Genomic DNA, 115,343 nt, shown 5'->3' on the forward strand with positions numbered 1-115,343 from the left:
TTTTGGGTAGTGTGTGCAGGAACGATACAGCAGATTTTTCCCTTGCCATAGGTGTGAATCCATACAGCAGGCTGAACGCCGTTCTTTGAAACGGTTTCTGCAAGAATCGTTGTATCAGCATTCGGAATCATTTTCATTACATAATGTTCGTCAAAATCAGGGAATGTGAATTTGCCAATGCCTTCAATAATCGGATGTTCTGCTATCGGTTTTACAGTAAGCGGACATTGTTCGGGATGAGTGATAAAGTTACTTCTTACAACATTTGTGAGGATTGCGTGATTTTCTGTGTAATCAGTAAGTGATGCGTGAAGCATAATCGTTCCCATACCATTCTGAACATCATTCAGAAATTTCTCCGTCCATTTTTCATCACACCAGATTGGAGTAGGAATCTGATCATTTTCAATAGGATCTTTGAAAGACAAAAACAAATCAAACTGCCCGTTGAAATAATCATTTGGCTTCTTTGTGAATGTTACTTCATAATCTGCGTTAAAAAGATAGTCCATCATAGGCTTGATGGAATCATCGTGATGCCAGTAATCGTGTACCAAAACAAATACTTTTTTACTCATAAGTTATACGTCCTTTCATCACCATTTTATGGCTACGTTTCTGTGAATTCTCATTTTTTAGATGTGCGTTAAATTCCGATTTGTCAATCTATTTCATTTTCCGCTTCCGGCTTATAGTTCTTTTCAATATATTCCTCTACAGCCTTGATAAACATCTGATTCATGCTCATGCCCATTTCAGCAGCGATAGTTTTCAGTTTTTCACGCTGTCCCTTTGGAACACGAATCTTGATGTCATCAAGGTTTGTTTTCACATACTTTGCCGTAATCGCTTTTCGTTTTTCGTTATAGTACATAGAAATCAATCCTTTCATATTGTACCCATTACTATAATTATACTATCTTAGAAGCTTTTTGTCAATTCATCTTATAAAAATTGTCCGGATTTTTTCAGAGAACTTTGTACGCATTGCGGCTTGAAAAAACAAGTGCAATGATATATAATAGTATTGTACCCAATATTAAAACATGAAAGGAGTTTTTCAAAAATGATTCAAAAAATAATTCCCATTGCAGCAAGTATTACTTTGATAGGCTCAGCAAGTCTGACAGCCTATGCCGATATGGTTTTGTCAATATCACTTGACACATTTTATACGAACAAGAATTATGCAACGAGAAAGATATGATCATAGTAGAGCTTTCTTCGGTCTGCCGGAGGCAACCCACCGTTGGCGGTGCAGATTGTTCCGGAACCTTCGGACAAGATCTCATCAATAATCTGAGTTGTATTATTAAGGTGTTCTTTTCTCTGCTTGCAGATTTTGTCATACTCTCTTAAATCTGATATCTTTTTATCAAGTTTAGCTATTTCATCAGCCCGACAGGACATTTGTGTCAGAATGTATATTTCTCATTGAATTACGCTCCGCACTGCGATAGTATTTTCTGTAATTTATCGGCGTAACGCCGTACAGCTTTTTGAATCTGCGGCAGAAATAGCCGATGTTCTCAAATCCCGTTTCCTGTGCTATGGTGCAAACGCTGTTTTCGGTATCAACAAGCAGTTTTGACGCACGTTTCAGTCTGTATTCCACAACGTAATTTATCGGCGAAGTGTGCAGGTATGTCCTGAAAATATTGAGAACACTGCTTTTGCTTATAAGAACTGTTCCTGCAATATCATCAAGTGTTATCTGACCGCTGTAATTATCATGAATATACTGCATCATTATCTGAAGCTTAGCCTGCGTCTGTGCGGAATGCCCGGACACGGGGCCGCAGTCTGTTATCTGTATGCTTTCATATAACAGGCGCCATAGTTTCAGCAGCAGTTCTACCGTTTCCATTTCAGAAGCCGTGCCAGAACCCTGCACAGCAAATACCGACCTCATTGTTTCGATAATGCTGTGGTGCGCTGTTTCTTCGGCGGAAAAAATCACACATTCGGTAGTTGATTCAATTATCGGTCTGATGTATCTGCTGTATATCAGACTGCCCTGCGGCGCAAGCAGAACAGGTGAAAAAACAATGTTCGGAATAATGGCGCTGTCTTCTGCTTCAAACCTGTGTATCACCTGAGAATTTATAAAGATCCCATCGCCCGAGCTTAGAACATACCTGTTTCCACCCACCAGAAAATCAGCCTTGCCATGCTGTACATAAACAAATTCGACCTCTGGGTGCCAGTGCCAGTCGATACAGTGAAAATCGAAATCCCAGATGTCCTCATAATAGTAGCTGAACGGATATTCTTCGCTGCCGTGACTTGCAGTTTCACGTAAGGTTTCGTCCGTTGTGATCCTGTCCTTTTTGATTGCATTTCCCATGTTCTCACCCTATTTACGATATTGTGTAATAAAAATGTGATTTTGTGTATTGAAATGTTACGACATTTACTATATAATCTAATTGTATCATTTGTAAAGGAGTTTGTCAATATGGCTGTAAATTACAGAAAAACACTTATATCCTGCTATCTTGGATTCATCACACAGGCAATAGCGGCTAATTTCGCTCCGCTTCTATTTCTCACATTTCATAATGGCTATGGTATTCCGTTTGGAAAAATCGCCCTTATCTCGTCGGTATTTTTTGTTACTCAGCTTATCATAGATGTGCTGTGTGCACGTTTCGCCGACAAGATCGGCTATCGGAAATGCGTTATCGGTTCGCAGGTGTTTTCTGCGCTGGGACTTATCGGGCTTGCTTTTCTGCCAGAACTGCTTCCCGATCCGTTTTCAGGAATAATTATAAGCACGGTCATATATGCAATGGGAAGCGGTCTGACCGAGGTACTTGTAAGCCCGATAGTTGAAGCCTGCCCGTTTGAGCACAAAGAAGCTGCAATGAGCCTGCTGCATTCATTCTACTGCTGGGGTTCGGTCGGAGTCATACTCATTTCAACACTGTTTTTTACTGTTTTCGGCATAGAAAACTGGAAGTGGCTATCTTGTATCTGGGCGATAATTCCGCTGGTGAATGTTTACAATTTTTCAGTATGTCCCATTGCACACCCCGTCGAGGACGGCGAGGGAATGCGTATCCGTGACCTGCTCAGAGTACCGCTGTTCTGGCTTGCGATACTGCTTATGGTTTGTGCGGGAGCCTCGGAGCTTTCAATGGCGCAGTGGGCGTCGGCATTTGCAGAATCCGCTCTCGGACTGACTAAATCAGTCGGAGATATTGCAGGTCCGTGTATGTTTGCGGTGACGATGGGCATAAGCCGTACACTTTACGGGAAGTACGGCGAAAAGATCGATCTTATGAAATTCATGATAGGCTCGGCGCTGCTGTGTCTGATCTGTTACATCACTGCATCCCTGTCGGGAATACCTGTAATCGGACTTCTAGGCTGCATAGTGTGCGGATTCTCGGTAGGTATCATGTGGCCCGGTTCTATAAGCATCTGTTCGGGAAAAATACCCACCGGCGGAACTGCAATGTTTGCACTCCTCGCCATGGCTGGTGACCTTGGCGGAGCACTCGGTCCCGCTATTGTAGGAAATATCACCCAGAGTGCAGGCGATGATATGCAGAAAGGTATGCTCGCAGGCTGCGCATTTCCCTTGATACTTATGATATCGCTCCTGCTGCTGAACAGAGTCAGACGCAGGAATAACTGATCGTATCCGGCAGGTTTATGCAAAGCTACAATAGGAAAAAGGCATCATGTATCCGGACATGATGCCTTTTTGTTTTTTTATACGGTGTCAGCGGTCAATTTACGAATTTCATAGAGCCTGTTCTATACTTCTGAACTGCGACGGAGTAATACTCTCGAACCTTTGGAAAATCTTGCAAAAATAACTGCTGTCACAGAAACCTGTTTCTCCAGCTATCTGATCGATAGTTTTCTGCGTTTCCGCCAGAAGCATTTTAGCCGCCTGTATATTGCGTTTTGTGATATATTCCATCGGTCGGCAGTTCAAGGTCTGCCTGAATAATCTGCACAAATGCTGCGAAGAAACGCCTGCGGCTTTACTTATGGATTCAAGACCGGGCTGTTTCATATAGTTTTCGTCAATATATGCGATCGCCTTTGTCACTGCAGGGGCGATTTGTACACTGCCTTTTACTTTCGCCGCAAGACGGCTCAATTCAATGAAAAAGCTGTACAGATAGCCCGACGCTCTGAAATTTCCGTCAACCTTGTCAGACAGGAGTGCCTCGTGCATACATCTGAAACAGTGGTCAAGATATGTAATTTCTTCCTTTGGAAGGGGAAAGATTTTTGGCTTGTCAAAGCCGAGTGCTTTAAGCATATCAGGGCAGGACTTTCCTGATGGTTTTATCCAATGCGTATCCCAGGATTCGTCCGTTGAATAATACTCATGCGGACAGCCGGCAGGGATAAAGAATGCGGTGTACGGTTTTATTATATTGTAGTGCTACAATAGATATTGGACAAAATTAAGAAAAAAGAAAAGAGAGATAGGCAAAAATCTGATAAAATAAAGTTACCACACAAATACAAATCAGAAAGGAAGCCTATCTCTCATGAATAGTATAACACAAGATATGAAGTTTCGTCAATCCTTAATGAATTACGCAAAGAAATATGGAGTGAGCCGAGCGAGCAGAAAATACAATAAATCACGTTCATATATATATTTCTGGCTGAAACGCTGGGACGGAAGTGTGGAGTCCCTCGCAGTTAAATCACGCCGACCGCATCATCATCCCAACGAGCATACCAAGGAAGAAATAGATCTTATCAAAAGGTATCACAAACGAAACCCAACGCTTGAGCTTCCCGAACTATGGCATCGTCTCAGAAAACAAGGGTATACACGCTGTCTTGAAAGTCTTTACAGGGTTATGAAAAAACTAGGAATGCTTCCGAAAAAGCCGAAGAAAGCGACGTATAAACCAAAGCCATACGAGCAGATGACATACCCCGGAGAGCGTATTCAGGTGGACGTAAAGGTAGTTCCGAGAAAGTGTATAGCTGACCCAGAGATGAAGCTGTACCAATACACGGCGATCGATGAGTATACCAGGATAAGATTTTTATACGGATATGAGGAGCAAAGCACCTATTCTTCAGCAGACTTTGTAAAAAGGCTGGTGAAATGGTACAAACGCAGAGGAATAACGGTGAAATGTATTCAGACCGACAATGGATTTGAATTTACTAACCGCTTTTCGCCAAGCAAAAGAGACAAGAAAACGCTGTTTGAGAATACGCTCTCACAACTTGGCATTGAACACAAACTCATTCGTCCATATACGCCCAGGCACAATGGCAAAGTAGAGCGCAGTCACCGAGAAGATCACAACAAATTCTATTCGTGCCATAGGTTTTATTCCTGCGACGACTTAAACGTGCAGCTAGCTGCACGTTTAAGTCGAACAAACAACCGTCCTATGCGTCCCCTCAAATGGTTTTCGCCTATCGAATTTCTTAATAATAGTGTCCAATATGATTGACAAACCTACAGAATGCGGTGTACGGTTTTATTATATGTTTCTCTCTGTTCATTATAAGTACGCCGCTGCCTTTTGTACAATAAAGAGCCTTTGCATAATTGTCGCCTTTGTCGCATTTAACATGATACTACCATTCGTTCAGCCCTACGCTCACCAAAAAGACGGGAAGACTGCTTTCTTTACTGATTATCGGATAATCGTAGAATTTCAAAATTAATTCACCGCCTGTGCTAAAATCGTTATATCTTAATAATATCATTCATTGACTTGTATGTCAATAAGCGTTATAATTCGGCTATTTCAACTTCCGTGTTGATGTTAACAAGTATTTAACAATCAACTTATGTAAAATGAAATAATTTAGAACGCAATATTTGTTCAGCTATACGAAAATCTTGTGCATATGAGAGAAATATGCAGAATATAGTGACTTTTGGTGTTATATGTTTTAAAATAATGTATGCATAGATAAAAAAGTCTATTGCAAAAAAATGTGGTGAGTCCAATGAAGATGTGAATATTCATTATGCACAATTATCCGTTGCAATAATTGTGTTATATGATGAAATTGAATTTATTTGCAACAAAACTTGAAGAAAATCACACCTATATTATGAAAAATATCGTTAAGAGAATCGCAGCTCAGGATGATTATGTTAGGGTCAACTACCGAATTGACAATATCTCAAATGCTACATCCGTTTCCTATAGAACAACGGTTGGAGGTACATATATTGCAAGTGGAGAAATATCAAGTAAAGGAAACCATACTACGAAACACACTAATGCGACATACATTGATAAAGGTGAACGTATTTTGTGCACCATGTCACTCAATCCAGCTCCGTCAGGTGTAGGTAGTCAGGCTTCAGGATATGTTAGCGGTAAATAAAATTTAAACTAAGGCAATATCACTAACTATCTTTTTATGTGATATTGATCGGCAGCAATAACCCCAAAGAAAGGAATGACATATGAAAAATATCAGAAAAACAAAAGTATTATTGCCCGTGATGTTGGCGGCTGTGGCGCTGTCAGCTTGTGAAAATACTCCCGACAATATCAGAAGTAATAAGCATTCGGCTGAGGTGGACAGCGGCGAGGCTTATGTTTCGCCCGAGAATATTTATGACAGCTTTGACGCTGCTTTTGAAAAAGAGTATGCAAAATTCAAGCTGCCCGAAAAATCGGCGGTGAGCATTTGCAAACCTGACGGTGTTTATGATTTCGAGCTTGCATATATCAATGCCGAAAATGATATGGACTGGCTGTCGTCAAAAGTGGAAGAGCTGCAAAGTGCCTTGGATATCAAGATCGATGGTAAGATCGAAACTGTGGAAGATCAGGCACAGCTCCAGGACGAACATAACAAACTTAAAATAACACGCTTTGCACAGCCTTATTGCTGTTGGGAGGCAAGCGAAAACGGCGTAAATACCGCAGACGCTGACGCCGATAATATGGAGCTTTTTTATCTCGACAGACCAACTTCTGAAAATGCTGACAGCGGACTTTTGTCTGCTGCGGACAAGGCAAAGACTTTGGCGGACACGTTCAGCAATGTGCTTGGAGAGGAGCTTGACAATGTGGTCAGTGACGGGTATATAATCACCACCGACAGCGGCGTTGGCTATGAGATCGAGATACAAAAGGCATATAAAGGTATCGGCATACAAAATGTTTTTTCCTCGAATGCTGACGATACGCTGTTCGTGAAGGGCAATGCGCTTATGACCTATTCAATGCAGACTTATACCGATCTCGACGCAAACTTTGGCCCCGAATATTACATAGGTTGTAACGCTTTCAAGGTGGCAAAGGCTGAGAAAATAGACAAAATGTTGTCTTTCAAGGGTGCTTGCGATCTGCTTGAAGAAAATCTTGCGGACAAGATCGATATACAGTTTGATGACGTCAAGCTTATGTATGAACCTCGTGGCGAGAGTACCGAAGTCGGCGAAAGTGCGGATAATATATGCTGTACGCCAAAGTGGTATTTTATTATCGACGATAAGCAGCCGACAGGTCTGCACGCAATAAATTATGTGACAGTCGATTGCGTTACGGGCGAGATATATGTGCTTATTCCATAGGGGGTGGGGCAATGAAAGCACTTAAATGCGACCTTAACAAGAGTATACTGAATATCGGATATGTCGGTGCGGTGCTGCTCACGACCCTGCTTTGCTTTACCGCAAAGGCGTATACCGACCCGAACACGGCGAAGATATACACGGTGTTTGAGTGCATTGCAAAGCTTGACAAACAGCTTTTTGCTGATGATTATTCCTTCAGTTCCTATCTGATATTCGCAAAAGGTATGTCGGGATATATGGCAATGTTTCTGCCTATAATAGCGGCTTTTCCCTTTATGACGGCATTTTGTGCAGAGCGAAACGGCGGTTCAATGCGGTTCACCATAACCAGGACAGGCGGATTGAGATATTATCTGTCAAAATTCTGCTCAGCATTTTTGTGCGGCGGTTCAGCCGTTCTATTCGGATATATAATTTTCGGCGTTATCGTGCGAATGATTTTTCCTTCATTGAGCCAATATGAACTTTCCGCAGATAACTTGTCATTCGTGCTTGTGAACAACAAAAACGAACTTATAGGCGTGTTAAGATATATGCTTTCAGCGTTTTTGTATGGAGCCATAAGCACAATGCCTGCGCTATTCATAAGCTCATTCTGCAAAAATCCATATCTTATAACCTGCGTGCCATTTATGGTAACATATATGTGGCAGATAACTGTGCAGAAACTTATTGCAAATTCAATGATGAAAGAGGATTTCGACAGGGCAAGTATATTGGAGAATTTTTATCCCAACAGCATAATGAATTTGTCATATTACACAGCTTTTGCTGACACAAAATACATTCTGTTTTTCAATTTCGGGATAATACTTTTCTCTGTGATAGGTTTTATAGTAATAATGAATATGCGGCTGGACAAAGGGGTGTAAGCGATGAAAAATTTTAGTTTAAAACAAGCCTTTTCCTGTGCGGCAACGGAATTTGTAAAGTGGGTCTGTGACGCACGAATGGTGATCGTTGCGGTGCTGCTCATATTCATAAATAATTTTGCAGTTTCTCCGCTGACTAACAATGCAGAGCTTATGGGTGAGCCGCTTAACATACTAGAGCCATTTATAGCGGTAGCAAATTCTGAGATACTGATACTTATAATCCCCATAGTTTTTCTTACCCTCATTGCTGATTATCCGAAAGTTGACACCAATACCGTGTTTTATATCGTTCGTATCGGCAGGGCGAACTGGTTTGTGGGGCAGATCTTGAAGCTTGTTTTTATGATAATATCATATCTTGCGGTAATATTTCTCGGCACAGTTTTGCCAATGCTTTCAAAGGGTTTTTGGTACAATGGCTGGAGCAATGTTGCCACGGGTTTTGTGAAAATGTTCCCCGACAGGCGAGGCGATTTCGGCGTTGAGCTGCTTCCAGAAAATCTCTACAATCAGCTTTCGGTATTTGAGGCGGCGGTAAAAAGCTATCTGCTCGTGGCGGCGTATTTGATGATAATAGGGCTGATACTGCTGGTATTTTCGCTGTTCAAGCGCAAGACTGTGGGCTTTATCATATGCGGCGGAATGATATCACTTGGAATGGCGTTCAGTGCTATAAGGACAAATCTTATGTGGACAATGCCAATGGCAAACTCAATAACTTGGCTGCATTACACGAAATATTTCAAAAAGCCAATAATGCCGATGAGCTTTTCTGTGATTTATCTGCTAGTACTTATTGCGGTTCTGCTGGTTTTCGGAGGGATAGCCATTGGTAAGTTTAATTATGATAATGTGACTGAGGTTGCAAGTTAGGGGGACAAAATGGATATCATCAATGTAAATGACGTATGCCTTACGCTTGGCAAAACGGAGATACTAAAGCACATAAACGTGTCCTTTGAGGAGGGCAAGATACACGGACTTATCGGCAGAAACGGCAGCGGCAAAACGATGCTGATGAAGTGCATATGCGGTTTTATCAAGCCCACGAGCGGTGTGATAACAGTTGACGGCAAGCAGGTCGGCAAGGACGTTGACTTTCCGAAAGAGATGGGAATAATCATCGAAACGCCGGGCTTTATCCCTTACTATTCGGGCTATAAAAATTTAAAGCTCCTCGCAGGGCTGAACAACAAGATCGGCAAAGAGGAGATACGCAGCAGTATGAAGCAAGTAGGGCTTGACCCTGACTTAAAGCGCCACGTTCGTAAATACAGTCTAGGTATGCGGCAGCGTTTGGGACTTGCACAAGCCATTATGGAAAATCCGAAGATACTTATTCTCGACGAGCCGTTTAACGGTCTTGACAAGGACGGAGTAAAAGAAATGCGTGAGTACCTACTTTCATACAAGGAGCAGGGCAAGACTATTCTCATATGCTCACACTCTGCGGAGGACATCTCAGTGCTGTGCGATACTGTGCATGAAATGGATAAGGGAGTCATTGAGGGAGTAAGGTGACATAGACTGAGTAAGTATGGATTCGTACAAACAGATATCAGGAGCTAATATTGATAGGTTAAAATTAGGACTATTCTGAATAGAATAAGCTGCCACAGATTTTTTCTGTAGCAGCTTATTTTTTGTTTATGCTATTCTTTCTTGCGAAGATATCCGTCATCATATTTCTTAGCTATATGCTGTGCAGCTTGCCAAACACCCCATTTGTCTACAGCCTTATCCCAAATTGTCATATATTACAACATGTTTTCTGAAAAAGTTTACATTTATCAACATGGAAGTTGAAATAGCCATATAAATTTATCAAATTCCATTAGCATCTATCACTGATAGGTGCTTTTTTTCATAACCAAAACAAGAAATGTGGGGAACAATTTATGATATAAAATTACGAATATGCTCCCCAATGCTATAGATACCAAAAGAGTCGAGAAATCGGCTCTTTTATACAGTAGAGGGATACTGTTTGATATATTCCCTTATTTCACACATAATATTAAGGACAAATTTGCTTATTCTATTGACATTTCCCTTATTTTATGATATAGTTTAATGGAAAATAATGGAGGTAAGGAAATGAGAAGTTTTAATTACTCTGCTTTTAAAGAACAAAAGTGGGATTCTGGTATTCTCGGACTTATAGCGGCCATATACAAAGAGGCTGGAAAACAGGAACAGTATCTGAAACAGCGTCCGCAAGAGATGGAGAAGCTTATTGAGATAGCAAAAATTCAAAGTACCGAAGCTTCAAATGCGATAGAGGGTATCGTAACAACAAGCACGAGGATCAAACAGTTGGTCGAAGAAAAGACTACTCCTCGAAATCGTGACGAGCAGGAGATCGCAGGGTATAGAGACGTGCTGAACGTTATACACGAAAGCTTTGACGCTATTCCGATAATTCAGAACTATATTCTGCAGCTTCACAAAATGCTTTATAGTCATATGAACAATCCGCTTGCTGGCAGAACAAAAAGCGTGCAGAATTATATCAGTGCGGCTTACCCCGATGGACATACAGAAATACTGTTTACTTCGCTCGCGCCAAATGAAACATCTGAGGCATTTGACAGGATATGTGAAGAGTACAATCGTGTTATCGGTAATTTGGAGGTTGAGCCGCTTATAATTATTCCTATATTTATCCACGATTTTCTCTGTATACACCCTTTTAATGACGGCAACGGAAGAATGAGCCGTCTGCTTACCACTCTTCTGCTGTATCAGAATGGCTTTTACATTGGCAAATATATATCGCTCGAGGCAAAGATCTCTAAGAACAAAGATCTGTATTACAGTGCTATGAGTCAGTCGCAGACGGGCTGGCACGAGGGCAAAGAGGATGCTTTGCCATTTATAAAGTACATTTTAGGCACGATACTTGCATCGTATAAAGATTTTGAAGAGCGTATCTCGCTTGTTCAAGAAAAACTGCCTGCACTTGAGATGGTCAGAATGGCAAGCAAAAGCAAAATAGGACGATTTAACAAGCAGGATATAAGGGAACTCTGTCCTACTCTCAGTGACAGTTCTATCGAAGGTGCACTAAGAAAACTTGTTGCCGCAGGAGAACTAAAAAAAGAGGGCAAGGGAAAGAGCACCTGCTATTTCAGATTAAATTAGATTAGAAGATGTTCTACACATCGCATGACTAGGTTTTGGCGGACTTGGAGCGGCAGGTGAGTTTTTAGGTAATGCCAAGGCGGTTAGTTTGCTTGCCATAGAAAAGATAAAGTCAGGAGATAAAGTCATTTCAACAGACCCTGAAACAATGGAAACTTCTCCGAAAACTGTTCTTGAAACCTACATAAGAGAGGTAACAACGCTTGTTCATCTCACTGTGAACAATGAAGAAATCGTTACAACTGTTGACCACCCGTTCTATGTAAAAAATCAAGGCTTTATCAAAGCAGGAGAACTAATAGTTGGTGATGAACTCCTTGATGTAAACGGAAATGTTCTTTTAGTTGAAAATTTTGATGTTGTAGGTTTGTCAATCATATTGGACACTATTATTAAGAAATTCGATAGGCGAAAACCATTTGAGGGGACGCATAGGACGGTTGTTTGTTCGACTTAAACGTGCAGCTAGCTGCACGTTTAAGTCGTCGCAGGAATAAAACCTATGGCACGAATAGAATTTGTTGTGATCTTCTCGGTGACTGCGCTCTACTTTGCCATTGTGCCTGGGCGTATATGGACGAATGAGTTTGTGTTCAATGCCAAGTTGTGAGAGCGTATTCTCAAACAGCGTTTTCTTGTCTCTTTTGCTTGGCGAAAAGCGGTTAGTAAATTCAAATCCATTGTCGGTCTGAATACATTTCACCGTTATTCCTCTGCGTTTGTACCATTTCACCAGCCTTTTTACAAAGTCTGCTGAAGAATAGGTGCTTTGCTCCTCATATCCGTATAAAAATCTTATCCTGGTATACTCATCGATCGCCGTGTATTGGTACAGCTTCATCTCTGGGTCAGCTATACACTTTCTCGGAACTACCTTTACGTCCACCTGAATACGCTCTCCGGGGTATGTCATCTGCTCGTATGGCTTTGGTTTATACGTCGCTTTCTTCGGCTTTTTCGGAAGCATTCCTAGTTTTTTCATAACCCTGTAAAGACTTTCAAGACAGCGTGTATACCCTTGTTTTCTGAGACGATGCCATAGTTCGGGAAGCTCAAGCGTTGGGTTTCGTTTGTGATACCTTTTGATAAGATCTATTTCTTCCTTGGTATGCTCGTTGGGATGATGATGCGGTCGGCGTGATTTAACTGCGAGGGACTCCACACTTCCGTCCCAGCGTTTCAGCCAGAAATATATATATGAACGTGATTTATTGTATTTTCTGCTCGCTCGGCTCACTCCATATTTCTTTGCGTAATTCATTAAGGATTGACGAAACTTCATATCTTGTGTTATACTATTCATGAGAGATAGGCTTCCTTTCTGATTTGTATTTGTGTGGTAACTTTATTTTATCAGATTTTTGCCTATCTCTCTTTTCTTTTTTCTTAATTTTGTCCAATATCTATTGTAGCACTACAGTTCTTTTAGTTGAAAATTTTGATGTTGAGTTGACAGATAAACCCGTAAAGGTGTATAATTTTCAGGTAGAAGATTTTCATACATGTCACGTTAGCGGATTAGCTATATTGGTACATAATGCAGGTGACGATTATAGAAATGTTCCTGTACCAGAAAGAAAAAAGGCTTCTAATGGACTTGGTTATAAATCTAATCCTAAACATACGCCTGGTCAACCTGGAAATAGACCGAATGCAGGAACTGAGCCACGAAATTCTTTTGAATTGTTTGGAGATTCAACACCTTCAGACAAAAATCCTAGACAGCGGTATACTTATGAAAAATCTACAGGGACACTTCATCGTTTTTCACCTACTGAAAATGATGGCTCATTATGGCATTGGAGTGGTTCGACAAATCAGGGACCAAATTCATTAAAAGGCAGTCAGGTTCCAAATGATATAAAGAATTTATTTCATTTGCCCAAGAAAGGATGGTAAAATAATGGTTATTGGAGATCCATATAAATTCTCGATAATATTTGACAGAGTAGACAAATGGAACATGAGCATAAATGATAATAATGGCTATTTAAATTTGAGCATAGATAGTGAAATATTTCCCAAGAAGCTTATAAATACTATAGTAAATACGTCATTGTTTGATATAAAAAATTCTTTGAATAATATTCCTGTTGATACAAGCATTTACAATATGAATACATCTGAAGCCTTTAAAACTTTATACAATCTTGTTTATCCAGTTGAATTTGAAAATGATAATGACTATCGATACGAATTATCTCCAATGGCATTGACAGATGAAAATGCATTTGTTTTTGCCGTTAAAGGAAAAGGAAAGGTAAAAATTGTAGCCTCTATATTAGAATATGATTATGAAAACAGCAGACATATATTCAATGATAAAGTAATAGAAGTTATACTTGAACAAGATGAGATTGCAGAAATTGTAAATAATATTGATGATATTATAAATGGATATATAGAACCTGAAGAATAGTTTTTTGAAGGATGCTTAGAAAAAGTTAACACACTCATTCATCTTACTGTGAACGGCGAAGAAATAATCACTACAGTTGACCACCCGTTCTATGTAAAAAATCAAGGCTTTATCAAAGCAGGAGAACTAATAGTTGGTGATGAACTTCTTGATGTAAACGGAAATGTTCTTTTAGTTGAAAATTTTGCTGTCGAGTTGACAGACGAACCTACAACGGTGTATAATTTTCAAGTGGAGGATTTTCATACTTACTATGTTGGTAAGAACGGGATTTTGGTTCATAATGCAGATTACTCCACAGTTGTTACACCCGATATGGAAAATAAAATACTTGAAGGTGAACGTGTAGGTTCTTCCAACAGAATTAAGGGTGGACATTCACCCAAAATAAATGATGCTAATCCTAAATATTCAGTAGAAGTACAACAAACATTCCCAGATGGAACTAAAAAAATTAAATTCATAACAGAGTTTCCAGATGGAAATGTATCCAAAATTAAAACAAGCACTATTTTCCCGGATAACTGGTCTGATGCTAAGATTATTGATAGTATAAAACAAGTTGGAGATGGCGTTCCTATTGGTAAAAGAATAGCCGACAATTCGTATTTATATAGAGATATTATCGATGGAGTTCAAATAGAAGTTATAAAACAAGGAAACAACGTAATCGCAGGATATCCAACAGGTGGCGGAACAACTGGCTTGCCAACTGGGTTTACATCCAAATAGGAGGAAACTTATGTTAAATGAATTTGAAGAATACATAAAAGGGAATTTTTCAGATGATTATTGGTATGATGACGCATTATTCTTATGTGAAGATTTTCTAAAACATTTTTCAGATTTAGAATGGACTTTACTAATTTCTAAAATGCAAAATTATGATATTCAAAGTCAAGTACGGCTTGCAGAATGTTTGGCAGATGTTAACAATAAATATAGTGTTAAGATTCTGATAATATTAACTCAAACAGAAAATAGTAATTTATTAATTACTTGTATTGATTCGTTAAGAGATGCAAATTTTTCTTTGTTAACTGTTGAAGAAAAGCATAACGTCTCAATAAATGCCAAAAAAGTACTAATAAGTTGCTCCGAAATGGAGAAGAAAGTTATTCGTAATTTTTTAAACAAAATACAATCCTCACAATAATGTGGAGAAATTTGTAATGAATAAGAATATTATCAATCTAGTAAGTAAGATGGATTTAAATAAGTCCGCTGATGAAAAAGAAATAATGGAGGTAGAGAACCGCATTGGCGTTAAGCTACCTATTCAATATAAAGAATTTATGTTGTATTCAAATGGTGCAGAAGGTGAATTAGGAGAAAATTCATATTTGGTTATATGGCCAATTGAAGAAATTATTTCACTAAATGAAGCATATTCAGTAAATCAATATACTCCTGGAATTTTATATTTTGGTTCTGATGGTGGAGACATTGCATACGCATTTGATATTAGAAATGAAAACATATCAATTATTGAAATTCCTTTTGAGTCAATTCATATTGAAGATGCACAACTGTGCGCATATGATTTCAATGATTTTATAGAAAAGATGTATAATGAATAGTCATTGATTAATTAAAACATAGTTTGCATTTGTGCAATTCAATCAGAAACTTCACTCCAGCAAATTATACAATGGCTTTCAATTTACAGTAAGTGCCTTAGCTGTTTTTAGTGGAAGCACTTATAATTCAATGAAAAAGCATCAAGAAACGCTTACTTGTTTCGTTGCAGGAACAATGATACTAACAGCAAGCGGACTTGTTGCTATTGAAAACATAAAAGCAGGAGATAAAGTCATTTCAACATACCCTGAAACAATGGAAACTTCTCCGAAAACTGTTCTTGAAACCTATATAAGAGAGGTAACAACGCTTGTTCATCTCACTGTGAACGGTGAAGAAATCGTTACAACTGTTGACCATCCGTTCTATGTAAAAAATCAAGGCTTTATCAAAGCAGGAGAACTAATAGTTGGTGATGAACTCCTTGATGTAAACGGAAATGTTCTTTTAGTTGAAAATTTTGATGTTGAGTTGACAGATAAACCCGTAAAGGTGTATAATTTTCAGGTAGAAGATTTCCATACATATCACGTTAGCGGATTAGCTATATTGGTACATAATGCTGGTGGGTATGAAAGATCTCAAAAATATTCAAATAATTGGTCGGATGAAAGTTTATCTAAAACTGTTGATAAAATTGCACCTGATTCAAAACCAGTAAAGACTTCTAGCAGCAAGGAGATATATAATAATCCTAAAACGGGGAAACAAGTAGTATATGATACAGATGGTAATTATTTTAGGATTGAAGACACAACTTTAACGGGAAAAAGAGTATACACTGATATTAATGGAAATCAAATTCCAAACAATAAAATTGTTAATGGAAAACAGATTGGTATTTCGAAATCTGAATATAATCAGTTGACACATTTTAATAATATTGATTAAGGAGATTGTTAAAATGAAACAAATGGCAGAAAGCAATAATTATCTTATACTCAATGAATATGAAAAAGTATTTCTCAAACTAAAAGTAGCATCTCAATTAATTTTAATTGGTGAATTCTATGGCGATCCAGATGTTGCTTTGATTTCAGACGATGAGACATACTGTGCTGTTGGTGGAGAAGGTGTGATTATTTATTATTTAAGAGATCCATTTGAGGAATTTTCCACCGATCACAAATCATCAAATCAATGGAAAATTTGGGGAAGAGACACCGATGAAGAAACAATGTGGGTGAGCAAAATAGATCAAATTGATAGTAAACATATTCGAGTTGAATTAGAAGATTCTGAAACCATACTATTATCTATTTTCTAACTTATGTTTTGAACCTATATATGAGAAGATTCTAAGCTTATTCATTTGGTGATCAACAGCGAAGAAATAATCACTACAGTTGACCACCCGTTCTATGTAAAAAATCAAGGCTTTGTCAAAGCAGGAGAACTAATAGTTGGTGATGAACTCCTTGATGTAAACGGAAATGTTCTTTTAGTTGAAAATTTTGATGTTGAGTTGACAGAGAAACCTGTTACAGTGTATAATTTTCAGGTAGAGGATTTCCATACATATCACGTTAGTGGTTTTAGCGTGTTGGTACATAATGCAAGTGATTTATATGCAAGGGGATCATTTAGACGCAGTGCAAGACAAAAAGCAGAAAGTGAGGCACCAAGAAACTCTAACGGAAAAATGAAATGCCCAACTTGGGGAAAAGAAATACCTGATAAAATAACAATAAATACCAAGAATGGTCCGGTTGATAGAATAGGTTATGACCTTGATCATTATCCAGAGACTTGGGCTGAGAGAAAGGTAAAATTACAATCATTAGAAACAACTCCTACAAGAACAGAAGTTTTAGACTGTTATAATTCAGATTTGAGAGTTCAGTGTCATGAATGCAATATAAAACATATATTTGAAGGAGTGAAAGGAGATTTTGCTGAATGAGTTTAGGTGAAAGTATACTTGACCATTATGAATTGTTTTTAGGAAAATATATAGGTGTAGATAAATATACAAGCGGCGAATACGTTATACAACTTTTGGGATTTGACAGAACGTTTAAAGATTGTTTAACATTCGCATCTTTGGGACTGTCAAATTATTCGAATTTAATTAATAATTCATGTGAAGTAATTATGCCAGTAGATGATGATTATGATAATTGTGCTGTTGTATTTGCGAATGCTTTATTTTATGTTCTTCAACAACAAATGGATTTTGGCAGAGGTACAATAATTGAAGGTCTAGATAACATAATTGCAGATTTTTCAAAAAGGCATAATAAAACAGCGATTTATTTTACGGAATCATATGTTTTACCAGAAGAATTTTCAAAAATTGAAGATCACTTAAAAATGTATATAGCGTTTTTTATTTCAGAAAAAGAACTTGAATTTATTCATAACTATGGTTGCGAAGAATTTGAAAATTTACTAGAAAGTTCAAAAGCTGATATAATAAATCTTAACAGGGAATCTATAGTGTGAAAAAACCGCTGAGAAAACAGTTGTTGAAACTTACATAAGAGAAGATAATAAGCTTATTCATTTAGTTATAAACGGCGAAAAAATCATAACTACAGAAAATCAATGTAAAAAATATAGAATAACGGAGATGTAAAAATGCCAAGCAACCAAGAAAAAGTTTCACAGCTTTTAGATACTATTAGGAGTTGTAGTAAAATACAACTGTATAAACTCTGACTATTATTGAGAGCAAAGACGATTTTTACGACGAGTACTACTACATGAAGCCCGAATGTGAAAAAAGCCGTAGGGAGAAATTCAAGGACGGCTGCAAAAAAAGTCGGCGAGTGGTGCAAGGAGCATTGGAAAGAAATTCTCATCACAGTAACAATTGTAATATGAGCAGTATTAGCTATAGTTGCCGTTGTTGCCACTGGTGGAATGGCTCTTGTGCCATTATTAACCACTGTGCTTACAACGTTTGGAGTTTCTGCAGGTCTTACTACGACAATTGCAACGATAACTAGTCTTTCTGTTGCTACAATAGCGATACTTTCAACTCTTGGTTCAAGTACATTAAATATAATTGACACATGGGGAAATATTGATAATTCAGTTTTTAATACATTTCAAAATGTATTAAATTGGACAAGTACAATATCGAATTGTTTTTATTCCATTGGTTCTATTTATAGTAGTGTAAAAGGAATTTCAAATGCTGATTTAAGAAATTATGGAAAGCAATGGACAACTAATCCTCAATTTCGTTCAGCCATAAGCGGTGAAAGTGAATATAATTTCACACTTAAATCTGATTCGTCAACTTTCTGGTCTGGAATTGGAGATGAGGGTATATGTAACGGAGATCAAATAGCGGCAAATTGTGCGGATAAAATGGGAAGATCTACTTTGGAAACAACTCTTTCATCAAAGGGTATTGAACTTCCAAATTGGGATGTTTCCAATCCTTCTACAATAAGCGCATGGAATAGTGCTTCTTCCTCCTACGCAATGCATTCTTCAGGGAATGTGGAAGCGTTACTCGGAAATACTGTTCGACCAACCAGTGTATGGAATGTCTTTGAACGTACTATTTTAAGAATAAATCCTAATGTAGGAAATATCACAATATATACGCCTACTGCGGTTAATGTGATTACGCATACTACTCAGGTTGGTTCACTAATAAGGAGTTTGTTTATAGGAACTTCTCAAACGGGAATATTATTAAATGATTGGAATAAAAAATGAAAGAAATTAAAATTACAGGTACGAAATGGTATGTCGATATTGAGTACAAAGAGAATATCGCAAGATTTGGTGGGGAAATGTGCGTAGATGGTTTTTATGCAACAGTAAATAGTATATCTTGGATAAAACATCAAGAATATATCGAGAAGAATGAATTGACTGAACTTATCAAAGCGGTGCGAAAGCAAAATAAGAATAGTTCATTCAAAATTGAGTTTGTAAATGATGATGGAAGCGAATATAAATAATATTTGCTGGATTTTTTACCGGGTAAAGGAGTGGTTTATGAGATGCAATAATGAAGTATTTGTAAAATATAGAATAGATAAAAATTCTTTTTTTTGGGGGCTTCGGACATTAATGAAAATATTTTTGATGTTGTGACTATTGACTAAAATGTGGCTGATGCTATTGATTTTGCAATTGCTCTAAATGTGCAACATGGTTCTAATTATGAGAATATTGAATTACATTTTGGATTCTCACGAGAAGAAGGAAATCTTTTTAATGGGGAAAATTCTCCAACTGTTGAAGAGTTTAAAAGGAGAGCAAATGAATTGGGTTCGGAGGTTATGAAAGATTTTGTTCATGAGGCATTACAGTATGTTGAATTTAACGATAATTTAGACATTGTGAATTTTGCTAATGAAAGTACTGATAGAATGATATCTTATAGTGGAGATATTATTTCGACAAGGTATGACGATCAGGATTTTTTATCTGATATTGATCCGAATAATATACAGTATAACTTTGAGAAAAGTAACAGTAATTTTCTCAAAGTTCAACAGGAATATAATAAGGCTGTAATGGATGGCAGAATCGATCCTAAATCGGAGTTCATATCAAATAATGGTGGTATTGATCAAATTCGCAATAATATAAATTACGATGTTAAATCTACTTTGGGTGCTTATATTGATGGTGAACTTGTAGGAGAAAAAAAGAAGAGAGCAGATAAATATAAACAGCATATTGATGCCTTTATAACATTTTTACAAGATTAACTTAATGAGGGATTTGTTTATAATGAAACATAAAACCATATTTTCTACGATGATAATTATTACTTGTATTCTTATAATATTTTTGGCTATTGTAATAGGTTTCGGAATATGGTTCTTAAACAGTGATAATGAAACAGAAGCTGATTTACAGTGGAAACGAAAAACCATTAACGATTGTATTAATCAAACAAGTCAGAATTATGATGAGATACGTGAGTTGGTTTGTGATCCGGGTTCTGATGTTGCACTTTTGGGACACGATTATGATTTGCTCAGCAAATTAACGAATCTTGAAACAATTACTATTGTCGGAATCAGTGACGCTTCAGATGCACAGAACTTTTTTGAAGAGTTAACTAAACTAAAAAAATTAACTTCTGTTAATATTGTAGATTCACCTATTGGTTCAATAAGAAAGCTGGCAGATATCAGAAGTCTATCAAGCTTATGCATTAGATCAAATCCTTATGGGGGTGCTCGTTTTAAAATTGACGATATTGACTTGCTCGGAACAGAGGGAAGCTTCAAGAATTTAAAATCGTTGGAATTATACGATGTTCAAATTGAAACTTTACCGGATTTATCCGAATTAACGAAATTGAAATCACTTTCAATTTCAGGAGCTGATTTTACCAAGCTGGATGATGAAAGTGTTAATTGGGAGAATATTGTATCCCTCAATATAAATTCTACGAATATACACTCAATTGATAAAGAAATTATAAATAAACTTTATAATCTAAAAGCTTTAGATGTTTCTTATTGTAATATTACAGACATAAGCTTTGTGTTAAATTTACCAAAATTAGAAGAGTTCTCATATTTAGGGCATGATACTCATGGAATTGATTTGAAATGCTTAAATGAACATCCAAATTATGATGAAGCTTGGATGAAAGATTAAAAAGTTTAATAGAAGATAATGTTATGAAAGTAATATCAATTGAATATCCAACTCCGTTGAAGAATTGTAACATAAAAAATGATAATATTGATATTTTTGTCAAACTGGAAAACGGAAATAAATATTGCATTACTGTTGCAACAATCGATTGGATAAGCAATCATGTGGGAGAAAGGCATTTACCAAGCGGATCACCTGATTTAATAGTTAAAGAATTACAAAATCAGTTGATTGAAGATGCTGTTAAAGAATACTCAGAAGATGACGCATACTGGCTGCGGGTATTCAGTATGTCTTATGGGGATGAAGTTCCTGATTGATATAAACTTAAAACTTTATGACAATCAATAGCAATCTTAGAAATAATCAATCGTGATAAAATATTTAATTATGCTTTAACTTTTATTCAAATGTTTTGAAGATAATGATGCTCAAGAAGGATCAGAAGTAAATGCTTTTCGACACACTTTTTGGATTTCAATTATAACAAGTAAGTGGGGAGAGAATATAGGCTTACAAGCTGGTAATGCTCATGAAAAAAATCAAAACGTTATTCATGAAATCAAAGATATATACTCGCATAGGTTTAAAACTTTAGGTGATGCTGATCAAGCAGTTGATTTGTTAAACAATGTTATTGGACGGGAAATTGGAAAAACAACATCAATTGATAGTACATCCAAAGATATAGCAAAAAAAGTATTAGATTACTATTATACAAATGGATTAAATATTGTGAAGGAAACCGATGATGGATATTATGTGACTGTAAAAGAACGACTTTCATACGAACGATACAAAGATGATTTAATTATATTGGAAACACTTGATGAAAACGGATTTCCACCAGATAATAAATACTATAATAAAAAAGGTGATTGAATTGGTCAAGAAATATATTAGAGTAATTTTGATTGGAGTATTGTGTATGGGAGTTATACTGAGCATTTTTTCAATAATAAATTATCGTCATTCAAAATCGTTAAAGGATAAAATTATAAAAAAATGTAATGATGATACCGAGATTATTATACATATGTCTGATTTTACTGGCTTTGAATGGGATAAGTGTATTGTATATGGACCGTCAACGCAAACGAAAGATATATGTGATGCATTTGATATAAATTATAATACATATCTCGATTTAAATTATGGGATTATTTTCCTTAATAATAACAATGTTACTTATGAAGAATTTTTCAAAGTCTCAGATCATGATTTTACAAATAAAATTCCAGAATTTATTATTTATCCATATAGACAAAACGAAAGTACGCAAGTAAAATATGCAAGTTTTGAAAAGAATGAAGCGGAATTTAAATGTATAAAGAAAGATTCTGATAATGGCTATTATTATAGGCTTTACCCTATCAATTAAGGCGACATCGAACAAAGATTTTGGGTTACACTTGATTTTAAATAAGAGCATAAAGTGGTAACAAATGATCCAACGGCAACAACGGATGTATGTTGGTGAGCAGAATGGTATGCATTTTTGAAAAACAATTAATGTGAGATGGAATATTTATTATTTGAAATACTGTATCGAGGTTTAAACTATGAGAAGATGCGAACCACTAAACACATAAAAAGCAAACAGATAATTGAACTTAGAAAACACATGCCACTATTGAAAATGGTTTTGCACCTTGTCAATGCTATATACTATAAATTGGGAAATGATTACTGCAAAACAATTAAAAATAAAATTACATCAATAATAAAAAATGATCCTGAATATGCCGTAAAATATTATCACCCTTTATTTATTAATGATAATGCTGATTTGAAATCACTGAAATCAAAAGTGCTTTCCATAGATGAAAGCATATGTGATGTTGATGATGTTATCAGCTCAATAAAATCATCAACGCAGACCCAAGAGGACAAAATTAAATCACTTGAGTCATTGAAAGAAAATATTAGTGAATACATTTCCGATGTTGTGACTATTGACTAAAATGCGGCTGATGCTATCAATAAGAGCAAGAATGATTTTTACGATAAGTATGAATACTTAAAACCAGATATTGAAAAAAGCTGGTTGGAAGAAAAAGTAGATAACGCTTGTGAGTGGTGCAAGGAGCATTGGAAAGAGATTCTCATCACAGTAATAATTGTAATAGGAGCAGTATTAGCTATAGCAATGGTAACAAGTGTTTCAAAGCTAGCTAATTTTGGAACTAGCAATCAATTATTAATTAACATTACAAGAACTTTTGAATTTACATCAGGCTTATCAGGTCTATTTTCATTAAATGGAAGCATCATCAATTGGTTAAAGGAGAAGTGATAATTGAAAATGCATATGGAATTTGTAACAGTAGGCAAAGCAAGTAGCGATAAAATTCATGTAAAATATAATGATAAAATAGCAACATTTCATGGAGAAATAGGAATAGATTATTTTTTGGTGCTTGCTAATAAAATAGAGTGGTATCCAAATAAAAAAGCAACAATTAATGAAAAAATAGAATTGATGACTATAGCAAACAAAACCTTTTTGGGTGAGAAACGGTTGTATTTTATAGCAGATGATGCAATATGGTTTGATTGGAAAGGTATAATGTACCCTAGAAACTGAACACAAAATTGCCAAAACATCGTGACAGTGGTATAATAAAAGAAAGAAACAGGAGGACACGATAATGGCGAAGAGGAACACATACACACCGGAGTACAAGGCAAAAATCGTAATAGAAATACTGGAGGGAGAGCAGACGATCAGCGAGATAGCAAGTCGTGAAGGAATCAACGTCAATCAGCTGAAAAATTGGAAAAAGGAATTTCTTGAGAATGCATCCCGTGCCTTTAATGGTTCAAAATCAGAAAAGGAAGCAAAAAGAGCAGCTGAGAACTCAAAAAAGCGGGAAGAAAAGCTTATGCAGAAAATCGGTCACCTGACAGTTCAGGTGGACTGGCTCAAAAAAAAATCTGAAGAAGTGCTCGGACCTGACTGGAAGGAAAAGTCTGGTTATGAAGAATGATAGGCTGAACATTAAGGAACAGTGTGAACTGCTTGAAATCAACCGCACTTCGATGTACTATCAGCCTGTTGAACCGGCAGAAAAAGCCTTGGAGCGTGAGGAATACATCAAATCACGTATTGACTACTGGCACACAAAATTCTGCTACATTGGTCATCGGAAAATCAAAGAAAAGCTTGTACAGGAAGACGGGATTGCAATCGGCAGAAAGCTTGTCAGACGTTATATGGCGGAAATGAATATCTGTCCGGTTTATCCGAAATCCAATCTTTCAAAGCCCGGAAAGAACAGTTTAAAATTTCCGTATCTGCTGAAAAATCTAAAAATTGACCGACCAAATCAGGTATGGTCAATTGACATCACCTATATCAAAATGGGGCGTAGCCATATGTATCTGACAGCGATTATTGATTGGTACAGCCGTTTTATCGTGGGCTATGAATTGTCTGATACGCTGGATACTGCACCGGTTTTAGCAGCAGTCACAAATGCCATGGAACAATACGGCAATCCTGAAATTATCAATTCTGATCAGGGCAGCCAGTTTACAAGCAATGACTATATTGAATTTCTGAAAGCGAAGAATATCCGCCAGAGTATGGACGGAAAAGCTAGATGGGTGGATAATGTGGTAATTGAACGCTGGTTTCGCAGCTTGAAAACGGAGTTGATTTATATCAATGAATACAGCAATCCCAGAGAGCTGCGCCAGCAGATTGGTAGTTACATCAAGGATTACAACAACGAAAGACCCCATCAGGCGCTTGGCTACAAGTTGCCTGTGCAGGTTTACCAAGCCAAGTCTGTATGCAATGCTGCATAAATTTTGCTTACGTTTTTTGGATGGCTATACAAAGTTTTCGCTGTCACGATAATTTTTTTCATTTGTGTCTTGACAAGGGGGACATTATAAGGTTCTCCATTAATTGTTATAGAAAATAATATTATAAAATCAATAAAAATATCATGTGTTTGTGAAGTACTAGCTGAAGTTGATGAGTTTAACGATATTTCCGATTTTTGTTATCTAAAAAAATATATTGCTGAATTAAAAAAAGCAAAGAAACTTTGTAAAAAACACTCCATTAATAAGTATGATGGTTATGGACATAAAAAATTTTATTATAAGTGTACAAAATGTAGAAGTGTTTGGGCTTTAACAGAACCTGACGGCAATTTTAACGGAAGATTGGAAAAACTATAGGTTTATAGCTTTAGACACGATAAAATATATGATCAATTATATTTCCAATCAAAAGTGTGGAATTGAAAAAAATAAGCAGTAAAATAGCGGAATATATTTTACGTTTTGATAGTGCTGATAAGAGTAAGTACATTTTTTTACGATAAGTATGAATACTTAAAAACCGGATATTGAGGATGGAGAATGGTGAGATCATGTATGAGGCTTTCAGAGATGCGACTGACAGAACTGCAGGGTGGTCATTCTCAGATGAGACTTACATAGCAACATTAGACTGGAAGGAGAAATAATAAATGAAAAAAGTCATCAGCCTTATTTCGAGCTTAGCATTGGTGATATCTCTGAGTAGTTGTGCCATTAAAGAAAAGCCTATCATAAACGGTGTTGAGTATAAATACAACGATCAGTTCTACGCAGATACGGCAGATCAATTATTGACATACATAGACGATGGGGATAAAGACGGCGTAAAATCCTTACTGTGTAACGGTCTGAAAAATTCAGATGGTATTGACGCTGATATACAAGCGCTGATTGATGGATTTGAAGGCGATATAATTCGCACGACAGAGTATGAAAAGGATACTGTGAGCGCCAGTTCTTCAGGAAAAAATTATACCAGTGCTTTTCTTTCCAGATCATTTTATATTATCACGGATAAGCAAAAATACGGGGTATATATAGCAGTTTGCCCCATCGATGAAAAGCATGATGATGGGGAAGATCTGGTCGGCGTTTATAACATATCCATAAATACTTTGGATTATGAGTCCGGTGATATCGAGTGTAATACTGCCAATACTATTGAAATTGCAGACCATAACTGCTGCGTTGCTTCCGGTTATGGCGACAGCAGCAGTTATATAGTGGCTCAGACGGGCAATAAGTACGAAGTTATAGATATTTACAGGATAATCAATCCTCAAAGTATTGTAAAATATAATGATATAACCGCATGGAACAGCAGAGATTTTCTGAGCTTTAAGGAAAAATTCGGCGCTCCGTATGCCGAATCTCTTGACAATGACAAGGAACATGTTTTAGCCGATGTATATATGTATGAAATTTCAGATAGCAATAAATATGCGATCGTGGCTGTTGGCAGAGATGACGGCTCGATCAATGCGCTGTCTGTTAAGGATATAGACAGCCGTTGGAGCGAAGATAATAAATATGAATATATTTTAGAGAATGAATAGATTAAAGGCAAGGAATTAAATAACAAATGAGCAGCGAAATAATCGGAACAAAATTCAAGTGAACGGTATTAACATTGACACCGTTTTCTTCACACCATTTATGCACTGTAAGTCAGCTACTTTTCTGTGCCTGGATCTGGGCTGACCATTCAGTCAGGCGAAATTCGTTCTTTACCGTTGCGATCGTTGTTTTCATTATCATTATCTTTATCTCCACATCTAATTTGGTCTAAGCAGCTCTATAAACTTTTTGAGATTGGGTAATTTACTCTATCGAGTTGCTTGAAGTTTATTATACTTCTTTAGTCATCGGTGGGGTAGATGCGGAGGGTTTGACGGTTACATTCAAATTCACAACGTCAATGATAGATGATATTTTAGAAGATGTCCCCGTTATTGATACAAATAGATATATTTGATGTAAAAATAGAAAATGTTTATTCGTCGTTTGGTGGGAAAGGAAATGTTATGAAATTGGAAAAACAAATTACAAATGGAGAGCTGCTTGAACTTACAAAAAAAGCATTTGAAAATAATGAGGTTGCTGAGTTCCTTTGCGGAGAGAAAGGATATGCTTGTCCTATAAGTCACTTTGTTCCAGCAAATGTACCAACGGATTTTAGTAGAATTATAGATTTTGGAGTATACAAACTTTATGAGGAAACTAAAAATGAAAAAATTGTTGCCAAATTCGAAGAAGCCATATTGTATCTTCTTGATTGCGATCCAGCAAAGAATTGGATAGCGTTTATGGTATGTTGGAATCAAATTAGGAATGAAAAAAGACACGAAGCACCATTTAAATTCATTAATCAAGAGTTAATTGAGAAATTGAAGGAAACGCTATTAAAACACGAAAAGGAGCTTCGTGTTTGTAAGGAATGGCAAGGTTGGAATGAAGAAAATGGGCTTTGGCAGGAAATTACAAGAATTAATAACATTGCAACTAAAGATTATGGGGTGAGTATATTATGAATATAGACGAAATATTTAGTAAAGGTGCATCTTATTTAATATCTGAAAAAGGTTATGAAGACTATATTTCAGGCAAAGATGTTACATTGTGACGTCCTGTTGGAGATGATACTGTTGTTTTGGTTGCACCAAGTGCCGAAATTGATGAAGCTATAATTAAAACCAAATCCGGATGTTAACCCTAATATAGAAGAAATTGGCAACACGAATTCAATAAATGGAATCCCAACCAAACAATTAAATAATCTATATAATTCATTAGGAAGAGATTCTGAGTGCTTACGTTTCATTCATTGTATTTACTATACAAGCGCAGCAAGAGCTTTCATATGGGTTCTCTTTAAAATACCCTTAAATACTTTTATTATTGTGAGGTTTAGACTATGGCATTTGTTAATGAAAAGCTGACTCCAACGCAAAGAGAGGAACTGGCTAAGAAAAAGATTAAGAACCCATATGGGAGCTTTAGGGACACGACAGAAGGTATCATGCCTCTGTACTTAACTATTGACAAAAATTCTGAAACATGGTTAGCACATTGCTATAACCATCATGACACGAATAATGATATAGAGGAATTTATCTTTATGTATAAATCAAATCCGATACCTGTTCAAGCAATAAAGAGTATTAATGAACAACAAGTTTGCTGGAAAATAACACGTATTGATTTCCCGAAAGGATTGCTAAACGATAAAGAACACCTTCAAATTTTGTTAACTGACGCGTTCAAAGCTTACAACATATCCGGATGGCCTGGCGAAGAAAGTGGACAGACCAAGGTAATATATGGCTATGAGCAAGGAGGTGTATTTTAATGTTGACGTTATTGGAAGCATTAGATGAGCTCAATTCAAAATCAGAAAGTGAACTTACTCTTGATTATCTTGAAGAACTTGCTAAAAAAGTATCTATCGAATCTGTGCCTCATTTAACGATTAAAGGCTCTGAGATGACCTAAAATTGGTCTTATCAGAGCCTTTTTTACATTATGCTTTTTAATGAAATGTCATTTTAGGTTGTGCATTTATTCTGGCAGCAGGACGCAGGCACAGAAACCGAGTTCGGCTGATAGCAATATATGGTGAGGTCTTTCCCAATCTCAGGGCTAAAATCTTTCAGCGTGTGCTTTGTGCCGTTGAGTGCTACATCTGCGTAAGATACCAGCCATTTTCGGTCTCCGTTGCGAAATACTTCATAAAAAGACCGATTCAGCATTCTTCCACGGGCACACCCTCAACTACTGCCATCTCCTTGTTGCAGTAGCGGAAAATAAAGTCAACACCGTGACCATCCTCATCGAATACAAGTTCGATAACGCAGTAAGCCAGAGGCATTTCGTCCATAATACTGCACTTCTCGTAGAAACCCAACGGCGGGTCGAATTCCTCCTTAGGCGACGGAACGTCTAGCCCAAGCTCCTTACGCAGCCGTTGTGGATGGGCTGAATGGCAGCTTTGACAAGACCGAGTTTGATCTTGTTTCTGCAGAGAATACAACAATTGAAAACGCCCCAACAGACACAACTGCTTTTGGCATTTCCGGAGGTGCGATCACAAAAGATCAGAAGATCGGAACTATTACAGTAAAGATCACCTCAGACACCTCAGACTCCTCAGACACCACTATGGTGAAAAATTTGGAGGATCTGCGCAGCGTATTTGAAAATGGCGGCAAGGCAAAGCTAAACAACGATCTTAACGGAGCAGACGAGAGGCTGAAGCTTTCGTCAGGAAAAGATCTGGAGTTTGATCTGAACAGAAAGACGCTGAGCGTCGAATCTATTTCACTCTCAAATGATGGCAACGAAACGCTGACGCTGCGCAACGGTACTATCGGTTGTTATGTGCAGATGAATGGAAGAGCTGAACAACATCTGATCGTTGACAATTGTACTCTGAATGGGTTGGGCGACAATAATAATTACTCAGATGTGACCTTGAGAGATTGTGTCATCACGAAAGATTGCTTTACCAGCTATGGCGGCATTTGGAAATTCGAGGGAGTCAATAATATTACCAGAACAATGAAAGTTAAGAAAGATGTCACCATTTCCGGCGACTTTACGTTAGGGACGCTTAAAGTTCCCATGGTTACTACCGGTACGCCGACCTTAAAACTGTCGGGTAATATTCGGATAGGCAAATTCTCCTTTGATAGTGTTTATAGAGAAGAGGCAAAGATCATCTGCGGCGTGGGTACATATAACTTTAAGCCTGATGAATATGAAACAGGAAGATATGGCGGTATTCAACTAGCAGAGGGATGCACCGTCAGCGGACCTGATGAGAACGGCATTTACACCGTTACAGCGGAATAAGGAGGGCAGAAAAATGAAAAAAGTTATTATATCCATACTGTCGCTGGCAATGACAGCCTCTATGGCGGTTCCTGCCTTTGCGGACACCACTGCCGACGTGCAGGGCAAATATATGGCAGGTGCGGAATCTCCTGTAACTATATCCGCCGACATTACTTGGGAAGATATGACCTTCGAGTACACCGAGGGCGAAAAGACTTGGAACCCTGAAACACATCAGGTCGATCAGGCAGACGGCAAATGGACCAGCGACACAAAGGCTATCACATTTACAAATCACTCTAATGTGGGCATTATGGCGAAGTTTAATTTTGCTCCCGAGGGTGATATTGAGGGCAGTTTCACTAAAGACGGCACCTCAACTGATAAACTTGAGCTTGACACTATAAAGAATTTGGAGGAAGGCTCAGCCGCTCCGTCTGACACGATGAACTTCGGTATTACTGGTGGTGCTATCAGTGAAAATTGCAAGCTGGGAACTATCACGGTGTATATCACTCCTAATGACAACAGCAACTATATCTTAACAGAAGCTGAACTTACTGAAGCCGCTGTAAAAAACGCACAATGAAAAAAAGACTGCTTTCTACCCTTTTCCGGGGTAGAAAGCAGTCTTCTTTTGTGGTATAATACTATGCACTGTTTTGTATGTGTCAAGTTTTATTATACAGGATCAACTTTATTTTTCGCCAATAAGTTTACGCTGCTTTATATGCTTTTTACCAGAATTGGCAAAAAAATTAGGCAGCCGTTACCGACTACCTAAAGAACTTATTCTATTCTGCAATGACCTTGTATATGATAAATGCCCATAGTGCAAGAGAAATTATCATCACCATATAAAAATACCAGTGTTTTGTTTTGTGACGGAAAAATTCCATGCCCAGAAATCCTCCTGCAAAGCCGCCAAGCAGGCTCAGACCAAGGAGCGTTTTCTCAGGTATCCGCCATTTGTGTGCTCTTGCCTTGTGCTTATCTGCACCAAAAAGTATGAACGTCAAAAGGCTCATTGCGGAAAGATATATTATAATGTATTTCAGCATATCTTTGTCCTCGTATAAACAAAGGGCGGAAAAGCTCCGCCCTTGTATTTTTGTTTTTTTACTTGAAGTAAGCTACGCCGCTTTCAAATATCTTCTGATCCTTTTCACCAGGAACGTTCTTTGATACGCAGCAGCCCTTACGCTCTGAGTGACCCATTTTACCAAGAACACGTCCGTCAGGTGAGGTGATACCCTCGATAGCCTGGAATGATGTGTTAGGGTTGCAATGAATGTCAAATGTAGGCTCTCCGTCAAAGTCAACATACTGTGTAGCGATCTGTCCGTTTGCAGCAAGCTGTGCGATCTCCTCTGCTGTTGCAACGAAACGTCCCTCACCGTGTGAGATAGCCACGCTGTGGATATCGCCTACCTCACAGCCTGCAAGCCATGGTGACTTGTTGGAAGCGATCCTTGTGTTTACCATTTTAGACTGGTGTCTTGCAATGGTGTTGAATGTCAGTGTAGGGGAGTCGTCTCTCATATCTCTTATCTCACCATATGGTACAAGACCAAGCTTGATAAGTGCCTGGAAGCCGTTGCAGATACCAAGCATAAGACCGTCACGATTTTTCAGCAGGTCATGGATAGCGTCTGTAAGCCTTGGGTTTCTCAGGAATGATACGATGAACTTGCCTGAACCGTCAGGCTCGTCGCCACCGCTGAATCCGCCTGGGAGCATTACTATCTGTGACTCTTTTATCTTCTTCTCCATTGCGTCAACAGACTCCTTGATAGCCTGTTCTGTAAGGTTTCTTACAACGAAGATGTCAGCCTCAGCGCCTGCCTTTTCAAAGGCTCTTGCTGTATCGTATTCGCAGTTTGTGCCAGGGAATACAGGGATAAGCACCTTTGGCTTTGCCACCTTGATAGCAGGTGCGACTCTCTTGTCTGCCTTGTAGCTGTACTTTTCAGGCTTTTCAGCAGGCTCTTTCACATGAACAGGATATACAGGTTCAAGCTTGCCCTCCCAAAGTGTCTGGAGCTTGTCAAGGCTTATTGTGTAATTGTCTGACTTTATCTCATAGCTTTCTGTTGTTTCACCGATAACTCTCTCGTCAGTGTCAACGCCCTCAGCAAGCTCGATAACAAATGCGCCATAGCAAGCTCTGTAAAGTTCTTCTGCTGTGAGCTTGTCTGTGAACTTAAAGCCTATCTTGTTACCAAATGCCATTTTTGCAACAGCCTCGGATACACCGCCGTAGGATACAGCCCAGCATGAAAGCACCTTGCCCTCAGCGATAAGCTTTTCTACCTTTTTAAATACTGCCTTAAGTGAATCGAAGTTCACAAGCTTGTTGTCATCATACTCAGGCTTGATAAGAATTACCTTAGAGCCGGCCTTCTTGAATTCCTGTGAAACTACCTTGTCTGCGTCTGTTACTGATACAGCGAATGAAACAAGTGTAGGTGGAACGTCTATTTCCTCGAATGTACCTGACATTGAGTCCTTACCGCCGATAGAACCGCATCCCAGCTCTATCTGTGCCTTGTATGCACCGAGGAGAGCAGACATAGGCTTGCCCCAACGCTCAGGATCATTCTGTGTTCTCTCGAAATACTCCTGGAATGTGAGCCAGCACTTCTCATATATACCGCCTGTTGCGATGACCTTTGCGATAGACTCAACTACAGCGCTCATTGCGCCGTGGTATGGGCTTACAGATGAGAGATATGGGTCATAGCCCCAGCCCATAATGGACGTTGTCTTTGTATTGCCGTGAAGAACAGGGAGCTTTGCAGCCATTGCCTGTGTAGGTGTGTTCTGATATTTACCGCCAAATGGCATAAGAACTGTGTTTGCACCGATTGTTGAGTCAAATCTCTCAATAAGACCCTTCTGTGAGCATATGTTGAGGTTTGATATCATAGACTCCCAGCGGTCAGCAGTGTCAGCATCGTTGCTCTCTGCTGCGAAAACAGGAGCAGGGATGGAAATATCTGTGTGCTTTTCAGCACCGTTTGAGTTAAGAAACTCTCTTGTTAGGTCAACGATAGTGTTGCCGCACCAGTTCATTTTAAGTCTTGGCTCAGCAGTTACTCTTGCCACCATTGTTGCTTCAAGGTTTTCCTTTGCAGCCTCAGCCATGAACTTTTCAAGGTCGCTCTTTGCGATAACAACAGCCATTCTCTCCTGTGACTCAGAGATAGCAAGCTCAGTGCCGTCAAGACCGTCATACTTCTTTGTAACAGCGTCAAGGTTGATAGAAAGTCCGTCAGCAAGCTCGCCGATAGCAACGGAAACTCCGCCTGCACCGAAGTCGTTACAACGCTTTATCATTGAAGTAACTTCAGGATTTCTGAACAAACGCTGAAGCTTTCTTTCCTCAGGTGCGTTACCCTTCTGTACCTCAGCTCCGCAGTTTTCAAGTGAGTGGAGGTTGTGTGATTTTGAAGAACCTGTTGCTCCGCCGCAGCCGTCACGTCCTGTTCTTCCGCCAAGGAGGATAACGATATCCTCAGGCTCAGGTCTTTCACGTCTTACGTTCTCAGCAGGAGCAGCACCGATTACAGCACCTATCTCCATTCTCTTCGCAACATAGCCTGGGTGATATATCTCGTGAACGTGACCGGTAGCAAGACCTATCTGGTTGCCGTATGAAGAATAACCATTTGCCGCACCTACAACTATCTTTCTCTGTGGAAGCTTACCTGTGATAGTGTCCTCAACAGGAACCAGCGGATTGCCTGCGCCTGTTACTCTCATTGCCTGATATACATATGAACGTCCTGACAGAGGGTCTCTGATAGCACCGCCGAGGCAAGTTGCCGCACCGCCGAAAGGCTCGATCTCTGTAGGGTGGTTGTGTGTTTCGTTTTTGAACATGAGCAGCCAGTCCTCAGGATTGCCGTCAACGTCAACCGTTATCTTAACAGAGCAAGCGTTTATCTCCTCACTCTCGTCAAGGTCTTTGAGCAGACCAGCCTTTTTAAGCTGTTTTGCGCCGATACAAGCAAGATCCATAAGTGTAACAGGCTTGTCAGTTCTGCCTGCATAAAGGTCTTTTCTTGTGTTGATATAGTCTGCAAAGGTAGCAGCTATGTAGTCTGAGTCGATAGAAACGTTATCGACGATAGTGGAGAATGTAGTATGGCGGCAGTGGTCAGACCAGTATGTATCTATCATTCTTATCTCAGTGATAGTAGGATTTCTCTTTTCAACGTTCTTGAAATAATCCTGACAGAACTTGATATCGTCAAAGTCCATTGCAAGACCCAAGTCTGTGAGCATAAATTTCAGGTCATCGTCTGTTGAATAGATAAAGCCCTCAACAGTCTTAACTGTGGTAGGGATAGTATACTTGATATCAAGTGTATCGAAGCAATCAAGGGAAGCTTCTCTTGACTCAACAGGGTTTATCATATAGTGCTTGATCTGGTCAAGCTCTGCTTCTGTGAGTTTGCCAGAAACGATATAAATTCTCGCTGACTTGATAGTAGGTCTTTTTCCTCCAGTGAGAAGTGAGATACACTGTGCGCAGGAATCAGCTCTCTGATCAAACTGACCTGGCAGATACTCAACTGCAAAAACAAACTCGTCAGCTTTTACAGCAGGCAGGTGATCGTAAGTAACGTCAACAGCAGGCTCAGAGAAAACGACTGGTGCTGCAAGGTCAAAATCCTCTCTTGAAAGACCCTCTGCGTCATAGCGGTTTATAACTCTCAGACCTGTAAGGTTTTCAAGTCCCAGAGCTGACTTTATTCCGCCGATAAGTGAATTTGCTTCAACTGCAAATTCAGGCTTTTTTTCTACATAAATACGGTAAACAGACATGGCTACATCTCCTTATAATAGTTATTTCTATTATACTACATTTTTCGCATATTTGTCAATAAAATTCTTATTATTCGGCAGGGCATATAATTATGTGTGAATAAGCGTTGGCTCACTTGTTGATTTTTTAGTTCATAAAAGCAGAAATACCGCACCATTACAGTGCGGTATCCCTAAAATATTAATCTGCAAACGGATTTTCTGTTGGATAAAGCATACCCTTTGGCTGATTGAAGCCTATGTCTGTCATGCCAAGATATGTCATAACACTGTGGAGTGCCTTTCCATAGTGACCAAAAGCAACAGCACCGTGGTGAGGATAGTTCTTCTGAACGAGAACATGGCGGTAAAATCTGCCCATTTCGTTGATAGCGAAAATTCCGATAGAACCGAATGAACGTGTTGCAACAGGAAGTACCTCGCCCTCAGCAATATATCCTTTGAGCTGTGCGTCAGCCGTTGACTGGAAGCGGAAGAATGTAATATTTCCGTCAACGATATCGCCCTCAAGAGTACCTCTTGAAATATTAGGCTCGCTGTCTGGCTCAAGATTTCTCTTCATGATACGCTGGAACTTCATCTCAGGCTCTTTTACAAGGCATGAAGCCGTGTTTCCGCAGTGGAAGCCCATGAATGTATCCTTATGTGTGTAAGGGAACTTTCCTGCGATATCATCATTGTATATGTCCGCAGGAACAGTGTTGTTGATGTCAAGGAGCGTAACAGGCTTCTGTGATACACAAACGCCTATGTATTCGCTGACAGCACCGTAGATATCTACTTCGCAGGCAACAGGAATGCCTATCTTTGTAAGTCTTGAATTAACATAGCAAGGAACGAAGCCAAACTGCGTCTGGAATGCAGGCCAGCACTTGTTTGCAAATACAACATATTTTCTTGAGCCTTTGTGAGCTTCTGCCCAGTCAAGAAGGGTAAGCTCATACTGCGCAAGTCTTGGAAGGATGCCTGCCATTTTATTGCCCTTGCCAAGCTCTGCTTCCATGTCAGCCACAACAGCAGATATTCTCTCGTCGCCGGCATGGGCGTTGAATGACTCAAAAAGGTCAAGCTCTGAGTTTTCTTCTATCTCGATACCCATATTGTAGAGCTGTCTGATAGGTGCGTTGCAGGCAAGAAAGTCCTGTGGACGTGGTCCGAATGAGATTATCTTCAGATCCTTAAGACCGAGGATAGCCCTTGCAACTGGAACGAACTCGCTTATCATCTTTGCACACTCGTCAGGTGTACCAACAGGGTACTCAGGGATATAAGCCTTGATGTTTCTCAGTGCAAGGTTATAGCTTGCGTTGAGCATTCCGCAGTAAGCGTCGCCTCTGTTGTCGATAAGTGCATCACCGCATGGTTCTTCAGCAGCCGCAACGAACATAACAGGACCGCCAAACTTCTTTGCTAGAAGTGTTTCTGAGGACTCAGGTCCAAAGTTTCCGAGATATACAACAAGTGCGTTACAGCCTGCTGTATTTACCTCGTCAAGGGCTTTGAGCATATCATTCTCGTTCTCCACAACTGTAGGACATTCGTAGATATCGCCGTAAGCCTTTTTGTACTCCTGACAGACCTTGATACGTCTTGATTCTGAAAGCGACATAGGGAAGCAATCTCTTGAAACTGCAACGATGCCAAGTTTCACTTCTGGTATATTTTTCATGTTTCAACCTCCGATTTTCATTTATTTATGACTTTATTCTAGCATACCTTTGTGCTGTTTTCAATAGCTTTTTGTGCAAATTTTCGTGAAATTTAGTTAGCTGCCCAGCATGAAAAAGTGCGTTAGCCCAAGCCACTCTCTCACCCAATATGTGAACAGGTAACGTGGCTCGGTGTAGGCTGAATAAGCGGTGACATTCTCCACGCCCTGAGCCTTTGCGATAAGGCTTGCACGGTATTGATGAAAACCGTCTGTGACGATAGTCATATCATGGCTCATGCCGAGTTCATCGAGTATCTTGAGAGAGTTTTGGATATTTTCGTAAGTTGAAGTGGACTTGTCCTCCATTATTATCCTGTCGCTGTCCATGCCTTTTTCTAGCAGATAGTTTTTCATTGCCAAGGCTTCACTTATTTTCTCATCATCACCCTTGCCACCTGAAACTATACAAAGCGTATCGGGATTGTCGTTCATAGCCATAATTGCAGTGTCAAGTCGTCTGCGTAACATTCGTGAGGGGCGTTCGCCTTTTACCTGACAGCCAAGCACAACTATAATATTGGCTTTTTCAGGGCGGTTTTCCTGTGCTTTGTACATAAGTATGGAAAGAATGCCCACATATATTATCCCAGCAAGTATCAATGTGCTTACAAAGATAAGCCCGAATTTACCTGCGCCATGTCCCCATATTTTTGATAAAATACCGCAGAATTTTGGCCAGTTTGCCGTTATGAGCATTAGTATCACTGAAACGATGATGCCAAGTAGGTTGCCAGAGCATATAACAGGTAATGGTACAAGAAACAGAAACAACAGCAAAGTTTCCAGTGCAAGCAATATTATTTTTACGCTCATTAGTTATCTCCTTGTCTTTTTTGTACTATTATAACATATAGCTCTTGTGATTACAAGGGCAAAAGAGAAAAGCGCTCCGCAGCAGCAGAACGCTTTTATAAGGAATGATCTAAGTTGAGATCAGATCACCGAATTTTTCGAGAAAATCACGCTTGTCGTCATATTTAGCTACCAGCGATACAGTTTTCTTTGTGCCAAGACCGAAAATACCCATAAGTGATTTTGGATTGAGTATTTTTGTTCCTGACTGCACCACCAGATCGTATTTGCAGCTTAAAGCCGCTTCATGCAAAGTTTTGATGTCATTAAGATCGTTTATCCTGATATAAGCTTTGATCATGTTCGTGATTATGCCCTTTGGCATATCCTCCTTTCGCAATAATAACCTCTGAAAAACTAAAAAGAACCGAAAATTTCTGAAATTTTCGTTTCTTTTTACATTGGCAACAGCAGTTCTATACTTATATGTCACATATCTTAATCCATATATAATTATATGCCAATGTGAACAAATAGTAAACAGATATTGTGTAAAATATTATATACGAAGATATTAATATGATTTTTACTTATTTCATGTTAATTTATTATATAAAATTTGGATAATTAATCATATTTAAACGTTTTAGTTAATGTGAAACTTATATAAAAACTATAACAAATCAGCTAAAAGTTTTCTTATTACGAAAATCTCAAACGTTTTATATGCGCTTTGAATGAAAATACAACAAAAGTAGAAAGTGTATATTCGTAAATATATTAAACTATATGATGACATTTTGCAAAAATACGAAATCGTTTAAATTTTGCAACAAAAAAAGCACTGAGCTTTTAAAACTCAGTGCTTTCGTGATATCAAAGTTTAGTCAACAATAAATTCTTTGATCTCGTCAAGGAATTTAGTAGCGTCGTCTGTGTGTGCTACGAGCTGGATAGGATTTGAAAGGTCAAGGCTGAAAATACCCATAATTGACTTAGCGTCAACTGCATATCTTCCTGACGCAAGATCCACATCAAAGTCGTACATAGAAACTACGCTTACAAACTTCTTTACCGCTGCAATGGAATCGAGCATGATTTTTACCTTTGTCATAAATATTCCTCCTTCAGAATGATCGGTATATCCGATCTTGATTCCCACATAAATTCTGTAGATCTTTTCTCTACAATTTATATTATAAACGATTTTTCTGATTTGTCAATGGATATTTGCAAAAAAAATTAAAATATGGTACAATAGTCAAGAGTGATAAAAATCAAAGTTTAGATTTATGCAATATGCACATATATTATTGTGATTTATTGTGCATTATAAACATTTGGCTACTGAAAGGAAATCAAATATGAAAGCCTTTTTCTATACATTCGGCTGCAAGGTAAACCAATATGAAACTGAAAATATAAAGGAAGCAATGCTGTCCGAGGGGTATGAGGTCACTGAGGATTATGCTGATGCAGAGGTCTGTGTTGTAAATTCCTGCACTGTTACCGCTCAGTCGGACTCAAAATGCCGACAGCTTATCCACAAGATAAAAAAAGCCAATCCTGAGTGTCTGATAGTTTTGGCAGGCTGTTTTCCGCAGGCTTTTGAAAAGGAAGCTTCTGCTCTTGACGAGTGCGGTATCATAGTTGGCACAGGTGCAAAAAAGGAGATACCTGCCCTTATAAAAAAGTATATCACAAGTGGCGAGCGTATTATCAGGATAGTTCCTCGTGAGAGGGGAGAGGCTTTTGAGAAAATGACAAACTCAGGTGCTGACCAAAAAACTCGTGCGTATATCAAAATTCAAGACGGCTGTGATCAGTATTGCACCTACTGTATTATCCCCACTGCGAGAGGACACATCTGCTCAAAACCTTTGGAGGATATCGCTCCTGAAGTTCAGCAGCTCGTTGACTCAGGTCATAAGGAGATAATCCTCACGGGCATAAATCTTTGCTGTTACGGCAGAGACTTCAAAAACGGCACACGGCTCATTGACGCTGTTGAAGCCGCTTGCGGCTGTGATGGCGATTACAGAGTGCGTATCGGCTCTGTTGAGCCTGAGCTTATTTCAGATGAAGATATTCTGCGAATGTCAAAGCTTGAAAAGCTCTGTCCGCATTTTCATCTTTCCCTGCAAAGTGGCTGTGACGAAACTTTGAAGCGCATGAATCGCCATTATGATACGGTGGAGTATGCTGAGCTTTGCGAGAAGCTTCGCAGGCATTTTCCAAACTGCGCTATAACCACCGACATAATGGTGGGCTTTCCCCAGGAAACTGACGAGGAATTTGAAAAGTCGCTGGCATTTGCAAAGAAGATATCTTTTGCAGAAACGCATATTTTCCCGTATTCACGCAGACCTACCACTGTTGCCGACAAAATGAAAGGTCAGCTCGACCGCAAGACCAAGCACAGTCGTGCGGCTCAAATGGCAGATGTATGTAACGAAACAAAGGCTTTGTATCTCAAAAGCCTTGTTGGCACAGTGCAAGAGGTTTTATTTGAAAAGGAAACAAGCCCTCAGTGGCATCAGGGTCATGCACCAAATTATGTTACTGTGAAAATTCCAAGGGACAGCGAGGACGTTTCTTTGCGCCGACAGCTTTTAAAGATAGAGATAACCTCGTCAGATGGCGAGTTTTGTTACGGAAAACTTATATGAGTACAAAAAAGAGGACCGCAAATGCGATCCTCTTTCGTTATATCAGATTTTTCTGCGCTCAGCCAAGCTTTGCAAGAATTATCTCTTTCATTTTTCCAGGGTTAGCCTTGCCCTTTGAAGCCTTCATGCACTGACCTACCAGATAGCCCAGAGCATTTGTCTTTCCGCCCTTGTAGTCATTTACAGACTTTTCGTTTGCGGCAAGAACTTCGTCAGCGATCTTTTCAAGTGCGCTGTCATCAGAAACCTGTGCAAGACCCTGCTCCTCGATAATGTCGCTTACCTTTTTGTCCTCTTCAAGAAGAACTGCAAAAACTTTCTTTCCGCCAGCGTTGGAAATGGTCTTTGCTTCGATAGCAGCGGCAAGGTCAGTAAGATTGTCAGCAGTGAGCTTTGTATCTTCGAGAGTCTTGCCTGTTGCGTTCATGTACTTAACAAGGTCGCCAAGTATCCATGTTGTATAGCACTTTGCAGGGAACTTGTCCTTTGCCATGCAATCGTCAAAAAGCTTTGCAAGGGAAACAGACTCAGCTATAAACGTTGCGTCCTTTATGTTCAGACCGAACTTCTTTACATATCTGAGTATCTTTACGTTTGGAAGCTCTGGGATACTCTTTTTAAGCTCGTCAACACGCTCCTGCTCAACAACGATAGTGAGCAGGTCCGGCTCAGGGAAGTAACGATAATCCTGTGCGTCCTCTTTTGAACGCATTGGAATGCTCATTCCCTTTTCGTCGTCCCAACGGCGTGTTTCCTGCTCGACCTTTCCGCCTGCTTCAAGAACAGCTATCTGTCTTTCTACCTCGTAGTCTATACCTCTTACAGCGGCAGAGAAGCTGTTTACGTTCTTCATCTCAGAACGTGTGCCGAATGGCTCGCCAGGCTTGTGAACAGATACGTTTACATCACATCTGATAGAGCCTTCCTGCATCTTACAGTCGCATATGCCAAGATACTGTAGGATAGATTTAAGTGTTTCAAGATAAACCTTTGCTTCCTGTGAGGAACGCATATCAGGCTCAGAAACTATCTCGATAAGCGGAACACCGCAGCGGTTAAGGTCAACAAGTGATACACCATGGAACTTGTCAGAGTGAAGAAGCTTACCTGCGTCCTCCTCGATGTGTATTCTTGTGATACCTATTCTTCTTTCCTCGCCGTCAACAAGGATATCAACATAACCCTTACCGCAGAGAGGAACTTCTGCCTGTGATATCTGATAAGCCTTTGGCAGGTCAGGGTAGAAATAGTTCTTTCTGTCCTGCTTGCAGACACGGTTTATCTCGCAGTTGAGTGCGTGACCCATTCTTATTGCATAATCAACTACCTTTTCGTTAAGAGTAGGCAGTGTGCCAGGCATACCCATGCAGATAGGGCAAACCTGTGAATTGACTTCAAGACCGAACTGGTTCTTGCAGTCGCAGTATATTTTAGACTCGGTATTAAGCTCAGCATGAGTTTCAAGACCGATTACAACTTCGTAGCCTTTTACCATTTTTGTGACCCCTTTCCTTAAAGCTCAGGCATTTTGAATCCGCCAACAAGCTGCTCATAAGCATAAGCTGTGTTAAGCAGACGCTGCTCTGTAAACTTTCCGCCGATAAGCTGCATACCAACAGGCAGACCCTTGTCGTCATATGCACAAGGAATGCTTATTGCAGGCAGACCTGCAATGTTCACTGTAACAGTGCAGACATCGTTTGCGTACATTTTAAGGGGATCGTCAGTGTTTTCACCGATCTTGAATGCTGTTGACGGAACTGTAGGAGTAGCGATAACGTCAACGTCAGCGAACTGAGATGCGAACTCCTGCATTATTCTCTTCTGAACGAGCTTTGCTTTCTTGTAGTAAGCGTCATAGAAACCTGATGAAAGCACGAATGTGCCGAGCATTATTCTTCTCTTTACTTCGTCGCCGAAGCCCTCTGAACGTGTTCTCTCGTACATATCAACAAGTCCGTCATATTCTTCAGCTCTGAAGCCGTATCTTACACCGTCAAATCTTGCAAGGTTTGAAGAAGCTTCTGCAGAAGAAATGATGTAGTATGATGAAAGTGCATAATCTGTAGACGGCAGAGAGATCTCCTTTACAGTTGCGCCCTGCTTTTCAAGCTCTTTCACAGCGTTCATTACAGACTGCTTAACGAATGGGTCGATACCCTCGCCGAAATACTCCTTTGGGATACCTATCCTCAGACCCTTTACGTCAGCTTTAAGGTCAGCCGCAAAATCAGGATACTCTCTATAGGAAGAAGTAGCGTCATACTTGTCATGACCAACGATAGCAGACTGTACCATAGCAACGTCCTTTACGCACATGCCGAGAGGTCCGATCTGATCCAGTGATGAAGCGAAAGCAACAAGACCGTATCTTGAAACGCTGCCGTATGTAGGCTTCAGACCTACAACGCCGCAGTATGAAGCAGGCTGTCTGATAGATCCGCCTGTATCAGAACCAAGAGTAACGATAGCCTCTCTTGCAGCAACAGCCGCAGCAGATCCGCCTGATGAACCGCCAGGTATCCTCTCTGTATCAAATGGGTTTTTAGTAGGCTTAAAATGTGAGTTCTCAGTTGATGAACCCATAGCGAACTCGTCCATGTTGAGCTTGCCTGTTACAACGATATCGTCAAGCTTGTTCATTACAGTTGCATTGAAAGGCGGAACATAATTGCCAAGCATTTTTGACGCACAAGTTGTTCTCAGACCCTTTGTTGAGATATTGTCCTTGATACCAACAGGTATACCAGCCAAAGGTGAAAGTTCCTCGCCCTTTGCAAGCTTTTCATCTATCTCAGCGGCTTTTTTCATAGCGTTTTCTTCGTCAAGTGTCAGATAAGCGTCTACCTTGCCCTCAACTGCTTTTATTCTGTCAAAAACAGACTTTGTAAGCTCTGCGGAGCTTATTTCCTTGTTCTTTATCATTTCTGACAAGTCGCAGGCATTTCTTTCAAAAAGTTCCAATTATAACACTCCTTACTCTACTGTTTTAGGCACGACAAGACAGCCTGCCTTTACCTGAGGAGCGTTCTGCATAAGCTCCTGTCTTGTGAATTTATCCTGAACAGCCACGTCTTTTCTGAGTATCATCGGGTTGTCAGGGTCAAGGGTCATTTCGTCCTGAATGTCGGGGAGCTTTTCAACCATTCCCACGATGTTCTGCATTTCTGACTCAAACTTATCAAGCTGATCGTCTTCGATGCGAAGTCTTGCCAGCTTGGCAATGTGTTTAATGTCAATATTCATTTTACATTCCTCCTGTTTTATTTATATAAAAAGATATTATCTTATTTTATCATATCCTTGAACTGTTCTTCGGTGATTATTTCGATACCGAGCTGCTGCGCTTTATCAAGCTTGCTTCCTGCTTCCTCACCTGCAAGAACATAGTCCGTTTTTTTGGACACTGAGCCGCTTGCCTTGCCGCCGTATTTTTCAATAAGTGCCTTTGCCTCACTTCTTTTAAGCGTCGGCAAAGTGCCTGTGAGAACAAAAGTCTTTCCTGCAAAGCGGTCGTCTATCTGTATTTTCTCATACTTTGTGTTTATCCCACATTCTTTGAGCCTTTGAATAAGCTCTATCATATGCTCTTCATGGAAAGCATTGTAAACGCTTTGCGCCATTACGCCGCCAAAGCCGTCTATCTCGGATATCTGCTCTGCGGAAGCGTTCATGATATTGTCAAGGTCGCCGAACTTGTCGCACAGAAGCTTCGCAGAAGCCTGTCCGATATTTCTTATGCCCAGACCAAACACCAATCTGTCCAAAGAATTGGACTTTGACTTTTCTATAGCACTAAGCAGATTGTTCACTGATTTTTCCTTGAAGTTGTCAAGCTGTAAAAGCTTGTTTTCGCTCAGAGTGTAAAGGTCAGCCACAGAGGTGATAAGCTTGTTGTCAAGAAGGGTGTGAACTATCTGCGGACCAAGACCGTCAATGTTCATTGCGCCCTTTGAAGCAAAGTGAACAATGCTTCTGAATATCTGCGCAGGACATTCAACGTTCGGACACCTTACCGCCGCTTCTTCCTCGGACTTCACAAGCTTTGTTCCGCATACAGGACAGCACTCAGGGAGCGTGAAAACTCCGTTGCCATGCTTTTCCACAGAGCCAAGTACCTCAGGGATTATATCTCCAGCCTTGCGCACCTTGATGATATCACCCACGGAAATGTTTTTCTCTCTTATAAAATCCTGATTGTGTAGGGTCGCCCTTGAAACGCTCGTGCCTGCAAGAAAAACAGGCTCAAACACGGCCACAGGTGTTATAGCACCAGTTCTGCCCACGTTAAGCTCTATATCGAGCAGCTTTGAGGTCTTTTCCTCAGGCGGAAACTTGTAAGCAACAGCCCACTTTGGCACTTTTGCAGTTGCACCAAGTATCTCACGCTGTCTGAAATCGTCAACCTTTATAACAACGCCGTCAATATCGAATGGCAGGTCAAAACGCTTTTCTCCGATAGCCTTTATGCAGCCTATGACCTCATCAGCGGTAGACACACGCTTGTAATCAGGGATAGTCTTAAATCCCAGTGTTTTCAGATAGTCAAGAGACTCCTTGTGGGAAGTAAGCTCCTTGCCCTCTATCTGCTGAACATTGAACACAAAGATATCAAGCTTTCTTTTTGCCGCTATCTTAGGGTCTTTCTGCCTGAGAGAACCTGCGGCGGCGTTTCTAGGATTTTTGAAAGGCTGCTCGTCATTATCCTCCTGCTCTTTAACAAGGTTCAGAAAAATATTTCTCGGCATATATGTTTCACCTCTGACTTCTATCAAAGGCAGTTCCTCATTTATTTTTATAGGAATGGACTTTACAGTTTTCAGATTAGAAGTAACGTCCTCGCCCACAAAGCCGTCACCACGGGTAGAACCTATGGCAAGCTCACCGTTATGATATTCAAGGGATACCGAAAGCCCGTCTATTTTAGGCTCAACAACGAATTGCGGTTTATCCACAGTCTGCTGAACTGTCTCAATAAAGCTTCTCACCTGTTCAAAGGAAAAAACGTCCTGCAAAGAACCCATTTGCACACGGTGTGTGACTTTCTCAAATATTGATATCGCCTTGCCGCCTACACGCTGAGTAGGGGAGTCGCTTCTGATAAACTGCGGAAACTGCTCCTCAAGACCCTTTAGTTCCTGCTGGAGCATATCGTATTCATAGTCTGTGATCTCGTTCCTGTCCTCAACATAGTAAAGCTGAGAGTGATAATTCAAAAGCTTCACAAGCTCGTCTATACGTTTTTTAGCGTCCTGTTCGTTCAAAATAACACAACTCCATTTCTGCCAACTTTTTACGGCATATCATACGCAGGGCAATACCACATAAGGATTGTACGCAAGATGCGTAGCCAGATTTTTCGTTAGCTTGTATAGAAACGACGCAGGAATACTTCCGTATTTCAAGGAGTTTCTGTGCGAGATAACGGAAAATCTGCAAGCAGATTGCGTGCAAAGCCGTTAGGCGTGCCTTATGCGGTATTGCCCTTTATATTATACCATAATTGCTGGTGAAATACAAGCCTTTTTTCTATAAACTGCGAAAAAATCAGCCTTTTCCCTTGTCTAAGTACATATCAGGTATCTCCCCTATGATAACAGTTTCGCTAACGGGATAGTCATAGCTCACCACGATATCCGTAGAGTGTGCAGGAAGAATGGCTGTCATTTCTATGGTCACAGTGAGATAAAGGCTGTATTTTGTCTGATTTATCCCTGCTTCCGTTAAATCGCTTTTAAGCTCTGTTTTTGCCGCACCTATCTGATGAAGCCGCAATGGTATGTCAAAACCTCTGCCTGTGAGGATATTTATTCCTGAAAGTGTGCCGATGGGTACGCTGAGTTTTGTACCCTCAAGCTGTGAAAGACTTTCGTTCACAGCCCTTGAAACACTGCTTTGAAGCCTGTTAACAGCGTTCGTATCGCTGTTTATGGAGGTTATCCTGCCGTCAGTTTCAGATATCTTTATATAACTGCTCTGGGGCAGTTTTTCAAGCTCTCTGTTTATGGCCGCATTTATCACGTCAAGTGCCGCCTGCTTGCTTTCAAACTCGCTTATTTCGCTGATGTGCCTTGAAAGCTGTGCAAAAAACACAGTCGTGAGCAGTGCAAGAACAACGATAAAAGTCAGCAGTATATATGAAAGTCTGTTCTTCAAAGAACGCTTGTGAACACTCAAAAAAATCACCGCCTTTGGCTTATTATATACCAAAATGCGGTGATATGTGATTATTTAAGTTCGACTATGGTTACGCCGTCCTCACCCTCTCCGTAAACGCCTTTTCTGAATGATTTTACAGACGGGTGGTGTTTAAGCGCGCGCCTTATGGCATCACGGAGAATACCGGTGCCTCTGCCGTGGATTATGGTGAGCATCGTCACTCCTGACATGATAGCGTCAGAAATAAACTGCTCCATTTCGTGAACGCCCTCGTCTGCGGCATAGCCCCTGATATCAAGCTCGGTGGATACCTTTCGTGTCATACGGCTCTCAATGCCGTTTTTAGATACTCCGCCTTTTTTAACAGGCTTCTTTGTCTGCTTTTGCGGCTGTTGTTTTTCAATAAGCTGAAGCTTCTTTACATCTATCTTGGTTTTCATTATGCCTGCCTGAATGAAGCACATTCCGCTGTTGTCAGGGGGCGTTATAATGATACCCTTTCTGTTTGTGTCAACGATAAGCACGTTGTCGCCCTTTTTCAGCGGCCTTGGCAACACATATCCCTCGTTCCTGCTTTCAGAAACAGGGTTAGCCTCGCTGTAAAGCTTGTTCATTGTGGACTTCTGCTTGTGCCTTGCGTCAATGGCTTTCTGAGTGAAGTTCGGATTTTCTTTCTCTTTTCTCAGTTTGTCAAGCTCGTCAATAAGCGCCTGCGACTCACGCTGAACACGATTTACGATCTGCTGAGCCTCACGTCTTGCCTTTTCAAGCTCGGCTTCTTTCTGATCGTAGAATTTCTCTTTCTGCTCTGTAAGCTCTTTTCTGAGAGCCTCGCTTTCCGCACGGTATTTCTCCGCAAGCCTGTTGTTTTCTTCAAGCTGCATTCTTGTGCGTTCAAGATTGTCTATGATAGTTTCAAACTTTCTGTTATCCTCAGAAATAAGCGACTCAGCGTACTTGATTATATCCTTGTCGATACCAAGACTTTCAGAGATAGCAAAAGCGTTGGACTTACCGGGTGAGCCTATGATAAGCCTGTATGTCGGGTGCAAAGTCTGCACGTCAAACTCGCATGAAGCGTTCTCAACGTCAGGGGTGTCGATAGCGTACATCTTAAGCTCCTGATAGTGAGTAGTTGTAACTAGCGTCGCACCGAATATCCTTATGCGTTCGATTATAGCTACCGCCAGCGCAGCACCCTCCACAGGGTCAGTGCCTGAACCAAGCTCGTCAAGAAGCACAAGGCTTTCGCTGTCCGCTTCGTCAAGTATGGTTTTTACTCTGCTTATGTGAGAAGAGAAGGTAGACAAATTGTTTTCTATAGACTGCTGGTCGCCGATATCAACGAGCACGTTTTTATATACAGATATCCTGCTTCCGTCTGACGCAGGGATAAGCAGACCGCACATTGTCATAAGCGTGAGCAGACCCACAGTTTTAAGCACAACTGTCTTACCGCCCGTGTTAGGACCTGTTATTATCAGGGAGTGATAGTCAGTGCCAATAGAAAAGTTTATAGGCACGACCTTTTTCGGGTCGATAAGAGGATGACGTGCCTTGTTCAGCACGATAACACCGTCATTGGATATCTCAGGGAGCATTGCTCTCATTTTTGCACCGAGGTTTGCCTTGGCAAAATAAAGGTTAAGCTCTGTTACCGCATTGTAGTTTGAAATGAGCTGGTCTTTCATTTCGGCACATTCCATGGAAAATTCAGCGATTATCCTGTGTATCTCGTCCTGCTCCTGACCCTGCAAAATGCGGATATCGTTGTTGGCTTCCACTACTGACATAGGCTCGATAAAAAGCGTTGAGCCTGTTGCGGAAGTGTCATGAACAAGACCGCTGACATTGCCCTTGAACTCAGTCTTTACCGGAAGAACGAAACGTCCGTCACGCATTGTGACAATGCTCTCCTGCAAATATTTCTGAGTGCTCGGGGATTTTATCATCTTGTCAAGTGTCTCTCTTATCTTAAGCCCTGAACGTGTTATCTTCTGTCTTATGCTTCTCAGCTCCGCACTTGCGTCGTCAGAAAGCTTCGTGTCATCTATGATAGCCGTTTCAAGTCGCTGTTGCAGATACTTGTTTGGATAGAGCATTTCAAAGAGATATGAAAGGGAAGTGTCCTTGTTCTCACACTGCTCATACCAGTGGTGAAGCTCATAGGTCTGCGCAAGCAAGCGTCTTATCTGGATAAGCTCTCCAAGAGAAAGCACACCGCCTGCCTCGGCTCTTTTGATGTAAGTTGATACGTCATTTATGTTGTAGAAATTCGGCGTGCCGTATCTCACGCTGAGTTCGAGGGCTTCGGCGGTCTTGCCTGTTTCTTTCTTGACCGTGTAAAGATCAGAACAAGGCTTTATCCCCAAAGCCATTTTTTTCGTTTTTTCGTTGGAGCATTCTTTTGAAAGCATTTCAAGAATTTTGTTCAGCTCCAGCGAATCGTAAAATCTTTCGTCCATTATATATACCTCAAAATATGACAATAGGCAAAGCTACGCAATGCCTACAAAAGTCTGTAAAAATCAAGCGACGGAAACTTGCCTTTCAGATTATATCTCACAAACCGCTCTGTAAAAGCCGTCAGTTTTTTCTGATATCTTTCGCTTATCTTGAAAGCAAAAAGCCGCTCATATTCTGTCAGTGCAATAAATCGGACTATGTATAGCATAGTCCTGTCTAATTCAATATCGTAAATGCTGTCAGGATTGTAACAGCATTTGTCACACTCCAAGACCCCTGTTGACAGATTGAAGTGCATAATGTCAGCTTCATACGCCATGCAAACCGAACAGCCAAGAAGCGCAGGTCTTAATCCTGCTTCACACAGCAGACGAAACTCAAATATAGATTTGAGAAGTTCGTTATCCCTGTCGCCCTTATCGAGAAAATAAAGTGTGTTCAGCGTCAGCCGCATTATCTCGTCACAGCCGCTTTCCTCTGTTCGTATATACATGAGAAGCTCAGAAAAGTAAGAGGCAAGAGCCGTTTTTTTAGGGTCGAGCCTGATATTGTAAAAAAGCTTCTCTGATTCACTGCTGTTGAGAAAAAACATTGATTGGTCTTTAGCGTTCTTTTTTTCCTCAACGCACAGCTTAGAGTATGCAAAAAGCTGCGTTGATGACGCATTTTTCGTGCTTTTCCTGCCTCCACGAACAAATATATCTATGACTCCACGCTCTGCTGTGAGGACAGTGACGGATTTGCTTGTTTCGCCCCTGTCATTTTCCCTCAGTATCAGTCCCATAAAGGTCAGCATTGTCAGTATCCTCTTTTCTGTGTGCGGCATATGTGAGATAATCCTCTATCCTGCCGCTTTCAAAGAACTTGTCCCATAAAGTCATGATATTCACCGCCTTACTGATATTATCAGCTTTTTTGGCGGTCATTATAAGCGGAAAAATATGTTGCCTTTATTCCAAACCAAAATTCTTTATCATGCCCTCACGGTTTCTCCAGCCCTCTTTTACCTTGACCCAGCACTGGAGATTTACTTTTATCTGGAAGAAATCTTCAAGGTCAGCTCTTGCTTCCTGACCTATCTTTCTAAGCATAGAGCCGCCTTTTCCGATAAGTATGCCCTTGTGTGACTCTCTCTCACAGTAAATAGTAGCGGTAACGTCAAGTATAGCTTCACCGTTTCTATTTTCACGCTCGTTAAGATGTTCGATAGTCACAGCTATGCCATGAGGAACTTCGTCATTAAGGTTATTGAGTGCCTTTTCTCTTATTATCTCAGCCATTATGACCTTTTCTGGCTGGTCTGTGAATTTATCATCAGGGAAGTAGTGCGGACCCTCCACAGCATTCTTTTCAAGATCTTCCATAATAATATCGAGACCGTCCTTTTCAAGAACGCTCACTGGTACGATATCTATAAAATCAAAAAGCTTTGAATACTCTGCTATCACTGCGATAAGATCCTCTTTGTTTTCAAGAAGATCTATCTTGTTCAGCACAAGTATCACCTTAGTCTTGCCTGTCTTGAAGCCCTTTACAAGCTCACGCTCGTTTTCGGATATTTTCTTTGTGCAGTCAGCCATAAGGATAATAAGGTCAACCCCTGCAACAGACTCGTTCACAGCGTTGAGCATATGCTCGGAAAGCTTGTTTTTAGCCTTGTGCATACCAGGTGTGTCTATGAAAACGAACTGCGTTTCTCCCTTTGTGAGAACACCTGTTATCTTTGTTCTTGTTGTCTGCGGCTTGTCGCTCACTGCGGCTATCTTTTCGCCCACAAGTGCGTTTAGCAATGAGGATTTGCCTGCGTTCGCACGTCCAACAATAGTGACGAACGCATTTTTTGAATTTGCATTTTTCTTGTTCATATATATTTTTCCTTATCTTTTTTATCTTTGTCAGCAGGCGTTTTGAACACCCATACGAGCCACAGTATCACACCTGCGGCTAAAGCTATCCCTAGCCATATGTTTCTTGCAAAATAAGAGGCTATAGCCATAAAAGCATAATAGTCCCAGAATATCCTTATTCCCACAGCCACAGAAGCTACCGCCGCAATGAGAACAGCCCCTGCCGCACAGTCTTTCGCCTTTTTAGCAAGGGGATTTTTATCTTTACACGCCATATCCACAGCGGCTTCAACAGCCGTGTTCACAAGCTCTAGTGAAATAACAAGCCCTATGCAGATATAAACTGCGGCAGTTTCGGCGGCGCTAAGCCCGTAAAATCGCATAAGCAGTATCACAAGCACTGCAGCGCCAATGTGAAAACGCATATTGCGCTCTGTTTTTATGCAGCTCACAACGCCCTCAAAGGCATAAACAAAGCCCTTGAAGAAACGTCCTATCCCTGTTTTACCTGTGTTCATGCTCGCCTAAGAAAGTGGCGTCACGGGATATGCCCAGATTGCCAAGTATAGCTTCTTCCTTTTCACGCATTATCCTCTCCTGAAGATTGCTTTCTTCATGGTCATAGCCAAGGAGATGAAGCATTGAATGTACTGTCAAAAAGCCTATCTCTCTTTCAAGAGAATGTCCATATATCTCAGCCTGACGGTAAGCAGTTTCAAGGCTTATGACTATATCTCCCAGCAGGTAAGCGCCTGTTTCGTGGTTCATGTCAAAATCACCGTTCTCGCCAAGAGGAAAGCTCAGCACATCTGTTGAGCGGTCTATGTTTCTATGCTCCCTGTTAAGCTCATGTATCTGCTCGTCATTCACAAAAGATACAGAAACTTCAAAATCATCATTGTGGCCCTCATATTCCAACACAGCATGGCAACAGCGTCTTACAAGAAGCCTTATGCCAACAGGTATCTTTACCTCTGTCTGGTTGTTGGTTATCATTACTTTTACCTTGCCCATTACTTTTTCACATTCCTTTTTTGTTATATTTTTCATAAGCAAGGATTATGTCCTGCACAAGCTTGTGACGGACAACGTCCTTGTCGGTAAATCTGTTTATCGATATATCGTCAATGCCTTTGAGTACGTTCATTGCCTGAATAAGTCCTGACTTTCTCTGGTCAGGCAGGTCTATCTGCGTTATATCGCCTGTTATGACTATCTTTGAGTTGAATCCAAGACGTGTAAGGAACATCTTCATCTGCTCGTGAGTGGTGTTCTGCGCTTCATCAAGGATAATGAAAGAATCGTCAAGAGTACGTCCTCTCATGTATGCCAGCGGAGCAACTTCGATACAGCCACGCTCCTGCTGTTTAGCGAAAGTGTCAGGACCGAGCATTTCAAAAAGTGCGTCATAAAGCGGTCTGAGATATGGGTCTACCTTACATTGCAGGTCGCCCGGAAGAAAGCCCAGCTTTTCTCCTGCTTCAACCGCAGGACGTGTGAGGATTATCTTCTCTACCTCGTGCGCCTTGAAAGCCTTTACCGCCATTGCCACCGCAAGATAAGTCTTGCCTGTTCCCGCAGGACCAATGCCCATGACGATAGTCTTTTTCCTTATTGCTTCAACATATCTTTTCTGACCGAGAGTTTTCGGCTTGACGAGCTTTCCGCTCACCGTTACGCACACGCCGTCATCAGACATATGCTTTATCTCATACTGCTTGCCCTCACGCACAAGTGTGAAAACATATCTTATAGTCTGCTCAGTGATAGCCTCGCCCTTGTTGATAAGAGCAATAAGGCTATTTATAGCTTCCGAGGCGTTAAATACGTTCTCCTCATCGCCTGTTATCTTGATATCGTCACCTCTGCCGAGAATCACAACATTATACTCTTTTTGGATAAGATTAACATTCTCGTCATAATTGCCGAAAAGGCTGAGTACAGTTTCCATTCTGTCCACGCTGATAAGTTTTTCCGCCATTAGCACAACTTCCTCTTTTTTTGTTCTGATATACCTATTATACAAAGCTATTATATCACATTTTTCCTCTGATTGCAACAATCTCAGTAAGATTTAACACTTTTTTTATGCACCTTTTCACACTTTTTGATTATTTTTTAATAAAAAATTCCACCTCTCTGCAAAGCTCGCCATATAGGGTGTATGTTACAGTAGCGGTTACTCCGTTTTCCGTCACATTATCCTCCACTTGTCGGTCTTTAATCTCATAGTCTGAGAGAAAATTTTCCTCATATAAATACGCCTTTTCATGAACGGCGTCAAGTGCCTGCTGTTCTGTCAGGGTGTCTTGTGAAAATTTATATTCTTCAAGTTCGCAGGTGGTTATGCCAAAAGGCATTTCAAGCCCGAAAAGCGACAGAGGAGAATATCTCTGCTCATTTTTCCAGTAACCCTCAGGCTTTGAGAAAAAAAGAGGGATATCAGCGTCAAACACAGTGAAAAAACGCTTTGTATCTCTCTTGCCTGTCGTCTTTTCTGCTTTGTCCTCAAAGGGCTGTGTGAATGTGACAGTGCGCTCAAAAGTGCCTAGTATCTTACCCTTTGAGCGTGCATAGCTTGTCTTTGTTTCAACATTTTCCTTGCCGTCTATCCAGCTTGATTTTGATGTGATGATCTCACCGCCTACAACGATATCGCCCTTTGTCACACCGCTTCCCACAGGTATCTTTAGCTGTCCATCATAAACCTCGACTTTTTCGATAACTCCGTTTTCGCAGGCAACAAGATTTGATGGATAGCGGTTTGACTCACGCTTTGTGTCACCCTCAGTTTCAATAACGTCGATTATCAGCGTGTCACCCTTGCGTGTTATGCCTGCCCATGATATGCCCTCCACTTTTTGTTTTAACGCACGTTCTGTGACTATGAGATCAATGCTTGGGATATAAGTGCCGGTTTCAACGCCCTCCTCTTTAAGTACCGACATAACGCCTTTTCTGATATTTTCATCATCACTGAGTATGTCAAACCTCACCACCACGTTTGATAGATAGAAGCACGAAAGCATGACAGCCGCAGTGCCTATGACAAGTCCTCCTCTTCCCAAAAAACGTTTTGCAAGAACAAAGCTTCCGTGACGTTTTGTGGCGGTGTATTCAAGCCCAAGTTCATCGCATAGTCTTTCAAGCGCCTTACAGTGTTCCGCAGGTATACGCAAAGTGAGCTTTTCGTTCTTTTCACACATTTTGCTTACGGGAAGCTTATCCGACATTATCCTGCGGAAAAACTTGGTGAAGCTGTCCCCTGTGATAACATAATCTATATAACCGAAAATCATTATCCTCTCTCCCTGATACTTCTTGACACAAGCTTGACCGACTCTATTTTTCCTCTTATCTCCACGCTGTCGGAGCAGAAATTTGACATTGTTAGTCCGCTGCCCCATATCTCTATCTCAAAAGAGCCTGTCAGCACCTTTGCCATTATCTCGCTGCACTCAACTATCTGCTTGCAGTTTTCGATAACGGCGGCTCTGTCGTCAGTTATGCTTATGTATGAGCTTAGTGCGGTCAATTCTTTTGTCATGCCGAAAAAGCTTAAAAATGGTATCTTCTTCATTTTTGCGTCCTCCGTTCATTGTCTTATGCTTAATTATATTATTAGACAGACTGACATATACTTAAAAAGTAAAAGTAGGGAGGTAATAAAAATGTTGAAAAGACTTGCAAAGGAGCTTTGCATATACATACTTGCGGGGGTGGTCATATGGTTCTGCATTATCACCATATCAGGGGGCGAGAGCGTAAAGCTTGGTATCTCCGAAGCCGTTGACCGCTGTATGAATATCATAATCCCGTCGCTGTTTGTTTTTATGGCGCTGTCGCAGATACTTGTTTCAAGTGGGCTTTACTACTGCGTTTCAATGCCTTTTTATCCTATATCGAGATTTATAATGGGCATACCGCCTCAGCTTTTCTTTGTATTTCTTCTTGGCAATACCGCAGGCTATCCTGTGGGAGTGAAGCTTCTTTCGGATCTGTGTCAGAGAAAGATAATATCCCAGCGTACTGCAAAGATAATGTCCTGCTTTTGCTGCTGTGGAGGGCCTGCTTTTTATTCTGGTACAGTGGGTCTTGCGGTGTTTGGTTGTACAGGAGCAGGCATTGCGGTGTTCGTATCCATACTAGCGGCAAATTTTCTCACTGCACTTGTTCTCGGCAGAGCTATAAATGAGGATAAGAAAACATCAAAGCCGACTTTCAGACTTGACGGCAGAATGTTCACCGACAGCGTTATCTCGGCAGGAAAGTCGCTTTTTGTTATCTGCGTTATGATAGTCTTTTTCGGAGCGTTTATGTCCTCTCTTGAATACTGCGGAGCGTTCAGTTTTCTGAAAAATTCGTTTTCACTGTCAGAAAACGAACTTGTGCTTGTTAAAAGCTGTCTTGAAATAACCTCTCTCACTGAGCTTTCGGGAAGTCCATTTTACCTTCTGCCATTTATAGCCGCTGTCTGCTCCTTCGGTGGTCTGTGTGTGATTATACAAATAGCTGCACTTGGCGTGGATTTCTCCCTTGTGCCGTTTTTTATCTCACGTTTGACATCAGCCTTTTTGTCTGCTGTCATATGCCGTTTTATCTATCCTTTCTTTGTTCCTGATTCAGTTTTGACTTCTGTTATAAATAATGTTAAATTCGTCAAAGTGAACAATTTTGTTCCCTCGTTTTGCTTGATTATGATGATTTTATTACTAACTTTGAAGAAAAGACTAGCATTTTCTAAAACAGTATGATATAATTAATAACAAATGAAAAAAGATTAACTTATCTTAAAGGAGTTGTATAAATCATGGCAAAGAAGAGCTATTTTGGTAACAGAATTTCACCGTCATGTTCTTACTGCCTTTTCGGCAACAGATCAAGAGAAGGAAATAAGGTCCTTTGTGAGAAGCAGGGTCTGGTAGACGCTGATTATAGCTGTAAGAAGTGGGTCTATGATCCTATCAAGCGTGTTCCAAAGAAACAGCTTAATATTCCAAATCAGGAAGACGATGTTATCTGATACATAAAATATGCCGTACATTTTTTGGTGTACGGCTTTTATATTGCAAAAGATCCGCAGAGCGTTTTGTTTCGCCCTGCGGATCTTTCTATTTTATATCTTTATATCTTTTTTATCTTCGTGTAATTTGCCATTATCTTCTTTGTGCCACGATTATCGAATGCTATCTCAACAAGAGTATCGTTAGCCATAGGTTTTGAGCTTAAAACAGTGCCTTCACCGAATATCTTGTGCAAAACTCTGTCGCCTGGTGCGAAAGTTTCAGTATTAACAGAAAAATTGCTCTTATCAGCCTTTCGCTGAGCCAATTGCTGTTGCAAACTCATGCTGTGAGGCTTTTCATAGCCGTTGAGATAAGGTGAAGCCTTAGTTTCCTCGGCTTGCTTTTCTATGCAATCGGCAGGAAGCTCTTTTATAAAGCGTGATATCCTGTTCCTGTCAGTGCGACCATAAAGCATACGTTCCTCTGCGTGGGTAAGATAAAGCTTTTCCTTTGCTCGTGTCACCGCAACATATGCAAGTCTGCGCTCCTCTTCCGTGTCAGCCTCCGATTCAAGACTTCTTGATGACGGGAAGATGTTGTCCTCCATGCCTACCACGAAAACTATGGGGAACTCAAGGCCCTTTGCAGAGTGCATTGTCATAAGCACAACATAGTCAGCGTCAGAGTCGAGATTGTCAACGTCAGTGTAAAGTGATATTTCCTCCAAAAATCCCGACAGCGACGGCTCGTCAGCATTTTCTTCGTAGCTTGACATGGTGGATTTAAGCTCGTTGATGTTTTCAAGACGTGTAAGACCCTCGTCGCCCTGCATTTCAAGATGACGCTTGTAGCCTGTCATATCAAGAAGCTTGTCCAAAAGCTCCGCAAGTGGCAGAGTGTCAGAAAGCTCAGTAAGCTCTGAGAGCATATCGCCCACAGGCATAAGCTGTTTTGAACGCTTCACAAGGGGTGCAAGCATATCGGCTTCCTGCATGATGTGGATAGGTGAATCCCCAAGGTCTGAGGTTATCTGCTCAAGAGCGTTTACAGTGGCTTCGCCGATACCACGTTTCGGCTCGTTGATTATTCTTCTCAGACGGAGAAAGTCAAAATGGTTGTTTATTACAGAAAGATAAGCGAGGATATCCTTTATTTCCTTTCTGTCATAGAATTTCAGACCGCCTATTATTTTATATGGTATTCCACTTTGTATGAACGTCTGCTCCAAAGCGTTCAATTGTGCGTTCATTCGGTAGAGTATAGCATGGTCATTGTATTTTCTGCCCTTGTTTATGTCCTCTAAAATAGTGTCAGCCACGAATTTTGCTTCACTGCGCTCGCTTGAAGCCTTGTATACTGTTACCTTTTCACCGTCACCCGAAGCTGTCCACAGATTTTTGCCCTTTCTTCCCTGATTGTTGCTTATAAGTTGATTTGCGCAGTTAAGAATGTTCTGGGTCGAGCGATAATTCTGTTCAAGCTTTATAACATCAGTGTCAGCATTGCAGTCGAACTGCTCCTCGAAGTTGAGGATGTTCTCGATAGTCGCACCACGGAACTTGTAGATACTCTGGTCGTCATCACCTACAACGCACAGATTGTGGAATTTCTGTGACAGCAGCGAAACAAGTCTGAACTGAGCCTTGTTGGTGTCCTGATACTCGTCTACCATTATATATTTATACAAGTTCTGATAGTGGTCGAGGACGTCAGGAAACTGCTCAAAAAGCTTGACTGTGTGGCAGATCATGTCGTCGAAGTCCATAGCGTTTGCGGCTTTGAGCTTCTTCTGATAGTGCTTGTATACCTTGCCTATGGTCAGATTACGATAATCTCCTGCGGCTGAGGCGATGTATTCATCAGGCTCTTGGAGCAGGTCTTTAGCGTGGGATATCTCGCTGAGTATCGTTCTCGGTGGAAACATCTTCTCGGATATGCCAAGCTCTCTCAATATGCTTTTTACAGTTCTCTGAGAATCGTCAGAATCATAAATGGTGAAACTGCTTGAAAATCCAAGCTTGTCACATTCTCGCCTGAGTATCCTTGCGCAGGCGGAGTGGAAAGTCGCCGCCGTTATGCCTTGACCTGCCTCTCCCAACATTCCTGCAAGACGTTCTTTAAGCTCGCCTGCCGCCTTGTTTGTGAACGTGATAGCAAGTATGCTCCACGGCTTTATGCAGTCATATGCCACAATGTCTGCGAGGGTAGAAGCGTCATTTGTCTTGCCGTCAATGTAGTCTTTGAGAAACTGTATGTCCTGTTCAGAGGGCGTGCCGTAGGTCTGCTCTGTGTTGTATGCGTTGCCGAAGTATATCATGTTTGCGATGCGGTTTACCAAAACAGTGGTCTTGCCGCTTCCTGCTCCTGCCAGTATAAGGAGAGGTCCTTTTATTTTGAATACAGCCTTGCGCTGTTGGTCGTTCATTCGTGAAAAATATTTTTCAAGTGCTTTTCTTTTAAGAGCCGTAAACTGCTCCATTATATACACCTCCGTAGAATTTCTTTTATGCCGTATCCTACATTATAGCATATTTTTTCTATCTTGAAAAGGGCGGCGGCAAATTTTTTTCACATGAATAACAGTGGGTATGTTTTCCAATAATACATTAAATCAAATATTATGAACGGAGGAACATATTATATGAAAGCTGTTGTTTTATGCGGAGGACGTGGAGAAAGATTGATGCCCATGACAGACAGGCGACCTGCGGCTCTTCTGAGATTATGCGGAAAAGAAATTCTGCTTTTTACTCTTGAAATGCTGGAGAAAGCAGGCTTTGAAGAAGCTGTCCTTGCGGTGGGCTATGGCTCTGAACAGGTAGAAAGGCTTCTTGATGAAAAATACTCAGGTAAGATAAAGCTCCATATGATAAACACCGCAGGCAAAAGCACTGTGCAGGCTGTTAGAACAGCAATGTGCGATGAAACAGAAATTCTTGCTGTGGAATGTAACTGTATATGCACTCACCCTCTTGATGAGATTATAAAAGTTCATTTGAGCCACGATACCTTTTGTACGGCTCTGACTTATGATACTGAAAACAAACCTTCTGGCATATATATAGTGAAAAGAGAGCTTATTGAAAGCCTTAATCCTGAAAAGCCTATGGATATGACGGAGGATATTATCCCCGAGGCTGTGAAAAGTGGCGAAGCTGTCCTGCTTGACGGAAAAGGCTATTATAAAAGGATAACAACGCCTAATGCTTTTCTCGATTGTCAAAGGCATATGCTTTACAACGAAAATATGTCACAAAGGCTGACGGAAAATAATTTCAGCGGTGCGGCAATAGGTGAGCCTGTTTATATAGGAGAGAACGTTTCTGTCATGTCAGGGTCGGTCATAGAAAGCGGAAGCGTCATAGACAATAACGCTGTTGTAAAGGGCGGCAAGGTGAACGGATATGTTGGCATAGGCTCGGTGGTATCTGAACGCTGTGATATAAACAGTGCAGTGGTATGCCGTGGGGCTGTCCTTGACAACGGTGTGAAGTGCGGTGAATATTCTGTCATAGGTGAAAAGGCTCATATCGCAAGTGAAGCCGTCATTGAAAAAGGAGTGGGCATATGGTCTGGAAAAACTGTTGAAAAGGGTGCAAGGTTTTATGAAAACGTGAAAAGATCATCTGACAGCCGACTTGTCATAGACGAAAACGGCGAGTGCAGTTTGTGGGGCGGTGAAGCCACAGCGCAAAAGGCTATGCTTTTTGGAATTTGTGCCGCAAGCGCCGCAAAAAAAGGCGGAAGTATAGTGACAGCTTATGGCTCTGACGAAAGCCTTTTGCTCAAAAAAGCCCTTGACTGCGGCATATGTCAGGCTGGAGTGAACGTGTACAGTATAGGCAGAGCAGGCATTTCGGAGCTTTCTTATGCTGTGAACAGATTTGGCGGAGAGTTCGGCATACTCATTGGCGCAAACATTTCAGGTCATGCAAGGCTTATTTCGGCTGGTGGAATGTTGCCTGATGAGAAGCTTCTTGACCGCATTGGAAGCATAGCTGACGACAGAGCTTATCGCAGTGTGGGGCTTTCTCAGACGGGTTGTGTGACAGATTTTTCGGCGGTGAGGGAGATATACGTTGCAGAGCTTGAAAAAATACTGCCTGACCGATTTAAAGGCGTAAATGTGGATATCCGCACATATGATGTTAAAAAGGCGATCCTTGCAGACAGACTCTTTCACGTCAGGAACGATATAGACGGCGAGCGTATAATATTCAATCTTTCCGCAGACGGCACAAAAGTATCAGCTTACAGTGAGAAAACAAGCTATGTCATGTGGGAAAAGCTGGTGGCAATGTATGCAGGGGTGTGCTTTGAAAAGGGGCTTGCGGTGGCATTGCCTGAGAATTTCCCCTCTATTGCCGATGCCGCTGCTGAAGACCACTGTGGCAGGCTTTACCGATACGAAAACAATGCTGACATAGCAAAGGACGTTGCAGTTTCGACCCATAATATGTTTGCCTATGACGGACTTTACCTTGCGTCAGCGGTGACGTCTTATCTGTCAGAGCAGGGGATAACGCTGCAAAAAGCTCTCTGTGATGTGCCTGACGCATACACTTCAAGCCGATTTGTGGGCATAACAATGAGCCGTGAAAACAAGGAAAAGATATTTTCAGAACTTGGCTGTTCGGCAGAGGGTGAGATAACAATGGGCAAGACCCACGCAGTTATCAGACCGCTGAGGGATAAAAAAGGTATAACAGTGTTTGCAGAAAGTGTGAGCTGCGAGCAGGCGGCTGCCTTTTGCGAGGATATAACAAGCAGGATAAAGGGCATATTCAGATAAATGTAATAAATTGCTATTGACATTGAGACGAAAATAGAGTACAATATAATCAGATATTTTTGTTCGGACAAAGGCGGCTCATGCCGCTGTATTTAAACTGCGTTCATCACACCATTTTGTCTTTCTTTGAGGCTTTAAGCGTTTTTGACAGCACATGATAATAAAGCCCAAACGCAGCGGTATATTGAATCTAAACGGAAAAATCGAATATTATTTGAGCATGATAAAATGCAGCAGGAAGGAGATAATTGCTCCTGCCGTATGTTTGTGCTGCTTTTTTGCGGCATTTTGTGCCTTTGAAGGCTTAAAAGCGGAGTACAGCAGGGCAAAGTACATTATTTTATGAACGAAAAGAACAACACAGTAAAAAATCCTACACAAAAACGTTTTTTTAGAAAAAAACAGAATAAGAGCGAGATACCTCTGGCTCAGGCTTCAAAAGAGCTTGACCGTGTAAAAAGTCAGAGAGCTTCGGGCAGTGTGAAAAAAACGCTTCAGCCGAGAAATGAAACTCCACAGAGAAAACCGCAGAATACTCAGCAAAGACGTCCAAGACCTGCGGCGAACAGAGTGAAAGAGCCTGTAAGAAGAACGCCTGTGAAGATAATCCCTCTTGGCGGTCTTAACGAGATAGGCAAGAATTTCACTGTTATCGAGTGTTCAAACGATATGTTCGTTATCGACTGCGGATTGGCTTTTCCTGACAGTGAAATGCCTGGCGTTGATATCGTTATCCCTGATTTCTCATACGTCGAGAAAAATCAGGAAAAGCTCAGGGGCGTTGTGCTTACACATGGTCATGAGGATCATATAGGCGGTCTGCCGTATTTTCTGAAAAAATTCAACGTGCCTGTTTACGGCACAAGGCTTACCCTTGGTCTTGTTGAGGGCAAGCTGAAAGAGCATGGGCTTTTAGGAACTGTAAAACTCAACGTTGTAACGCCAAGACAGACAGTTAAGCTTGGCTGTATGGCGGTGGAGTTTATAAGAGTAAATCACTCTATCCCTGATGCCGTGGGAATGGCTATCCATACCCCTGCTGGTGTGCTTATCCATACTGGTGACTTCAAGGTAGACTATACACCTATCGAGGGCGGTATAATCGACCTGCCTAGATTTGCAGAGCTTGGAAACAAGGGCGTTTTGGCTCTTATGGCTGACTCTACAAACGCTGAAAGACCCGGCTATACCATGAGCGAGCGCAAGGTTGGCGAAAGCTTTGTGAAGCTTTTCAACAAGGCTGAGGGCAAGAGGATAATCATTGCCACTTTCGCTTCAAACGTTCACAGAGTTCAGCAGATAATAAATAACGCTGTCACACACGGCAGAAAAGTGGCTGTGTCAGGCAGAAGTATGGTGAATGTTATCTCAAAGGGCATCGAGCTTGGCTATCTTAAAGTGCCTGACGGTGTGCTTGTGGATATCGACACTATATCGAGATATGCACCTGAAAAAATGGTCATCGTCACAACGGGAAGTCAGGGCGAGCCTATGTCGGCGCTTACAAGAATGTCGGCAAACGAGCATAGGAACGTTACTATCACTCCTATGGACTTTATCATAATCTCGGCTAATCCTATCCCCGGCAATGAAAAGTATGTCACAAAGGTAGTAAACGACCTTATGAGATTGGGTGCAGAGGTAATATATGAGTCTATGTATGAGGTGCACGTTTCAGGACACGCTTGTCAGGAAGAGCAGAAATTGTTGCTTTCTATCACAAAGCCAAAATTCTTTATCCCTGTACACGGTGAGTATAAACATCTTATGAAGCACAGAGATACGGCGCTTTCTGTGGGAATCCCTGAGAGCAATATAATCATTGCTGATATAGGCAACGTTATCGAAACAGACGGCGTTGACATGAAGATAACAGGACAAGTGCCTGCTGGAAAGGTACTTGTGGACGGTCTTGGAGTTGGTGACGTTGGCGCAATAGTTCTCCGTGACAGAAAACATCTTGCTCAGGACGGACTTATCATTGCCGTGGCAACTATCGACAGGGCTTCGGGAGATATCCTTGCAGGGCCTGATGTGGTTTCAAGAGGCTTTGTGTATGTAAGAGAGAGCGAGGAGCTTATGACTGAAGCTCAGAAGCTTCTTACCGAAACACTTCAGGATTGTCTTGATAGGAATATGAAGGATTGGAATACCATAAAGGGCAGAATGAAGGACAATCTTTCGGACTTTATCTTCACAAAGACAAAGAGAAGTCCTATGATTTTGCCGATAATAATGGAATTATGACCGCCTGTCAACAGTGCGGCTGTTTATAGAAATGCAGGAGCTTTAAAATGAAAAGTAACAACGGATTACAGATCATAATAAGAATAACAGTGTGCGTTACTATGCTTTCGTCACTTATAGGCGCTTTTATGCTGCATTCTACTCCGTCTCACAGAGAGTCGGGCAGTGTGCTTATTCTAGTGTCTGTGGCGGCGGCTGTATTGTGGGTGCTTGAAGAAGTGGTTTTCCACAATCACACTCGTAAGTATGTGGCAAAGCTTTCCACGATGATCTCAAAGACGGAGAGAGATTCTCTCCTGAATTTTCCTGCTCCTGCTATAATAATCGACAGCGAAAACGTCATCGTGTGGTATAACAGACTTTTTGGCAGACAGGTCTACTCTGAGGAAGAGGCTTACGGCATTGACCTCACTGAGCTTATGAACATTGATATGGACAAGATATATTCCTCTGACGGCGACCTTGTGTGCATAAACGCCCATTTTTATAAGGCGAAGGCTATACACACCGATGTGAACGGTGAGCTTTCAATGGTCTATTTCAATGACGTTACCGATTATGTAGAGCTTGAATATGAGTTCAGAATGTCCCACAAAGCGGTAATAATCATAACTATCGACAACTTTGACGAGCTTATGTCAAATATCAGAGAGAGTGAAAAGGCTCACGTTGTTGTTGAGATAGAAAAGCTCATAGAGGAATTTTTGGAGAATACCACTGCGGTGTCTAAGAAAGTAGCAAGCGACAAGTTCTATGTTTATATGGAGGAACGCCACCTTGCACCTATAATCGAGCAGAGATTTAAGATACTCGAGCAGGCAAGGAAAATAGCCGTTGGCGAGCGTTCTAACCTTACGCTGTCCATAGGTGTGGGCAGAGATGGTGCAAACCTTGCGGAGAGCGAGAAGTTTGCAAAGCAGGCTCTCGAAATGTGCCTTGGACGTGGCGGAGATCAGGCGGCTGTCAAGGAGGACGGTGAGTTCAAGTTCTTCGGCGGCATTTCTTCTGCACCTGACAAGAACAATAAGACCCGTATCCGTATGGTGGCAAAGGCTATGCTGGAGCTTATCTGCAACCACGATAAGGTGCTCATAATGGGTCATCGATTTGGCGACCTTGACAGCGTAGGCTCTGCAACAGGCTTCTGCTGTGCTATCAGAAACATGGTAAAAGAAGCTTACGTTGTGGTAGACCCTGAGCAGAATTTGTCGAAAACGCTTATAAATTATATAAATGAAAATGAGTCGGAGCATTATTACATAACCCCTCAGGAGGGTCTTGAAAGACTTGACGATAACACGCTTCTTGTGGTAACTGATACCCATAACCCTGCACTGGTGGAGTCAAAGGAGATACTTGCAAGGGCGAAAAATGTGGTAGTTATCGACCACCACAGAAGAATGGTGAACGGAATCGAGCCGACTATAATGTCGTTCTTAGAGCCGAATGCGTCATCAGCCTGCGAGCTTGTGACCGCTCTTATCGAGTATTTCGGCGAGGATTCCAATATCACAGTCCATGCGGCGGAAGCTCTGCTTGCGGGAATAATGCTGGATACAAAGAATTTCGTTATGAAAACAGGCGTAAGCACTTTTGAAGCGGCAGCATTTTTGAAGAAAAAGGGCGCTGATACCATAGCTGTCAAAAAGCTTTTTGCAAACTCTATCGAGACTTATCATCAAAAATCGTCGCTTATAAACAGTGCTCACCTTTATAAAGAGTGTGCAGTGGCTTATACAGAGGAAAGCTTCTCTGAAATAAGGATAGCGGCTTCACAGGCGGCAGACGAGCTGCTTGGTATAACAGGTGTAAAAGCTTCGTTCGTTATCTATGAAACGAACGGTGTGATAAATATCTCTGCACGAAGCATGGGTGCTTGTAATGTGCAGATAGTCATGGAGTCTTTGGGTGGCGGCGGTCATCTTACTATGGCGGCAACTCAGCTCAACTGTTCAATGAATGAGGCGAGAAAACGCCTTGCAGACGCCATTGACGAATACTGGGAAAATAATTCGCAGGAATAAAAAAAGAAAGGCAGAGTGAATAATATGAAAGTTATTTTGTTAAAAGATGTAAAGGGTTCAGGCAAACAGGGAGATATCATCAACGTTGCAGACGGATATGCAAGAAATTTTCTTATCGGAAAGGGTCTTGCACTTGAAGCTACAGCTAAAAACCTTAATGACCTTGCAGGCAAAAAGGCTTCCGCTCAGCACAAGATAGATGTTGAAACAGCCGACAATAAAGCTATCGCAGAGAAAATAAAGGATAAGGAAGTTCTGGTAAAGGCTAAGGCAGGTCAGGGCGGAAAGCTCTTTGGCGCAGTTACAGCAAACGTTATTTCAGATTGCCTTAAGGCTCAGTATGGCGTTGTTATCGAGAAGAAGAAGATAAATCTTACAGCCGAGATAAAGGCTTTCGGTGACTATACTGCACAGATAAAGCTTACTCATGGCGTATCATGCAGCATTAAAGTAAAGGTCGTTGAGGAGTAATCATGGCTGATAATTTCCGTGGGCTTACCACAGGAGCGACCCTTGGCAGGGAGCTGCCTTTTTCTCAGGAGGCTGAGGAAGCCGTTCTGGGAGGAGTTCTTCGTGATCCTTCGGTGCTTCCGAAGGTCATTGAGATACTAAAGCCTGAAAGCTTTTATCGTCCACAGCACCAGCAGCTTTTCTCCATAATAATGAGAATGTTCACCACAGGCAGCAAAGAGGACCTTATCACGGTAATTAATGAAGCCGTCACAATGGGTGTTTTTGAAACGTCTGCAATGGCTAAGAATTATCTTCTTGGTATTATGGAAATGGTGCCGTCAACGGATAATATCGAGAGCTATTGCAAGATAATCGAGGAAAAAGCAAGGGTAAGGTCGCTTATAAATGCCGCTAATCAGATTCTTGAAAAGGCATATGACGGCGGTGAGGATTCTCAGACGCAGCTTGACGCTGCCGAGCAGTCTATATTTGAGATAAGACAGGGCAGAGATGTTCAGGGCCTTACACGAATAAGCGACGTTATCGTTGATACATTCGAGCATTTGCAGGAGATATCAGGTCCTGACGCAGGTGAACATCTTGGCGCAAAGACAGGCTTTGGTCAGCTTGACGCAATCACAACAGGTCTTAACAGAACTGACCTTATCATTATCGCTGCACGTCCTGCAATGGGAAAATCTGCATTTGCACTTAATATTGCGGTGAATACCTGCAAGGCGACAAAGCGTGACGTTGTTATATTCTCTCTCGAAATGGGTAAGGAACAGCTCGTGTCCCGTATGCTCGCTTCAGAGGCACTTGTTAATAATACCCTGCTTAGGTCGGGCAATCTTGAGCCTTCCGATTGGGAGAAGATAGCAGGTGCGGCAGATACGCTGTCACAGCTTCCTATATATTTTGATGACGGTGCAGGCTGTACAGTGCCGCAGATGAAAGCAAAGCTCAGAAGAATGAGAAATCTTGGACTTGTGGTCATCGACTACATACAGCTCATGCAATCAGCAAATAAAAACGCCAGCCGTGTTGAGGCGGTGTCTGAGATAACACGTTCCTTGAAGCTTATGGCTAAGGAGCTTAATGTGCCTGTTATCGCACTTTCACAGCTTTCCCGTAGCTCAGAGAAGCGTGACGATAAAAGACCTATCCTTTCAGACCTGCGAGAATCAGGTTCTATCGAGCAGGACGCTGATATCATCATGTTCCTCTATCGTGACGCTTACTACAGCGATGAGGGCGACAAGTCGGTGGCTGAGTGTATAGTTGCGAAAAACCGTCACGGACAGACAGATAAGGTGCAGCTTGGCTGGATAGGCGAATATACCCTGTTCAGAGGTCTTGATTTCAGGAGAGATGATGAATAATTTTCTTAAAAAGGTAGCTTCTACCATAGAGAAATTTAATATGGCAAATAAGAGCGAACGCTTGCTTGTGTGCCTCTCAGGAGGTGCCGACAGCGTTACGCTCCTTTTGTGTTTATATGAGCTGGGCTATGATGTGTGCGCTTGTCATGTCAATCACCACCTCCGTGGGGAGGAAAGCGACAGAGATCAGCATTTTTGTGAAAAGCTTTGCGAGAAGCTTGGGGTCGAGCTGAAGGTGTTTCATGCCGATGTTGTGGGCTATTGCAAGGAACATTCTGTATCCACTGAGGAGGGGGCAAGAAAGCTTAGATATGACTTTTTCGACAGTATCGGTGCAGACAAGATATGCACAGCACACAGTCTTTCGGATTGTCTTGAAACTGCCATATTCAACCTCGCAAGAGGTACAGGTCTGAAAGGTATTTGCGGAATACCGCCTGTGAGGGGAAATATCATAAGACCGCTTATAAATTGTACTCGTCAGGAAATAGAGGACTTTCTCAAAGAGAGAGGACAGGACTTTGTTACTGACTCCACAAATCTTACTGACGATTATACCAGAAATAAGATTCGCCACCTTGTTGTGCCAAGGCTTGCGGAGCTTAATAGTTCGCTTTTTGGCTCATATTCCATGACAGCTGACAGGCTTAGAACAGACAGTGACTATCTTGAAAGTCAGGGGCTTGAAGCCTTTGAGAAAGCGGTCTTGCCAAAGGGCTATGACGCATTGTGTCTAAGACAGCTCCACGAAAGTGTACGCCGACGTGCAATAATGCACATTCTTGAGAAAGAGGGGCTTACTGTGAGCCATGACAGTATCGAGGATATCGACAGGCTGATACTTGACGTTGGCAAGGCGAACGTCAAGGGCGGAGTTTTTGCGGTCTGCTCAAAAGGTGTGCTCAGCTTTGTAAAGGGCGAGATGCTTGAAAACAGCACTATCAGGAGCGTTAATGTAAGCGGCGAGGGCGTTTATCAGTTCGGCAACAGGGAGATAGAGTTCAAATTCTATCCTTTTGACGGAAAAATCGCAAATGTTCATAAAAAGTTTGCAAACTGTTGCCTGGATTATGATAAAATAAAGGGTGAGATTGTTGTCGAAAATCGCAGAGAGGGCGAGAAGATACGCCTAGTGAACAGAGATTTTGACAGCGATGTGCGAAAGCTGGTGAACAAGTCCTTCAGACTTGAGGACAGGAGCAGTGCCGTTATCCTAAAAGATAGTCAGGGCGTTGTTTTCGTTGAAGGAAGCGGTGCGGCTGAAAGGGTGAAGATAGACTCTGAAACCGTTAAAATATTGGCTTTTACCATAAAGTGAGATGAATATCACCCTAAGCTGAAAAGTTTTTTGTGTGAACTTGTATTTTTTCACTTTTCTGTCACATTGATAATATATAATCAGAGAGGTTGTTAGTTAATGAACAATATATCGGTTCTTTATTCTGAGGAAGAGCTTGCATTGTCTGTGAAAAAGCTTGGAGCAGAGATAACTGAAGAGTATAAAGGGAAAAAGCTTCTTGTTGTGTGCGTTCTTAAGGGAGCGTTCGTGTTTACTGCTGATCTTGTAAGAAGTATCGACAACGATATGCAGATCGCTTTTATTACTGCAAAGAGTTATGTTGGCACAAGCTCAACAGGAAATGTTTCAATTTCAGGAGATCATGATTTTATGGGTCTTGACCTGAGAGAGTGGGACGTTTTATTGGTTGAGGATATTCTCGACACAGGAAGAACGCTTTGCGAGTTAAAAAAGAAGTTTGCGTCAATGGGTGCACCAAGTGTTAAGATAGCTGTTATGCTTGATAAGCCGTCAAGACGTGTTGCAGACATAACACCTGATTTCAAATGCTATGAGATCGAGGACAGATTCGTTGTTGGCTGTGGTCTTGATTATGATGAGAGATATAGAAATCTTCCTTTTATCGGTATAATTTCCGAATAAGGAGCCAAATATAATACAGAACAAAAGGTTGTGATCGATTGAAAAACAATAATAATGGAAAGACCCTGTTGATCTATCTGCTGGTATCGGTTGCCATAATCTGCGGATTGGTCTATATGTTAACAAGCATGAGCACAAAATCTTCCGACAAAAAATATTCGGAGATAATGGAACAGTTTGACAGCCTGAACGTGTCACAGTTTGAGCTTGACCTTGGCTCCGGACAGCTTAAGTATAAGCTCAAGGGCGAGGATAAGGTATATAGTTATACAGTTCCAAATGTTTCACTGTTTGCAAATGAAGTCCTTGGCGGTGAGGACGCTGAGAACTATCGTAAGAAATATAATACTGAAAATCCAGACGATCCTTTGCAGTATAATCTTATACCGATATCGGATAACAGCTTCTGGCTCAATCTGATACCGACGCTGCTTATGCTGGGCGTTATGATATTCTTCTTTGTGTTCATGATGAAGAATGCAGGCGGCGGAAAGATGTTATCTTTCGGAAAAACAAATGCCAAAATGGCGCCAAGCAGCAAGAAAGCTACCTTTGATGATGTTGCGGGTGCAGACGAGGAAAAGGAAGAACTTAAGGAGATCGTTGATTTTCTCCGTGATAATAAGAAGTATACCGAGATCGGTGCGAGAATACCTAAGGGCGTTCTGCTCCTCGGCCCTCCGGGTACAGGTAAAACGCTTCTCGCAAGAGCCGTTGCAGGCGAAGCAAAAGTTCCATTCTTCTCGATCTCAGGTTCTGACTTCGTTGAGATGTTTGTGGGCGTCGGTGCTTCAAGAGTAAGAGATCTTTTTGAGCAGGCAAAGAAAAACGCTCCTGCTATCATCTTTATAGACGAGATCGACGCAGTGGGCAGACAGAGAGGCGCAGGCCTTGGCGGCGGTCATGACGAGCGTGAGCAGACCCTTAACCAGCTTCTTGTTGAAATGGACGGCTTTGAGGATAACGATTCTGTTATTGTTATGGCTGCAACAAACAGACGTGATATACTTGACCCTGCACTTCTTCGTCCGGGCAGATTTGACCGACAGATACTTGTGGGCTATCCTGACGTTAAGGGCAGAGAAGCTATACTGAAAGTTCACACAAGAAACAAGCCGCTCGCTCCTGACGTTGACCTTGAAACTATTGCAAAATCAACTGTAGGCTTTACAGGTGCAGACCTTGAAAACCTTGTGAACGAGGCTTCGCTCCTTGCGGCAAGAAAGAATAAAAAGGCTATCACCAAAGATGAGCTTGAGGAAGCTTCTATCAAGGTTGTGGCAGGTCCTGAGAAAAAGTCTAAGGTCATCACAGAGGACGAAAAGAAGCTTACCGCTTATCACGAGGGCGGTCATGCGCTTTGCACATACTACAGCAAATCACAGGATAAAGTTCATCAGGTATCTATCATACCTAGAGGTCAGGCTGGCGGTTTCACAATGAGCCTGCCTGTCAAGGATAAATCTTATGTTAGCAAGAACGAGATGTACGAAAATATCGTGGTTCTTCTTGGCGGACGTGTTGCTGAAAAGCTGATCCTTGACGATATCTCAACGGGTGCTTCAAATGACCTTGAGAGAGCTACTTCCACAGCTAGAAACATGGTAACACGCTACGGCTTCAGTGACAATCTTGGTCCTGTTGTATACGGTCAGGGCGATCATGAAGTATTTCTTGGCAGGGATTACACTAATACGCCAAGCTACTCTGATAACGTTGCGGCTGAGATCGATAATGAGATAAGAACTCTTATTGAAAGTGCATTTACTGACGCTGAAAAGATACTCAACGAGCATATGGATAAGCTTCATGTTGTGGCTAAGTATCTTATGAAGTATGAAAAGGTTGACGGTGCAACATTTGAGAAGCTTATGAATGGCGAGCTTACAGAGAGCGAGTTTATGGGCGAACCTGATAAAACACCAGAAATTCAGGATACTCCTGAGATAGTTGATGATATTTCAGTTGACGATAATTGATATGGAAAATCAGACGTGTAAAAGCGTCTGATTTTTTTGTGATGTCTGCTTGATTTTGCAGTAAGGATAGTGTATAATAAGGGTAACTGTAAAATGCAGTATAGAACGGAGATAGCAAATGAACTTACTTTTTATCGGAGATGTTGTGGGACAAAGCGGCTGCGATTTTCTTGAAAGCAGAATGTATAAGCTGAAGCGTGAATATGATATAGATGTGACCGTAGTGAACGGTGAAAATTCTGCTCAGGGCAATGGTATCACACCGCAGTCTTACAGACAGCTTCTCAACATGGGGGCTGACGTTGTAACGACAGGAAATCATTCTTTCAGACGACGTGAGGCTGAGGAGCTTTATGACACAAACGAGCAACTTTTAAGACCTGTCAATTACCCTGAGGGCGTTATGGGTCATGGAGTGACTTATATCGATATGTGTCCTTATAAGATAGCCGTGGTAAATCTTATGGGAACGATGTATATGGAAGCAGTGGAAAATCCTTTCAATTATGTTGACAAGCTTCTTGAAAGCATTGATACGCCTAATATAATCGTTGATTTTCATGCGGAGGCAACTTCTGAGAAAAAGGCTATGGGCTTTTATCTGCAAAAACGATGCACTGCTGTGCTTGGCACTCATACCCATGTTCAGACGGCTGATGAAATGATCTTAGGCGGACATACCGCCTATATCACCGATGTTGGAATGACAGGCCCTGAGCTTTCCGTACTTGGGGTAGACAGTGATATAGTCATAAATAAGTTCAAATATCGAACCCCTGTGAGGTTTTCAGAAAGCACCAACGATTGCTTTATAAACGGAGTTGTGGTAAAATTTGATGAAAAATCGGGAAAAGCAACAAATATACAGCGTGTTATTAAGCGATAATAACGAAAAGTATTAATAAAGCTTGAAATTTTATTATGTATGTAGTATAATATAGTGTGTATAATAAGTGGGGTAAATTCTTTGAATTTACTTATGGAGGTATTCAAGTGGAAATTCTAAAGGTTTCTTCAAGGTCTGTTCCTAATTCGGTGGCAGGAGCAGTTTCGGGCGTTATCCGTGACAGCGGTGCAGTTGAGGTACAGGCAGTGGGCGCAGGCGCAGCCAATCAGGCGATCAAGGCTATAGCAATCGCAAGGGGCTATCTTGCGCCATTGGGCATTGATCTTATTTGTATCCCTGCATTTGCAAGCGTTTTGATCGACGGCGAGGAAAGAACTGCGATCAAGCTTATTTGTGAAGAAAGATAATAATGCGGCAGCAAGGCGTGTTAAAGTCTTGCTGCTTTTTGCTACAAAGGAGGGGACAGCATGGAAACTGTTTTGCAGACTTATGGGCTTACAAAGCAGTATGGAAGCTTTACAGCGCTGAGCAATCTTGACCTTGCGCTGGAGAGGGGTAAAATTATCGGTCTGCTAGGGCCGAACGGAAGCGGAAAAACAACATTTATCAAGCTTTGCTGTGGTCTTATAAAACCTACGGCAGGGGATATACTCATATGCGGAATGCCTATTGGCGTGGAAACTAAAAAAGTGGTTTCCTATCTGCCTGACAGAAATTTCATACCTGACGATATGAAAGTAAATGAGATGATTAGGTTTTTTCAGGATTTTTACAGCAATTTCAATGTAGCAAAGGCTCAGGATATGATGAACAGGCTGGGGATAAACCCTGCGGCAAAGTTCAAGACAATGTCAAAGGGTACAAAAGAAAAGGTGCAGCTTTGTCTTGTTATGAGCCGTGAGGCTGACGTTTATCTTCTTGATGAGCCAATTGCAGGCGTTGATCCTGCGGCAAGAGATTATATCCTCAACACCATAATTTCAAATTACAACGAGCGGGCGGCTGTGGTAATTTCCACCCACCTTATTGCAGATATCGAACCTGTTCTTGACGACGTGGTGATGATACAAAATGGTATGCTAAGGCTGCATAAATCTGTTGACGCTATCCATAACGAAACCGGCAAGTCTGTGGATCAGCTTTTCAGGGAGGTGTACAGATGTTAGGCAAGCTTTTGAAATATGAGCTTAAACGCTCGGCAAGAAAGTTTTTCCCTCTTGTGTTGGGATATATGATAGTTGCACTGATATTTTCTCTTATGCTCCGTTACGGTGAGAGCGTTAAAAGCCCTAATTTTTTGATGATATTCATTGTTGTGAGCATTGCCTATGGTATTGCCGTGGGGGCTTTGTTCACTGTGGGTTTTACCATATCGCTGACGAACTTTCACAAGACCCTTTTCACTGACGAGGGCTATCTTATGCTGACAATACCTGTCAAGCCATATTATCACATTTTCACAAAGTTCATCTCTTCTGTTATATGGTCGGCGGCAAGCATGATCGTTTTTGTGCTTTCGCTGTTGCTTATCGACCCAACAGAGTATCTTGACTCTGTGGGAGATTTTATAAACGCTTTGGGCAACGGCTTTGCTGAAGAACCGCTCACTTCGTTTCTGATATGCTTGTATACTCTGACGCTGTTTGCAGGCTTGCAGATATTCTTATACTTTGTTATCTCTCTTTCAAACTGTTTCAAGCACAAAGTTCTTGTAGGCTTTGCCATAATCTTCGCTTGCAATATGTTATCCTCGATGATAAGCAATCTGGCAGGCGACCTTTCTCTGTGGAATATGCTCTTTATGCCAACGTCACGCTTGCCTGATACAGAAGTGGCATTCAACCTAAGACTTGTGTTTATGACAATGTATCAGTTCGCATATATTTTGGCATATTTCCTGTTGACAAACTTCATAATAACACGCAAACATAATTTGCAATAAAAAAAGGCAGACGATGAGTCTGCCTTTTTTTGTGTTGTGATCTTTAGTTAAGTATCCAAATCTGAGCTGAGTTTTCAGGCTCAAGGTCAGCAAAGGAGAGCTTTCCGCCCTTTGAGTTTGCAAGCACCTTTACATAGTCTGTGGACTCAGTGGATATTCTGAAACGTCTTTTTCCCAGCGCAGTGACCCTGAATTGAACAGGCTTGCCGTCTATTTTCAGATAGTCATAGCCCTTACATGAAGCGTTTACATATCCGCCGTCGCCTATCTTCAAACCGAATGTGCCGTCCTCTGTAAGACAGACCGTCAGCTTCTGTTCAAGCTCCTTGTCAGGCTTTTCAAGCTGCAATCCCTTAGGAGTAACAGTGAGTACAAGACCTGATATCTCGTTTTTGAATGTGTAAGCCTTGCCGTCAAGTATGTAATTCCCTGCGTCAGAGGTGCAATCGTCATAGAATTTCAGAAGGAGCGCTGTGACATTCTGCTGTGTAACAGGCAGAGTGTTCTTTGCAACGTCATCAAAAGCTCTTGGGTCAAGGTGAGAAATGGTGTCAACGAACTTGCCTGCGTATTTTACAAGCTTGTTTGAAGCCTCGCCAAAGTTATCCTTGCCGTAGTATTTCAGCAGACGCTTGTCGAAGCTGTCGGCTGTGTGTCTTGTGCAGGTGGTGGAAACGTGCTTCTCAAAAGCGTAATGCACGTTGTTTGCCTTGTCCTGATATTTCATGTTTGCAACGTGAACAGTGCATCCCATGTCTGAAATAAAATGTGCGGCTCTGCCGAGAACACGCATGGCGTTTTTTATGTCACCGCTTTTGTAAAGAGATACTGCGGCGGTGTAGTTTTCTTCGAGGCAAGTTCTTGCGCTCACTGCAAGGTCACCAAAGCGGTTGCGGTAATAGGCGTTAGTTTCAGGAAGCTCCTTGCCCTTTGGATTAACGCAGGAGTAATAATGCTTGCCATGACCCTTGTCCATATCGTTTTCCTCGTCAGGCTGTGTGCAGCCCTTGAGTATCTCGCTGTGATAGTCTTTATAGAATGTCACCTGCTTTTGTTTCTTTTCCTTTTCAAGAAGTGCAAGTGATTTTTTCACAATGTCCTCGTGAGTAGTGCCGCTCCATGCGTACGCTTTGATAGGTCTGAGCCTATAGCATACAGCCAGCGCAACTGCGGCTGTGAGAATTTTTTTCATAACTCTATTTTCCTTTTCTGATATTTTTGTTGTTTTTCTTTTTCCTTACTGAGTAGCCGAACGTGCCAAGCTTTTTGCCAAGACCGTAATACTCTCCGTGAGCGTAGGCAAGAAGCCCCGCTTTGTCAAGACAAAGCTTTCCTTTTTCGTCAAGCAATTCTTTTGCAACGTCAAGCCCCACAATGTCAGCAATGAACATATCATGCGTTCCAAGGCTCACGACCTCTCTTACTTTGCACTCGATATTCACAGGGGACTGGGCCAGCAAAGGTGCCGATACCTTTGCGGACGGCTCTGCGGTAAGGTGCATTTCCTTGAACTTATCCACTTTTCTGCCGGTTTTCACACCGCACCAATCCACAGCTTTCACAAGCTCTCTGGTCGGCAGATTTATGACGAACTCACCGCTTTGAGTGATAAGCTCGTGGGAATATCTCTCAGGTCTGACGGAGATGTAGGTAACAGGCGGCTGAGTGCAGAGAATACCTGTCCACGCAACTGTGAACACATTGGGTTTATCCATACTGCCGCAGGTAACGAGAGTAGGTGGCAGGGGAGAGGTTATGACGCTGCCTTTCCACTGCTCCTTGGTGTATTTTGTGTACTCCATTATTTCACGCCTTTCTCGTTGTCGAGTCCAAAATTATGTACTCGTCTGTATATTTTGTCATAGTCCTTATAAAGAAGCTGAGTCTGATTTTCAAGAAAATAGTAGTGCTTTATATAAGGCACAAGCAGTACGAGAAACGCAATGGCAAGGGGTATGAGTATCATGACCTGCCAAACTGCAATGGCAATGAACGTCATGACAGTACAAAGTGCAAAAAGCACAGTCACGATAAGATGTATCAGCCGTTCGTGCTGAAAAAAAGCGATATGTTCTTTGTGATAATCAAGGAGCTTTGCAAAGTCGCAGTCTTTATCATCAAGACAACCTGTAACAAAACTGCGGTAACGCTTGAAATATTCCGTCATGATATCACCTACAGTTCAATAAACTCAGCGTCTTGTATCTCAAGGTCACGGAGCTTGGTCTTGTATGAATTTTTCTTTTTAAGAGCCGCACGTTCCTGCTCTTTTTTCTTGACGTCCTTTGCAACTGTCATAAGCATTATATTGTCGATAGTTTTATAGTGCTTTGAAACACGCTGAGCAAAGCTTTTGCGCTTTGCAGGCTTTTTCTTTTTGCCGTCAAAAATAATGGCAAGAACAACGGATATCGTCATTGCGATAATAGTTTTCTCTGCATTTGAGTTCACAGAGATAACTCCTTTTTTCATACTATCACCATTCCTTCTGCCTGAGTTTTCCTGTCAGGATAACAACATATAAAACTATTATACTATATTATCCCGAAGATTTCAAGTATTATCTATTAATAAAAAAGTAACGGTTGTAGTGCTACAATAGATATTGGACAAAATTAAGAAAAAAGAAAAGAGAGATAGACAAAAATCTGATAAAATAAAGTTACCACACCAAATTCAAATCAGAAAGGAAGCCTATCTCTCATGAATAGTATAACACAAGATATGAAGTTTCGTCAATCCTTAATGAATTACGCAAAGAAATATGGAGTGAGCCGAGCGAGCAGAAAATACAATAAATCACGTTCATATATATATTTCTGGCTGAAACGCTGGGACGGAAGTGTGGAGTCCCTTGCAGTTAAATCACGCCGACCGCATCATCATCCCAATGAGCATACCAAGGAAGAAATAGATCTTATCAAAAGGTATCACAAACGGAACCCGACACTTGAGCTTCCCGAACTATGGCATCGTCTCAGGAAACAAGGGTATACACGCTGTCTTGAAAGTCTTTACAGGGTTATGAAAAAACTAGGAATGCTTCCGAAAAAGCCGAAGAAAGCGACGTATAAACCAAAGCCATACGAGCAGATGACATATCCCGGAGAACGTGTTCAGGTGGACGTAAAGGTAGTTCCGAGAAAGTGTATAGCTGACCCAGAGATGAAGCTGTACCAATACACGGCGATCGATGAGTATACCAGGATAAGATTTTTATACGGATATGAGGAGCAAAGCACCTATTCTTCAGCAGACTTTGTAAAAAGGCTGGTGAAATGGTACAAACGCAGAGGAATAACGGTGAAATGTATTCAGACCGACAATGGATTTGAATTTACTAACCGCTTTTCGCCAAGCAAAAGAGACAAGAAAACGCTGTTTGAGAATACGCTCTCACAACTTGGCATTGAACACAAACTCATTCGTCCATATACGCCTAGGCACAATGGCAAAGTAGAGCGCAGTCACCGAGAAGATCACAACAAATTCTATTCGTGCCATAGGTTTTATTCCTGCGACGACTTAAACGTGCAGCTAGCTGCACGTTTAAGTCGAACAAACAACCGTCCTATGCGTCCCCTCAAATGGTTTTCGCCTATCGAATTTCTTAATAATAGTGTCCAATATGATTGACAAACCTACATATCTATTAATAAAAAAGTAACGGTGTTATTATGAGAGCTATCGTTTTTGTTGTGCTTTAACGGTCACGGGGATTTTGAACTGTCAAAAAATGAATGCCATATGTATAAAAAAACTACCGCTTGTGCATTGTTTTTACCACTTGTGCAAATGTTGTTGACTTTTTGTTAATAACAATGTATGATTATTGTGAACATTAATGCTATTTAGCAGGAATGTCTGGCTAATGCACAAGCAGGAGGAAAATGATGGAGAATAATGAGAATAAAGCAAAAAAACAAAGGATCATAATAGCTGCACTTATTCTGGGCATGATGTTTTGCATAGGCATTACGATTTGGGCTGTGTTTTTCAGAAAGTCAGAAACAAAATCTCTAGTACCTGATTATGCACCTCAGCAGACAGAGCAGAATGCTGAACCTTTGGAGGGCAACAGCAGAAGTCTTGATGTGCCTGAGGGTGGCGGAGGAATTTCTCTTGAATACGAAAACACAGTGAATATCAAGCTTTCTGATAAAACAGCTTATTTTAGTTATAAGCATCCAAGCAGTTCAACTCAGGATATCGTGCTTTGTATCGAGGTAAATGGTGAGATCATCGCACGCTCAGGTACTATAAAACCAGGTAATCAGCTTAAAACGCTTCCTTTGCTTGAGGGCGAGGCGGACAAACTTAGTGAAGGCACTTATACAGACGCAAATTTCAGAGTTTTAAGTTATGATCCGCAATCAGGTGAAAAAGCAATGGTCGATACGGTGGCAAAAATAACTGTCACTGTGGAAAAATAAATAACGGAGGAATTTATCATGAAAAACAAATTTGCGATCATTGCTGCATTAGTGCTTGCAAGCACTAGCGTGGTTGCAGCATATGCGGTAAATTCAGAAAAAAATGACGGCAGCGAACCAACAAATATCAAGGTTACAGGAAGCTATATTGATTCCAAGTCAACGACAATGTCTGTGGACGTTGAGTGGGAGGAAATGAATTTTACCTACTTTGGCGGACATAAGGTATGGGATCCTGAAACACATAGCTATACCACAGAGTCTGCATGCTGGTGGGATGAGCCTAAGGAGATAACTGTAACAAACCATTCAAATTCGGCTATTAAAGCACAGTTGAATTTTGCATCAAAGGTCGAAGGACTTAACGGCATGTTTGATGAAGATGTTATTTTATTGGAAACAGCCGAAGGCACCACTGTTGACGCCGCACCTAAACTTTCAGCACATTTCAGTGTAAGTGGAGCGGGAATAGAAACAAACAATACGGATCTTGGCACTATCACAGTAACGATCTCTGAAGACATTCAGTAAGTAACTGACGCAATGGTTGTTTCTACCCATGTTGATACAACTCTTTATTATGTAACAGGATCAAATGGAGCATGGAGGGTAGTAAGAAACAATGATATTGGGATTGTACCGATAGCGTAATAAAAAAGTATTCATATCAGGGGGCTTATGATGGATAAGCAAAAAAATGACGGGAAGCTGATCGTATCAGTGCTTATGGTCTGTTTTGCAGTTACCATTGGCGTGATGATATTTGCATTGTGCCGTCCAAATGATAAAAAAAGTGCAGAATTTACTCCACCGCCTTTTGAAAGCACAGCACAGCATGGCAAGCCTGAGGTTTCGGAAAATTTAGGCTATAGCTCTCCGAACAGAGATGATATGAGCTATGATTTTGCGGTGTGCGGAAACGTCACTATGGAAGGCGATAAGGCAATAGTATATCTTACAAATATTGAGGGCAACAATGCCTGGATAAAGCTCAGAGTGTTTGACGAACAGGGAAATATGCTTGGAGAAACGGGTCTTATCAAGCCAAACGAGTATGTGAAATATGTTACGCTCTCAAAGACGCCGGAGGTCGGTACAAAGATAAAGCTTAAGATCATGGGTTACGAGCCGCACACTTATTATAGTGCAGGTGCGGCTTCCTTGAATACACAGATAGGGGGTCAAATAGACCAATGAAAAAAATGACTTCATTTCTTGCTCTTGTGCTTGCATTAAGCATACCTTCTGGTGCTTATGCGGCCGAGGCAAAGCTTGATGATAATAATACAACTGCAAATGGAAATATTTATGCGGTCTATACAGAAGATGTTCCATGGAACAGTGTGCCTGTTGACGACGATGGAAATGCTGTTATTGATTTTCCAGATGGCACAAGCGTGAAGATCGAGAATGCCGATAAAGATAAAAATCTTGCGGTGGATCAGGTCACAGAGAAGGAAGCTCTTGACTGGTTAAACAGCGTCATGGGAAAAAAGTCTGAAAACACCGTAGCATTTCATATTTATTACATTGATGGAGATTCTATTCTGCCGGCAAATGGAATAAAGGTAACGATAAACATAGACAAAGATCAGGTAAATTCCGTTAAAGGTGACGGTACAGTAAGCAGTCTTAAATGTGAAGAGTCTGATGCAGAAATATCCTTTGTTACAGACGATGCACCTTTCTATGTCCTTGGTACAAAAGCACCTGAAAGTTCATCAGATATATCACCAGACAGCACTGGTAAAAAAGATGATAGCTTACAAAACAGTTCACAGACAGCAGTTCAAAATGTAAACAAAGACGGTGATAAGTCACCTAACACAGGCTTAGGAGCAGGTGCAGCATTGACAATGTTGCTGCTTGGTGCCGTTGCCGTAAGCGTGTCAAAAAAAACAAAGGATAAATGATCTGATATTCATAAGGCTCGCCGTTTGCATTGGCGTTATTAAACAAAAAAACTCGCACGAAAATGTGCGAGTTCTTTTTTATGTAGCAGATATATAAAATACAGTTATATTTCAATATAATCCCAAAGCTCGGAAACAAGTTTTTCTGTAAAGCCCTTGCACAAAAGAAGCTCGTTAGGGCTTTCGTAATAGGATATAAGCTCACGAAGTTCTATGACAGCATTCGCCTTGTCCATATCAATTAGCAGCTTGTCTGATATCTCCTGAGCGTTAGCCTTGTTTATGTTCACTTTCTGCCTGACTTTCTCAGTAGTTTCAGCCGTTGTAACAGCTTGCTCCTCTGTGGCCGGAGGCTCTGTTACAGTATCAGCAGGGATTTCTGTCTGAACAGGCTGAGTTTCTGCGACTTTCGTTTCCTGCGGCATATCATGGTAGTCTGCGCTGTCAACATAAAAATAGCCTTTGAGAAGCGCAAGTGTAGAATCTCCGATGCCGTTTACTTCAAGGAGCATATCCATGTTGCTGATAACACCAACTCTGTCACGATATGCTATTATCCTGTCGGCTGTTACCTCGCCTATGCCGCTCACCGCCATAAGCATTTCTTTGTCAGCCTTGTTTATGTCAGCAGGAAAGCTGTATTCCTCTTTGGTTTCAGCAATACTGCTTGTGACGGCTTTTGATGACGTTGCTTTTCTAGTGGTGTGTGCCTTTGCAGTCTTGCTAATGACCTTTTCACTGCCTGAATTGTCCACCTTGTCAGCCTGAGAGCTGTCAGCAGGCGGTGTGAGTATCACCACATCATCACGCTGTGGTCTGTTAACAAGTGCAGAAGCGATCGCTGTAGTAATGGCGATCGCAACTGCGATCACGCCTACGAAAAGTTTTATTCTGCTTGTTTTTGCTTTTGAAGCATCATTTTCTGTCACATTCGATTTTTCGTCTTTGTTGCTGTCTAACTTGCTGTCCATAATTGATTATTTTTCTGCAAGCATTTCGTTGAGATTTTCCACCATTTCTGACATCTTCGCTCTTGTGATGTCTGGAACATTTGTAAATGTAACAAGGGTTCTCAGTGGCATATCTCGTATCATTGCTTCCATCATTTCCTTTGCAGAAGCGCCAAGATCGTCGGAAGCCGTGTCGCCAAAATCGCAGTCTATTTTGCTTAAAATGTTCTCGAACATAGCTCTGCCCTCTGGGATAGAATTTATCTCGCCACAGGTGGTGTTCAAGGTGAAATGCACTGGGAGTTTTGTATCGGAAGATACATAAACAGAAGTCGAAAGTCTGATATCTCTTGAAGAAGAGCCTGCCTCGATAATAAACTCACCATATTCAACGAACCAATCGTGTATATCAGGCTCGTAGTATGCAAATGAACGCTTATCAAGGTGGAACACAGCCTTTTTGGTCTCGCCAGCTTTAAGAAAAAGCTTTTCAAAGCCCTTAAGCTCACGGACAGGTCTGCGCACTGAGCTTTCCTTGTCGGAAACGTAAAGCTGAACGATCTCCATACCGTCTCTGTCGCCTGTGTTTGTTACGTCCACCATGACCGTCAGGGTCTTGTCGTCTTTTATCTCGTTTTCTGAAACAGTAAGATTGCTGTATTCAAAGGTTGTGTATGAAAGTCCGTGACCAAATGGGAACAGTGGCTTTATGCCCTTTTCATCATAATATCTGTAGCCCACGAAAATTCCCTCGGCATAGTCAACATCGTCCATATTTCCCGGGAAATTAAGATAAGACGGATTATGTGAAAGCTTTTCAGGGAAAGTTTCCGCAAGCTTTCCGCTAGGGTTAGCTTCGCCAAAAAGCAGAGCCTTTTCAGCAGTGCCGATGTTCTGTCCGCCAAGATACATTTCAAGTATGCCATTCACCTTATCTGCAAACGGCATTTCAACAGCCGAGCCGTTGTGGAGAACGATAACAACGTTCTTGTTTACCTTTGCAACTTCATCAATAAGCTTGAGCTGACAATCAGGCATTCTCATATGCTTTCTGTCAAAGCCCTCAGATTCAAAGCTTTCGGGCAGACCTGCGAAGATAACGGCAACATCGCTGTTTTTGGCAAGCTCCACAGCTTCATCGAGAAGCTCGTCAACAGTTTCGTCACGGTCGGTGACGAAGCCCTGTGCGTATGTGATATTATCCATGCCCTTGACAGCTTCAAGAGCAGATGTTACCTTAAATGAATTTATGTGAGAGCTTCCACCACCCTGATAACGTGGCTTGTCGGCAAATTCGCCAATGAAAGCTATCTTTGCAGACTTGTCAAGCGGCAGTATCTTATCATCATTTTTGAGCAGTACCGCACATTCGGACTCTATCTTGCCTGCAAGTTCATGCTGCTTTTCTTTATCCCACTTTGTTGCAGGGGCATAGCCGTCCTCGGCTTTCTGAATAAGCGTAAGCACGTTTCTAACAGCCTTGTCAAGGTCTTTCATTGAAAGCGAGCCGTTGTTTACGGCTTCTATGATAAGCTCGTCATTCTTGCCGTTGCTGGTAGGCATCTCAAGGTCAAGACCTGCGGCAATGCCAAGAGGTCTGTCATCAACTGCGCCCCAATCGCTAACTACAAGTCCTTCATAGCCCCATTCGTTTCTGAGTATATCAGTAAGCAGAAGCTTGTTCTGCGAGGAATATTCACCGTTTATGCGGTTGTATGAACACATCACTGTCCAAGGCTTTGCTTCCTTGACTGGTGTTTCAAAGGCACTTAAATATATCTCATGGAACGTTCTCTCATCAACGTTGGCAGAATAGCTCATACGTCTTGTTTCCTGATTGTTCATGGCAAAGTGTTTAAGGGAAGTTCCTACGCCCTTGCTCTGAACGCCCTTTATGTGTGCTGTGGCAAGCTGTGAAGCAAGATAAGGGTCTTCCGAGAAGTATTCAAAGTTTCTGCCGCAAAGTGGTGAACGTTTTATGTTACAGCCAGGGCCAAGTATAACGGAAACGTCCTCAGCCTGACACTCCTCGCCAAGAGCCTTGCCGAGAGTTGTAAGCAGCTTTCTGTCAAAAGAGCAAGCAAGTGCGCAGGCACATGGGAAGCATACTGCCTTGATAGCTTCGTTAGGATTGTCTGTATCATCACGCATTTTTCTAAGTCCGTGAGGACCGTCAGACACCATTATGCTTGGTATATCCAGTCTTTTTATTTCCTCAGTGTGCCAGAAGTCAGAGCCTGAGCACAATGAAGCTTTTTCTTCAAGTGTGAGTTCCTTCAAAATCTTGTCTATGTTCATTGTGAAAACCTCTTTTCTATAAAACTATAGTTTGATTGTAACACAATTTTCTATGAAATTCTATATATTTTGTGCATATTTTACATAAAATTAATATTATCTTCGATTAGTTTGGTAAGAGCCACCCTGAAATCCTCGTCCTGCTGTTTGGTGCGCTTTGGCGGACCTTTGAGCCTGCCGCCGCTTCTGCGTATCTTCTTTGCAGTATGTCTTGATAGGAGAAGTGCGTCAATGTTGGAGTTGTCATATATCCTGCCGTTCTGGTCCAGAGCAAGGACGTTTCTTGCAAGACACATTGCCGCAAGCCCATAATCCTGCGTCACGGCAATATCGCCCTTTAGAGCGATGTTCACAAGCTTCATGTCTGCACTGTCTGCACCCTTGTCGACAGTTATCACCTGTGCATAGTCAGAATTGAAAATATGTGAGCTGTCGCAAACTATGATACATTCAAGCCCATGGCTTTTGCTTATAGAAACTGCGATATTCGTAACAGGACAGCCGTCAGCGTCTATAAGTATCCTCACGCCTTGCCGCCTTCTATATAAAATGTAGATTCCATATCTGCAATGTGGGTCGCCAGTGCGAGAGGATACATTTCAAGGGCAAGACCGATACTGTTCTTGTTTTCTTCTCCTGAAAATCCCATATGCCAGCGTATAGCCATGGCTTCCTCACGGGTCAGTCGCATATAGCTGCTTACTATGTAGACCGACTTTTCACCGTGACCATATGGCAGTGTTTCGTGAAATTCATAGTATGGGACTTTCTCCCACACGCCCTGTTCGTTCTTGGCATTGCGGTAGCTTACTCTGTAAAGATTTACCTTGCAGATGTCATGAAGCAGTGAAACGATAGCAATGCTCTCGTCAGAGTATTCCATGTTGTAATCTTCCTTTACACGCTCACGCTCCAGATAGCTTTTCAGGCACTCATAAACGTGTATGCTGTGTTCGCACAAGCCACCCTCGTATGCTCCGTGGTATCTTGTAGAAGCAGGTGCAACAAAGAAGTCGCTGTTTTCTGAAAGCAGATAATTGAGCAGCTTTTCCGAACCCGGGCGCTTTATGTTTTCCGTGTAGATCTCAACGAATTTGTCTTTAAGTTCTGTTACCTTTGACATAGTTGACCTCCTGTAAAAATATTATATTATGATAAGCTTTAGCGTTTTAGTTTTACCAAACTAATTATAACATATTTTTTGTAAGATTAACAGTACTTTTCGCTAATTTTTGCATTTTGTAGGTTTGTCAATCATATTGGACACTATTATTAAGAAATTCGATAGGCGAAAACCATTTGAGGGGACGCATAGGACGGTTGTTTGTTCGACTTAAACGTGCAGCTAGCTGCACGTTTAAGTCGTCGCAGGAATAAAACCTATGGCACGAATAGAATTTGTTGTGATCTTCTCGGTGACTGCGCTCTACTTTGCCATTGTGCCTAGGCGTATATGGACGAATGAGTTTGTGTTCAATGCCAAGTTGTGAGAGCGTATTCTCAAACAGCGTTTTCTTGTCTCTTTTGCTTGGCGAAAAGCGGTTAGTAAATTCAAATCCATTGTCGGTCTGAATACATTTCACCGTTATTCCTCTGCGTTTGTACCATTTCACCAGCCTTTTTACAAAGTCTGCTGAAGAATAGGTGCTTTGCTCCTCATATCCGTATAAAAATCTTATCCTGGTATACTCATCGATCGCCGTGTATTGGTACAGCTTCATCTCTGGGTCAGCTATACACTTTCTCGGAACTACCTTTACGTCCACCTGAACACGTTCTCCGGGGTATGTCATCTGCTCGTATGGCTTTGGTTTATACGTCGCTTTCTTCGGCTTTTTCGGAAGCATTCCTAGTTTTTTCATAACCCTGTAAAGACTTTCAAGACAGCGTGTATACCCTTGCTTCCTGAGACGATGCCATAGTTCGGGAAGCTCAAGTGTCGGGTTCCGTTTGTGATACCTTTTGATAAGATCTATTTCTTCCTTGGTATGCTCATTGGGATGATGATGCGGTCGGCGTGATTTAACTGCAAGGGACTCCACACTTCCGTCCCAGCGTTTCAGCCAGAAATATATATATGAACGTGATTTATTGTATTTTCTGCTCGCTCGGCTCACTCCATATTTCTTTGCGTAATTCATTAAGGATTGACGAAACTTCATATCTTGTGTTATACTATTCATGAGAGATAGGCTTCCTTTCTGATTTGAATTTGGTGTGGTAACTTTATTTTATCAGATTTTTGTCTATCTCTCTTTTCTTTTTTCTTAATTTTGTCCAATATCTATTGTAGCACTACAAGTACTTTTCGCTAATTTTTGCATTTGCTATTGCTTTTTCATGCAAAATATGCTATGATATATTATATTTATGTGGATATGGTTTGGAAAAATATAAGAAATTTAATGATTTTTAACAAATGAGAATGAAAGGAGTTGCTTATACATGTGCGGAATAGTAGGCTATGTGGGAAAAAAGGATTGTACAAAGGTGCTGCTTGACTCACTGTCAAAGCTTGAATACAGAGGTTATGACTCAGCAGGAATAGCTGTTTTTGAGAACGATGCTATCAAGACAAAAAAGACAAAGGGCAGACTTGCTGACCTTGAAGAAAAGCTTAAAAGAGAGGGTTGGCTCAACGGTACTTGCGGTATAGGTCACACACGCTGGGCTACACACGGCGAGCCGTCTGATATAAATTCACACCCTCACGGAAATGCGAATATTTCTATCGTTCATAATGGTATCATTGAAAACTACAGAACTATCAAGGATTTTCTGCTGAAAAAGGGATATGTCTTTGAATCTCAGACAGATACAGAAACAGTTGCAAAGCTTCTTGATTATTATTATGAGGGCGACCCTATGGCGACAATACAGAAGGTTCTTGCTGAGATAGAGGGTTCATATGCTCTGGGTATCATATTCAAGGATTTTCCAAGAAGAATATATGCAGTAAGAAAGGATTCTCCTCTTATCGTTGCAGTTGGCGAGGACGAAGCTTTTATAGCTTCTGATGTGCCTGCAATACTGAAATATACGAAGAATTACTATCTTCTTGACGAGAACGAGATAGCTGTCCTTGACGATGGCAAGGTGGAGTTCTTTGACGTTCACGGAATGCCGGTTGAGAAAGAGATGCTCGTTGCTGACTTTGATATGGAAGCCGCTGAGAAGGGCGGATATGCTCACTTTATGCTCAAAGAGATTCACGAACAGCCAACAGCTATAAAAACAACTATCACACCAAGAATAGTTGACGGTATGCCAAACCTTGAAGAGTGTGGTCTTACATATGACAGACTCAAGGGCTATAACAACATCTTCGTTGTTGCCTGCGGTACTGCTATGCACGCAGGTCTTGTGGGCAAGTATGTGCTTGAAAAGATTGGCAGGGTACCTGTTACAGTGGATATGGCTTCTGAGTTCAGATACAGAGATCCTATCATTGCAAAGGGAGATCTTGTTATTCTTGTTTCACAGTCAGGTGAAACAGCCGATACTCTCGCAGCCCTTAGAATGGCTAAGGAGAGGGGTGCTGAAACACTTTCTATCGTAAACGTAAAAGGCTCGTCTATCGCAAGAGAGTCTGATATGGTGCTTTACACCCATGCAGGCCCTGAGATATCTGTAGCTTCCACAAAGGCATATATCGTTCAGCTTTCTGTATTCTATCTGCTGAGTTTTGCTATAGCATACGCTCACGGAGCTATCTCAAAAGAGGAGTGCATGAGACTTACAGCAGAGCTTCAGAACGTTCCTAATATGCTTGAAGTTGTCCTTAAAACACCTGATAATTGTCAGTATGTTGCTTCACAGCTTGTAAACAAGGAAAATCTTCTTTATATCGGCAGAGGTCTTGACTATGCGCTTTCTATGGAAGGCTCACTGAAGCTTAAAGAGATATCATATATCCACTCTGAGTCATATGCCGCAGGCGAGCTTAAGCATGGCACTATCTCACTGGTAACAAACAATATGCCTGTTATCGCAGTTGCAACACAAAGAGAGCTTCTTGACAAGACCATAAGCAACGTCAAGGAGGTCAAGGCAAGAGGAGCATACGTTGTCCTTGTTACTCACGGATATATCAACGTTGACGATGAGGTGGCAGATTATAAGATCGGTCTGCCGACAATAGACGATCTGCTCATGCCTATGCTGACAGTGGTTCCTTTGCAGCTTATCGCTTACTATACCTCAGTTCTCAGAGGCAATGACGTTGACAAGCCGAGAAATCTTGCAAAATCAGTTACAGTTGAATAAAATACAGGGCAATCCGCAAAGGGTTGCCCTTGCTGTTTGAAAAGGAGTTTATTATGAGCAAATATAGATATTTTGTTTTCGATTTTGACCTTACTCTTGCAGACTCTTCCGAGGGTATTCTGGAGTGCTTTAAGCACGTTTTGAAAGAGTTTGGTTATCAACCAAAGGACGACAGGACTATCTACAACACCATAGGCATGACCCTTGTTGACGCTTTCGACCTGCTGACAGATATGCCTGACAATCCTCAGCGTGAGGATATGCGCAAGGCTTATGTAAAAAAGGCAGACGAAGTAATGGTGAAGAAAACATATTTTTATGACGATACTATCGCACTCTTACAGACCTTGCAGAACGCAGGGGTAAAAGTCGGCATAGTTTCCACGAAATATCGCTATAGGATAGTCAATACTTTCAATGAGCAGGCAGGCTCTTTGCCTGTAGATATCATAGTTGGCGGAGAGGATGTCACAAAGGCAAAGCCTGACCCGCAGGGACTTGACCTGATAGTAGAGCGTTTCGGTGCGGATAAATCGGACGTGCTTTATATAGGCGACAGCTACATCGACGCCGAAACTGCACTCAATTCAGGGGTGGATTTTGCAGGAGTAACAACTGGCTCTACCACTAAAGAGGATTTTGAAAAATACCCTCATATCTATATCGGCTCGTCACTGTTGGACATATTTCAGAATATATAAATTTTAAGTAAATATAATTTTAAATAAATGTGAAAAACTATTGCTATTTACGGAGCTTGATGTTATAATATAATTTGATGTACTATGTTAAGTACCAAGCGGATAACATAAATATTATTATATGAAAGGACGGGTATGCTATGATAAAAAGCATGACCGGTTTCGGCAGAGAGCATATCGTGGCAAACGGCAGAGAGATAATCGTTGAGATACGCTCTGTAAACCACAGATATTATGAATTTACTTCGAGAACTCCGAGAGCCTACGGCTATCTTGATGAAAAGCTGAAAGGCTTTCTTAAAAGCGGTATTTCCCGTGGTAAGGTAGAGGCATCTGTTTCTATCTATAATCAGGAGGGTACTGACGCTGAGATAGAGCTGAACAAGGCTGTTGCAAAGGGCTATCTTGACGCACTGAGAGGTGCGGCTGACGAGCTTGACCTTGATGACGATATCACACTGTCACATATCATGAAACTTCCTGATGTGTTCACAGTTGTGAAGAAAACAGATGACGAGGAAGTTATTTGGAACGAGGTCAAGGACGTGGCTCAGGTGGCGTTAGACAGATTTGTTCAGATGCGTGAAACTGAGGGCGTTAAGATGTATGACGATATCAGCGGCAGACTTGATTACATCGAGGAAACTGTGGGCAAGATAGAAGATCAGTCACCTAGCGTTACTGAAAGCTACAGAGAAAGACTTTATGCAAAGATAAAGGAAACTCTCGGCGATAAGGACATAGACGAGCAGAGGATACTTACAGAAGTGGCTATTTTCGCCGATAAGGTGGCAATAGACGAGGAAACAGTAAGGCTCAGAAGCCATATCTCACAGTTCAGAGGGCTTATCAAGTCGGACGAGCCTGTGGGAAGAAAGCTTGACTTCCTTGTGCAGGAGCTTAACCGTGAGGTGAATACTATCGGCTCAAAGGCTAACGATCTCACTATCACAAAAATGGTGGTGGATCTTAAGGCTGAGATCGAAAAGATCAGAGAGCAGATACAGAATATCGAATAACGGCGGTGTGAGATATGCAGCTTATTAATATCGGTTTTGGAAATATGGTGTCCTCCGCAAGAGTCATTGCCATAGTTTCCCCTGAGTCTGCGCCTATAAAGCGTATCATTCAGGAAGCTAAGGATAAGGGTACTCTTATAGACGCCACCTACGGCAGAAGAACAAGAGCAGTGCTTATTATGGACAGCGACCATGTGGTGCTGTCGGCAGTTGCACCTGAAACTGTAGGCGGACGTGCTGCTGTTGACGAGGAGGACGATGACAATGTATAAGAACAATGCAAAGCTGTTTGTTATATCAGCTCCCTCAGGCTGTGGCAAGGGAACTATACTTGCAGAGGTCTTTAAAAACAGAGATGTGTTCTATTCTATATCCTGCACTACAAGAAAGCCCAGAGAGGGCGAAAAGGACGGCGTTCATTATCATTTTATAAGCGATGACAGCTTTAAGAAAATGATAGACAGCGGTGAATTTCTTGAACACGCAGGCTATGTTGGTCATTATTACGGAACACCAAAGAAGCCTGTTCTCGCTAATCTTGAGCAGGGCAGAGATGTTATACTTGAAATTGAAACTAACGGTGCTTTTCAGGTGAAGAAAGCCTTTCCTGAAGCTGTGCTGATGTTTATACTTCCACCGTCTGTTAAGGAGATAGACAGACGGCTTAGAAAGCGTGGAACTGAGTCTGACGATGTTATTGCTGACCGTGTAAGTCAGGCTGCCGGTGAGATCGGCAAAGCCGGCGGTTATGATTATGTGATAATGAACGACGGACTAGAGGACGCTGTGGAAGATTTTGTTGCAGTTATGAACTCCGTGAAAGCCGAGGACGGCAAGGCGGATAAATTCAGATCAGAAAATGATGATACAAAGAAATTAATTGACGAGGTGCTTAATTATGATGCTTAGACCGGCCGTAAGCCAGATTTTGAAGAACAATGAAAGCTATTATTCTCTAGTTATCGCAGTTGCAAAGAGAGCAAGAGAGATCACAAGCGACGCTTTTGACAACAAGCTGGTGCTTGATGAAAAGCCAGTAAAGACAGCAGTTGACGAGCTTTATAATGGCGAATACAAGATAATCGAGGATCCAAGCCTCAGAAAATAATCGAGGCTTTTTATGGGGAGGTGTACGGCTGTGCGTGGAGTTTTTATCGTGGCAAAGGTTGCAATAAGCCGTGCATCATACAGCTTTGACGCACTGTATAGCTATAGTGTGCCAGAGGAGCTGGCTCAGAAAGTGAAAAGCGGAGTGCGTGTGCTTGTGCCTTTTGGCAGAGGAAACCGCAAAGCCGTAGGGTTTGTTGCGAGAACGTATACGGAAGCCGAGTATAACGATAAGCTGAAGCCTGTTATTTCAGTGGTGGACGGGGAAAGCCTTGTAACCGAGGAAATGATGAGGATAATAATGTGGCTGAAAGAAAACACTTTCTGCACCTATTATGACGCTTACAAATCCGTTGTGCCTACAGGCTTTTCCTACACTTTTTCACAGCATTACAGCCTTGTCAATACCTACATTGACGAGGATACTTTGAATGAAGATGAAAAAAATGTGGTGGACTTTCTCCGATGTGCAAAAAGTCAGAGGGAGATAGACAGCTTTCTTGACGTGCATAATGACGCACGAAAGAAGAAAACTGTGGATTCTCTTGTGGATAAGGGCTATGTTGAGATCAGCGACGCTTTGAAAAGAAAAGTCGGTGATGAGAATGTCAGCATGGTAAGGCTTTCTGACGAGTATGTGTCAGGGGAGATACAGACCACTCTTACCCCGAAGCAGACCCTTGTGGTGAAGCTGCTTGAAGAGGGCGGCTGTGCCTCTGTGAAAGAGGTCTGCTATATGACCAACTGCACTTCAAGCATATTAAAAAGGCTTGCTGACAAGAAAGTTATCGTGCAGTATAAATACGAGGTCATGCGTGACGCCATAGGCGAGCTTGGCGAAAGGCAGGACCCTGACGATATCATATTAAATGATGAACAATCAGCGGCATATGAGGGCATAATGGGGCTTATAAAAGCCGAAAAGCCCGCAGGTGCGTTGCTTTACGGCGTTACGGGAAGCGGCAAGACGTCTGTGTTCATAAAGCTTATAAGAAGCGTTATGGATATGGGCAAAACAGCGGTCATGCTCGTTCCTGAAATATCCCTTACACCGCAGATGCTCGGCAAATTCAAGTCACTTTTCGGTGATAAGATAGCCGTTATGCACTCGTCATTGTCGTTGGGACAGCGTACTGACGAGTTCAAACGTGTAATGCGTGGGGAAGCAAGAATAGTTATCGGCACAAGAAGTGCAATATTTGCTCCTGTCACCAACGTTGGAATAATCATCATGGACGAAGAGGGCGAGCCGTCATATAAGTCGGACTCAACGCCTAGATACCATGCACGAGATGTTGCCATACAGCGGTGCGGATATAATAACTGCGTGCTGTTGATGGCTTCTGCAACGCCGTCGCTGGAGAGCTTTTATTACGCTCAAAAGGGCAGATATCACTTGTTTGAGCTTAAAAACAGATATTCAAAGTCGCCCCTGCCGGCAGTCGAGATAGTCGATATGCAGGAGGAAGCGGCAGAGGGCAATGACAGCTTGCTCAGCCGTGTTATGTGTGATAAGCTCACAGAAGTGCTTGCGAAAAAAGAGCAGGCTATCCTGCTTCTGAACAGGCGTGGCTATACAACGTATATCACTTGCATGGACTGCCGACAGCCTGTGGCTTGCCCTAATTGCAATATACCCCTGACCTATCACAAGAAAAATGATCGGTATATGTGCCACTACTGCGGATATACCATGGATAATATAGAGCACTGTCCACAGTGCGGCTCACAGCGGCTCAAATCAAGCGGTGTGGGAACTCAGCGTGTGGAGGACGAGCTTGAAAGGCTTTTTCCGCAGGCAAGGCTTCTGCGAATGGACGCTGACACCACTTCTTCGAGATATTCCTATGAGGAGAATTTCAAGGCGTTTGAGAAAGGCGAGTATGATATAATGCTCGGCACTCAAATGATAGCAAAGGGACTTAATTTCCCTAACGTCACAATGGTGGGTGTCATATCCCTTGACAAGGCACTGTTCACAGGGGATTTTCGCAGCTATGAGAGAACATTTTCACTGCTCACTCAGGTGGCAGGAAGAAGCGGCAGAGGAGATAAACCAGGGGTCGCATACATTCAGACCTTTGTGCCTGACCATTATGTGCTGAACCTTGCGGCAGAGCAAAATTATGATGAGTTTTATAAAGAGGAGATAGCACTGAGAAAGTCGCTGACATATCCGCCTTTTTGCGATATATGCGTCATAGGCTTTTCGGCACCCCTTGAAAGCAAGGTAATAGGCGCTTCACGCTGGGTGACTCAGCTTATAAAAGAGTATATCTCACAGCACAAGGTGAATTTTCCCCTTAGAGCGCTAGGCCCTGCACCATGCACATTTGAAATGATAAATAATCGCTACAGATACAGACTTATCCTGAAAACACGCAATACTGCGAATTTTCGTGAGATGATAAAGCACGTTCTGGGCGAGTTCTATAAAAATAAAGATTATCAGACAGTTCGTATCTATGCCGACATAAACGGCGATATCGGGCTTTAAGAAAGGATAGTTAAATAAATGGCACTCAGAAAAATACTTAATAAGAGCGACGAGATTCTTCACAAGGTCTGCAAGCCTGTTACAGAATTTGACGACAAGCTTGGTCAGCTTCTTGACGATATGACAGAAACACTCAAGAACGCCAACGGCGTTGGTCTTGCAGGTCCACAGGTGGCAAAGCTGAGAAGAGTGGTCGTTATAATAATCGACGATAAGGTTTACGAGCTTATCAACCCTGAGATAACATGGCAGAGCGAGGAAAAGCAGAGAGTTCTGGAGGGCTGTCTTTCATGCCCGAACGAGTGGGGCTATGTTACAAGACCTATGAGAGTTAAGTTCAAGGCGCAGGACAGACACGGCAAGTGGTATGAAATGGAAGTATCAGAGCTGTTTGCACAGTGCGTTTGCCATGAGCTTGCACACCTTGAGGGTCATCTGTTTACTGAGATAGTTGAAGAATTTGTAGAGGTCGAGGACTAATGAAAATAATCTTTATGGGTACGCCTGATTTTGCCGTACCAACGCTGAAAAAGCTTTATGACAGCGGATATGAGGTGCAGGCTGTTTTCACTCAGCCTGATAAGCCAAAGGGCAGAGGCTATAAGCTTACTCCGCCCCCTGTAAAGGTGCTTGCGCAGGAGCATGACACAACTGTTTATCAGCCGCAAAGCCTTAAAAAAGACGGCGAGGGGTATGTTAAAATTATCAATGACCTTGCCCCTGATTGTATCGTGGTGGCGGCTTATGGCAAAATGCTCCCTAAGTCGGTGCTTGATATACCAAGGCTTGGCTGTGTGAACGTCCATGGCTCGCTGCTTCCTAAATATCGTGGAGCAGGTCCGATACAGTGGGCTGTGCTTAATGACGAAGCTGAAACTGGAATTACAACGATGCTTATGGGCGAGGGCATGGATACAGGAGATATCCTTGTGGAAAAGGCTACTCCTATTGGCGAGAACGAAACAGCCGCAGAGCTTTTTGACAGACTTGCCGAAATGGGTGCAGAGGTGCTTGTTGATACCCTTGAAAAGCTCAATAAGGGCGAGATAACCCCTGTTAAGCAGGACGAGAGCCTTGCGACTTATGCACCAATGCTCTCAAAGGAGCTTTGCCCTATAGATTTCACAAAGCCAGTGAGAAAGATACACAAGCAGATATGCGGTCTGTCTGATTGGCCATGCGCTACTACAGTGCTTGAGGGCAGAAGGCTGAAAGTATATAAGTCTGAGATAGCTTCCACAAAGCCTTGCGGAAAGCCTGCAGGCACTGTGGTGGATAACAGCGACTTTTCCGTTGCCTGCTCAGACGGAGTCATAAGATTTACTCAGGTGCAGGCTGAGGGCTCAAAGAGAATGGATACCGCTGATTTTCTCAGAGGCAGACATATCGAGAACGGCACTGTGCTGGGATAATTCGGAGGAACTATGGGAAACGCCAGAAAAACGGTTTTAAGGCTGCTTACAAGGCTTGAAAACAGCGGTTCATATTCAAATATACTTCTTGACGAGGGTCTTGAAAGGTCTGACCTTTCACCTCAGGACAAGAAATTCGCCGCAGCACTTTTCTACGGCGTTTTGGAAAGACAGATAACTCTTGATAACATTATTCGGGAATATTCACGCAACCCTAAGAATAAGCTTGGTACTGAGGTCAGAGTTATACTGAGAATGGGTCTTTATCAGCTTTTATATATGGACTCTGTTCCTGACAATGCGGCTGTGGACGAGTCTGTGAAGCTTGCGAAGAAAAACAGAAATCCTGCGGCAAGCGGATTTATAAACGCAATGCTAAGGGAGTTTATAAGAAACAACAAAAAGCTTCCAAAGGGCAGAAATGCCACGGAGGAGCTTTCTATAGAATACTCCGCACCTGTATGGCTGACGGAGAAGTGGACAAGGGAATACGGCAAGGACATCTGCCTTGAAATGCTGAAAACCTCTGTGGGACAGGCACCTGTCACCGCAAGAGTGAACACGGCCTTTCATTCTCTTGAAAGCACACTGGATATGCTCGCCGAGGAGGGCATTACCTTTGAAAGGCTGTCAGTCCTGCCTGATTGCATAAGGATATGCGGTGCAGGGGCGGTGGAGCATACTAAGGCTTACAAAGAGGGCAGGATACACGTTCAGGATCTTTCGAGCCAGCTTTGCTGTGCGGCTCTTGATCCTAAGGAGAACGATACAGTTCTTGACCTTTGTGCCGCACCCGGTGGAAAGACCTTTACCATTGCCGAGCGTATGAACAACAAGGGCAGAGTGCTTGCTTTTGATCTGCATAAAAATCGTGCAGGGCTTATTGAAAGCGGTGCCAAAAGGCTTGGGCTTGACTGCATAAGGGCAGGTGTCAACAACGCAAAGGTCTATGACGAGAAAATGCCAAAGGCTGACAAAGTGCTTTGCGACGCACCTTGTTCCGGACTTGGCGTAATAAGAAGAAAACCTGAGATAAAGTATAAAGAACCCTCAGATTTCGACAGACTTCCTGAAATACAGTATGATATACTGAAAACGTCAGCGGAGTATGTAAAAGTCGGCGGAACGCTGGTGTATTCCACCTGCACGCTGTCAAGGGCGGAAAATGATGAGGTGGCAGACAGATTTTTGGCTGAACACCCTGATTTTGAGCCTGCACCGCTAGGCGAGGCTTTCGGCAGCGACAGCGGTCTTTGCAGAATGTCTATCACACCTGCAAAATATAATTCAGACGGATTTTTTATTGCTAAGTTTATCAGGCTGAGGTGATCTTTTGGTAGCATTTGATGATAATGGAAAAATAGATATATTGGGGCTTCTGCCTGACGAGCTGGAAGCCAAGATACTAAAGCTTGGAGAAAAGAAGTTCCGTGCAGGGCAGATATTTGACTGGCTTCATGTAAAGCGAGTGTCAAGTTTTGATGAAATGACTAATCTATCTGTACAATTAAGGAATCTGCTCAATGAAAAATTTTGTTTAAAATCACTATTTGTGTCAAAAAAGCTTGAATCTCATACCGATAATACTGTAAAATATCTATATGAGCTTGAGGACGGAAATCATGTGGAATCCGTAATAATGGAATACAACTACGGAAACACCATTTGCGTGTCAACTCAGGTGGGTTGCAAAATGGGCTGTCGCTTTTGTGCGTCAACTATTGCAGGCTTCAAGCGTGATCTGACTTCCTCGGAGATTCTGGGACAGATATACGCTTCTGAGCGTGACAGCGGAAGAAAGATATCAGGCGTGGTGCTTATGGGAATAGGCGAGCCTATGGATAACTTTGATAATGTGGTGAATTTCCTTGAAGTGCTGTCCTGTCCAAAGGGCTTTAATATGTCGTTAAGGCACGTTTCAGTGTCTACCTGCGGCATTGTGCCGAGGATATATGAGCTTGCAGAGAAAAAGCTTGGCATAACATTGTCTATCTCTTTGCACGCTTCCAATAATAAGAGCAGGAGCGAGATAATGCCCGTTAATGACAGGTATGATATCAACGAGCTTCTTGCCGCCTGCCGATACTATTTTAAGGTAACAGGCAGGAGAATTTCTTTTGAATATGCTTTGATAGACGGGCATAACGATTCTATGGAGGACGCAAGGGAGCTTGCTGAGCTTCTGGGCGGATTTGTCTGTCATGTGAATATAATCCCTGTTAATAAGATAAAGGAGCGTAATTATCATTCTGACAGAAAGTCAGCCAACAGATTCAGAGGATATCTGGAGAAGCTTGGGATAAACGCTACTGTGAGGCGGACCTTGGGTGCGGATATAGACGCTGCCTGCGGTCAGCTAAGACGAGAATATGAGATCTGATAAAAGGTGGTGAATCGCTTGTTTATAGCGTCTGATACAGACATCGGAAAAAAACGCAGTGAAAATCAGGACAGAGTGCATGCTGAATTTCTAGCTGACAATGTTGCCGTTGCGGTGGTCTGTGACGGTATGGGCGGAGCGTCATCAGGCGGAGTTGCCAGTCAGCTTGCCATTGACGCAGTAGTAAAACGTATCAAGGAAAATTTCAGAAAAGATATGAAACCAAATTCCATAAGAAATCTTATGCTCACTTCAGTGCATTATGCGAATACGATCGTGTATGGCAAGAGCAAGGAGGATATTGACAAAAACGGTATGGGTACTACCTGCGTTGCGGCATTGGTGGTGGATAAGACCGTCTATATGGTGAGCGTGGGCGACAGCCGTGGATATCTTCTTACCAAGGACGGTATAGCTCAGATAACCACTGACCATACTTATGTGGAAATGCTTTATAGGTCGGGTCAGATAACCAAAGAAGAAGCGAAAAATCATCATATGAGAAACGTTATCACAAAGGCTGTGGGCGTTGAATCAGATGTTGAGGTCGATTATTTCGAGCTTGAAGAAAATGATAATTTTGCGGTGCTGCTTTGCTCTGACGGTCTGACCAATTATTGCACAGACAATATGATATATGAAACTGTGTTTGGCAATAATCTTGACGAGGCTATAAAACAGCTTATTGCTTTCGCAAATGAATGCGGCGGTAAAGATAATATTACTGCTGCGGTAATAGCAAATTAATGGAATGACAATAAAACATGAATAATATAGGAGTTGAATTACATGGATTCTAATATCGGCAAAAAGCTAGACGGCAGATATGAGATAACCGAACTTATCGGCGTGGGCGGAATGGCTGACGTTTATAAGGCAGTTGACGTTATGGAAAACCGTACTGTTGCGGTAAAGATACTTAAGCCTGAGTTTTCACAGAACGAGGAATTTCTAAGACGCTTCAGAAACGAGAGCAAGGCTATAGCTGTACTTTCTCACCCTAATATCGTAAAGATATATGACGTGGGATTTTCTGACGAGATACAGTTTATCGTTATGGAGTATATCGACGGCATCACCCTTAAAGAGTTTATCGAGCAGCAGGGCGTGCTTAGGTGGAAAGACGCTTTGCACTTTGTAACTCAGATACTCCGTGCTTTGCAGCACGCTCATGACAAGGGTATCGTTCACAGAGATATCAAACCGCAGAACATAATGCTTTTCCCTGACGGAACTATCAAGGTCATGGATTTTGGTATCGCAAGATTTTCAAGGATCGACGGAAAGACACTTTCTGACAAGACTATCGGTTCTGTTCACTATATCTCACCTGAGCAGGCAAGGGGCGATATGACAGATGAAAGATCTGACATATACTCTGTAGGCGTTATGCTCTATGAGATGCTCACAGGCAGAAAGCCTTTTGACGGCGAAAATCCTGTGGCTATCGCTCTCAAGCATATGCAGGAGGATCCGGTTCCGCCAAGAGAGATCATGCCTTCTATCCCAGAGGCTCTTGAAGAAATAGTTATGCACGCTATGGAGAGAGATCCTGCAAGACGTTATCAGTCAGCAGCAGAGATGATAAAGGATATAGACACATTCAAGCTCAATCCATCTGTTGTTTTCGGATATAAGAACAGTCCTGTTCCTATCCCTGTGGCTGATAACAATAACAAATATTTTGACGATGAGCATAGTGAGAACTATGACGACGATGAAGAATATGAGGACGATGACGAAGAAAACGATGACGAGGAAGAAGAGGAAGAAAAGAAGCGTTCTTACGTTGTTCCAATACTCCTTGCTGTGACAGTTGCGGTAGTTATCATTGCAGCGTTCGTTATCGTAGGAGTTGTATTCAAGTCATTCAGCGGTTCAAACGGTATGCACACAGGCACAGTTACACTGCCAAACTTTGTGGGCAAGAATATCGTTCAGGTTGAGCAGGATTATAAGGATAAGCTTAAATTTGATATCACCGAAGAGTATAATGACCAGTATGACGAGGGAATAATCACATTCCAGGGTCAGGCAGCAGGAAAGTCTGTTAAGGAAGGCTTCACGGTCACACTTACTGTAAGTAAGGGCAAAAAAATGGCAACTATCCCTGACATGGTGAAGAAAGACGGCACTGTGGCTGAAAGCGAGCTTAAGGCTGCAGGATTTATGGTCGTTAAGAGAGATATATGGTCTGAGGATATAGCTTCAGGTCTTGTTGTGAAAACACAGCCGGCAGCAGGCGAGCAGTATGCCGTAGGTGCGACTGTTGCTTTGTTTGTAAGTAAGGGTCCTGTTGAAACAAGAGTCAAAGTACCAAGCGTTGTAGGTCTTACAGAAGAAAAGGCAGTTGCAATGCTCAAGGAGAACAAGCTCAAGGCTGAGGTCAAGGAGATAGAGCATGAGGGCGATAAGGGCAAGGTCATCGAGCAGGATACAGACGAAGGCACATATGTTGAGCGTGACACAACTGTTACTATTTACGTTTCGACCGGAGAAACTTCACCTGTTGAGGTAACATTCTCACTGCCACTCCCAAGTGGTATCCACGGCTCATATTCTATAGACATCTACAATAACGGCAACGTTGCATATACACAGAAGATCGGTAGTGGAGAATCTGTTGCAGGCGGTTCTGTAAATGTAACGGTAAAGGGCAAGAAGACAGAAACTCTGACTATCTTCATCACAAATGACGAAAATCAGCAGAAGTGCCGTTATGCAGTATATGACATAGATTATGATAAGCAGACAGCTACTCTTAGCGGAAGCCTGAATGAAAGCGGTCTGATCGACATTACTCCGACAACGACCACAACAACTACAACTACGACCACAACAACTACTACAACTACCACTACTGAAGCACCTGCACCGGAGCCTCAGGAGCCAGACGAGCAGGGTCAGTAGTTCATGAATGGAATAATCGTTAAAGCTATCGGAGGCATCTACTATGTAGAAGCCTCCGACGGCATTTATGAATGTAAGGCAAGAGGAGTATTCAGAAGAAAGAACATTTCTCCTGTAGGCGGCGACAGAGTTGAATTTTCATTGGAGGACGACGGAAGCGGAGTTATCGAGAAGATAGAGGAAAGACGCTCATTGCTTATAAGACCGCCTCTTGCAAATCTTGATATGCTTGTGTTCGTTTCGTCTACCTGCGAACCAAGACCTAATCTGCTGTTGCTTGATAAGTTTATTGCAATAGCTGTTTTCAAAAAAATAGAGCCTGTGGTAGTTTTTACAAAGATAGACAAGGAAAGCTGTGACGGGCTTGTGGACATATACAAGGGTGCAGGGATAAAGACCTTTCAGGTTGACAATACCACCGGTGAGGGCAGTGAAGCTGTTAAGGCAGTGCTGGAGGGCAAGCTGTCGGCATTTACAGGAAACACGGGCGTTGGCAAATCGTCACTGCTCAATAATATGTTTCCTGCATTGGGGCTTGCCACCAACGAGATAAGCAAAAAGCTTGGCAGAGGAAAGCACACCACACGCCATGTAGAGCTTTACAAGCTGGAGGGCGGTGGGTATATTGCCGATACCCCTGGCTTTTCGTCGTTTGATACCAACAGATATGATATTATTTTTAAGGACAAGCTTGCAGGCTGTTTTCCTGAGTTTCAGAAATACGAGGGCAAGTGCAGATTTCCTGATTGCAGCCACACAAAGGAAAAGGGCTGTGCGGTCATAGAGGCGGTAAAAAATGGCGAGATCGCAAAGTCAAGGCATGAAAGTTATGTGGAAATGTACGAGCAGGCAAAGCAGCTTAAGGAGTGGGAATACAAAAATGACTAAGAAATGCACTATCTTTTCAGGCGGTGAAGCGGTGTCGGCTCAGTGTGTGGCAGAATATAAGCCTTTTATCGACGATTCTCTTGTGATATCCGCTGACAAGGGCTATAAGCTTGCACAGGCAGTGGGCGTAAAGTCGGACATTATTATGGGCGACTTTGATTCCGCTGAAAAACCTGTTTTTGATAATATCGAGATCTTCCCCTCAGAAAAGGACGATACCGACCTTATGCTTGCCATAAAGCATGGCTTTGAGTCGGGTTGTGATGATTTTCTCATATTCGGTGCAACAGGCGGACGAGTAGACCACTTACTTGGAAATATCCAATCTCTGGGATATATTTTATCTTGTGGCGGTGAGGGAATGATAGCCGCAGATAGGGAGATAATTCGGCTTTATCGTGCAGGAAGTTACAGGATATATGACCGTGAGGGCTTTTCGTTCTCGCTGGTGGCATATACCGATAAGGTAGAGGGTCTGACCATAAAGGGTGCGAAATATGAAGTAGAGGACTGTCTGCTGACCAATGCTTTCCCACTTGGCATATCAAACGTGGTTAAAGGCTTTGATGGGCAGGATAGAAAATACGCTGAGATATCATTCAAAAGCGGCTATCTGCTGTCAGTACAGTCAAAAATGGTAACCGATTTTTGATTTTTGAATAATATAAACTATAACTATTCGGGAGGTAATACTTATGAAAGTTGTAGTTGTAAAAAGTCCAAAGGTCATATCGGGTTTAATGAGGCTTATTTTCAAGATCAAAAAGGAAGAAGAATAGGATAACTGGCGGTACTCGTGTGAGTGCCGTCGATTTTTTTGCTATAGCAGAAAAGCTCTTAGATCGCAAGACGACCTAAGAGCTTTTATTCTGGTGCCGCTAACCGGACTTGAACCGGTACGGGTTTTACCCCGAGGGATTTTAAGTCCCTTGTGTCTGCCTATTCCACCACAGCGGCATGCAAGATATATTATAACACTTTTTTTGCAAAATGTCAACGCTTTTTTGCAAATTACAAGTTGTTAAACGGAAATAAGTGGTAATGACAGAATAGTGGCAGTGTTTATTTTAAATCTTTTTGCCTTGAAACTGAAAATCTGTAGATAAATACAGATATCAAAGCGGTGACGACTTCTGTTATCCAGAATGCGTTCCATACGCCTGTTGGTCCCGTGAGCTTGCAGAGGAAGAACGCAAGTGGCAGTATTATCGCAATAAATCTGCACAGAGATATCATAAGCGACGGAATGCCCATGCCAAGCCCCTCCAGCGCACCTGATGAGGTGACGGATACTGCGGAGATAACAAAGCCGATACAAATTAGGCGAAGTGCTGTTTTGCCTATGGCGATAGTGTCAGCGTTTTCCGTGAAAAGCCCTATGAGTTTGGCTGGGAAAAGTGCGCATATGATAGTTCCTGCCGCCAATATCACACCTGTCATGTAAAGGACAATGCGGTAAATTTTCTTCACACGCTCCCTCTCACCTGCTCCGTAGTTAAAACTGATAACTGGTCGCATACCCTGAATAACACCATTTGCAGGTAGATAAAGAAAGGTCTGGAGCTTGTAGTAAATTCCAAGAACAAGCACATAGCTTTGTGAATATGCCGCAAGTATGCCGTTGAGGGCGGATATGAGAAGTGACGGCAGTGCAAGATTAAGCGTTGCAGGAATGCCTATGGAGTACATTTTTGCGATTATTATGCCGTCGGGACGCTTGTGTTTTGCGGAAAGTTTAACAGGAAGCTCACAGCGAAGATATGCTATTATGTATATGACAAGGGTCAGCACCTGACCGATACCGGTGGCGAGTGCCGCACCCTTTATACCCATCTCAGGAAAAAATCCAACGCCAAAAATAAGCAGAGGGTCAAGGATTATGTTTGCGATACAGCCGCAGAGCATACTGAACATTGATATCTTCATTCTGCCGACAGATTGGAATATCTTCTCAAATGCAATGGCAAGCATTAATGCAGGAGAGAATGTAAATACAATGTTGCAATACTTCACGCCAAGATCTACAACGTTTTTATTACTTGTGAACATAGATAGAAATGCAGGCATTATAAGTATACATATTATCATTAGCACAATACCATGCAAAGCCGAAAGGGCAAGCCCCTGAGTTGCGGCAATATCAGCCTTTTCCTTTCTGCCTGCACCAAGATATATGGCAATGACCGCATTGATGCCGATACCAAAGCCGATAGCAGTGGCACTTATAAAATTCTGCACAGGGAACACCAGTGAAAGCGATGTCATTGCGTCCTCGCTTATCTTTGCCACGAAAAAGCTGTCAATGATGTTGTAAAGAGAGTTTACAAGCATTGATATCACCATTGGCAGGGACATTGAAAGCAGAAGAGGGAAGATCGGTCTTGTTTTCATGAAATCACTGTTCATTAATTTTTTTACACTCCTTTGTCTGTGGGCAGAAAAAAAGCCGCACAGCCTGTTTGCTGTGTGGCGAAAAGTGACATACTGTCAGGAAAAATCCACGCAAGTTTTACAAAGTATATTTTAACATAGCGGTATGATTTTGTCAATAAATTTTCTTTAATATTTTGTTTCAAAAAAGTATACAAACACGCTAATTGTAGATTGACAAGATTTTTCTGCTATGGTAAAATGTTATTATGATAATTTATGTTAGGGGAGAAAGCGTAATGACTTTTATAGAGTGGCTCAAAGACTGTAATGAAGCAGACCCTTTGACTAAAAAGGTTTACATATGTAATGATTATCTCAACGCCGAGAGAATGTTGGAGAACGCAAGCGGTGAAAATATTGTTATAAGGCTTGAAAGATACACAGTCGCAGATCATGCAAAGCATATTATCGAAACCAGTGCCGAGTATATGGACAGCAGGATAATAACACTGTCAAATGCTGAGGGCTGTGAGATAGTAAGACGTATTATTGATGAAAGCGGTATAAACTATTTTAAAAGCGATGACCATAATGCCTGCATGGAGATATTCAAGACAATATCAGAGCTTAGAATGAACTGTATAGACCCTGATTCATTGTCCTTGGACAGCAGACGTATCAACACGCTAAGAGCGATCTTTCAAGCGTATGAAAGCAAGCTTTCAGACAGCAAACTATATGACAGTGCAAAGCTCATAAGCATTGCCAGCGGTCTTATAAAGGCTGGTAAGGCAGACGTGAGCAACGTTCATTTTGCATATGACAAAGAAATAGAAGCTGACAAGCTGACAGCGGAGTATATAGGGCTTTTGTCTGATCCTGCGGTTATAGATAACATGGCTGATATGAGCGATGAGCAGTATCAGAATGGTCTGAGAAAATTAGCACAAAAGGCGGAGCTTTGGAGAAATTATGGCGTAACAAACGAGGTGGAGAGAACTGTTCTACATATCGTGAACAGTGGTTACGAGCTTTGCGATACCGCTGTGCTGTGTCCAGATGACGAGTATATGGACTTGCTCATGAATATGTGCGATCAATACAAAGTCCCTGTGGAATTTCCTGAGGGCATTTCATGCAGACACAGTGACGTTGTTGCATTTTTCAGGGCAATGCTCAAATGGTGCAAAAATGACTATAGATTTGACCTTTTCAAAGATGTGATGCTTTCGCCTGTTTTCAAATATGAGGAGAAAGTAGAGGACGGCAAGACCAAAAGCAAGGGCAGGATATTCCTTGAAGCACAGAACTCTGGAAACGGCTGGGGCATTGAATGGTATAGCACAAGGAATAGTCAGGTGTTCAAGGACTTTTATAAGTTCTTTAAAAAAGAAAATGTCAGCGCAAAAGAGTTTTACGGTGGCGTGCTGAAATTGGTGAATGAGTATGTGAGAGGTACAAACGCTGAGCAGAGAAGTTCCATATCAAGCGTTAAGGAAGCTTTGATAGGCAGATATAGATTTTATGCAGACTATGACAAGAGTCTTAGCTTGCAGGAAACAATGACTGAGATCACCGACATTGCAGAGAACGCAAGGTATTCTTTGCCTGCATCAAAAGGCGCTGTTACCTGCTGTCTTATGGGGTGGTATTCTGCGCTTTTCATGAAAAACATATATGCTCTTGGTCTGACAACAGGAAGATTTCCTGTCATGCAGGACGAGTCGCCTGTTCTGAACGATAAGGAGAGAGAACAGCTTTTCGGCAACCGTGACCATTGTTCTGACTCTATCGAGCGCAGAAAGCTCACTGACCTTGTGAGAACTGTTCTCATGGCTGAGAGAGCAAACCTTGTTGTAAGCTGTAGTGTTTATGATACCGTAGAAATAAGAGCGCAAAGCCCGTCGGCAGTGTATACTGTTATTGCGGCTGAAAAGGGCATTGATGTAAACAAAATAGAAGTGTATGATTATCTTTCCGACAGACGCAAGGTGAGCGTGCGTTCTGAGATATCATTAAACAGTGCTTTTCTTAACAAGGCAGAAAAAATCGGGCTTCATGATGACGGTGCAAAGCAAAGCGAAAGCCTTACGGAGTATCTTGATAAGCAAAGAGAAAGCCGTATAGATATATTGCGTGAAATGTGCGAAAATGAACATTTTATCATTTCTGCCACAAGCCTTTCGACTATGCTTCAGTGTCCGCTGAGGTTTTTCTATGAGCGTATTGCCCATGTTGAAAAGCCGCAGGAGGTGGATATAGACCGCAGTGCATGGCTCAAAGGCAATGTCAAGGGAATGTATATACATGAGATAATGGAGAATTATGCCAAGACTGTGCTTAAAGGCAAAGGTGCGAATGAGGTGTCTGAAACTGTTGACAAGGCGATACTTGATGAGATATTCGAGAGCGTTTCTAAAAACTATCTCCGTAACTATCCCCCTGTGGATATGACTGTTGCGCAGAGTGAGAGAGAGGAATATTACAACTGTGTCAAAGCTTATCTTGACGAACTGCACGGCGATATACACTCAGGCAAACGTGAGGTCGTTGAGGTCGAGTATCCGTTCAACGGTGATGTGGAGATAGGCAAATATACAGTCACCATAAGGGGCAGGATAGACCGCCTTGACAGGATAATAGACGGCACAAAGGTGTCATACCAGATAGTTGACTACAAGACGGAGGATATCAAAAAATTCAGGGAAAAGCTCCCAGAAGACCCACAGGATCATATTTATGCACTTGCGCTTGAAAATGGTTGTACGCCTGTGGGAGAAGTGAGCGAAAGTGATATCGTTGCCGCAGATTACGTTTTCATTCTTGAAAAAGGGAATTGCCATGTAGTTAACAATAAGGATAATTCTGGAATCGAAAACATGATAACAATAACATTTAAGAAAATAGTAGAAGAGGGCTTTAAAAAGTGTATTGTGAATAAGAATGATAAAATTACTCCATGCACGTTTTGTCCTGCTTATGAAGAAGTTTGCTCAGGGGGTGCAACAGAATGAGTGAAGAACAGATAAGAAGCTATATAATAGACAAAGACAGTTATGATAAGAATATCCTTGTTGAAGCAGGCGCAGGTGCAGGTAAGACAAGGCTTATAATACAGCGTGTTATAGGTCAGATAGGCGCAGGTATACCTGTTGAAAAGATAGTGCTTATAACTTTCACCAACGCTGCTGCAAACGAGCTTTATGAGAGGATACAGGCAGGGCTTACGGAGAATATCGCAAAATGCAGCGGTGAGGAAAAGAAGCTGTATGAGAACGCTGTTATGAATTTACAGCGCATGAAGATAAGCACTATACACAGCTTTTGTTTGAGTATGCTGTCAGAACAGCCTTTTGAAGCTGACCTGCATTTGGGATTAAAACTTGCCGAGGACGGTGAAACAAAGCAGGCACAGGCTGACTTTTTCGAGAGATATTACCGCACAAATGGTGCGAACATAGAAGATTTCGGCTTTCTGAACAGCAATCAATATAAGCTCAGAGACAGCCGTGTGAAAAACTTTCTTATGGAAACATTTCTTGAGTGTGCTGAATACAGAGATGTTGAGTTTGTTAGGGATAAAAGCTATGACAGTGTGACATTTGACACCATAAATAAGCTTGCCTATAAAGAAATGTGTAACTATAGGGATAGTCTTGTGCGTGCATTCTATAATGGTGCTTTGGGTGGAAAATACGAAGATATAGCAGGTTTTCTTGTTGGTGATGTGACAAAGTTTTTTCCTGATAATATGAATGTCTACGACCCAAAGTATAATTATGTAAAAGTCTGCGCTAATCTTAAAGCTTGCAAAAAGTTCCTTGAGCCTTTTAATAAGACTAAAATTAAGAAAGATCATCCAAAGAGCAATGAGAACATGGCTATTTTCAGCCCAAGTGGGTTTGATAATGTAAAGAAAGAAAATGCACTATATTCCCTCAACAAGACGGCAACATATATAGAGCAGGCTGTGAAGGCTTATCAGGAGAGTGAAGACGGGGAGAACGTTTCAAATGACGGGCTTTTGTATCACACTCACGAGCTTCTCAAAAACAGCAGTGAGGCAAGAGCGTTTTTCAAAGACAAGTATTCCTGCATTTATATAGACGAGTTTCAGGACACTGACGTTATGCAGACTGAACTTCTCCTGTATCTTTGCGCTGACGACAGCAATCTTGTAGCAGGCGGTGATATATGGCAATGCCCGCTCCGTGACGGTGCGCTGTTTGCGGTGGGCGACCCTAAACAGTCTATCTACGGCTTCCGTGACGCCGATATCAGGCTTTATAACAAAATGAAAGCCAAATTCCAGAACAATAACGAGAAAAACTGCGAGTTTTTCTCACTTGATTACAACTTCCGCTCTGATGAGCAGCTTATAGCTTGGGTAAATGAAAAGTTCCAGCCTGAAATAAACGGCAAATATGGTATGACGTACAGCGATATGATATCAAAGGCTGATAAGCCTGCGGCTGTTTCCGACGATGTTATCAGAGGGGCGTATTTTGTCAAAGATCCAGGTGCTGAAAGTGTGGCTAAGATAATTTCAGACCTAGTGAAGGTCGGAAAGATATTCGACAAGGGTGTGGAAAGACCTATAAAATACAGTGATTTTCTTCTGCTTCTTTGGAACACAACTCAAATGGAGTTTTATTCAATGGTCTTGACAGATCGTGGCATACCATACACAATGTGGGGCAAACGTCCTCAAAAAAACAGTCTGGTGCTGAAAAGATTTATTGCTCTTGCAGAGTTCGTTTTTGAAAGCTACAGCCCTACCGCAAAGGAAAAGGCTTATTCTATCCTTTGGAGATGTAGGCCTGACAGCATCGATTTTGAAGACGCTGAAATTGACGTAGACGATTATGAACAAAACTGTGAAAGCAATGACGCCACGCTTGTTGCAGTAAAGGCGTCTGCCGATACTGTCAATGAGCCTATAGCGAAGCTATATAAGATACTTGATTTTCCTGAGCTTCTTTTCGATAATACCAGCAACAGAGAATATGAGCTTTCAAATCTTATCTATCTTCTTGAAAAGTGGGAAAAGCAGGATTTTGCAGGAAGCGGCGAGCTTATGGACATGATGAAAAACGAGCTTTCTGTGCTGAAAGAAAAAGAGCTTATCCTTGACAGCAGTGAGCAGAACTGCGTAAGGCTCATGAATCTTCATAAGGCAAAGGGTCTTGAGGGGAATATCGTTATTATGGCGGAGGCTAAAAATCATAAATTCAGCGGTGGAAAGTACACCGACCTTGTGGCTAAAAGACAGGTCTATGTACCTTTGAAAACAAGCGATTATTCATATATGGACTATCTGACATTCTACCCTAATGAAAGGAAGCAGGCAGAGGATAAATATTTTGGCGAACAGCTCAGGCTTGAATATGTTGCGGCCACAAGAGCAAAGCAGGCTTTTATATTTGTGTATACTTTTGAACGGAAAAAACCTGTGATCGACAAACTTACAATGAGCAAAATAGGCAGAGAATTGCCGCAGATAAACAATGCCACAGCGCAAAGTGCTGTGCAGGCGGCGCAGATAAACGTCAAGGATATATTCGACGAGGTGAACAACAGCCGAAATGCTTTTGATGAAAGCGTTAAAAAGCTCAGTGAGAAATATGTTAGCAAAATCACTCCTAGCCACCTTGAGGACGGCAAAAAAGTCACTATACCAAGTGGAGTGGAGAAACTGTCTTATGAACGTCCAAAGGGCATAGATATCGGTCATATGGTACATCGTGCCTTTGAGCTTGCGGTGAATATGCGTGGGAAGCTGTTTCCGTATAACGAAACGCCACAGCAGAATGAGCTAATTCAGAAGATTGTCAGCAGAGCGTATCTCGACTTTGAGGACGAGTGCAGTTCGCAGGATTCTGAGAGCTTTTATAAGGACTATATCAACTATCAGCTGCACAGCTTTTTGAAAGATAAGGATATCGAAAAATTGCTCAAAACTGCGCAGGCGGTGTATACAGAGCTTCCATTCTACAGTATGGACGGCAATGAATACAGCAACGGAGTTATGGATCTTGTGCTTAAAATGTCAGACAAAAGCTTTATCATAATCGACTATAAGACCAACATACAGGAAGAAGCCGACAGAAAGCTTTTTGAGGAGAGAATTTTAAAGACATATCGTTCACAGCTTGATTTCTACGAAAAGATACTCAGAAAAATGCTCTCGCTCAGTGAGGAAACTGAGGTGGAGTGCCATATTTACTTTATGAATGACGATAAATATATGAAAAACTAGAGCAAAGTCGTTAGAAATATGAATGAGTTAATATTGTGAATAATATTGTAATTTGTATCGTTCGGTTGACAATGTGATTGAGGTGTGGTATAATAAATCAGTTAATAATGTCGAAAAAAGTAAAAAAAGCAACAATAAGTCTACACTAAGCGTAAGGAGAACGTGAATATGGACGTGTACAAATTATGGACCTGCGATGATAACAGCGAAAGCCAACTGAGTTCTACCTCTTCGGAGATAGAAAAGGAAATTGACGTTCTCAGGAAAACTTTTGATTTTGTCAGGCTTCTGAAAGCGGACGGTCCTCATGGAGTGAGCGGCTGCGTTGAAAATCCATGTCAGTGTTTTTCTTTTTGGAAAGTGGACGAGCCTTGTGAAAACTGTATATCCTTAAAAACTTTTATTGATAAAAAGCCGAGAACTAAGCTTGAATTTATGGGAACTGACATTTATCAGGTCTTTTCAAAGTATGTTCAGGTTGACGGAGAGCCGTATGTTATGGAGCTTATCAAAAAGCTTGATGAGGACTCTCTGCTGGGTGTTCAGGACAGAGAAAAGATAATGAATAAGCTGTCAAAATATCATAAGGCAATGTATACTGATGCATTGACAGGTGCGAGCAACAGGAGATATTTTGAAGATAAGCTTAAAAAGTCCCATGTGCCTGCGGGCGTTGCGATGATAGATCTTGACGACTTCAAGGTTTATAATGATACATGCGGTCATGACGCAGGAGATATGGTGCTTGTGACAGTGGTTGATGCTATAAGGCGCTGTATTAGAAAATCTGATGTGCTTGTGCGTTATGGTGGCGACGAGTTTTTGCTTGTCATGCCTGGTATTCAGGAGGACGATTTTGCCCATAAGCTCAGGAAGATAAAACGAAATATCCATGCGGCAACTGTGCCAGGGTATTCAAATATACGTCTGTCAGCAAGCGTCGGCGGCGTTTTCTCTGATGGCAATAGCCTTGACGAAGCTGTCAGCAAGGCTGATAAGCTTATGTATCAGGCAAAGACAAAGAAAGATACAGTTGTCACAGATGGTCACGAAAGTGTTGCCGGTGAGCCTCAAAAGCAGGAGATACTTATTGTTGACGATTCAAATATAAACAGAGAGATACTCTCTGAAATGCTTGGCAATGAATATATCATACATGAGGCGGCAAGCGGCGAGGAGTGTATTGACCTGCTTAGTCAGTATGGCACTGGAATTTCACTTGTGCTTTTAGATATAATCATGCCCGAAATGGACGGATTTGAAGTCCTTGACTATATGGCGGAACATCATTGGATAGATGATATCCCTGTTATAATGATATCAAGCGAGGATTCTGCGTCCTCTATAAGAAAAGCATATGAGTTTGGCGTTTCTGATTATATCAGCAGACCCTTTGATTCACGCGTTGTGTATCAGCGTGTGTTCAATACCATTAAGCTTTATGCAAAACAGCGCAGACTTATTTCCCTTGTCAGCGACCAGATGTATGAAAAAGATAAAAACAACCGTATGATGATAAGCATACTCAGCCAGATAGTAGAGTTCAGAAACGGCGAGAGTGGAAGTCATGTGGTGAACATAAAGCGCATAACGGAGCTGCTTTTGGATAGGCTTCCCATGCGCACAAACAAGTATACTGTCAGCGGCACTGAGCAGCTTCTCATACCAATGGCTGCGGCACTCCATGATATCGGCAAGATAGGTATTGACGATAAGATACTCAATAAGCCCGGCAGGCTAACCAAAGAGGAGTTTGAGATAATGAAAACTCACTCCGCTATCGGAGCGAATATGCTTGAAAGTCTTGAGCAGTTCCGTGACGAGCCACTCTTGAAGATAGCCCATGACATATGCAGGTGGCACCATGAGCGTTATGACGGCAGGGGCTATCCTGACGGACTAAAAGGCGACGAGATACCGATATCGGCTCAGATAGTTTCTGTCGCTGACGTTTATGACGCACTTGTCAGCGAGCGAGTTTACAAAAAGGCGTATTCTCATGAAAAGGCTATGGCATTGATACTAAACGGAGAGTGCGGCACATTCAACCCTGTGCTTGTCGAATGTCTTAAAGATATTCAGAACGAGCTTGCAAAGGGCGTAGAATAAGAGATGATATGATTTGTAAGGAGTGTCCTGATGACTACTAGAGAATTTTATGAAAGCATTGGCGCAAGTTATGATAGCGTTCTGGTACGTTTCGGCAGTGAGAAAATGATAACAAAGTTTGCAAAAAGATTTGCAGATGATACAACTTTTCAGGATATGTGCAAGGCTTTAGAGGAGAAAAACGCCAAGGAAGCTTTCCGTATGGCACACACCCTCAAAGGCATTTGTAGCAATCTTGGCTTTGACGAACTTTACAAGGCGAGCTATGACCTTACAGAGGATCTTAGGGACGGTGAGCTGTCAGGCTATGAGCAGGATTATGAAAAGGTCTGCGAAAAATATAAGATAGTTTATGACTCTGTGACAAAAATAGATAACTGAGTTTTGAACGATAGTCTGTCAGACTGTCGGTTTTATGGTGAGGAGGAGCTTCCACCACATGAGCTTAGAATGATGTCTGCGTTTAATGCGAAGATAGCAAACTTCAATCGCAAAACTATCAAGGGCAGACAACGTTTCAGAATGAAACATTTAATTAGCCCCAGAAAACAGCAAAACACCCGTATCATGTGCGATACGGGTGCTTTTTTATCAGAAGCCTTGTTCTTTAAGCTTTTTTACTATATCTACATAAAATTCTCTCACGTCAAAATCCTTGATGTTCTCCCTGAAAAGGTCGATAACGTCGCCATGAGAAATGCCACGCTTGCCCTTGTGTTCTATCATCTTGGAGTTTTCACCATAAAGTCCCGACTCAACTGTTACTAGCCCGTCATTGCCCTTGCCGTATGGCTTGTTGAGCAGATAGCCGATATTTAACGGAAAACCTGCGGAACGTATGCTGTTCATTTTACTCATCACGGAGCGGTAGGAAACCAACCGGCTGTCAGGGGTGCTTGCGTTAAGCTCAGAGCAGTTTTTGTAAGTCAGGTCATAAACGCCATCTAAAAAGCTTGGGTCTTTGTCACCCAGAGCAGTGAAAAGCTTGTTGTATTTTCTATCAACAAAGCCCTGTATGCTCTCAGGTATCTTCCCAAGAAGCATATCAACGAATTTACAGCCATAGTGTGGCGTGTTTATGGTGGTAAGGGTTGCCACATATTTGTCCATGCCGAGGTGAGAGATAGCATATCTTGAGTCAAGCCCACCCTTTGAGTGTGCGATTATGTTGACCTTTTCTGCGCCTGTTTCTGCAATGACTTCTTTTATTCTTTCGGCTACCTCAGTGGCACTGACGGATACTTTGTTGGCGGACTGTTGCTTGCCGTAATAGACCTCTGCGCCATTTCTAATAAGTTCATTAGGTACCCTGCCCCAATAGTTTATTACCTGCCAATCACGGAAGAATATGCCATGCACCATAAGTATAGGATACTTTGTCTTGCATATCTCGTTCTCTTTTCGAGCAGCGTCAAGGTCAAGCTTTGCCTGCTCGAAGTAGTATTCACTTCTCGCTGCCTTGTAGAATTTTCTGAACACGATACAGTTCACAAGTGGTATGTACCAGGTGAATAACAGAATAACATACCACAGTATTTTCACCTGACGTGCCGAAGCCGCTATCCGCACAATGCCACTCAGACACAAAAGCGTTGTTATAGCATAAGCGCAAAGTGCATTTGCAAGAAGCCGCCAACCGTTCAGCTTTGTAAAGCAAAGCACAATCACTATTATAAACTGTATAACGCTTTGCAAAACACCGCAGCCAAGTACAAACGCTCCGGAATCAAGCCGTCGGATTTTTCCATGAGAACCTTTGCGTCCATGTGATTTGAACATGAAAACCAAGGTGTATAGTGCCAAAAGTATGATGATAAGCGTTTTGAGCAGAGAATTTATGTCAATAAGTTTCCACAGCGCAGGTGCGTTTGCAAGCAGAAGCACCGGTATAGAAAGAAAAGTTCCCCTAATTTTTTTCATTTTTTACCCCTTAAAGATTATTTTTCAGCTTTACGTGTCTAATATCGTTTCCCACAAACATAATAGGCATGAAACAGCCTGTGAGCCTCGAAACTATACGCTCATTATATTTTGCATTGTATTCTTCATTGGTGAGATTGGTAGAGATTATCGTTGGCCTGCCAAGGTTGATACGCTCGTTGATTATTTCATAGATCACGGAATCGGTAAAGCTCGTTTGAAATTCTGAGCCGAGGTCGTCAAGGATAACAAGGTCGGCATTCTCTATGATGTCAAGTGTCTGACCTGTAGCTCTGCCAAAATGCTCGTCCTCTATCTGTCTGAGAAGCTTAAGCAGAGAGGCGAAAATGACGCTGTAGCCCTTTTGTATAAGTTCATTTGCAATGCAGGCTGAAAGAAAAGTCTTGCCAAGACCTGTTTTGCCAATGAAAAACAGTGATGGAGAGTTTTCATGAAATTTGTCAGCATATGCACGGCAGTTTGAATACACCGTTCTCATTTTCTCTCTCGGTGACATTCCATTACCGTCGCTTTCAGGATAAAATTCTATTCTGAACTCAGAGAAATCGTGGAGCTGGATACTGCAATTCTCGTTAAGCTCCTCAGTGGTGTATTTTTTCAGCAAGTCGGTGAAGCACTTGCACTTCACTCCGTCACGATAGCCATAATCACAGCATTTAGGACAGTAATAGTGATAATCAAGGTAGTCTTCAGGATAACCTCCCATTTTAAGCAGCCCTTTAATGGCACGTTTAGTATTGGCATTGTTTTGACGCATTTTTTGTATATATTCTCTTCCATGAGCATTTTTGCCTACTATGCCCTTCATGAGTTCACAGTTATTTGCTTTTAGTGATCTTGTAAGAACCTCTATTTCAGGAAGTCGCTGTGCTATCTCCTGAGCGTGAACCTCATGCTCGTTCATGACAGCTTCACGCCGTCTTTTAAGTTCATTTTCAGCCTTGTCATATGCGCTTATTGAATATTTCATTTTCTACTCCTTATCATAGCTTTCCTGATTTTTCTAGATCGAAATTCATTGCGAATTTTTCAAAATCATCAAGATCATAGGAAGTTTGCTTATTAGTATTCTTATTTTTCTTGGAGGTATGGTACTTTTCGTCCTCGTGTGTGACCTGTTCAGGGGTAGTGATGCTCTTGCCAGCCCAGTTTGACAGTATAGTGTCTATATATTTGTAATTCAGTTTGTTGGTATTGTCAACGCACTTGTTATAGGCTATCTCCAGCATTTCAACAGTGAAGCCCATTGTTCGCCACTTTTCTATAAACTCAAGCTGCTGCTTTGACGGCTTTGCGGTCTGTCCGAAAATTTTCAGTACCTTGAATTCATACTTTTTTATGTTGGAAAGCCTAATTATTTCTTGTTCAATTTGTTGATAAGTACAGATGTCTTGTTCAAACCACCCACGCATTACTGTCACAAGGTAAGACACGTTGTGCTTTTCAAGTGACACACAGTATTCTGCGGCTAAGAGAATAGATGCAGCATCAAATCGGTAATACTCATAAAGAGCAAGAAGTTCCCCTTGCTCAGTTCCATTGATAGTGCGTTGTAATATGGTTTGTATCTCGTCAAAGAGATGTGCAAGGTTAGGGTCCTTCTGCTGTTTTTCCAATATCTCGGAATTTTTGTATCTTATGCACAGCTTGTTTGAAACGCTCTGACGTTTCGGGGCAACTGCCTCAACTTTTGAAACAGGCTCGGCCTTTGTTTCAGGCTCTGAAACAGGTGTAGAAACGGCTTTGACCTGTGCAGGATTTGCCGTATCACTGTGTTCTGTGGTGATGACTCCTAGCGATACCCAGTGTGTCACAGCGTCAATGACAGTGTTCTCAGAAAGCCCGGACTTTTCCGCAAGCTTTGCACTGTCGCATTCACGTTCCGTTGAACAGAGTATGCAGAGAAGTACCTTTACAAAGTCGCCATCACTTAATTTTATGTATTTATCGACCACTTTAGACGGCACTGAAAAACTGCTTCCCCAGCGGTCGCAATCAAAAGTATATTTCATTATGTATCCTCGCAAATATGATTAAAACTATCCAAAATAATTATATCACATAATCTGGACTTTTGCAACAAAATTTGTGCATTTGACTTTTGGTAAATAAAATGCTATAATAGGCTGATACCAAAGAAACGGAGAGATAAAAATGATAAGAAAATTTGTGCCTGAGGACAGGGAAGATTACATCAGATTTTCCACTGAGTTCTATAATTCTTCTGCGGTGGACAAGCCTGTTCCAAGAGAGCATTTTGAGCAGGGCTTCGATGAAATGATGAGATCTGACGTGTATGTGCAGGGTTATATGCTCGTTTGTGACGGCAATAATGTTGGCTACTGTGTTACAATGAAAACATATTCAGTTGAAGCAGGCGGTATTACTATATGGATAGACGAGCTTTTTGTGCTGGAGGAATACCGCTCAAAAGGTCTGGGCAGGGAGCTTTTTAAGTATATCGAGGAAAATGGCGACAAAAAGCTCCGCCGTATCCGACTTGAAGTCGAGCTTGAAAACGGCAGAGCCATATCGCTTTATAAGAAAATGGGCTTTGAGCCTGCGCCTTACGACGGAATGTGGAAAACTATTTTATAGTCCTTTCGTGAATTTCCCTTGAAATGCTGTCGCAAACCTTATTAAGTGCGGCGTGGTCCATTGCGGCGATATAATACTTTTCTATCTCGTCATGGACTTTCTTGGCTTTCTTGATGCCTGAATACACTTCCTCTGCAAGGTCGGAGGCGGTGACTTTATCTAATCTCAGTCTTGTTTTCAGGGCTGAGATCTTTTTCTTGTCATAAAATCTGCCCATGTTGATAGCTTTTTCAAAGCCGTCAAGCTTGCTTATAGGGGAATTTATCACAAATGCGATGCCAGCCTCCGGGATAAGCAAATGCTCGTAAAGGGTGTTGCCAAATAGGATAGCAGGGCAGAGGATAACGTCATAGTCACGTTTTACAGCCTGCTGTGCC

115 protein-coding genes, 1 tRNA gene and 2 pseudogenes (2 of these 118 running past the window's edge) are annotated in these 115,343 nt (G+C 41.8%); 76 read left to right on the forward strand and 42 right to left on the reverse strand.

Annotated features, from left to right (window positions below):
• A protein-coding gene (locus RBI_RS04685; RefSeq protein ID WP_038671412.1) for a ThuA domain-containing protein crosses the window boundary here: on the reverse strand, positions 1-578 show its 5' portion. Its footprint begins 55 nt before the window's first position; the window shows 578 of its 633 coding nt (coding positions 1-578); the start codon lies at positions 576-578; its stop codon lies beyond the left edge, outside the window.
• An 83-nt stretch (positions 579-661) separates the two neighbouring features.
• Entirely contained in the window at positions 662-874 is a 213-nt protein-coding gene (locus RBI_RS04690; RefSeq protein WP_051706451.1) for an Arc family DNA-binding protein, read from the reverse strand.
• A 192-nt stretch (positions 875-1,066) separates the two neighbouring features.
• Here RBI_RS04690 and RBI_RS14930 point away from each other — a divergent pair, with 192 nt between their 5' ends.
• On the forward strand, positions 1,067-1,207 hold the full coding sequence (locus RBI_RS14930) for a hypothetical protein (RefSeq protein WP_158455100.1): 141 nt from the start codon (positions 1,067-1,069) through the stop codon (positions 1,205-1,207).
• A 186-nt stretch (positions 1,208-1,393) separates the two neighbouring features.
• On the opposite strand, the gene RBI_RS04700 is transcribed toward RBI_RS14930, so the two are convergent.
• Positions 1,394-2,347, reverse strand: coding sequence for an AraC family transcriptional regulator (locus RBI_RS04700; RefSeq protein WP_051706453.1), 954 nt, complete (start codon positions 2,345-2,347; stop codon positions 1,394-1,396).
• Positions 2,348-2,458: 111 nt separating this feature from the next.
• Here RBI_RS04700 and RBI_RS04705 point away from each other — a divergent pair, with 111 nt between their 5' ends.
• On the forward strand, positions 2,459-3,643 hold the full coding sequence (locus RBI_RS04705) for an MFS transporter (protein WP_038671415.1): 1,185 nt from the start codon (positions 2,459-2,461) through the stop codon (positions 3,641-3,643).
• A 108-nt stretch (positions 3,644-3,751) separates the two neighbouring features.
• On the opposite strand, the gene RBI_RS04710 is transcribed toward RBI_RS04705, so the two are convergent.
• Complete coding sequence (locus RBI_RS04710; RefSeq protein WP_367576861.1) at positions 3,752-4,399, reverse strand: AraC family transcriptional regulator; 648 nt, start codon at positions 4,397-4,399, stop codon at positions 3,752-3,754.
• 118 nt (positions 4,400-4,517) lie between these two features.
• On the opposite strand from RBI_RS04710, the gene RBI_RS04715 reads away from it, so the two are divergent.
• The 7 genes and pseudogenes from RBI_RS04715 to RBI_RS14530 all read left to right on the forward strand — a co-directional run.
• On the forward strand, positions 4,518-5,450 hold the full coding sequence (locus RBI_RS04715; protein ID WP_038671142.1) for an IS481 family transposase: 933 nt from the start codon (positions 4,518-4,520) through the stop codon (positions 5,448-5,450).
• 974 nt (positions 5,451-6,424) lie between these two features.
• The gene (locus tag RBI_RS04720; RefSeq protein WP_038671417.1) at positions 6,425-7,543 is read left to right on the forward strand and encodes a hypothetical protein; all 1,119 of its coding nucleotides are present in this window, start codon (positions 6,425-6,427) and stop codon (positions 7,541-7,543) included.
• Between the two features lie 11 nt (positions 7,544-7,554).
• Positions 7,555-8,418, forward strand: a complete 864-nt coding sequence (locus RBI_RS04725; protein ID WP_038671419.1) for a hypothetical protein — start codon at positions 7,555-7,557, stop codon at positions 8,416-8,418.
• 3 nt (positions 8,419-8,421) lie between these two features.
• A complete protein-coding gene (locus tag RBI_RS04730) occupies positions 8,422-9,294 on the forward strand; it encodes a hypothetical protein (RefSeq protein WP_038671421.1) in 873 nt (290 codons plus the stop codon).
• Positions 9,295-9,303: 9 nt separating this feature from the next.
• On the forward strand, positions 9,304-9,942 hold the full coding sequence (locus RBI_RS04735) for an ATP-binding cassette domain-containing protein (protein WP_038671423.1): 639 nt from the start codon (positions 9,304-9,306) through the stop codon (positions 9,940-9,942).
• A 576-nt stretch (positions 9,943-10,518) separates the two neighbouring features.
• On the forward strand, positions 10,519-11,565 hold the full coding sequence (locus RBI_RS04740; protein ID WP_038671425.1) for a Fic family protein: 1,047 nt from the start codon (positions 10,519-10,521) through the stop codon (positions 11,563-11,565).
• A gap of 88 nt (positions 11,566-11,653) precedes the next feature.
• Positions 11,654-11,914: pseudogene (locus tag RBI_RS14530) on the forward strand (polymorphic toxin-type HINT domain-containing protein); the annotation flags it as partial.
• Between the two features lie 21 nt (positions 11,915-11,935).
• Here the strand turns inward: RBI_RS14530 and RBI_RS04745 are convergent.
• Positions 11,936-12,868 carry an IS481 family transposase gene (locus RBI_RS04745; RefSeq protein ID WP_038671142.1) on the reverse strand — a complete coding sequence of 311 codons (933 nt, stop codon included), beginning with the start codon at positions 12,866-12,868 and terminating at the stop codon, positions 11,936-11,938.
• A gap of 23 nt (positions 12,869-12,891) precedes the next feature.
• Between RBI_RS04745 and RBI_RS14535 the strand changes: the two genes are divergently transcribed.
• The 24 genes and pseudogenes from RBI_RS14535 (at position 12,892) to RBI_RS14935 (ending at position 28,480) form a co-directional block, all read left to right on the forward strand.
• Complete coding sequence (locus RBI_RS14535; protein WP_242843673.1) at positions 12,892-13,464, forward strand: polymorphic toxin-type HINT domain-containing protein; 573 nt, start codon at positions 12,892-12,894, stop codon at positions 13,462-13,464.
• A 4-nt stretch (positions 13,465-13,468) separates the two neighbouring features.
• Positions 13,469-13,984 carry an Imm42 family immunity protein gene (locus tag RBI_RS04755; RefSeq protein WP_038671428.1) on the forward strand — a complete coding sequence of 172 codons (516 nt, stop codon included), beginning with the start codon at positions 13,469-13,471 and terminating at the stop codon, positions 13,982-13,984.
• A 36-nt stretch (positions 13,985-14,020) separates the two neighbouring features.
• Positions 14,021-14,716, forward strand: coding sequence for a polymorphic toxin-type HINT domain-containing protein (locus RBI_RS14540; protein WP_148303570.1), 696 nt, complete (start codon positions 14,021-14,023; stop codon positions 14,714-14,716).
• A gap of 10 nt (positions 14,717-14,726) precedes the next feature.
• Positions 14,727-15,140: a hypothetical protein gene (locus tag RBI_RS04765; RefSeq protein WP_038671430.1), complete on the forward strand. Its 414-nt coding sequence runs from the start codon at positions 14,727-14,729 to the stop codon at positions 15,138-15,140.
• Positions 15,141-15,156: 16 nt separating this feature from the next.
• Complete coding sequence (locus tag RBI_RS04770) at positions 15,157-15,564, forward strand: SMI1/KNR4 family protein (protein ID WP_051706456.1); 408 nt, start codon at positions 15,157-15,159, stop codon at positions 15,562-15,564.
• A 130-nt stretch (positions 15,565-15,694) separates the two neighbouring features.
• Positions 15,695-16,456 carry a polymorphic toxin-type HINT domain-containing protein gene (locus RBI_RS14025; protein WP_051706458.1) on the forward strand — a complete coding sequence of 254 codons (762 nt, stop codon included), beginning with the start codon at positions 15,695-15,697 and terminating at the stop codon, positions 16,454-16,456.
• Between the two features lie 13 nt (positions 16,457-16,469).
• Positions 16,470-16,832 carry a hypothetical protein gene (locus RBI_RS04780; RefSeq protein ID WP_038671432.1) on the forward strand — a complete coding sequence of 121 codons (363 nt, stop codon included), beginning with the start codon at positions 16,470-16,472 and terminating at the stop codon, positions 16,830-16,832.
• Between the two features lie 48 nt (positions 16,833-16,880).
• Positions 16,881-17,468: a polymorphic toxin-type HINT domain-containing protein gene (locus RBI_RS14030; protein ID WP_154834107.1), complete on the forward strand. Its 588-nt coding sequence runs from the start codon at positions 16,881-16,883 to the stop codon at positions 17,466-17,468.
• Positions 17,465-18,010, forward strand: a complete 546-nt coding sequence (locus RBI_RS04795; protein ID WP_038671434.1) for a suppressor of fused domain protein — start codon at positions 17,465-17,467, stop codon at positions 18,008-18,010. Before RBI_RS14030 ends, RBI_RS04795 begins: the two co-directional genes overlap by 4 nt.
• A 420-nt stretch (positions 18,011-18,430) precedes the next feature.
• Entirely contained in the window at positions 18,431-19,240 is an 810-nt protein-coding gene (locus tag RBI_RS04800; RefSeq protein ID WP_038671436.1) for a hypothetical protein, read from the forward strand.
• Complete coding sequence (locus RBI_RS04805; RefSeq protein ID WP_038671438.1) at positions 19,237-19,488, forward strand: hypothetical protein; 252 nt, start codon at positions 19,237-19,239, stop codon at positions 19,486-19,488. The genes RBI_RS04800 and RBI_RS04805 overlap by 4 nt, the downstream gene beginning before the upstream one ends.
• A gap of 150 nt (positions 19,489-19,638) precedes the next feature.
• Positions 19,639-20,247 carry a hypothetical protein gene (locus RBI_RS04810; RefSeq protein ID WP_038671440.1) on the forward strand — a complete coding sequence of 203 codons (609 nt, stop codon included), beginning with the start codon at positions 19,639-19,641 and terminating at the stop codon, positions 20,245-20,247.
• Between the two features lie 22 nt (positions 20,248-20,269).
• Positions 20,270-21,151 carry a leucine-rich repeat domain-containing protein gene (locus RBI_RS04815; protein WP_038671442.1) on the forward strand — a complete coding sequence of 294 codons (882 nt, stop codon included), beginning with the start codon at positions 20,270-20,272 and terminating at the stop codon, positions 21,149-21,151.
• A 23-nt stretch (positions 21,152-21,174) separates the two neighbouring features.
• Positions 21,175-21,471 carry a hypothetical protein gene (locus RBI_RS04820; RefSeq protein ID WP_051706463.1) on the forward strand — a complete coding sequence of 99 codons (297 nt, stop codon included), beginning with the start codon at positions 21,175-21,177 and terminating at the stop codon, positions 21,469-21,471.
• A gap of 121 nt (positions 21,472-21,592) precedes the next feature.
• Positions 21,593-22,033, forward strand: a pseudogene (locus RBI_RS15625) (DUF6973 domain-containing protein); the annotation flags it as partial.
• A 46-nt stretch (positions 22,034-22,079) separates the two neighbouring features.
• The gene (locus tag RBI_RS04825; protein WP_117958429.1) at positions 22,080-22,532 is read left to right on the forward strand and encodes a hypothetical protein; all 453 of its coding nucleotides are present in this window, start codon (positions 22,080-22,082) and stop codon (positions 22,530-22,532) included.
• A gap of 138 nt (positions 22,533-22,670) precedes the next feature.
• Complete coding sequence (locus RBI_RS04830) at positions 22,671-23,114, forward strand: hypothetical protein (protein ID WP_038671446.1); 444 nt, start codon at positions 22,671-22,673, stop codon at positions 23,112-23,114.
• An 84-nt stretch (positions 23,115-23,198) separates the two neighbouring features.
• Complete coding sequence (locus tag RBI_RS14770) at positions 23,199-23,447, forward strand: hypothetical protein (RefSeq protein ID WP_148303574.1); 249 nt, start codon at positions 23,199-23,201, stop codon at positions 23,445-23,447.
• Between the two features lie 3 nt (positions 23,448-23,450).
• Positions 23,451-23,738: a hypothetical protein gene (locus tag RBI_RS04835; protein ID WP_038671448.1), complete on the forward strand. Its 288-nt coding sequence runs from the start codon at positions 23,451-23,453 to the stop codon at positions 23,736-23,738.
• A gap of 64 nt (positions 23,739-23,802) precedes the next feature.
• A protein-coding gene (locus tag RBI_RS04845; protein WP_242843625.1) for an IS3 family transposase occupies positions 23,803-24,964 on the forward strand; the annotation gives its coding sequence in 2 pieces (ribosomal slippage) (positions 23,803-24,087 and positions 24,089-24,964; 1,161 coding nt in all).
• A gap of 674 nt (positions 24,965-25,638) precedes the next feature.
• Positions 25,639-26,544: a DUF5104 domain-containing protein gene (locus RBI_RS04850; RefSeq protein WP_038671450.1), complete on the forward strand. Its 906-nt coding sequence runs from the start codon at positions 25,639-25,641 to the stop codon at positions 26,542-26,544.
• 396 nt (positions 26,545-26,940) lie between these two features.
• Positions 26,941-27,519: a hypothetical protein gene (locus RBI_RS04855; protein WP_038671452.1), complete on the forward strand. Its 579-nt coding sequence runs from the start codon at positions 26,941-26,943 to the stop codon at positions 27,517-27,519.
• 383 nt (positions 27,520-27,902) lie between these two features.
• Positions 27,903-28,337, forward strand: coding sequence for a hypothetical protein (locus RBI_RS04860; RefSeq protein WP_038671454.1), 435 nt, complete (start codon positions 27,903-27,905; stop codon positions 28,335-28,337).
• Positions 28,337-28,480 (forward strand): hypothetical protein, encoded by a 144-nt coding sequence (locus RBI_RS14935; protein WP_158455103.1) that lies wholly within the window; start codon positions 28,337-28,339, stop codon positions 28,478-28,480. The genes RBI_RS04860 and RBI_RS14935 overlap by 1 nt, the downstream gene beginning before the upstream one ends.
• Before the next feature lie 250 nt (positions 28,481-28,730).
• On the opposite strand, the gene RBI_RS15405 is transcribed toward RBI_RS14935, so the two are convergent.
• Entirely contained in the window at positions 28,731-28,865 is a 135-nt protein-coding gene (locus RBI_RS15405; RefSeq protein ID WP_256320072.1) for a hypothetical protein, read from the reverse strand.
• A gap of 89 nt (positions 28,866-28,954) precedes the next feature.
• Here RBI_RS15405 and RBI_RS04865 point away from each other — a divergent pair, with 89 nt between their 5' ends.
• Together RBI_RS04865 and RBI_RS04870 are read left to right on the forward strand one after the other, a co-directional pair.
• Entirely contained in the window at positions 28,955-29,839 is an 885-nt protein-coding gene (locus RBI_RS04865; protein WP_038671456.1) for a hypothetical protein, read from the forward strand.
• A 13-nt stretch (positions 29,840-29,852) separates the two neighbouring features.
• A complete protein-coding gene (locus RBI_RS04870) occupies positions 29,853-30,410 on the forward strand; it encodes a hypothetical protein (protein ID WP_038671459.1) in 558 nt (185 codons plus the stop codon).
• Positions 30,411-30,615: 205 nt separating this feature from the next.
• Here the strand turns inward: RBI_RS04870 and RBI_RS04875 are convergent, their stop codons facing one another.
• The 6 genes from RBI_RS04875 to RBI_RS04900 all read right to left on the reverse strand — a co-directional run bounded on the left by RBI_RS04875 (position 30,616) and on the right by RBI_RS04900 (position 38,271).
• A complete protein-coding gene (locus tag RBI_RS04875) occupies positions 30,616-30,882 on the reverse strand; it encodes a DUF1294 domain-containing protein (protein WP_117864549.1) in 267 nt (88 codons plus the stop codon).
• Between the two features lie 58 nt (positions 30,883-30,940).
• A complete protein-coding gene (locus tag RBI_RS04880; RefSeq protein WP_038671461.1) occupies positions 30,941-34,654 on the reverse strand; it encodes a phosphoribosylformylglycinamidine synthase in 3,714 nt (1,237 codons plus the stop codon).
• Positions 34,655-34,835: 181 nt separating this feature from the next.
• On the reverse strand, positions 34,836-36,323 hold the full coding sequence (locus RBI_RS04885; protein ID WP_038671463.1) for an L-fucose/L-arabinose isomerase family protein: 1,488 nt from the start codon (positions 36,321-36,323) through the stop codon (positions 34,836-34,838).
• 96 nt (positions 36,324-36,419) lie between these two features.
• Positions 36,420-37,178, reverse strand: coding sequence for a YdcF family protein (locus RBI_RS04890; RefSeq protein ID WP_038671465.1), 759 nt, complete (start codon positions 37,176-37,178; stop codon positions 36,420-36,422).
• A 109-nt stretch (positions 37,179-37,287) separates the two neighbouring features.
• On the reverse strand, positions 37,288-37,557 hold the full coding sequence (locus RBI_RS04895) for an HPr family phosphocarrier protein (RefSeq protein ID WP_046440140.1): 270 nt from the start codon (positions 37,555-37,557) through the stop codon (positions 37,288-37,290).
• A 483-nt stretch (positions 37,558-38,040) separates the two neighbouring features.
• Positions 38,041-38,271, reverse strand: a complete 231-nt coding sequence (locus tag RBI_RS04900) for an HPr family phosphocarrier protein (RefSeq protein WP_022287796.1) — start codon at positions 38,269-38,271, stop codon at positions 38,041-38,043.
• A gap of 250 nt (positions 38,272-38,521) precedes the next feature.
• Here RBI_RS04900 and mtaB point away from each other — a divergent pair, with 250 nt between their 5' ends.
• Positions 38,522-39,826, forward strand: coding sequence for a tRNA (N(6)-L-threonylcarbamoyladenosine(37)-C(2))-methylthiotransferase MtaB (mtaB, locus tag RBI_RS04905; protein ID WP_038671467.1), 1,305 nt, complete (start codon positions 38,522-38,524; stop codon positions 39,824-39,826).
• A 58-nt stretch (positions 39,827-39,884) separates the two neighbouring features.
• Here mtaB and gatB read toward each other — a convergent pair whose 3' ends face one another.
• The 14 genes from gatB to RBI_RS04970 form a co-directional block, all read right to left on the reverse strand.
• Positions 39,885-41,321: an Asp-tRNA(Asn)/Glu-tRNA(Gln) amidotransferase subunit GatB gene (gatB, locus tag RBI_RS04910; RefSeq protein ID WP_022287798.1), complete on the reverse strand. Its 1,437-nt coding sequence runs from the start codon at positions 41,319-41,321 to the stop codon at positions 39,885-39,887.
• A gap of 17 nt (positions 41,322-41,338) precedes the next feature.
• Positions 41,339-42,790 (reverse strand): Asp-tRNA(Asn)/Glu-tRNA(Gln) amidotransferase subunit GatA, encoded by a 1,452-nt coding sequence (gene gatA, locus RBI_RS04915; RefSeq protein ID WP_038671469.1) that lies wholly within the window; start codon positions 42,788-42,790, stop codon positions 41,339-41,341.
• 12 nt (positions 42,791-42,802) lie between these two features.
• Complete coding sequence (gene gatC / locus RBI_RS04920; protein WP_038671471.1) at positions 42,803-43,072, reverse strand: Asp-tRNA(Asn)/Glu-tRNA(Gln) amidotransferase subunit GatC; 270 nt, start codon at positions 43,070-43,072, stop codon at positions 42,803-42,805.
• 41 nt (positions 43,073-43,113) lie between these two features.
• Positions 43,114-45,090: an NAD-dependent DNA ligase LigA gene (ligA, locus tag RBI_RS04925; RefSeq protein ID WP_038671473.1), complete on the reverse strand. Its 1,977-nt coding sequence runs from the start codon at positions 45,088-45,090 to the stop codon at positions 43,114-43,116.
• Positions 45,091-45,373: 283 nt separating this feature from the next.
• Positions 45,374-46,003 (reverse strand): sporulation protein YunB, encoded by a 630-nt coding sequence (yunB, locus tag RBI_RS04930; protein WP_038671475.1) that lies wholly within the window; start codon positions 46,001-46,003, stop codon positions 45,374-45,376.
• 50 nt (positions 46,004-46,053) lie between these two features.
• On the reverse strand, positions 46,054-48,450 hold the full coding sequence (locus RBI_RS04935) for an endonuclease MutS2 (protein WP_038671477.1): 2,397 nt from the start codon (positions 48,448-48,450) through the stop codon (positions 46,054-46,056).
• A gap of 44 nt (positions 48,451-48,494) precedes the next feature.
• A complete protein-coding gene (gene recO / locus RBI_RS04940; RefSeq protein WP_038671479.1) occupies positions 48,495-49,247 on the reverse strand; it encodes a DNA repair protein RecO in 753 nt (250 codons plus the stop codon).
• Positions 49,210-49,332: a hypothetical protein gene (locus RBI_RS15410; protein WP_022287805.1), complete on the reverse strand. Its 123-nt coding sequence runs from the start codon at positions 49,330-49,332 to the stop codon at positions 49,210-49,212. Before RBI_RS15410 ends, recO begins: the two co-directional genes overlap by 38 nt.
• A 69-nt stretch (positions 49,333-49,401) precedes the next feature.
• The gene (gene era / locus RBI_RS04945; protein WP_038671481.1) at positions 49,402-50,316 is read right to left on the reverse strand and encodes a GTPase Era; all 915 of its coding nucleotides are present in this window, start codon (positions 50,314-50,316) and stop codon (positions 49,402-49,404) included.
• On the reverse strand, positions 50,313-50,816 hold the full coding sequence (locus RBI_RS04950) for a diacylglycerol kinase family protein (RefSeq protein ID WP_081855963.1): 504 nt from the start codon (positions 50,814-50,816) through the stop codon (positions 50,313-50,315). Before RBI_RS04950 ends, era begins: the two co-directional genes overlap by 4 nt.
• Positions 50,803-51,312, reverse strand: a complete 510-nt coding sequence (gene ybeY / locus RBI_RS04955; RefSeq protein ID WP_038673115.1) for an rRNA maturation RNase YbeY — start codon at positions 51,310-51,312, stop codon at positions 50,803-50,805. The genes RBI_RS04950 and ybeY overlap by 14 nt, the downstream gene beginning before the upstream one ends.
• A 7-nt stretch (positions 51,313-51,319) precedes the next feature.
• A complete protein-coding gene (locus RBI_RS04960; RefSeq protein ID WP_038671482.1) occupies positions 51,320-52,279 on the reverse strand; it encodes a PhoH family protein in 960 nt (319 codons plus the stop codon).
• A gap of 130 nt (positions 52,280-52,409) precedes the next feature.
• A complete protein-coding gene (locus RBI_RS04965) occupies positions 52,410-53,597 on the reverse strand; it encodes a sporulation protein YqfD (RefSeq protein WP_051706465.1) in 1,188 nt (395 codons plus the stop codon).
• A complete protein-coding gene (locus tag RBI_RS04970; RefSeq protein WP_022287811.1) occupies positions 53,597-53,878 on the reverse strand; it encodes a YabP/YqfC family sporulation protein in 282 nt (93 codons plus the stop codon). Before RBI_RS04970 ends, RBI_RS04965 begins: the two co-directional genes overlap by 1 nt.
• Positions 53,879-53,969: 91 nt before the next feature.
• On the opposite strand from RBI_RS04970, the gene RBI_RS04975 reads away from it, so the two are divergent.
• Together RBI_RS04975 and RBI_RS04980 are read left to right on the forward strand one after the other, a co-directional pair.
• Positions 53,970-55,052 carry a hypothetical protein gene (locus tag RBI_RS04975; RefSeq protein WP_051706468.1) on the forward strand — a complete coding sequence of 361 codons (1,083 nt, stop codon included), beginning with the start codon at positions 53,970-53,972 and terminating at the stop codon, positions 55,050-55,052.
• 56 nt (positions 55,053-55,108) lie between these two features.
• Entirely contained in the window at positions 55,109-55,321 is a 213-nt protein-coding gene (locus RBI_RS04980; protein ID WP_022287813.1) for a hypothetical protein, read from the forward strand.
• 101 nt (positions 55,322-55,422) lie between these two features.
• On the opposite strand, the gene RBI_RS04985 is transcribed toward RBI_RS04980, so the two are convergent.
• Positions 55,423-57,783, reverse strand: coding sequence for an ATP-dependent helicase (locus RBI_RS04985; protein WP_038671484.1), 2,361 nt, complete (start codon positions 57,781-57,783; stop codon positions 55,423-55,425).
• A gap of 162 nt (positions 57,784-57,945) precedes the next feature.
• Between RBI_RS04985 and RBI_RS04990 the strand changes: the two genes are divergently transcribed.
• The 12 genes from RBI_RS04990 to RBI_RS14040 all read left to right on the forward strand — a co-directional run bounded on the left by RBI_RS04990 (position 57,946) and on the right by RBI_RS14040 (position 72,912).
• Positions 57,946-60,096, forward strand: coding sequence for a sugar phosphate nucleotidyltransferase (locus RBI_RS04990; protein WP_038671486.1), 2,151 nt, complete (start codon positions 57,946-57,948; stop codon positions 60,094-60,096).
• Between the two features lie 342 nt (positions 60,097-60,438).
• Positions 60,439-62,343, forward strand: coding sequence for a ribonuclease J (locus RBI_RS05000; protein WP_081855966.1), 1,905 nt, complete (start codon positions 60,439-60,441; stop codon positions 62,341-62,343).
• 47 nt (positions 62,344-62,390) lie between these two features.
• Positions 62,391-64,367 (forward strand): DHH family phosphoesterase, encoded by a 1,977-nt coding sequence (locus tag RBI_RS05005; protein WP_038671490.1) that lies wholly within the window; start codon positions 62,391-62,393, stop codon positions 64,365-64,367.
• A gap of 24 nt (positions 64,368-64,391) precedes the next feature.
• Complete coding sequence (rplI, locus tag RBI_RS05010) at positions 64,392-64,838, forward strand: 50S ribosomal protein L9 (RefSeq protein ID WP_022287818.1); 447 nt, start codon at positions 64,392-64,394, stop codon at positions 64,836-64,838.
• A gap of 2 nt (positions 64,839-64,840) precedes the next feature.
• The gene (gene dnaB / locus RBI_RS05015; RefSeq protein WP_038671492.1) at positions 64,841-66,202 is read left to right on the forward strand and encodes a replicative DNA helicase; all 1,362 of its coding nucleotides are present in this window, start codon (positions 64,841-64,843) and stop codon (positions 66,200-66,202) included.
• On the forward strand, positions 66,192-67,520 hold the full coding sequence (gene tilS, locus RBI_RS14035; protein WP_051706470.1) for a tRNA lysidine(34) synthetase TilS: 1,329 nt from the start codon (positions 66,192-66,194) through the stop codon (positions 67,518-67,520). The genes dnaB and tilS overlap by 11 nt, the downstream gene beginning before the upstream one ends.
• 99 nt (positions 67,521-67,619) lie before the next feature.
• Positions 67,620-68,144 (forward strand): hypoxanthine phosphoribosyltransferase, encoded by a 525-nt coding sequence (gene hpt, locus RBI_RS05025; protein WP_038671494.1) that lies wholly within the window; start codon positions 67,620-67,622, stop codon positions 68,142-68,144.
• Positions 68,145-68,182: 38 nt separating this feature from the next.
• Positions 68,183-70,123 carry an ATP-dependent zinc metalloprotease FtsH gene (ftsH, locus tag RBI_RS05030; RefSeq protein WP_051706472.1) on the forward strand — a complete coding sequence of 647 codons (1,941 nt, stop codon included), beginning with the start codon at positions 68,183-68,185 and terminating at the stop codon, positions 70,121-70,123.
• A gap of 118 nt (positions 70,124-70,241) precedes the next feature.
• The gene (locus tag RBI_RS05035; protein WP_038671496.1) at positions 70,242-71,009 is read left to right on the forward strand and encodes a TIGR00282 family metallophosphoesterase; all 768 of its coding nucleotides are present in this window, start codon (positions 70,242-70,244) and stop codon (positions 71,007-71,009) included.
• A 107-nt stretch (positions 71,010-71,116) separates the two neighbouring features.
• Positions 71,117-71,377: a stage V sporulation protein S gene (locus RBI_RS05040; RefSeq protein WP_022287824.1), complete on the forward strand. Its 261-nt coding sequence runs from the start codon at positions 71,117-71,119 to the stop codon at positions 71,375-71,377.
• Positions 71,378-71,437: 60 nt separating this feature from the next.
• On the forward strand, positions 71,438-72,136 hold the full coding sequence (locus RBI_RS05045; RefSeq protein ID WP_022287825.1) for an ABC transporter ATP-binding protein: 699 nt from the start codon (positions 71,438-71,440) through the stop codon (positions 72,134-72,136).
• Complete coding sequence (locus RBI_RS14040) at positions 72,130-72,912, forward strand: hypothetical protein (RefSeq protein WP_051706474.1); 783 nt, start codon at positions 72,130-72,132, stop codon at positions 72,910-72,912. Before RBI_RS05045 ends, RBI_RS14040 begins: the two co-directional genes overlap by 7 nt.
• 43 nt (positions 72,913-72,955) lie before the next feature.
• Here the strand turns inward: RBI_RS14040 and RBI_RS05055 are convergent, their stop codons facing one another.
• Genes RBI_RS05055 through RBI_RS05070 form a run of 4 tightly spaced genes read right to left on the reverse strand, consistent with a single transcriptional unit; the run spans position 72,956 to position 75,384 of the window.
• Positions 72,956-74,104: a zinc dependent phospholipase C family protein gene (locus RBI_RS05055; protein ID WP_038671498.1), complete on the reverse strand. Its 1,149-nt coding sequence runs from the start codon at positions 74,102-74,104 to the stop codon at positions 72,956-72,958.
• Positions 74,105-74,108: 4 nt separating this feature from the next.
• Positions 74,109-74,714 carry a flavin reductase family protein gene (locus RBI_RS05060; protein WP_038671500.1) on the reverse strand — a complete coding sequence of 202 codons (606 nt, stop codon included), beginning with the start codon at positions 74,712-74,714 and terminating at the stop codon, positions 74,109-74,111.
• Positions 74,714-75,079, reverse strand: a complete 366-nt coding sequence (locus tag RBI_RS05065) for a hypothetical protein (RefSeq protein WP_038671502.1) — start codon at positions 75,077-75,079, stop codon at positions 74,714-74,716. Before RBI_RS05065 ends, RBI_RS05060 begins: the two co-directional genes overlap by 1 nt.
• A gap of 8 nt (positions 75,080-75,087) precedes the next feature.
• On the reverse strand, positions 75,088-75,384 hold the full coding sequence (locus tag RBI_RS05070; RefSeq protein ID WP_022287830.1) for a hypothetical protein: 297 nt from the start codon (positions 75,382-75,384) through the stop codon (positions 75,088-75,090).
• 231 nt (positions 75,385-75,615) lie between these two features.
• Between RBI_RS05070 and RBI_RS05075 the strand changes: the two genes are divergently transcribed.
• The 5 genes from RBI_RS05075 (at position 75,616) to RBI_RS05095 (ending at position 79,258) form a co-directional block, all read left to right on the forward strand.
• A complete protein-coding gene (locus RBI_RS05075) occupies positions 75,616-76,548 on the forward strand; it encodes an IS481 family transposase (RefSeq protein ID WP_038671504.1) in 933 nt (310 codons plus the stop codon).
• Between the two features lie 257 nt (positions 76,549-76,805).
• On the forward strand, positions 76,806-77,345 hold the full coding sequence (locus RBI_RS05080) for a hypothetical protein (RefSeq protein WP_038671506.1): 540 nt from the start codon (positions 76,806-76,808) through the stop codon (positions 77,343-77,345).
• 18 nt (positions 77,346-77,363) lie between these two features.
• Positions 77,364-77,876 carry a hypothetical protein gene (locus RBI_RS05085; protein WP_038671508.1) on the forward strand — a complete coding sequence of 171 codons (513 nt, stop codon included), beginning with the start codon at positions 77,364-77,366 and terminating at the stop codon, positions 77,874-77,876.
• Between the two features lie 150 nt (positions 77,877-78,026).
• The gene (locus RBI_RS05090) at positions 78,027-78,542 is read left to right on the forward strand and encodes a hypothetical protein (RefSeq protein ID WP_038671510.1); all 516 of its coding nucleotides are present in this window, start codon (positions 78,027-78,029) and stop codon (positions 78,540-78,542) included.
• A complete protein-coding gene (locus RBI_RS05095) occupies positions 78,539-79,258 on the forward strand; it encodes an NPXTG-anchored protein (RefSeq protein ID WP_038671512.1) in 720 nt (239 codons plus the stop codon). The genes RBI_RS05090 and RBI_RS05095 overlap by 4 nt, the downstream gene beginning before the upstream one ends.
• Positions 79,259-79,362: 104 nt before the next feature.
• On the opposite strand, the gene RBI_RS14045 is transcribed toward RBI_RS05095, so the two are convergent.
• From RBI_RS14045 to RBI_RS05120, 5 genes are all read right to left on the reverse strand, one after another.
• Positions 79,363-80,229 (reverse strand): helix-hairpin-helix domain-containing protein, encoded by an 867-nt coding sequence (locus RBI_RS14045; protein ID WP_051706476.1) that lies wholly within the window; start codon positions 80,227-80,229, stop codon positions 79,363-79,365.
• A 6-nt stretch (positions 80,230-80,235) separates the two neighbouring features.
• Positions 80,236-82,506, reverse strand: coding sequence for a glycoside hydrolase family 3 C-terminal domain-containing protein (locus RBI_RS05105; RefSeq protein WP_038671514.1), 2,271 nt, complete (start codon positions 82,504-82,506; stop codon positions 80,236-80,238).
• Positions 82,507-82,586: 80 nt separating this feature from the next.
• The gene (locus RBI_RS05110) at positions 82,587-83,033 is read right to left on the reverse strand and encodes a YaiI/YqxD family protein (RefSeq protein WP_038671516.1); all 447 of its coding nucleotides are present in this window, start codon (positions 83,031-83,033) and stop codon (positions 82,587-82,589) included.
• Complete coding sequence (locus tag RBI_RS05115; RefSeq protein WP_022287838.1) at positions 83,030-83,629, reverse strand: hypothetical protein; 600 nt, start codon at positions 83,627-83,629, stop codon at positions 83,030-83,032. The genes RBI_RS05110 and RBI_RS05115 overlap by 4 nt, the downstream gene beginning before the upstream one ends.
• 127 nt (positions 83,630-83,756) lie before the next feature.
• The gene (locus RBI_RS05120; protein WP_038671504.1) at positions 83,757-84,689 is read right to left on the reverse strand and encodes an IS481 family transposase; all 933 of its coding nucleotides are present in this window, start codon (positions 84,687-84,689) and stop codon (positions 83,757-83,759) included.
• 262 nt (positions 84,690-84,951) lie between these two features.
• On the opposite strand from RBI_RS05120, the gene glmS reads away from it, so the two are divergent.
• From glmS to spoVM, 16 genes are all read left to right on the forward strand, one after another.
• Entirely contained in the window at positions 84,952-86,772 is a 1,821-nt protein-coding gene (gene glmS, locus RBI_RS05125) for a glutamine--fructose-6-phosphate transaminase (isomerizing) (protein ID WP_038671519.1), read from the forward strand.
• 53 nt (positions 86,773-86,825) lie between these two features.
• A complete protein-coding gene (locus RBI_RS05130) occupies positions 86,826-87,473 on the forward strand; it encodes an HAD family hydrolase (RefSeq protein ID WP_038671522.1) in 648 nt (215 codons plus the stop codon).
• 140 nt (positions 87,474-87,613) lie between these two features.
• Positions 87,614-88,492: a YicC/YloC family endoribonuclease gene (locus RBI_RS05135; protein ID WP_022287841.1), complete on the forward strand. Its 879-nt coding sequence runs from the start codon at positions 87,614-87,616 to the stop codon at positions 88,490-88,492.
• Between the two features lie 14 nt (positions 88,493-88,506).
• Positions 88,507-88,764 carry an extracellular matrix/biofilm regulator RemA gene (gene remA, locus RBI_RS05140; protein ID WP_022287842.1) on the forward strand — a complete coding sequence of 86 codons (258 nt, stop codon included), beginning with the start codon at positions 88,507-88,509 and terminating at the stop codon, positions 88,762-88,764.
• Positions 88,757-89,401: a guanylate kinase gene (gene gmk, locus RBI_RS05145; protein ID WP_022287843.1), complete on the forward strand. Its 645-nt coding sequence runs from the start codon at positions 88,757-88,759 to the stop codon at positions 89,399-89,401. The genes remA and gmk overlap by 8 nt, the downstream gene beginning before the upstream one ends.
• Positions 89,391-89,600: a DNA-directed RNA polymerase subunit omega gene (rpoZ, locus tag RBI_RS05150; RefSeq protein WP_022287844.1), complete on the forward strand. Its 210-nt coding sequence runs from the start codon at positions 89,391-89,393 to the stop codon at positions 89,598-89,600. The genes gmk and rpoZ overlap by 11 nt, the downstream gene beginning before the upstream one ends.
• A 30-nt stretch (positions 89,601-89,630) precedes the next feature.
• Entirely contained in the window at positions 89,631-92,096 is a 2,466-nt protein-coding gene (priA, locus tag RBI_RS05155) for a primosomal protein N' (RefSeq protein ID WP_242843617.1), read from the forward strand.
• An 18-nt stretch (positions 92,097-92,114) separates the two neighbouring features.
• The gene (gene def / locus RBI_RS05160) at positions 92,115-92,576 is read left to right on the forward strand and encodes a peptide deformylase (RefSeq protein ID WP_022287846.1); all 462 of its coding nucleotides are present in this window, start codon (positions 92,115-92,117) and stop codon (positions 92,574-92,576) included.
• Positions 92,576-93,508 (forward strand): methionyl-tRNA formyltransferase, encoded by a 933-nt coding sequence (fmt, locus tag RBI_RS05165; RefSeq protein WP_038671526.1) that lies wholly within the window; start codon positions 92,576-92,578, stop codon positions 93,506-93,508. Before def ends, fmt begins: the two co-directional genes overlap by 1 nt.
• 12 nt (positions 93,509-93,520) lie before the next feature.
• Positions 93,521-94,837, forward strand: a complete 1,317-nt coding sequence (rsmB, locus tag RBI_RS05170; RefSeq protein ID WP_038671528.1) for a 16S rRNA (cytosine(967)-C(5))-methyltransferase RsmB — start codon at positions 93,521-93,523, stop codon at positions 94,835-94,837.
• A gap of 4 nt (positions 94,838-94,841) precedes the next feature.
• Complete coding sequence (rlmN, locus tag RBI_RS05175) at positions 94,842-95,888, forward strand: 23S rRNA (adenine(2503)-C(2))-methyltransferase RlmN (protein ID WP_038671530.1); 1,047 nt, start codon at positions 94,842-94,844, stop codon at positions 95,886-95,888.
• Positions 95,889-95,897: 9 nt separating this feature from the next.
• Entirely contained in the window at positions 95,898-96,635 is a 738-nt protein-coding gene (locus tag RBI_RS05180; RefSeq protein ID WP_242843618.1) for a Stp1/IreP family PP2C-type Ser/Thr phosphatase, read from the forward strand.
• A gap of 42 nt (positions 96,636-96,677) precedes the next feature.
• The gene (gene pknB, locus RBI_RS05185) at positions 96,678-98,798 is read left to right on the forward strand and encodes a Stk1 family PASTA domain-containing Ser/Thr kinase (RefSeq protein ID WP_051706481.1); all 2,121 of its coding nucleotides are present in this window, start codon (positions 96,678-96,680) and stop codon (positions 98,796-98,798) included.
• Between the two features lie 3 nt (positions 98,799-98,801).
• Complete coding sequence (gene rsgA, locus RBI_RS05190) at positions 98,802-99,686, forward strand: ribosome small subunit-dependent GTPase A (protein ID WP_038671532.1); 885 nt, start codon at positions 98,802-98,804, stop codon at positions 99,684-99,686.
• Positions 99,679-100,338, forward strand: a complete 660-nt coding sequence (locus tag RBI_RS05195) for a thiamine diphosphokinase (RefSeq protein ID WP_038671534.1) — start codon at positions 99,679-99,681, stop codon at positions 100,336-100,338. The genes rsgA and RBI_RS05195 overlap by 8 nt, the downstream gene beginning before the upstream one ends.
• A gap of 43 nt (positions 100,339-100,381) precedes the next feature.
• Positions 100,382-100,465, forward strand: coding sequence for a stage V sporulation protein SpoVM (gene spoVM, locus RBI_RS15565; RefSeq protein WP_117856231.1), 84 nt, complete (start codon positions 100,382-100,384; stop codon positions 100,463-100,465).
• A 91-nt stretch (positions 100,466-100,556) separates the two neighbouring features.
• Here spoVM and RBI_RS05200 read toward each other — a convergent pair.
• A tRNA-Leu gene (locus RBI_RS05200) sits at positions 100,557-100,643 on the reverse strand.
• Positions 100,644-100,748: 105 nt separating this feature from the next.
• The gene (locus tag RBI_RS05205) at positions 100,749-102,092 is read right to left on the reverse strand and encodes an MATE family efflux transporter (RefSeq protein WP_038671536.1); all 1,344 of its coding nucleotides are present in this window, start codon (positions 102,090-102,092) and stop codon (positions 100,749-100,751) included.
• 263 nt (positions 102,093-102,355) lie between these two features.
• Between RBI_RS05205 and RBI_RS05210 the strand changes: the two genes are divergently transcribed.
• The 4 genes from RBI_RS05210 to RBI_RS05225 all read left to right on the forward strand — a co-directional run bounded on the left by RBI_RS05210 (position 102,356) and on the right by RBI_RS05225 (position 110,808).
• Complete coding sequence (locus RBI_RS05210) at positions 102,356-105,073, forward strand: PD-(D/E)XK nuclease family protein (protein WP_038671538.1); 2,718 nt, start codon at positions 102,356-102,358, stop codon at positions 105,071-105,073.
• On the forward strand, positions 105,070-108,318 hold the full coding sequence (locus tag RBI_RS05215; RefSeq protein ID WP_038671540.1) for a UvrD-helicase domain-containing protein: 3,249 nt from the start codon (positions 105,070-105,072) through the stop codon (positions 108,316-108,318). Before RBI_RS05210 ends, RBI_RS05215 begins: the two co-directional genes overlap by 4 nt.
• A 168-nt stretch (positions 108,319-108,486) precedes the next feature.
• A complete protein-coding gene (locus tag RBI_RS05220) occupies positions 108,487-110,427 on the forward strand; it encodes a diguanylate cyclase (protein WP_081855969.1) in 1,941 nt (646 codons plus the stop codon).
• A gap of 30 nt (positions 110,428-110,457) precedes the next feature.
• A complete protein-coding gene (locus RBI_RS05225) occupies positions 110,458-110,808 on the forward strand; it encodes an Hpt domain-containing protein (RefSeq protein WP_038671542.1) in 351 nt (116 codons plus the stop codon).
• A 210-nt stretch (positions 110,809-111,018) separates the two neighbouring features.
• Here RBI_RS05225 and RBI_RS05230 read toward each other — a convergent pair whose 3' ends face one another.
• From RBI_RS05230 to RBI_RS05240, 3 genes are read right to left on the reverse strand one after another with little or no spacing between them, the layout of a single operon-like run.
• Complete coding sequence (locus RBI_RS05230; protein ID WP_051706483.1) at positions 111,019-112,347, reverse strand: esterase/lipase family protein; 1,329 nt, start codon at positions 112,345-112,347, stop codon at positions 111,019-111,021.
• A gap of 10 nt (positions 112,348-112,357) precedes the next feature.
• The gene (locus RBI_RS05235) at positions 112,358-113,338 is read right to left on the reverse strand and encodes an ATP-binding protein (RefSeq protein ID WP_038671544.1); all 981 of its coding nucleotides are present in this window, start codon (positions 113,336-113,338) and stop codon (positions 112,358-112,360) included.
• 13 nt (positions 113,339-113,351) lie between these two features.
• Positions 113,352-114,380, reverse strand: a complete 1,029-nt coding sequence (locus RBI_RS05240) for a DnaD domain protein (protein WP_038671546.1) — start codon at positions 114,378-114,380, stop codon at positions 113,352-113,354.
• A gap of 142 nt (positions 114,381-114,522) precedes the next feature.
• Here RBI_RS05240 and RBI_RS05245 point away from each other — a divergent pair, with 142 nt between their 5' ends.
• Positions 114,523-114,966 (forward strand): GNAT family N-acetyltransferase, encoded by a 444-nt coding sequence (locus tag RBI_RS05245; RefSeq protein WP_022287322.1) that lies wholly within the window; start codon positions 114,523-114,525, stop codon positions 114,964-114,966.
• Here RBI_RS05245 and RBI_RS05250 read toward each other — a convergent pair.
• On the reverse strand, positions 114,956-115,343 hold the 3' portion of the coding sequence (locus RBI_RS05250) for an ATPase (RefSeq protein WP_038671547.1). The gene runs 683 nt beyond the window's last position; only the last 388 of its 1,071 coding nucleotides appear in the window; the start codon falls outside the window, past its right edge; the stop codon is at positions 114,956-114,958. The genes RBI_RS05245 and RBI_RS05250 overlap by 11 nt on opposite strands.

It is taken from the genome of Ruminococcus bicirculans (ex Wegman et al. 2014) (genome assembly GCF_000723465.1).
In the GTDB taxonomy this organism is placed as follows: Bacteria; Bacillota; Clostridia; order Oscillospirales; family Ruminococcaceae; genus Hominimerdicola; species Hominimerdicola aceti.

Excerpts from the sequence above, each read along its gene's own strand:
- RBI_RS04690 (WP_051706451.1), bottom strand. The coding sequence starts at position 874 with ATGTACTATAACGAAAAACGAAAAGCGATTACGGCAAAGTATGTGAAA.
- RBI_RS14930 (WP_158455100.1), top strand. The coding sequence starts at position 1,067 with ATGATTCAAAAAATAATTCCCATTGCAGCAAGTATTACTTTGATAGGC.
- RBI_RS04700 (WP_051706453.1), bottom strand. The coding sequence starts at position 2,347 with ATGGGAAATGCAATCAAAAAGGACAGGATCACAACGGACGAAACCTTA.
- RBI_RS04705 (WP_038671415.1), top strand. The coding sequence starts at position 2,459 with ATGGCTGTAAATTACAGAAAAACACTTATATCCTGCTATCTTGGATTC.
- RBI_RS04715 (WP_038671142.1), top strand. The coding sequence starts at position 4,518 with ATGAATAGTATAACACAAGATATGAAGTTTCGTCAATCCTTAATGAAT.
- RBI_RS04720 (WP_038671417.1), top strand. The coding sequence starts at position 6,425 with ATGAAAAATATCAGAAAAACAAAAGTATTATTGCCCGTGATGTTGGCG.
- RBI_RS04725 (WP_038671419.1), top strand. The coding sequence starts at position 7,555 with ATGAAAGCACTTAAATGCGACCTTAACAAGAGTATACTGAATATCGGA.
- RBI_RS04730 (WP_038671421.1), top strand. The coding sequence starts at position 8,422 with ATGAAAAATTTTAGTTTAAAACAAGCCTTTTCCTGTGCGGCAACGGAA.
- RBI_RS04735 (WP_038671423.1), top strand. The coding sequence starts at position 9,304 with ATGGATATCATCAATGTAAATGACGTATGCCTTACGCTTGGCAAAACG.
- RBI_RS04740 (WP_038671425.1), top strand. The coding sequence starts at position 10,519 with ATGAGAAGTTTTAATTACTCTGCTTTTAAAGAACAAAAGTGGGATTCT.
- RBI_RS04745 (WP_038671142.1), bottom strand. The coding sequence starts at position 12,868 with ATGAATAGTATAACACAAGATATGAAGTTTCGTCAATCCTTAATGAAT.
- RBI_RS04755 (WP_038671428.1), top strand. The coding sequence starts at position 13,469 with ATGGTTATTGGAGATCCATATAAATTCTCGATAATATTTGACAGAGTA.
- RBI_RS04765 (WP_038671430.1), top strand. The coding sequence starts at position 14,727 with ATGTTAAATGAATTTGAAGAATACATAAAAGGGAATTTTTCAGATGAT.
- RBI_RS04770 (WP_051706456.1), top strand. The coding sequence starts at position 15,157 with ATGAATAAGAATATTATCAATCTAGTAAGTAAGATGGATTTAAATAAG.
- RBI_RS14025 (WP_051706458.1), top strand. The coding sequence starts at position 15,695 with ATGAAAAAGCATCAAGAAACGCTTACTTGTTTCGTTGCAGGAACAATG.
- RBI_RS04780 (WP_038671432.1), top strand. The coding sequence starts at position 16,470 with ATGAAACAAATGGCAGAAAGCAATAATTATCTTATACTCAATGAATAT.
- RBI_RS04795 (WP_038671434.1), top strand. The coding sequence starts at position 17,465 with ATGAGTTTAGGTGAAAGTATACTTGACCATTATGAATTGTTTTTAGGA.
- RBI_RS04800 (WP_038671436.1), top strand. The coding sequence starts at position 18,431 with ATGGCTCTTGTGCCATTATTAACCACTGTGCTTACAACGTTTGGAGTT.
- RBI_RS04805 (WP_038671438.1), top strand. The coding sequence starts at position 19,237 with ATGAAAGAAATTAAAATTACAGGTACGAAATGGTATGTCGATATTGAG.
- RBI_RS04815 (WP_038671442.1), top strand. The coding sequence starts at position 20,270 with ATGAAACATAAAACCATATTTTCTACGATGATAATTATTACTTGTATT.
- RBI_RS04820 (WP_051706463.1), top strand. The coding sequence starts at position 21,175 with ATGAAAGTAATATCAATTGAATATCCAACTCCGTTGAAGAATTGTAAC.
- RBI_RS04825 (WP_117958429.1), top strand. The coding sequence starts at position 22,080 with ATGGGAGTTATACTGAGCATTTTTTCAATAATAAATTATCGTCATTCA.
- RBI_RS04830 (WP_038671446.1), top strand. The coding sequence starts at position 22,671 with ATGGAATATTTATTATTTGAAATACTGTATCGAGGTTTAAACTATGAG.
- RBI_RS04850 (WP_038671450.1), top strand. The coding sequence starts at position 25,639 with ATGAAAAAAGTCATCAGCCTTATTTCGAGCTTAGCATTGGTGATATCT.
- RBI_RS04860 (WP_038671454.1), top strand. The coding sequence starts at position 27,903 with ATGGCATTTGTTAATGAAAAGCTGACTCCAACGCAAAGAGAGGAACTG.
- RBI_RS14935 (WP_158455103.1), top strand. The coding sequence starts at position 28,337 with ATGTTGACGTTATTGGAAGCATTAGATGAGCTCAATTCAAAATCAGAA.
- RBI_RS15405 (WP_256320072.1), bottom strand. The coding sequence starts at position 28,865 with ATGGACGAAATGCCTCTGGCTTACTGCGTTATCGAACTTGTATTCGAT.
- RBI_RS04870 (WP_038671459.1), top strand. The coding sequence starts at position 29,853 with ATGAAAAAAGTTATTATATCCATACTGTCGCTGGCAATGACAGCCTCT.
- RBI_RS04875 (WP_117864549.1), bottom strand. The coding sequence starts at position 30,882 with ATGCTGAAATACATTATAATATATCTTTCCGCAATGAGCCTTTTGACG.
- RBI_RS04880 (WP_038671461.1), bottom strand. The coding sequence starts at position 34,654 with ATGTCTGTTTACCGTATTTATGTAGAAAAAAAGCCTGAATTTGCAGTT.
- RBI_RS04885 (WP_038671463.1), bottom strand. The coding sequence starts at position 36,323 with ATGAAAAATATACCAGAAGTGAAACTTGGCATCGTTGCAGTTTCAAGA.
- RBI_RS04890 (WP_038671465.1), bottom strand. The coding sequence starts at position 37,178 with ATGAGCGTAAAAATAATATTGCTTGCACTGGAAACTTTGCTGTTGTTT.
- RBI_RS04900 (WP_022287796.1), bottom strand. The coding sequence starts at position 38,271 with ATGACAAAGGTAAAAATCATGCTCGATTCCATTGCAGCGGTAAAGAAG.
- mtaB (WP_038671467.1), top strand. The coding sequence starts at position 38,522 with ATGAAAGCCTTTTTCTATACATTCGGCTGCAAGGTAAACCAATATGAA.
- gatB (WP_022287798.1), bottom strand. The coding sequence starts at position 41,321 with ATGGTAAAAGGCTACGAAGTTGTAATCGGTCTTGAAACTCATGCTGAG.
- gatC (WP_038671471.1), bottom strand. The coding sequence starts at position 43,072 with ATGAATATTGACATTAAACACATTGCCAAGCTGGCAAGACTTCGCATC.
- RBI_RS04935 (WP_038671477.1), bottom strand. The coding sequence starts at position 48,450 with ATGGACGAAAGATTTTACGATTCGCTGGAGCTGAACAAAATTCTTGAA.
- recO (WP_038671479.1), bottom strand. The coding sequence starts at position 49,247 with ATGCTGACCTTTATGGGACTGATACTGAGGGAAAATGACAGGGGCGAA.
- RBI_RS15410 (WP_022287805.1), bottom strand. The coding sequence starts at position 49,332 with ATGACTTTATGGGACAAGTTCTTTGAAAGCGGCAGGATAGAGGATTAT.
- era (WP_038671481.1), bottom strand. The coding sequence starts at position 50,316 with ATGAACAAGAAAAATGCAAATTCAAAAAATGCGTTCGTCACTATTGTT.
- RBI_RS04950 (WP_081855963.1), bottom strand. The coding sequence starts at position 50,816 with ATGAACACAGGTAAAACAGGGATAGGACGTTTCTTCAAGGGCTTTGTT.
- ybeY (WP_038673115.1), bottom strand. The coding sequence starts at position 51,312 with ATGGGCAAGGTAAAAGTAATGATAACCAACAACCAGACAGAGGTAAAG.
- RBI_RS04960 (WP_038671482.1), bottom strand. The coding sequence starts at position 52,279 with ATGGCGGAAAAACTTATCAGCGTGGACAGAATGGAAACTGTACTCAGC.
- RBI_RS04965 (WP_051706465.1), bottom strand. The coding sequence starts at position 53,597 with ATGATTTTCGGTTATATAGATTATGTTATCACAGGGGACAGCTTCACC.
- RBI_RS04970 (WP_022287811.1), bottom strand. The coding sequence starts at position 53,878 with ATGAAGAAGATACCATTTTTAAGCTTTTTCGGCATGACAAAAGAATTG.
- RBI_RS04975 (WP_051706468.1), top strand. The coding sequence starts at position 53,970 with ATGTTGAAAAGACTTGCAAAGGAGCTTTGCATATACATACTTGCGGGG.
- RBI_RS04980 (WP_022287813.1), top strand. The coding sequence starts at position 55,109 with ATGGCAAAGAAGAGCTATTTTGGTAACAGAATTTCACCGTCATGTTCT.
- RBI_RS04985 (WP_038671484.1), bottom strand. The coding sequence starts at position 57,783 with ATGGAGCAGTTTACGGCTCTTAAAAGAAAAGCACTTGAAAAATATTTT.
- RBI_RS04990 (WP_038671486.1), top strand. The coding sequence starts at position 57,946 with ATGAAAGCTGTTGTTTTATGCGGAGGACGTGGAGAAAGATTGATGCCC.
- RBI_RS05000 (WP_081855966.1), top strand. The coding sequence starts at position 60,439 with ATGAACGAAAAGAACAACACAGTAAAAAATCCTACACAAAAACGTTTT.
- RBI_RS05005 (WP_038671490.1), top strand. The coding sequence starts at position 62,391 with ATGAAAAGTAACAACGGATTACAGATCATAATAAGAATAACAGTGTGC.
- rplI (WP_022287818.1), top strand. The coding sequence starts at position 64,392 with ATGAAAGTTATTTTGTTAAAAGATGTAAAGGGTTCAGGCAAACAGGGA.
- dnaB (WP_038671492.1), top strand. The coding sequence starts at position 64,841 with ATGGCTGATAATTTCCGTGGGCTTACCACAGGAGCGACCCTTGGCAGG.
- tilS (WP_051706470.1), top strand. The coding sequence starts at position 66,192 with ATGATGAATAATTTTCTTAAAAAGGTAGCTTCTACCATAGAGAAATTT.
- hpt (WP_038671494.1), top strand. The coding sequence starts at position 67,620 with ATGAACAATATATCGGTTCTTTATTCTGAGGAAGAGCTTGCATTGTCT.
- RBI_RS05035 (WP_038671496.1), top strand. The coding sequence starts at position 70,242 with ATGAACTTACTTTTTATCGGAGATGTTGTGGGACAAAGCGGCTGCGAT.
- RBI_RS05045 (WP_022287825.1), top strand. The coding sequence starts at position 71,438 with ATGGAAACTGTTTTGCAGACTTATGGGCTTACAAAGCAGTATGGAAGC.
- RBI_RS14040 (WP_051706474.1), top strand. The coding sequence starts at position 72,130 with ATGTTAGGCAAGCTTTTGAAATATGAGCTTAAACGCTCGGCAAGAAAG.
- RBI_RS05055 (WP_038671498.1), bottom strand. The coding sequence starts at position 74,104 with ATGAAAAAAATTCTCACAGCCGCAGTTGCGCTGGCTGTATGCTATAGG.
- RBI_RS05060 (WP_038671500.1), bottom strand. The coding sequence starts at position 74,714 with ATGGAGTACACAAAATACACCAAGGAGCAGTGGAAAGGCAGCGTCATA.
- RBI_RS05065 (WP_038671502.1), bottom strand. The coding sequence starts at position 75,079 with ATGACGGAATATTTCAAGCGTTACCGCAGTTTTGTTACAGGTTGTCTT.
- RBI_RS05070 (WP_022287830.1), bottom strand. The coding sequence starts at position 75,384 with ATGAAAAAAGGAGTTATCTCTGTGAACTCAAATGCAGAGAAAACTATT.
- RBI_RS05075 (WP_038671504.1), top strand. The coding sequence starts at position 75,616 with ATGAATAGTATAACACAAGATATGAAGTTTCGTCAATCCTTAATGAAT.
- RBI_RS05080 (WP_038671506.1), top strand. The coding sequence starts at position 76,806 with ATGGAGAATAATGAGAATAAAGCAAAAAAACAAAGGATCATAATAGCT.
- RBI_RS05085 (WP_038671508.1), top strand. The coding sequence starts at position 77,364 with ATGAAAAACAAATTTGCGATCATTGCTGCATTAGTGCTTGCAAGCACT.
- RBI_RS05090 (WP_038671510.1), top strand. The coding sequence starts at position 78,027 with ATGGATAAGCAAAAAAATGACGGGAAGCTGATCGTATCAGTGCTTATG.
- RBI_RS05095 (WP_038671512.1), top strand. The coding sequence starts at position 78,539 with ATGAAAAAAATGACTTCATTTCTTGCTCTTGTGCTTGCATTAAGCATA.
- RBI_RS14045 (WP_051706476.1), bottom strand. The coding sequence starts at position 80,229 with ATGGACAGCAAGTTAGACAGCAACAAAGACGAAAAATCGAATGTGACA.
- RBI_RS05105 (WP_038671514.1), bottom strand. The coding sequence starts at position 82,506 with ATGAACATAGACAAGATTTTGAAGGAACTCACACTTGAAGAAAAAGCT.
- RBI_RS05115 (WP_022287838.1), bottom strand. The coding sequence starts at position 83,629 with ATGTCAAAGGTAACAGAACTTAAAGACAAATTCGTTGAGATCTACACG.
- RBI_RS05120 (WP_038671504.1), bottom strand. The coding sequence starts at position 84,689 with ATGAATAGTATAACACAAGATATGAAGTTTCGTCAATCCTTAATGAAT.
- glmS (WP_038671519.1), top strand. The coding sequence starts at position 84,952 with ATGTGCGGAATAGTAGGCTATGTGGGAAAAAAGGATTGTACAAAGGTG.
- RBI_RS05130 (WP_038671522.1), top strand. The coding sequence starts at position 86,826 with ATGAGCAAATATAGATATTTTGTTTTCGATTTTGACCTTACTCTTGCA.
- RBI_RS05135 (WP_022287841.1), top strand. The coding sequence starts at position 87,614 with ATGATAAAAAGCATGACCGGTTTCGGCAGAGAGCATATCGTGGCAAAC.
- remA (WP_022287842.1), top strand. The coding sequence starts at position 88,507 with ATGCAGCTTATTAATATCGGTTTTGGAAATATGGTGTCCTCCGCAAGA.
- gmk (WP_022287843.1), top strand. The coding sequence starts at position 88,757 with ATGTATAAGAACAATGCAAAGCTGTTTGTTATATCAGCTCCCTCAGGC.
- rpoZ (WP_022287844.1), top strand. The coding sequence starts at position 89,391 with ATGATGCTTAGACCGGCCGTAAGCCAGATTTTGAAGAACAATGAAAGC.
- def (WP_022287846.1), top strand. The coding sequence starts at position 92,115 with ATGGCACTCAGAAAAATACTTAATAAGAGCGACGAGATTCTTCACAAG.
- fmt (WP_038671526.1), top strand. The coding sequence starts at position 92,576 with ATGAAAATAATCTTTATGGGTACGCCTGATTTTGCCGTACCAACGCTG.
- rsmB (WP_038671528.1), top strand. The coding sequence starts at position 93,521 with ATGGGAAACGCCAGAAAAACGGTTTTAAGGCTGCTTACAAGGCTTGAA.
- pknB (WP_051706481.1), top strand. The coding sequence starts at position 96,678 with ATGGATTCTAATATCGGCAAAAAGCTAGACGGCAGATATGAGATAACC.
- rsgA (WP_038671532.1), top strand. The coding sequence starts at position 98,802 with ATGAATGGAATAATCGTTAAAGCTATCGGAGGCATCTACTATGTAGAA.
- RBI_RS05195 (WP_038671534.1), top strand. The coding sequence starts at position 99,679 with ATGACTAAGAAATGCACTATCTTTTCAGGCGGTGAAGCGGTGTCGGCT.
- spoVM (WP_117856231.1), top strand. The coding sequence starts at position 100,382 with ATGAAAGTTGTAGTTGTAAAAAGTCCAAAGGTCATATCGGGTTTAATG.
- RBI_RS05205 (WP_038671536.1), bottom strand. The coding sequence starts at position 102,092 with ATGAACAGTGATTTCATGAAAACAAGACCGATCTTCCCTCTTCTGCTT.
- RBI_RS05210 (WP_038671538.1), top strand. The coding sequence starts at position 102,356 with ATGACTTTTATAGAGTGGCTCAAAGACTGTAATGAAGCAGACCCTTTG.
- RBI_RS05215 (WP_038671540.1), top strand. The coding sequence starts at position 105,070 with ATGAGTGAAGAACAGATAAGAAGCTATATAATAGACAAAGACAGTTAT.
- RBI_RS05220 (WP_081855969.1), top strand. The coding sequence starts at position 108,487 with ATGGACGTGTACAAATTATGGACCTGCGATGATAACAGCGAAAGCCAA.
- RBI_RS05225 (WP_038671542.1), top strand. The coding sequence starts at position 110,458 with ATGACTACTAGAGAATTTTATGAAAGCATTGGCGCAAGTTATGATAGC.
- RBI_RS05230 (WP_051706483.1), bottom strand. The coding sequence starts at position 112,347 with ATGAAAAAAATTAGGGGAACTTTTCTTTCTATACCGGTGCTTCTGCTT.
- RBI_RS05235 (WP_038671544.1), bottom strand. The coding sequence starts at position 113,338 with ATGAAATATTCAATAAGCGCATATGACAAGGCTGAAAATGAACTTAAA.
- RBI_RS05240 (WP_038671546.1), bottom strand. The coding sequence starts at position 114,380 with ATGAAATATACTTTTGATTGCGACCGCTGGGGAAGCAGTTTTTCAGTG.
- RBI_RS05245 (WP_022287322.1), top strand. The coding sequence starts at position 114,523 with ATGATAAGAAAATTTGTGCCTGAGGACAGGGAAGATTACATCAGATTT.